Source organism: Enterobacter sp. BIDMC93, assembly GCF_001037805.1.
Classification (GTDB): domain Bacteria; phylum Pseudomonadota; class Gammaproteobacteria; order Enterobacterales; family Enterobacteriaceae; genus Enterobacter; species Enterobacter hormaechei_C.
On the sequence record NZ_KQ089962.1, the window covers coordinates 2,103,763 to 2,219,105 of the forward strand.

The 115,343-nt window shown below is 55.0% G+C and carries 95 protein-coding genes, 3 tRNA genes and 1 other annotated feature (2 of these 99 only partly in view); of the genes, 64 read left to right on the forward strand and 34 right to left on the reverse strand.

Going from position 1 to position 115,343, the window contains the following annotated elements; genetic code table 11:
* The 3 genes from SK58_RS09950 to SK58_RS09960 all read right to left on the reverse strand — a co-directional run.
* Positions 1 to 1,082, reverse strand: partial view of an RbtT/DalT/CsbX family MFS transporter gene (locus SK58_RS09950; RefSeq protein WP_023304097.1) — the 5' portion only. Its footprint begins 226 nt before the window's first position; only the first 1,082 of its 1,308 coding nucleotides appear in the window; the start codon lies at positions 1,080 to 1,082; its stop codon lies beyond the left edge, outside the window.
* 96 nt (positions 1,083 to 1,178) lie between these two features.
* Positions 1,179 to 2,786: an FGGY-family carbohydrate kinase gene (locus SK58_RS09955; RefSeq protein WP_017693069.1), complete on the reverse strand. Its 1,608-nt coding sequence runs from the start codon at positions 2,784 to 2,786 to the stop codon at positions 1,179 to 1,181.
* Between the two features lie 11 nt (positions 2,787 to 2,797).
* Positions 2,798 to 3,547 carry an SDR family oxidoreductase gene (locus tag SK58_RS09960; protein ID WP_017693070.1) on the reverse strand — a complete coding sequence of 250 codons (750 nt, stop codon included), beginning with the start codon at positions 3,545 to 3,547 and terminating at the stop codon, positions 2,798 to 2,800.
* 162 nt (positions 3,548 to 3,709) lie between these two features.
* Here SK58_RS09960 and SK58_RS09965 point away from each other — a divergent pair, with 162 nt between their 5' ends.
* Positions 3,710 to 4,741: a LacI family DNA-binding transcriptional regulator gene (locus tag SK58_RS09965; protein WP_047062497.1), complete on the forward strand. Its 1,032-nt coding sequence runs from the start codon at positions 3,710 to 3,712 to the stop codon at positions 4,739 to 4,741.
* On the opposite strand, the gene SK58_RS09970 is transcribed toward SK58_RS09965, so the two are convergent.
* Positions 4,738 to 5,685: a sugar-binding transcriptional regulator gene (locus SK58_RS09970; protein WP_017693072.1), complete on the reverse strand. Its 948-nt coding sequence runs from the start codon at positions 5,683 to 5,685 to the stop codon at positions 4,738 to 4,740. The two genes, SK58_RS09965 and SK58_RS09970, sit on opposite strands and share 4 nt — an antisense overlap.
* A gap of 211 nt (positions 5,686 to 5,896) precedes the next feature.
* Between SK58_RS09970 and dalD the strand changes: the two genes are divergently transcribed.
* From dalD to SK58_RS10020, 10 genes are all read left to right on the forward strand, one after another.
* Entirely contained in the window at positions 5,897 to 7,264 is a 1,368-nt protein-coding gene (gene dalD, locus SK58_RS09975; protein WP_033487331.1) for a D-arabinitol 4-dehydrogenase, read from the forward strand.
* Between the two features lie 9 nt (positions 7,265 to 7,273).
* Positions 7,274 to 8,737 (forward strand): xylulokinase, encoded by a 1,464-nt coding sequence (gene xylB, locus SK58_RS09980; RefSeq protein WP_015572354.1) that lies wholly within the window; start codon positions 7,274 to 7,276, stop codon positions 8,735 to 8,737.
* Between the two features lie 67 nt (positions 8,738 to 8,804).
* On the forward strand, positions 8,805 to 10,082 hold the full coding sequence (locus tag SK58_RS09985) for an RbtT/DalT/CsbX family MFS transporter (RefSeq protein WP_017693074.1): 1,278 nt from the start codon (positions 8,805 to 8,807) through the stop codon (positions 10,080 to 10,082).
* Between the two features lie 44 nt (positions 10,083 to 10,126).
* A complete protein-coding gene (locus tag SK58_RS09990) occupies positions 10,127 to 10,792 on the forward strand; it encodes an HAD family hydrolase (protein ID WP_080339249.1) in 666 nt (221 codons plus the stop codon).
* Positions 10,793 to 11,089: 297 nt separating this feature from the next.
* Positions 11,090 to 12,244 carry a mandelate racemase family protein gene (locus SK58_RS09995; RefSeq protein ID WP_015572356.1) on the forward strand — a complete coding sequence of 385 codons (1,155 nt, stop codon included), beginning with the start codon at positions 11,090 to 11,092 and terminating at the stop codon, positions 12,242 to 12,244.
* A gap of 33 nt (positions 12,245 to 12,277) precedes the next feature.
* The gene (locus SK58_RS10000; protein ID WP_047062943.1) at positions 12,278 to 13,894 is read left to right on the forward strand and encodes an ABC transporter substrate-binding protein; all 1,617 of its coding nucleotides are present in this window, start codon (positions 12,278 to 12,280) and stop codon (positions 13,892 to 13,894) included.
* On the forward strand, positions 13,891 to 14,928 hold the full coding sequence (locus SK58_RS10005) for an ABC transporter permease (RefSeq protein WP_017693076.1): 1,038 nt from the start codon (positions 13,891 to 13,893) through the stop codon (positions 14,926 to 14,928). The genes SK58_RS10000 and SK58_RS10005 overlap by 4 nt, the downstream gene beginning before the upstream one ends.
* The gene (locus SK58_RS10010; RefSeq protein WP_048219779.1) at positions 14,925 to 15,830 is read left to right on the forward strand and encodes an ABC transporter permease; all 906 of its coding nucleotides are present in this window, start codon (positions 14,925 to 14,927) and stop codon (positions 15,828 to 15,830) included. Before SK58_RS10005 ends, SK58_RS10010 begins: the two co-directional genes overlap by 4 nt.
* On the forward strand, positions 15,802 to 16,662 hold the full coding sequence (locus SK58_RS10015) for an ABC transporter ATP-binding protein (RefSeq protein WP_032669503.1): 861 nt from the start codon (positions 15,802 to 15,804) through the stop codon (positions 16,660 to 16,662). The genes SK58_RS10010 and SK58_RS10015 overlap by 29 nt, the downstream gene beginning before the upstream one ends.
* A gap of 9 nt (positions 16,663 to 16,671) precedes the next feature.
* Entirely contained in the window at positions 16,672 to 17,445 is a 774-nt protein-coding gene (locus SK58_RS10020) for an ABC transporter ATP-binding protein (protein WP_032104609.1), read from the forward strand.
* Positions 17,446 to 17,514: 69 nt separating this feature from the next.
* Here SK58_RS10020 and yegS read toward each other — a convergent pair whose 3' ends face one another.
* The 10 genes from yegS to yegD all read right to left on the reverse strand — a co-directional run bounded on the left by yegS (position 17,515) and on the right by yegD (position 33,770).
* Positions 17,515 to 18,414, reverse strand: a complete 900-nt coding sequence (gene yegS / locus SK58_RS10025) for a lipid kinase YegS (protein ID WP_015572360.1) — start codon at positions 18,412 to 18,414, stop codon at positions 17,515 to 17,517.
* A gap of 248 nt (positions 18,415 to 18,662) precedes the next feature.
* A complete protein-coding gene (gene yegQ / locus SK58_RS10030) occupies positions 18,663 to 20,024 on the reverse strand; it encodes a prephenate-dependent tRNA uridine(34) hydroxylase TrhP (protein ID WP_015572361.1) in 1,362 nt (453 codons plus the stop codon).
* A gap of 151 nt (positions 20,025 to 20,175) precedes the next feature.
* On the reverse strand, positions 20,176 to 21,114 hold the full coding sequence (locus tag SK58_RS10035) for a hypothetical protein (RefSeq protein WP_015572363.1): 939 nt from the start codon (positions 21,112 to 21,114) through the stop codon (positions 20,176 to 20,178).
* A gap of 149 nt (positions 21,115 to 21,263) precedes the next feature.
* On the reverse strand, positions 21,264 to 21,986 hold the full coding sequence (gene baeR, locus SK58_RS10040; RefSeq protein ID WP_047718284.1) for an envelope stress response regulator BaeR: 723 nt from the start codon (positions 21,984 to 21,986) through the stop codon (positions 21,264 to 21,266).
* Complete coding sequence (baeS, locus tag SK58_RS10045) at positions 21,983 to 23,386, reverse strand: envelope stress sensor histidine kinase BaeS (protein ID WP_047718283.1); 1,404 nt, start codon at positions 23,384 to 23,386, stop codon at positions 21,983 to 21,985. Before baeS ends, baeR begins: the two co-directional genes overlap by 4 nt.
* Complete coding sequence (locus SK58_RS10050) at positions 23,383 to 24,798, reverse strand: MFS transporter (RefSeq protein ID WP_032669506.1); 1,416 nt, start codon at positions 24,796 to 24,798, stop codon at positions 23,383 to 23,385. Before SK58_RS10050 ends, baeS begins: the two co-directional genes overlap by 4 nt.
* Positions 24,799 to 27,876, reverse strand: coding sequence for a multidrug efflux RND transporter permease subunit MdtC (gene mdtC, locus SK58_RS10055; protein WP_048219781.1), 3,078 nt, complete (start codon positions 27,874 to 27,876; stop codon positions 24,799 to 24,801). It abuts the gene before it with no gap.
* On the reverse strand, positions 27,877 to 30,999 hold the full coding sequence (locus SK58_RS10060; RefSeq protein ID WP_017383264.1) for an MdtB/MuxB family multidrug efflux RND transporter permease subunit: 3,123 nt from the start codon (positions 30,997 to 30,999) through the stop codon (positions 27,877 to 27,879).
* A complete protein-coding gene (locus tag SK58_RS10065) occupies positions 30,999 to 32,201 on the reverse strand; it encodes an MdtA/MuxA family multidrug efflux RND transporter periplasmic adaptor subunit (RefSeq protein WP_047738854.1) in 1,203 nt (400 codons plus the stop codon). The genes SK58_RS10060 and SK58_RS10065 overlap by 1 nt, the downstream gene beginning before the upstream one ends.
* Before the next feature lie 216 nt (positions 32,202 to 32,417).
* On the reverse strand, positions 32,418 to 33,770 hold the full coding sequence (yegD, locus tag SK58_RS10070) for a molecular chaperone (protein WP_045349357.1): 1,353 nt from the start codon (positions 33,768 to 33,770) through the stop codon (positions 32,418 to 32,420).
* 130 nt (positions 33,771 to 33,900) lie between these two features.
* Between yegD and alkA the strand changes: the two genes are divergently transcribed.
* On the forward strand, positions 33,901 to 34,773 hold the full coding sequence (alkA, locus tag SK58_RS10075; RefSeq protein WP_017693082.1) for a DNA-3-methyladenine glycosylase 2: 873 nt from the start codon (positions 33,901 to 33,903) through the stop codon (positions 34,771 to 34,773).
* Here the strand turns inward: alkA and SK58_RS10080 are convergent.
* The gene (locus tag SK58_RS10080; protein ID WP_048219784.1) at positions 34,738 to 38,067 is read right to left on the reverse strand and encodes a diguanylate cyclase; all 3,330 of its coding nucleotides are present in this window, start codon (positions 38,065 to 38,067) and stop codon (positions 34,738 to 34,740) included. The two genes, alkA and SK58_RS10080, sit on opposite strands and share 36 nt — an antisense overlap.
* Positions 38,068 to 38,409: 342 nt before the next feature.
* On the opposite strand from SK58_RS10080, the gene udk reads away from it, so the two are divergent.
* From udk to asmA, 3 genes are all read left to right on the forward strand, one after another.
* Positions 38,410 to 39,051 carry a uridine kinase gene (gene udk / locus SK58_RS10085; protein ID WP_000130320.1) on the forward strand — a complete coding sequence of 214 codons (642 nt, stop codon included), beginning with the start codon at positions 38,410 to 38,412 and terminating at the stop codon, positions 39,049 to 39,051.
* A 91-nt stretch (positions 39,052 to 39,142) separates the two neighbouring features.
* Positions 39,143 to 39,724: a dCTP deaminase gene (dcd, locus tag SK58_RS10090; RefSeq protein WP_006811250.1), complete on the forward strand. Its 582-nt coding sequence runs from the start codon at positions 39,143 to 39,145 to the stop codon at positions 39,722 to 39,724.
* A gap of 23 nt (positions 39,725 to 39,747) precedes the next feature.
* Positions 39,748 to 41,598 carry an outer membrane assembly protein AsmA gene (gene asmA / locus SK58_RS10095; RefSeq protein ID WP_045349359.1) on the forward strand — a complete coding sequence of 617 codons (1,851 nt, stop codon included), beginning with the start codon at positions 39,748 to 39,750 and terminating at the stop codon, positions 41,596 to 41,598.
* A gap of 90 nt (positions 41,599 to 41,688) precedes the next feature.
* On the opposite strand, the gene SK58_RS10100 is transcribed toward asmA, so the two are convergent.
* Positions 41,689 to 43,272 (reverse strand): TerC family protein, encoded by a 1,584-nt coding sequence (locus tag SK58_RS10100; RefSeq protein ID WP_015572372.1) that lies wholly within the window; start codon positions 43,270 to 43,272, stop codon positions 41,689 to 41,691.
* A gap of 693 nt (positions 43,273 to 43,965) precedes the next feature.
* On the opposite strand from SK58_RS10100, the gene SK58_RS10105 reads away from it, so the two are divergent.
* The 33 genes from SK58_RS10105 to ugd all read left to right on the forward strand — a co-directional run bounded on the left by SK58_RS10105 (position 43,966) and on the right by ugd (position 80,773).
* Complete coding sequence (locus tag SK58_RS10105; protein WP_003862079.1) at positions 43,966 to 45,102, forward strand: polysaccharide export protein; 1,137 nt, start codon at positions 43,966 to 43,968, stop codon at positions 45,100 to 45,102.
* 6 nt (positions 45,103 to 45,108) lie between these two features.
* Positions 45,109 to 45,552, forward strand: coding sequence for a low molecular weight protein-tyrosine-phosphatase Wzb (wzb, locus tag SK58_RS10110; RefSeq protein ID WP_003862078.1), 444 nt, complete (start codon positions 45,109 to 45,111; stop codon positions 45,550 to 45,552).
* 2 nt (positions 45,553 to 45,554) lie between these two features.
* Complete coding sequence (gene wzc, locus SK58_RS10115) at positions 45,555 to 47,717, forward strand: tyrosine-protein kinase Wzc (RefSeq protein ID WP_015572374.1); 2,163 nt, start codon at positions 45,555 to 45,557, stop codon at positions 47,715 to 47,717.
* Between the two features lie 110 nt (positions 47,718 to 47,827).
* The gene (gene wcaA / locus SK58_RS10120) at positions 47,828 to 48,670 is read left to right on the forward strand and encodes a colanic acid biosynthesis glycosyltransferase WcaA (protein ID WP_017383272.1); all 843 of its coding nucleotides are present in this window, start codon (positions 47,828 to 47,830) and stop codon (positions 48,668 to 48,670) included.
* Positions 48,670 to 49,161, forward strand: a complete 492-nt coding sequence (gene wcaB, locus SK58_RS10125; protein ID WP_003863505.1) for a colanic acid biosynthesis acetyltransferase WcaB — start codon at positions 48,670 to 48,672, stop codon at positions 49,159 to 49,161. Before wcaA ends, wcaB begins: the two co-directional genes overlap by 1 nt.
* On the forward strand, positions 49,158 to 50,375 hold the full coding sequence (gene wcaC / locus SK58_RS10130; RefSeq protein WP_032669515.1) for a colanic acid biosynthesis glycosyltransferase WcaC: 1,218 nt from the start codon (positions 49,158 to 49,160) through the stop codon (positions 50,373 to 50,375). Before wcaB ends, wcaC begins: the two co-directional genes overlap by 4 nt.
* Entirely contained in the window at positions 50,350 to 51,570 is a 1,221-nt protein-coding gene (wcaD, locus tag SK58_RS10135; protein ID WP_015572375.1) for a colanic acid polymerase WcaD, read from the forward strand. The genes wcaC and wcaD overlap by 26 nt, the downstream gene beginning before the upstream one ends.
* Positions 51,571 to 51,586: 16 nt before the next feature.
* On the forward strand, positions 51,587 to 52,333 hold the full coding sequence (gene wcaE / locus SK58_RS10140; RefSeq protein ID WP_003863510.1) for a colanic acid biosynthesis glycosyltransferase WcaE: 747 nt from the start codon (positions 51,587 to 51,589) through the stop codon (positions 52,331 to 52,333).
* A gap of 16 nt (positions 52,334 to 52,349) precedes the next feature.
* Positions 52,350 to 52,904, forward strand: a complete 555-nt coding sequence (wcaF, locus tag SK58_RS10145) for a colanic acid biosynthesis acetyltransferase WcaF (protein ID WP_032671738.1) — start codon at positions 52,350 to 52,352, stop codon at positions 52,902 to 52,904.
* A gap of 21 nt (positions 52,905 to 52,925) precedes the next feature.
* Positions 52,926 to 54,047: a GDP-mannose 4,6-dehydratase gene (gmd, locus tag SK58_RS10150; protein ID WP_003863514.1), complete on the forward strand. Its 1,122-nt coding sequence runs from the start codon at positions 52,926 to 52,928 to the stop codon at positions 54,045 to 54,047.
* A gap of 2 nt (positions 54,048 to 54,049) precedes the next feature.
* On the forward strand, positions 54,050 to 55,015 hold the full coding sequence (locus SK58_RS10155; protein WP_015572377.1) for a GDP-L-fucose synthase: 966 nt from the start codon (positions 54,050 to 54,052) through the stop codon (positions 55,013 to 55,015).
* Positions 55,016 to 55,017: 2 nt separating this feature from the next.
* Positions 55,018 to 55,497: a GDP-mannose mannosyl hydrolase gene (locus tag SK58_RS10160; protein ID WP_065186924.1), complete on the forward strand. Its 480-nt coding sequence runs from the start codon at positions 55,018 to 55,020 to the stop codon at positions 55,495 to 55,497.
* Positions 55,494 to 56,717 (forward strand): colanic acid biosynthesis fucosyltransferase WcaI, encoded by a 1,224-nt coding sequence (gene wcaI, locus SK58_RS10165; RefSeq protein ID WP_048219787.1) that lies wholly within the window; start codon positions 55,494 to 55,496, stop codon positions 56,715 to 56,717. Before SK58_RS10160 ends, wcaI begins: the two co-directional genes overlap by 4 nt.
* A gap of 3 nt (positions 56,718 to 56,720) precedes the next feature.
* On the forward strand, positions 56,721 to 58,157 hold the full coding sequence (cpsB, locus tag SK58_RS10170) for a mannose-1-phosphate guanyltransferase (RefSeq protein WP_017693088.1): 1,437 nt from the start codon (positions 56,721 to 56,723) through the stop codon (positions 58,155 to 58,157).
* A 109-nt stretch (positions 58,158 to 58,266) separates the two neighbouring features.
* Positions 58,267 to 59,637 (forward strand): colanic acid biosynthesis phosphomannomutase CpsG, encoded by a 1,371-nt coding sequence (cpsG, locus tag SK58_RS10175; protein ID WP_048219789.1) that lies wholly within the window; start codon positions 58,267 to 58,269, stop codon positions 59,635 to 59,637.
* A gap of 128 nt (positions 59,638 to 59,765) precedes the next feature.
* Positions 59,766 to 61,160, forward strand: a complete 1,395-nt coding sequence (gene wcaJ, locus SK58_RS10180) for an undecaprenyl-phosphate glucose phosphotransferase (protein ID WP_006811236.1) — start codon at positions 59,766 to 59,768, stop codon at positions 61,158 to 61,160.
* A 1-nt stretch (position 61,161) separates the two neighbouring features.
* The gene (wzxC, locus tag SK58_RS10185; protein WP_047731857.1) at positions 61,162 to 62,640 is read left to right on the forward strand and encodes a colanic acid undecaprenyl disphosphate flippase WzxC; all 1,479 of its coding nucleotides are present in this window, start codon (positions 61,162 to 61,164) and stop codon (positions 62,638 to 62,640) included.
* A 15-nt stretch (positions 62,641 to 62,655) separates the two neighbouring features.
* Complete coding sequence (wcaK, locus tag SK58_RS10190) at positions 62,656 to 63,936, forward strand: colanic acid biosynthesis pyruvyl transferase WcaK (protein WP_006811234.1); 1,281 nt, start codon at positions 62,656 to 62,658, stop codon at positions 63,934 to 63,936.
* Positions 63,933 to 65,153, forward strand: a complete 1,221-nt coding sequence (gene wcaL, locus SK58_RS10195; protein WP_017383280.1) for a colanic acid biosynthesis glycosyltransferase WcaL — start codon at positions 63,933 to 63,935, stop codon at positions 65,151 to 65,153. The genes wcaK and wcaL overlap by 4 nt, the downstream gene beginning before the upstream one ends.
* A 12-nt stretch (positions 65,154 to 65,165) precedes the next feature.
* Complete coding sequence (gene wcaM, locus SK58_RS10200) at positions 65,166 to 66,557, forward strand: colanic acid biosynthesis protein WcaM (RefSeq protein ID WP_032654200.1); 1,392 nt, start codon at positions 65,166 to 65,168, stop codon at positions 66,555 to 66,557.
* A gap of 189 nt (positions 66,558 to 66,746) precedes the next feature.
* Positions 66,747 to 67,742 carry an NAD-dependent epimerase/dehydratase family protein gene (locus SK58_RS10205; protein WP_045339090.1) on the forward strand — a complete coding sequence of 332 codons (996 nt, stop codon included), beginning with the start codon at positions 66,747 to 66,749 and terminating at the stop codon, positions 67,740 to 67,742.
* Between the two features lie 215 nt (positions 67,743 to 67,957).
* Complete coding sequence (gene galF / locus SK58_RS10210) at positions 67,958 to 68,854, forward strand: GalU regulator GalF (RefSeq protein WP_032669522.1); 897 nt, start codon at positions 67,958 to 67,960, stop codon at positions 68,852 to 68,854.
* Between the two features lie 358 nt (positions 68,855 to 69,212).
* Entirely contained in the window at positions 69,213 to 70,298 is a 1,086-nt protein-coding gene (gene rfbB, locus SK58_RS10215) for a dTDP-glucose 4,6-dehydratase (protein ID WP_048219791.1), read from the forward strand.
* Entirely contained in the window at positions 70,298 to 71,197 is a 900-nt protein-coding gene (gene rfbD / locus SK58_RS10220; RefSeq protein WP_048219793.1) for a dTDP-4-dehydrorhamnose reductase, read from the forward strand. Before rfbB ends, rfbD begins: the two co-directional genes overlap by 1 nt.
* Before the next feature lie 52 nt (positions 71,198 to 71,249).
* A complete protein-coding gene (rfbA, locus tag SK58_RS10225; protein WP_048219795.1) occupies positions 71,250 to 72,131 on the forward strand; it encodes a glucose-1-phosphate thymidylyltransferase RfbA in 882 nt (293 codons plus the stop codon).
* Between the two features lie 2 nt (positions 72,132 to 72,133).
* Positions 72,134 to 72,688 carry a dTDP-4-dehydrorhamnose 3,5-epimerase gene (gene rfbC / locus SK58_RS10230; protein WP_048219797.1) on the forward strand — a complete coding sequence of 185 codons (555 nt, stop codon included), beginning with the start codon at positions 72,134 to 72,136 and terminating at the stop codon, positions 72,686 to 72,688.
* Between the two features lie 16 nt (positions 72,689 to 72,704).
* Positions 72,705 to 73,934 carry an O-antigen polymerase gene (locus SK58_RS10235; protein WP_048219799.1) on the forward strand — a complete coding sequence of 410 codons (1,230 nt, stop codon included), beginning with the start codon at positions 72,705 to 72,707 and terminating at the stop codon, positions 73,932 to 73,934.
* Positions 73,927 to 75,102: a lipopolysaccharide biosynthesis protein gene (locus tag SK58_RS10240; RefSeq protein WP_048219802.1), complete on the forward strand. Its 1,176-nt coding sequence runs from the start codon at positions 73,927 to 73,929 to the stop codon at positions 75,100 to 75,102. Before SK58_RS10235 ends, SK58_RS10240 begins: the two co-directional genes overlap by 8 nt.
* Positions 75,099 to 75,917 (forward strand): glycosyltransferase family 2 protein, encoded by an 819-nt coding sequence (locus SK58_RS10245; protein WP_048219804.1) that lies wholly within the window; start codon positions 75,099 to 75,101, stop codon positions 75,915 to 75,917. Before SK58_RS10240 ends, SK58_RS10245 begins: the two co-directional genes overlap by 4 nt.
* Position 75,918: 1 nt before the next feature.
* On the forward strand, positions 75,919 to 77,073 hold the full coding sequence (locus SK58_RS10250) for a glycosyltransferase family protein (RefSeq protein ID WP_048219806.1): 1,155 nt from the start codon (positions 75,919 to 75,921) through the stop codon (positions 77,071 to 77,073).
* Positions 77,074 to 77,091: 18 nt separating this feature from the next.
* A complete protein-coding gene (locus SK58_RS10255) occupies positions 77,092 to 77,844 on the forward strand; it encodes a glycosyltransferase family 2 protein (RefSeq protein WP_048219808.1) in 753 nt (250 codons plus the stop codon).
* A gap of 102 nt (positions 77,845 to 77,946) precedes the next feature.
* Complete coding sequence (gene gndA / locus SK58_RS10260; RefSeq protein ID WP_045350282.1) at positions 77,947 to 79,353, forward strand: NADP-dependent phosphogluconate dehydrogenase; 1,407 nt, start codon at positions 77,947 to 77,949, stop codon at positions 79,351 to 79,353.
* A 253-nt stretch (positions 79,354 to 79,606) separates the two neighbouring features.
* Positions 79,607 to 80,773 carry a UDP-glucose 6-dehydrogenase gene (gene ugd / locus SK58_RS10265; protein ID WP_003859477.1) on the forward strand — a complete coding sequence of 389 codons (1,167 nt, stop codon included), beginning with the start codon at positions 79,607 to 79,609 and terminating at the stop codon, positions 80,771 to 80,773.
* A gap of 49 nt (positions 80,774 to 80,822) precedes the next feature.
* Here ugd and SK58_RS10270 read toward each other — a convergent pair whose 3' ends face one another.
* Positions 80,823 to 81,827 (reverse strand): NAD-dependent epimerase, encoded by a 1,005-nt coding sequence (locus SK58_RS10270; protein WP_048219810.1) that lies wholly within the window; start codon positions 81,825 to 81,827, stop codon positions 80,823 to 80,825.
* A gap of 191 nt (positions 81,828 to 82,018) precedes the next feature.
* Between SK58_RS10270 and wzzB the strand changes: the two genes are divergently transcribed.
* Entirely contained in the window at positions 82,019 to 82,999 is a 981-nt protein-coding gene (gene wzzB / locus SK58_RS10275; RefSeq protein ID WP_017693102.1) for an LPS O-antigen chain length determinant protein WzzB, read from the forward strand.
* 38 nt (positions 83,000 to 83,037) lie between these two features.
* Here wzzB and hisIE read toward each other — a convergent pair whose 3' ends face one another.
* The 9 genes from hisIE to hisL all read right to left on the reverse strand — a co-directional run bounded on the left by hisIE (position 83,038) and on the right by hisL (position 90,254).
* Positions 83,038 to 83,649 (reverse strand): bifunctional phosphoribosyl-AMP cyclohydrolase/phosphoribosyl-ATP diphosphatase HisIE, encoded by a 612-nt coding sequence (gene hisIE / locus SK58_RS10280; protein ID WP_047053494.1) that lies wholly within the window; start codon positions 83,647 to 83,649, stop codon positions 83,038 to 83,040.
* A complete protein-coding gene (hisF, locus tag SK58_RS10285; RefSeq protein WP_047053496.1) occupies positions 83,643 to 84,419 on the reverse strand; it encodes an imidazole glycerol phosphate synthase subunit HisF in 777 nt (258 codons plus the stop codon). Before hisF ends, hisIE begins: the two co-directional genes overlap by 7 nt.
* On the reverse strand, positions 84,401 to 85,138 hold the full coding sequence (gene hisA, locus SK58_RS10290) for a 1-(5-phosphoribosyl)-5-[(5-phosphoribosylamino)methylideneamino]imidazole-4-carboxamide isomerase (RefSeq protein WP_048219812.1): 738 nt from the start codon (positions 85,136 to 85,138) through the stop codon (positions 84,401 to 84,403). Before hisA ends, hisF begins: the two co-directional genes overlap by 19 nt.
* Positions 85,138 to 85,728 (reverse strand): imidazole glycerol phosphate synthase subunit HisH, encoded by a 591-nt coding sequence (hisH, locus tag SK58_RS10295; RefSeq protein ID WP_003859485.1) that lies wholly within the window; start codon positions 85,726 to 85,728, stop codon positions 85,138 to 85,140. Before hisH ends, hisA begins: the two co-directional genes overlap by 1 nt.
* A complete protein-coding gene (gene hisB, locus SK58_RS10300) occupies positions 85,728 to 86,795 on the reverse strand; it encodes a bifunctional histidinol-phosphatase/imidazoleglycerol-phosphate dehydratase HisB (protein WP_032103470.1) in 1,068 nt (355 codons plus the stop codon). Before hisB ends, hisH begins: the two co-directional genes overlap by 1 nt.
* Positions 86,792 to 87,853 (reverse strand): histidinol-phosphate transaminase, encoded by a 1,062-nt coding sequence (hisC, locus tag SK58_RS10305; protein ID WP_017693107.1) that lies wholly within the window; start codon positions 87,851 to 87,853, stop codon positions 86,792 to 86,794. The genes hisB and hisC overlap by 4 nt, the downstream gene beginning before the upstream one ends.
* Entirely contained in the window at positions 87,850 to 89,154 is a 1,305-nt protein-coding gene (hisD, locus tag SK58_RS10310; protein WP_017693108.1) for a histidinol dehydrogenase, read from the reverse strand. The genes hisC and hisD overlap by 4 nt, the downstream gene beginning before the upstream one ends.
* 5 nt (positions 89,155 to 89,159) lie before the next feature.
* Positions 89,160 to 90,059 carry an ATP phosphoribosyltransferase gene (hisG, locus tag SK58_RS10315; protein WP_000886595.1) on the reverse strand — a complete coding sequence of 300 codons (900 nt, stop codon included), beginning with the start codon at positions 90,057 to 90,059 and terminating at the stop codon, positions 89,160 to 89,162.
* A 45-nt stretch (positions 90,060 to 90,104) separates the two neighbouring features.
* Positions 90,105 to 90,228, reverse strand: a sequence feature (His leader region).
* Positions 90,204 to 90,254, reverse strand: a complete 51-nt coding sequence (hisL, locus tag SK58_RS22865) for a his operon leader peptide (protein WP_099516347.1) — start codon at positions 90,252 to 90,254, stop codon at positions 90,204 to 90,206. It overlaps the preceding feature by 25 nt.
* Before the next feature lie 172 nt (positions 90,255 to 90,426).
* Between hisL and SK58_RS10320 the strand changes: the two genes are divergently transcribed.
* The 4 genes from SK58_RS10320 (at position 90,427) to SK58_RS10330 (ending at position 93,852) form a co-directional block, all read left to right on the forward strand.
* Positions 90,427 to 91,251 (forward strand): SDR family oxidoreductase, encoded by an 825-nt coding sequence (locus SK58_RS10320; protein ID WP_017383300.1) that lies wholly within the window; start codon positions 90,427 to 90,429, stop codon positions 91,249 to 91,251.
* Positions 91,252 to 91,292: 41 nt separating this feature from the next.
* Positions 91,293 to 92,222 (forward strand): LysR substrate-binding domain-containing protein, encoded by a 930-nt coding sequence (locus SK58_RS10325; RefSeq protein ID WP_015572401.1) that lies wholly within the window; start codon positions 91,293 to 91,295, stop codon positions 92,220 to 92,222.
* A 219-nt stretch (positions 92,223 to 92,441) separates the two neighbouring features.
* Entirely contained in the window at positions 92,442 to 92,504 is a 63-nt protein-coding gene (gene yoeI, locus SK58_RS22870) for a membrane protein YoeI (RefSeq protein ID WP_099458931.1), read from the forward strand.
* Positions 92,494 to 93,852 carry an APC family permease gene (locus tag SK58_RS10330; RefSeq protein WP_006811203.1) on the forward strand — a complete coding sequence of 453 codons (1,359 nt, stop codon included), beginning with the start codon at positions 92,494 to 92,496 and terminating at the stop codon, positions 93,850 to 93,852. Before yoeI ends, SK58_RS10330 begins: the two co-directional genes overlap by 11 nt.
* 121 nt (positions 93,853 to 93,973) lie before the next feature.
* On the opposite strand, the gene sbcB is transcribed toward SK58_RS10330, so the two are convergent.
* Positions 93,974 to 95,410 (reverse strand): exodeoxyribonuclease I, encoded by a 1,437-nt coding sequence (gene sbcB / locus SK58_RS10335; protein ID WP_369700083.1) that lies wholly within the window; start codon positions 95,408 to 95,410, stop codon positions 93,974 to 93,976.
* A gap of 191 nt (positions 95,411 to 95,601) precedes the next feature.
* On the opposite strand from sbcB, the gene dacD reads away from it, so the two are divergent.
* From dacD to SK58_RS10355, 4 genes are all read left to right on the forward strand, one after another.
* Positions 95,602 to 96,774: a serine-type D-Ala-D-Ala carboxypeptidase DacD gene (gene dacD / locus SK58_RS10340; RefSeq protein ID WP_047740833.1), complete on the forward strand. Its 1,173-nt coding sequence runs from the start codon at positions 95,602 to 95,604 to the stop codon at positions 96,772 to 96,774.
* 118 nt (positions 96,775 to 96,892) lie between these two features.
* Entirely contained in the window at positions 96,893 to 97,366 is a 474-nt protein-coding gene (gene sbmC, locus SK58_RS10345; protein ID WP_048219815.1) for a DNA gyrase inhibitor SbmC, read from the forward strand.
* 91 nt (positions 97,367 to 97,457) lie between these two features.
* Positions 97,458 to 98,516 (forward strand): FUSC family protein, encoded by a 1,059-nt coding sequence (locus SK58_RS10350; RefSeq protein WP_017693112.1) that lies wholly within the window; start codon positions 97,458 to 97,460, stop codon positions 98,514 to 98,516.
* A gap of 147 nt (positions 98,517 to 98,663) precedes the next feature.
* A complete protein-coding gene (locus SK58_RS10355) occupies positions 98,664 to 98,999 on the forward strand; it encodes a DUF496 family protein (protein ID WP_000450410.1) in 336 nt (111 codons plus the stop codon).
* A gap of 146 nt (positions 99,000 to 99,145) precedes the next feature.
* Here SK58_RS10355 and SK58_RS10360 read toward each other — a convergent pair.
* Positions 99,146 to 99,221, reverse strand: a tRNA-Asn gene (locus tag SK58_RS10360).
* A gap of 226 nt (positions 99,222 to 99,447) precedes the next feature.
* On the opposite strand from SK58_RS10360, the gene emmdR reads away from it, so the two are divergent.
* Both emmdR and SK58_RS10370 read left to right on the forward strand, forming a co-directional pair.
* Positions 99,448 to 100,866: a multidrug efflux MATE transporter EmmdR gene (gene emmdR / locus SK58_RS10365; RefSeq protein ID WP_023294986.1), complete on the forward strand. Its 1,419-nt coding sequence runs from the start codon at positions 99,448 to 99,450 to the stop codon at positions 100,864 to 100,866.
* A 103-nt stretch (positions 100,867 to 100,969) separates the two neighbouring features.
* Positions 100,970 to 101,045, forward strand: a tRNA-Asn gene (locus tag SK58_RS10370).
* Positions 101,046 to 101,164: 119 nt separating this feature from the next.
* On the opposite strand, the gene SK58_RS10375 is transcribed toward SK58_RS10370, so the two are convergent.
* The gene (locus tag SK58_RS10375; RefSeq protein ID WP_015572404.1) at positions 101,165 to 102,619 is read right to left on the reverse strand and encodes an AMP nucleosidase; all 1,455 of its coding nucleotides are present in this window, start codon (positions 102,617 to 102,619) and stop codon (positions 101,165 to 101,167) included.
* A gap of 76 nt (positions 102,620 to 102,695) precedes the next feature.
* A complete protein-coding gene (gene shiA / locus SK58_RS10380; RefSeq protein WP_032648852.1) occupies positions 102,696 to 104,012 on the reverse strand; it encodes a shikimate transporter in 1,317 nt (438 codons plus the stop codon).
* A gap of 256 nt (positions 104,013 to 104,268) precedes the next feature.
* Here shiA and pagP point away from each other — a divergent pair, with 256 nt between their 5' ends.
* The gene (pagP, locus tag SK58_RS10385; protein ID WP_003859516.1) at positions 104,269 to 104,844 is read left to right on the forward strand and encodes a lipid IV(A) palmitoyltransferase PagP; all 576 of its coding nucleotides are present in this window, start codon (positions 104,269 to 104,271) and stop codon (positions 104,842 to 104,844) included.
* Here the strand turns inward: pagP and SK58_RS10390 are convergent.
* From SK58_RS10390 to SK58_RS10400, 3 genes are read right to left on the reverse strand one after another with little or no spacing between them, the layout of a single operon-like run.
* Entirely contained in the window at positions 104,841 to 105,806 is a 966-nt protein-coding gene (locus SK58_RS10390) for an acyltransferase (RefSeq protein WP_045910849.1), read from the reverse strand. The two genes, pagP and SK58_RS10390, sit on opposite strands and share 4 nt — an antisense overlap.
* Positions 105,803 to 108,865 (reverse strand): efflux RND transporter permease subunit, encoded by a 3,063-nt coding sequence (locus SK58_RS10395; RefSeq protein WP_048219818.1) that lies wholly within the window; start codon positions 108,863 to 108,865, stop codon positions 105,803 to 105,805. The genes SK58_RS10390 and SK58_RS10395 overlap by 4 nt, the downstream gene beginning before the upstream one ends.
* Positions 108,865 to 109,950 carry an efflux RND transporter periplasmic adaptor subunit gene (locus SK58_RS10400; RefSeq protein WP_048219820.1) on the reverse strand — a complete coding sequence of 362 codons (1,086 nt, stop codon included), beginning with the start codon at positions 109,948 to 109,950 and terminating at the stop codon, positions 108,865 to 108,867. The genes SK58_RS10395 and SK58_RS10400 overlap by 1 nt, the downstream gene beginning before the upstream one ends.
* Before the next feature lie 473 nt (positions 109,951 to 110,423).
* Here SK58_RS10400 and SK58_RS10405 point away from each other — a divergent pair, with 473 nt between their 5' ends.
* The 3 genes from SK58_RS10405 (at position 110,424) to ldtA (ending at position 114,591) form a co-directional block, all read left to right on the forward strand.
* Positions 110,424 to 110,855 carry a universal stress protein gene (locus SK58_RS10405; RefSeq protein ID WP_003859525.1) on the forward strand — a complete coding sequence of 144 codons (432 nt, stop codon included), beginning with the start codon at positions 110,424 to 110,426 and terminating at the stop codon, positions 110,853 to 110,855.
* Between the two features lie 47 nt (positions 110,856 to 110,902).
* Positions 110,903 to 113,596, forward strand: a complete 2,694-nt coding sequence (locus SK58_RS10410) for a cation-transporting P-type ATPase (RefSeq protein WP_048219822.1) — start codon at positions 110,903 to 110,905, stop codon at positions 113,594 to 113,596.
* A 62-nt stretch (positions 113,597 to 113,658) separates the two neighbouring features.
* The gene (ldtA, locus tag SK58_RS10415; protein WP_048219824.1) at positions 113,659 to 114,591 is read left to right on the forward strand and encodes a L,D-transpeptidase; all 933 of its coding nucleotides are present in this window, start codon (positions 113,659 to 113,661) and stop codon (positions 114,589 to 114,591) included.
* A gap of 135 nt (positions 114,592 to 114,726) precedes the next feature.
* On the opposite strand, the gene SK58_RS10420 is transcribed toward ldtA, so the two are convergent.
* Positions 114,727 to 114,802 (reverse strand) — tRNA-Asn (locus tag SK58_RS10420).
* A 320-nt stretch (positions 114,803 to 115,122) separates the two neighbouring features.
* Between SK58_RS10420 and nac the strand changes: the two genes are divergently transcribed.
* Positions 115,123 to 115,343: the 5' end (the start) of a nitrogen assimilation transcriptional regulator NAC gene (gene nac / locus SK58_RS10425; protein ID WP_003859531.1), read on the forward strand. Its footprint extends 697 nt past the window's final position; the window shows 221 of its 918 coding nt (coding positions 1–221); the start codon lies at positions 115,123 to 115,125; its stop codon lies off the right edge, out of view.

The following is a 115,343-nucleotide window of genomic DNA, read 5'->3' on the forward strand; positions in this document are numbered from 1 at the left end:
AGGTTATACACCGAAATCGCCGCCCCCTTGTGCCGCGGCTCCAGCGCCGGGAACACCGCCGCCATCGGTACGAAGGCCGCCACAAAAATCCCCAGCGCGATGGCCGGGACCAGCGCCATGGCAAAGTTATGCCCGAAGTGCTGCGGAATGTAGTAAAACGCCAGGCTCGAGAGCGCCATCCCGATACAGCCAAACCAGCGCACCACCCGCATCCAGCCCATTTTTTCCGCCACCACGCCCCAGAAGACGTTCGAGAAGATGGTGGTGAAGAAGAATACCGCCCAGACCTGAAGCCACTCGGAGGTGGTGAAGCCCAGTTCGTCAACAAACATCATCGGCATGATGACGGCAAACCCGAACAGGGAGAGGGTATTGATGATACGCACCATGCTGGAGAGCAGAATACTGCGGTTGGTGTAGAGCAGCGTCGCTGCACGGCCCAGCTCGGCGAATTTTTCCCGGGTGGAGAGATTATGCATGTGCGTTGGGGTTTTGACGCTGCGCAGGGATACCATGGCGATGACTCCCCCCGCCAGACAAAACGCCAGTGCCAGCCACAGGGTGCCCATTTCCCCGATGTGCGGAATGGTAAAGCTCGGAATATAACTGCCCGCCACGCCAATACCTACGGAATAAACCGCCCAGTACCAGCCCAGCGCCGAGCTGGATTTATCGCTACGCACATTATGAATAATGACCACGATGAAGGCGTACAAAAATAACGGGTAGGCCAGACCGCGGATCCCATAGAACAGCAGAATTAATGCGTAATTTGCCTGACCCAGACCAAAAACGAGAAACAGGACGTGGAAAACGCACCACAGGACGAAGCCAATCAGCATGGTTTTTTGCGGGGTGATGATTTCAGCCACCACGCCGGAGATCCACGCGGAGAGCGCCGCCGCGAGACCGTAAAGCGTGAAGGCGAAAGAGGCTTCAGCAGGCGTGAAGCCCAGTGATTTAATATAGTGCGACAGGAATGCCAGCTCGAAACCGTCACCCGTCATAAAGACCGCGATCGCCAGATATCCCCATAGCAGGTTCAGCGGCAATCCCAGCCACTGTTTATTTATTTCGGACATATTGACCTCGTTTGTAGCGTACAGGTAAGCCCACACCGGAAATATTCCGGCGTGAGTTTTCTTATTGTCTTTTTCTCTAAATATACTGACGTGTATTTATTCTCTGATTACTGTCGCAGTCTGTTGTAACTGCTTATAAGCCTCGTATCGACGCAGATGAAGGGACTGAAAGTTCGCTTGCGGATAGAAATATTTATCCACGTGGGTAAATTGTTTCATGGCATCGGTCACTGAAGGCGCTATATTTCCCGCCACCGCCCCGAGAATGGCCGAACCCAGTAATACCGGTTCGCTGCATTGGGTCGCTAACACCGGCAGCCCGCAGGTATCTGCCAGCAGCTGGCGGACGAAAGGGTGCTGGCCCGCGCCGCCGCTGATAACGATATTTTCGGTCTGTACGCCGCATTCACGCTGGGCGTCAATGATTTGTCGCAAACCGTAACCGATACCACACAGACCGGCCACATACAGTGCCATCAGGTTATTGATATCGTTCTCCATGCCCAGCCCGCAGATCGTGGCCCGCGCATGGGGATCGGCAAAGGGCGCGCGGTTACCCAGAAATTCGGGTACCACGTGCAGTCCTGCTGCCAGGTTCACCGCCTCTGAGGCGGTGGCGAAGGTCTGTAAAAGCCGGTCCGCCAGGTAAACCGGCAGCGGCAGGTCTGACTCCTGTGCCAGCTGGCGCGCTTGCGGTGCGGCAGGATGGAAACTTAATAACCGATCGATAGCGGCACCCGCGGCGCTTTGTCCGCCCTCAATCAGCCACAGTCCAGGTACCATCGCGCTAAAATAAGGCCCCCAGACGCCGGGCACAAAAACGGCGCTCTCGGCGCTGGTCATGGTGCACGATGAGGTGCCAAAAACATACGCGAGATTGTTCAGCGCGCCGCCGCCAACGCCCAACGTCCCGATGCCACCAGCGTGGGCATCAATTAACCCTACCGCCACCGGCGTGCCTGGCAGCAAGCCCATCTCACGCGCGGCCTGCTCCGTTAAGCCCTCGCCGCAAGGGGTGCCGGGGGCGGCAATATGCTGCCCTATGCGGACAAAATCTTCTCCGGCCAGCTCGTCCAGGCCAACGGTGCGGAAATAGTCCGGGTCCCAGCGATTCTCATGGGCCAGCCACGTCCATTTACAGGTTACGGTACAGATGGAACGGGTGACATCGCCCGTCGCGCGCCAGGTCAGGAAATCGGCCAAATCGAAAAATTGCCAGGCGCGATCGTAGACCTCACGATGGTTTTCTTTCAGCCACAGCAGCTTGGGCGTCTCCATTTCGGGCGATATTTTTCCGCCAACATAGTCCAGCACCGGATGATGGGTGGCGTTGATGCGCTCCGCCTGGTCTGTCGCACGGTGATCCATCCAGACGATGATATTGTTTTCCGCTTCACCGTCAGGGCTGACCGCCAGCGGTTCGCCATTGTTGTCCAACACCACCAGCGAGCAGGTGGCGTCAAACCCGATGCCGGCAACGCTCTGCGGAGTCGTCCCGGAGCGCGCCAGCGCCTCGCGGATGCAGCGGCAAACGGCCTGCCAGATCTCGGCGCTGGACTGCTCCACGCGGCTTCCGCTGCGGTGCACGGTGGCAATTTTCTGCGTCGCGTGGGAAAGCAGCCTGCCGCTGAGATCGAAAATGCCCGCGCGGACGCTGCCGGAGCCGACGTCTACGCCGATAACGGTTTCAGGTGTACTCTTCATCCTTGCGGCCCTTAAAGATCGACGCTGTTAGGCAGAATCACCAGATCCCGGACGGTAACGTTCTTCGAACGGGTCACCATGAACAACACCGATTCTGCGACTTCAATCGGCTGCATCAGGCTGCCGTTTGCCAGCGCTTCATCCATTTTGGCCTGCGGCCAGTCGTCGAGCAGAGCCGTCACTACCGGCCCAGGCAGAACGGCTCCGACGCGTACGCCATGTTCCGCAACCTGACGACGGGTGGTATGCACGAACGCCTGAACGGCAAATTTGGACGCGGTGTAGATCGGCTCCCAGATAACCGGCACCACGCCCGCAATGGAGCTGGTGAAGATAATATCGCCTGACTTCTGCGCAATCATATGCGGCAGTACGGCGCGAACGCAGCGGAAGGCGGCGTTGATATTCAGGTTCAGTACGCGATCCCAGACGTCCGGGTCGCCTTCAGCAACCGGCCCGCCGATGTAGGCGCCTGCATTGGCGTGAAAAATATCCAGGCCGCCGGCGAGGCCGACAATGTCGCTCAGCATCGCGTCGACTTGCTCGGGTTTGAACAGATCGATTTGCAGGGCAAACGCGTTCTCGCCCAGCTCGGCGACAAGGCGCTGAAGCTTTTCGCCTTCCCGGTCGATTAACACCACCTTAGCGCCAGCGCCGAGCAGCGTTTTTGCACACTCCAGGCCAATACCTGAGGCGGCGCCAGTGATAGCAGCGACTTTGCCCTGAAGGGAACTATTCATGGAGGGGACAGAGTGATTCATTTTATAATCCTTTATGCAGAGATGATTTTTAGGGTGTGTCTGCTTTCGCGTGAAGAACGGGGGTTCTGACTGACGCGTGAAGCAAACTGCTCAATCGATGAAGCAGATCTAGCACTTGCTTATTTCTCCAGCAAGAGACATTCAAAATGAAGAGGCGATTTTGTGACGCGCGTTGAGAAAACGAAGAAAACGACCATTTACGATCTGGCGGAACTCACCGGCGTTTCTGCCAGCGCGGTGAGTGCTATTTTGAATGGCAACTGGAAGAAACGCCGCATCAGCGCCAGCCTGGCAGAGAAGGTAACCCGCATTGCACAAGAGCAGGGCTACGCGGTTAACCGTCAGGCAAGCCTGCTGCGCAGCAAGAAATCGAACGTTATCGGCATGATTGTGCCGAAATATGACAACCGCTATTTCGGCTCTATAGCGGAAAAATTCGAAGAGATGGCGCGTGCCAGAGGGCTGTTGCCGATTATTACCTGCACACGCCGACAGCCGGAACTCGAGCTGGATGCCGCCCGTGCCATGCTCTCCTGGCAGGTTGACTGGGTCATTGCCACGGGGGCGACACACCCGGACAAAATTGCTGAACTCTGTCATCAGGCGGGCGTACCTACGCTAAATCTTGATCTGCCGGGTACCCTGGCGCCCTCTATCATTTCGGATAACTACGGCGGCGCGAAGATGCTGACAGAGCGGATCCTCGCCAGCAGCTTTAAACGGTTTGGTTTGCTGGCTCCGCTGACCTTCGTGGGCGGACGCCGGAGTGATAACAACACCGCAGAGCGCCTGCGCGGGTTCCTTGATGCCCATCAGGCCCATGGGCTGACCGTTCCGGAACAGCAGCTGCTGGTCACCGGGTACTCGTCATCGCGCGTGGAGGAGCAGCTCAGAGCCACCTTCCCGTCGCCATCGACGGCGCTAAAGGGGCTGTTTGTCAATTCGACCATTTCGCTGGAGGGGGTGGTACGTTGGCTGGCCCAATACGGGCAGACCGGCCAAAATCAGCCGCCGATGGGTTGTTTTGACTGGGACCCATTTGTCTCTCTGCTGGGACATGATATCGACATGGTGCGCCAGGACGTCCCGGCGATGCTGGAGAAGGTATTTGAAATTCTCGATTCCGGTGATACCTCGGTCAGGCGTATTGAGATCCCACCGGAACTGATTGGCAGCCAGAGTGTCACGGCCTAGCCCTGACGCGTCAGCAGCCAGCGCGCGGTCTGTTCATCCGTCACCAGACCGTTTACCCAGCCGCCTTTGAGGGCGGCAAGGATCGCCGGGCGTTTATCCTCGCCGCAGGCGGCCGCAATACGTGGACACTGGCTCTGGCGAATATCGTAGCTGGTAATAAAGCGATTAATCTGGCTGTCGATGACGTTGCCGTCGGCATCGATAAAGCGTCCGAGTATTTCGCCAACGCCACCGCGCTGGGTCAACTCTTCCAGCTGTGCCTCATCGATAAACCCGTCTTTGAAGATAGGGCTCTGCTTGCCCAGCGCCCCGATGCCGACAAAAATCACATCGGCCGCATCCGCCACGGCGCAGACGTTACGGAACAGGCGGTTTGAGCACCACATCTCATGCTCCTCGCTGGACTGAGCATAGCGCGGCGCCGGCCACTGGTAATATTTTCCCTGAATTTTACGCGCCAGCAGCAACGGCACATCATCGTAATAGTTACATTGCCCGTGCTCGTTCATGGCGCTGATCAGGGCGACACAGCGGGTGTTGTGGCTGTCAAAATCGATACGCTTGATGGTTTTTTTTAGCGTCAGTCCGGAGCCAATTCCGACAACCGTGGGTTTATCACCTTGCAGGTAGCGGGCCATCAGCTGATAACAGCCAAACGTCACGCTATCCAGCGCGCTTTCATTGCGGTAGACGGGCACAATGTTGCAGTGGGTCAGGTGATATTTTTCCGCGAGAAGTTGCGCATAATCGAGGCAGTTAGCGACAGGGTGATGAAGCCCAATCGAGACAATGCCTTCCTCTTTCGCGGCGGCAATCAGCCGCTGCACCACCGGTCTTGATGTGCCGAGCTGGCTGGCAATTTCGCTTTGATTAAGCCCGGCGATGTAATACATCCATGCCGCCCGCACTTTTTGATCGAGCCTGATGTCATCTTCTTTGCTCACGTTTCCCTGCCTCAAGAGTGGGGTTGAGGGCGGTCAACACCCACAACAATTGTCTGTCATTCTGGCGGGTGCTCCGCGCTGAGGCAAGCGGTTTGCTCTTTATTGGTCATTTGTTATTTGAATGGTCATTTGTTCTTTTGTGATCTGTAGCTCTTATTTTAATCAAATGATCATCTACAGTTCAGCCATAACCTCACTGGAGAACAGAACAATGACCGAGAAATACACATGGCTACATATTGGGCTGGGGTCTTTTCATCGTGCGCATCAGGCGTGGTATCTGCACCGCCTGATTGCCGGCGGCGATACGCGCTGGCACATCGCTGCGGGCAACATACGCAACGATGCTGAACATGTGGTGCAGGCGCTGGCCGCGCAGAAGGGGCGATATGTACTGGAGACCGTCAGCCCGGAAGGCGAGAGAGACTATGAAGAGATCGCCTCGATTCAGACGCTGATCCCGTGGCAGGCGGATTTGCAGCCGCTGATTGCCGAAGGGGCGAACCCGCAGACTCGGGTCATCGCGTTTACCGTGACGGAGGGGGGCTACTATCTGGATACCAGCCACAGGCTGGATGTGGCCAATGCCGATCTGGCGAGCGATATTAAGGGCGGCTGTAAAACCATCTACGGGACAATTGCCCGCATCCTCGAAGCGCGTATGGCGAACGGAGCGGGTCCGGTAACCTTGCTTAACTGTGACAACGTGCGGCATAACGGCGAGCGCTTCCACGACGGGTTGATTGAATTCTTAACCCTCAGCGGCAAACAGAGGGTCATCGAATGGCTGAGCGCTAATGCGACCTGTCCGAATACCATGGTGGATCGCATCACACCGCGTCCGGCGGCCGATCTCCCGGCGCGCATTAAGGCCCGGACGGGCATAGACGATAACGCCCCGGTTATGGGGGAACGCTTTATTCAGTGGGTGGTTGAAGACAATTTCCGCGACGTTCGTCCCGCGCTGGAAACGGTGGGCGTGGAGCTGGTGGGATCCGTCATCCCTTATGAAGAGGCGAAGATCCGCATCCTCAATGCCTCCCATAGCTGTATCGCCTGGGCGGGTACTCTGGTCGGGCAGCAGTATATCCATGAAAGCACGCTGACAGAATTTATCTACAAGATTGCCGACCGCTACGTGACGGAAGATGTCATTCCCTGCCTGGGAGATAATGGCATCGATCTGCCAGCCTACCGCGACGTGGTGCTTAAGCGTTTTACCAACCCCTGGATTCAGGACACCAACCAGCGCGTCGCGGCCGACGGGTTCTCGAAGATCCCGGCGATGATCGCCCCAACGCTGCGTGAATGTTACCAGCGCGGCGTACGTCCTGACGCTACCGCTATGCTGCCTGCGCTGTTCTACGTCTATATGGAGCAGTGGCATCACGGCAAGCTGCCATATGAATACCAGGACGGTATCCTCAACGCCTCTGCGGTACATGCGATGTTCGAATCGGACGATCCGATAGCCCGATATGCCAGCGATACCGCCCTGTTTGGCGATCTGACCGGCCGGGAAGATTTTGCCGCGCTTCTGCGTGAAAAAATCGCTGACGTCTACGCGCTGATTAAGTGAGAGGTGGGTATGTATCTGGGCATCGATCTTGGCACATCAGAAGTAAAGGCGCTGGTCATTGACGAAAACAACGGCGTTGTCGCCACCCATAGCGCGCCGCTGACGATACAGCGTCCGAAGCCGCACTGGTCTGAACAATCGCCGGAAGCCTGGTGGGAGGCAACCGAATACCTGATTGCCACCCTCCGGGAGAAGTGCGGCCACCACTGGCAGGCGATAAAAGCCATTGGCCTTTCCGGACAGATGCACGGTGCGGTACTGCTGGATGCCGCGGGTGAACCCCTGCGTCCGGCCATCCTGTGGAATGACACCCGCTGCGCGCAGGAGTGCGCAGAGCTGGAAGAGATGGCGCCCGAGCTGCACCAGGTGGCGGGGAACCTGGCAATGCCGGGGTTTACGGCACCAAAGCTGCTCTGGGTGCGCCGTCATGAGCCGCAGAACTTCAGCCGTCTCGCCACCGTGCTGCTGCCGAAGGATTATCTGCGCTTCAAAATGACCGGAAAAAAAATCTCTGATATGTCGGACTCGGCAGGGACGCTGTGGCTGGATGTGGGAAAACGAGACTGGTCGGATGCACTGCTGGAAAAATGTGGGCTGTCGCGTGCCGCCATGCCTGCGCTGGTGGAAGGGTGTGAGGTCTCGGCGCTACTCGAACCTGCGGTAGCGCAGCGGTGGGGTCTGAACCCCTCGGTTATCGTTGCCGGCGGCGGGGGAGATAACGCCGTCAGCGCGATAGGGGTTGGGGCCGTTTCGCCGGGCGATGCGTTTATTTCGCTGGGAACCTCCGGCGTGCTGTTTGTGGTCACGGATGCCTACCGTCCGGCGCCCCAGTCTGCCGTGCACGCGTTCTGTCACGTGCTGCCAAACCTGTGGCATCAGATGAGCGTGATGTTAAGCGCCGCCAGTTGTCTACAGTGGTTTTGCCGTCTGGTGGGCGTCACGGAGCTGGCATTGCTTGAGGAGATCGCCCAGCTAAGCGATGCGGAGAAAGCGAGCGCGCCGATGTTCCTGCCCTACCTTTCCGGGGAACGTACGCCGCATAACGATCCCTGTGCACGGGGCATGTTCTGGGGGCTAACGCACTCCAGCCAGCGTGCGCTGATGGGGTATGCGGTGCTGGAAGGCGTCAGCTTCGGTATTGCCGATGGCCTTCGCGTGTTGCAGGAGAGCGGCACGCAGATTGAACAGTGCTCCCTCGTCGGCGGCGGGGCGCGGAGCCCCTTCTGGGCCCAGCTGCTGGCCGATATTCTGGCGATGCCGGTGGTGACGCATAAGGGCGGCGAAACCGGCGGTGCGCTGGGGGCTGCACGGCTGGCCTGTCTCGCAGCCGGTAAGCCGCTGGCTTCCGTGTGCGAAAAACCTGAAGTCTATAAAACCTGGCGCAGCGATCCGGCGCGCCACCGTGCGCTGATGACGCGTTACCAGCAGTTTAACGCGCTTTACCAAAACGACCTGAACTACCGAAACCCATAATTCTGTGGCAAAGACCCTCCGGTGATGCTGCCGGAGCGGTTCCCTGTACCCTAAAAACGAGGTCAATATGTCGTTAAATAACAAACAATGGCTGGGATTACCCCTGAGTCTGGTCTGGGGGTATATCGCTATCGCGGTCTTTATGACGGGCGATGGTTTCGAGCTGGCATTCCTGTCGCACTATATTAAGGCGCTGGGCTTCACGCCTGCTGAAGCCTCTTTCGCCTTCACGCTCTACGGTCTCGCGGCGGCGCTCTCCGCATGGATTTCCGGCGTGGTGGCTGAAATCATCACCCCGCAAAAAACCATGCTGATTGGCTTCGTCCTGTGGTGCGTTTTCCACGTCCTGTTTCTCGTTTTTGGTCTGGGTCAGGCAAATTACGCATTAATTCTGCTGTTCTACGGGATCCGCGGCCTGGCCTATCCGCTGTTCCTCTATGCCTTTATCGTCGCCATTGTGCATAACGTTCGCAGTGACAGTACCAGCGCGGCGCTGGGCTGGTTCTGGGCGGTTTACTCTATCGGCATCGGCGTGTTCGGCAGCTACATTCCGAGCTTTACCATTCCGCACATCGGGGAGATGGGCACGCTGTGGCTGGCGCTGGCATTCTGCGTAACCGGCGGGATCATTGCGCTGGTCTCTATGCGTAAGGTGGAAACGCCACGGCATATGCAGACTCTCTCCACCCGAGAAAAATTCGCCGAGCTGGGCCGTGCAGCGACGCTGCTCTACACCAACCGCAGTATTCTGCTCTCCAGCATGGTGCGTATCATCAACACCCTCTCCCTGTTCGGGTTTGCCGTCATCATGCCGATGATGTTTGTTGACGAGCTGGGCTTCACCACCTCCGAGTGGCTTCAGGTCTGGGCGGTATTCTTCTTCACCACCATCTTCTCGAACGTCTTCTGGGGCGTGGTGGCGGAAAAAATGGGCTGGATGCGGGTGGTGCGCTGGTTTGGCTGTATCGGGATGGCGCTCTCGAGCCTGGCGTTTTACTACATTCCGCAGCACTTCGGGCATAACTTTGCCATGGCGCTGGTCCCGGCCATCGCGCTGGGGATTTTTGTGGCGGCCTTCGTACCGATGGCGGCGGTGTTCCCGGCGCTGGAGCCGCGGCACAAGGGGGCGGCGATTTCGGTGTATAACCTGTCAGCCGGTCTGTCTAACTTCCTTGCGCCGGCGATTGCCGTGGTGCTGCTGCCCTGGTTCAGCACGCTCGGCGTGGTCATTGCCTACACGGCGCTGTATGTCGTGGCCTTCATCCTGTGTCCGTTTATTCGGGTTGAACAGCCTGGGTTTGTTCGTCAGGAAACCTGTAAGGGTGAAACGGTCGGAATTTCGTAATTTATTCAGGCCTGACGGCAGCGTCGGGCCATTCACGGAGACGTATGATGGATGTTAAGGCGGTAATTTTTGACATGGATGGCGTCATCATTGACTCCGAAGGCCTGTGGCGTCAGGCGCAGAAAGCAGCTCTGGCAGGCTGGCGTGCTGAGGTCAGCGACGAAGAGTGTGAGTCACTGACGAAAGGCAAGCGGCTGGATGAGATTGCCCGGACCTGGTGCGAATACTGCAAACTTGAGGCCGATCCTGAAATGATTGAAGCGGACATTCGTCTGCGCATCATCGAACTGATTGGCCGGGAAGGCAAAGCGATAGAGGGCATCTACGACGTGATGTCGTATTTTCGTGAGGCAGGTTACCGGATTGCACTTGCCACCTCTTCGTCGCATGAAATCGTGCATGCGGTGCTTAAGAAACTCAGGATGGGTCACTATTTTGAGGTCATTTGCAGCGCCGACGATGAACGCTACGGAAAACCGCACCCTGCCGTCTATCTCTCGGCGCTGCGAAAATTAGGCCTGACGGCCTCGCAGTGCATAGTGATTGAGGACAGCCAGAGCGGCTACCGTGCCGCCCTTAGTGCGGGGCTCAAAACCCTCATCGTCTCGCCAGCGTGCCATCATGCCAGCTTTAACAATGCCAGTGGCCGGTATGCGTCTATGCATGCGCTGCTGGAAACGCTTGCCGTTCCAGCCCCGGAAGCGGGTTAGTTGACTGATTTGTAAGCGCAGAAGTTTCCGCGGGTTGTTGCCGGTCAGCATATTCCTGCTTCTGCGCTTACCTTCAAATAACGTCTCCCGATCAACCTCACATTTCCCCGCGCTTTTGTGAAAATTGTCACGTCCGACCGTGCATATGCCCAAAAAATAGCCTCTCCTTAACGCGTTTTGTCCGAGGACGTGCTGATTTTTTATGCTTAAATTACATACTGAAACGCATTTTTAAAAACATAAAACCCCTTTGTCATTTTCTGCTTCTGGGCTTATCGCCGGACTTAAGGACCGATAATGAAAATTGAATCTGTAAACGTCACCGTCTTTCAGTACCCGACGCGTCGGGTCTCTGACGCCGCGGGGCATTCGCATCCTGGGCCGGAAAGCATGGCCAAAATGGCGATGTTGACCATCACGGCAGAAGAGGGCACCCGCGGATATTCGTTCGCGCCGCCGGAAGTGGTGCGCCCCTTTGTGGTCAATACCTTCTTTCGCAAAGTGCTGGTGGGGCAGGACGCATTCAACCGGGAACGCATCTGGCAGGATCTGGCGCACTGGCAGCGGGGAAGCGCGCATCAGCTGACCGAGCGTGCGCTGGGCTTCGTTGAACAGGCGCTGTGGGATCTGATTGGCCGTAAGCTCAACCTGCCGGTCTGGAAACTGCTTGGCGGCTATCGCGATAAGGTGCCGGCCTACGGCAGCACCATGTGCGGCGACGATCTGCCGGGCGGATTATCCACGCCGGAGGAGTACGCCAGCTTTGCCGAAAAGCTGGTAGCGCGCGGTTACAAGGCCATCAAGCTGCACACCTGGATGCCGCCAGTCTCTTTCGCCCCCAATCCAAAGATGGACGTCAAAGCCTGTGCCGCCGTGCGTGAAGCGGTTGGCCCGGACATTGACCTCATGATTGACGGCTACCACTGGTACAGCCGTACCGAGGCGCTGTACATCGGCAAAGCGCTGGAAAAGCTTGACTTCGCCTGGTTTGAAGAGCCGATGGAGGAGGAGAGCATGGCCTCCTACGCGTGGCTGGCGGAGAACCTCTCGATTCCGGTTATCGGCCCGGAAAGCCTGGGCGGAAAGCACCACAGCCGCGCGGACTGGATCAAAGCCGGGGCCTGCGACATCCTGCGCGCAGGGTCGAACGGCGTGGGCGGCATTTCCCCAACGCTGAAGGTGGCGAACCTGGCGGAATCTTTTGGCATGGACTGCGAAATACACGGCAACGGCGCGGCCAGCCTGGCGGTGATTGGCGCCATCAAAAACTGCCGCTGGTACGAGCGCGGCCTGCTGCACCCGTTCCTCGACTACGACCAACCGGCGGCGTACCTCAACAGCCTGGTGGACCCGATGGACGAAAACGGCATGGTCAGTCTGCCGACCCGCCCGGGACTGGGCGAAGACATTAATTTTGCATATATCGAAGCCAATACCGTCAGCCACGACTGACAGATAAAAACGTACCCTACAGGCGATATATACATGAAACGATCTCCCTTAGCCGGGGCGTGCTTGCTCGCGCTCTCGCTGATGATGGGGAGCGGTGCGGCGTACGCGAAAACGCCGCCCGACCAGCTCATCATCGGCATGAACATGAATAACCTGCTGACCCTCGATCCGGCGGCAATGACCGGTAACGAAGTGGTCGGCATTGTGGTCAATCTCTACGACTCGCTGGTGGAGCTGGACCCGAACGCGCTCACCAACGTCAGGCCCGCGCTGGCGACGTCCTGGGATATTTCGCCGGACCGTAAAACCCTGACCTTTCACCTGCGTGACGACGTTAAATTCCACTCTGGCAACCCGCTCACGGCGGAGGACGTGGTCTGGTCAATGCGCCGCCTGCTGCACCTCAACCTGGCCCAGGCTTCGGTGTGGAAATCCTACGGATTTTCTAAAAAGAACATTGATAACCAAATCAGCGCCCCGAATGCATACACCGTGCAGATTGTCCTGCCAAAAGCCAACGACCCGCAGCTGGTGATCTACTCCCTCGGCGCGCTCGGCAACCTCGGCGTGCTCGACAGCAAAACGGTGCAGCAGCACGCGGTCAACAACGACTGGGGCAACCGCTGGCTGACCACCAACGAAGCGGGTTCCGGCCCGTTTATGCTGGAAACCTGGCAGGCGAAGGACATGCTGCGCATGCAGCGCAACCCGCAATACTGGCGGGAAGAACCCAAAATGAGCAGGGTGGTGCTGCGTCATTTCCAGGAGTCACAAACCCTGCGCCTGATGATTGAGAAAGGCGACCTCGACGTTGCCAACAACATGGCGGTGGCGGACATTAACGCCCTGCGCAAAGACCCGCAGCTCACCGTCGAAGCCGTGCAGAAAGGCACGGTCTACTACGTGGCGATGAGCATGAAAGAGGTCCATTTCGCTAACCCGAAGGTGCGCGAAGCGGTGCGCTATCTGATTGACTATCAGGGCATCAACAGCGCGCTGATGCCGGGCTACGGCGTGCTGCACCAGCGCCCGATCAAGGCGGGTATGCCGTCCACGCTGCCGGACCCGGGCTATAGGCTCGATATCCCGCGCGCCAGAAAGCTGCTGGCGGAGGCGGGCTACCCGGACGGGTTTGACACCACCCTGCGGGTGCTGGCGGATCAGCCGTTCCTCAATATCGCCATCGCCGTGCAGTCGACGCTGATGCAGGCGGGCATCAACGCCAAAATCATCACCGGCACCGGGAACCAGATTTACGGCGCAATGCGCGAGCGCAAGTTCGACATGCTGGTGGGGCGCGGCGGTAGCGGCGTCGAACCCCATCCGCACTCCAGCCTGCGGGCGTTGGTCTATAACCCGGACAACAGCGATGAAGCCCGTCTGACCAACTTCCAGGGCTGGCGTACCAGCTTCTACGACAAGCCGCTCAACGAAATGATCGACAAGGCCCTGCTGGAGCGCGATCCGGAAAAACAGATCGCCGACTACCAGCAGATCCAGGTCCGCTACGACGCGCTGATCCCGGCGATGATCCCCCTGTCACAGATGGTCGATTCGGTGGTGGTGCGTAACGAGGTGAAGAACTTCCAGTCGCACCCGTCGGCCACCACCTTCCTGCGTGAGGTCTACAAAACCGGAGGTGACAAATGAGTGTGGCAATTCTCGCGCCCGGCTCACGGACCCGGCGCTTCTCAAAGCGGTTAACGCAGGTGGTGGTGACGCTGTTCGGCCTTCTGCTGCTGACCTTTTTCATCGGCCGCGTAATGCCCGTTGATCCGGTGCTGGCGATTGTCGGACCGGATGCCGACCACAGCACCTATCAGCAGGTCTATCACCAGCTGGGATTCGACCGGTCGCTGCTGGCTCAGTTCGGTATTTACCTCAATAACCTGCTGCACGGCGATCTGGGCAATGCCCTGCTGACGGGTAAACCGGTGACTGCCGATATTCTGCGCGTCTTCCCGGCGACGCTCGAGCTGGCGACGATGGCGATTATCGTCGGTGCGGGTCTGGGCATTCCGCTGGGCGTACTGGCGGCGGCGCGGCGCAACAGCGTTTCCGACTACGTGGTGCGCATCATCAGTCTGGCGGGTTATTCCACGCCGATTTTCTGGGTCGGGATGATGGGGCTGCTGCTGTTCTACGCCTGGCTTGGCTGGGTGGGAGGCGCGGGACGTCTGGATCTCGGACTGGAGGGGGTAGTCCCACGCCGCACCGGACTGATGACGGTGGATGCATTGCTGGCCGGAAACGGCGCGGTGTTCTGGAACGCCATTAACCATCTGGTTTTGCCCGCGTCGCTGCTTGGCTTCCACTCCCTGGCCTATATCAGCCGCATGACCCGCAGCTTTATGCTGGCGCAGCTGTCGCAGGAGTTCATTATCACTGCCCGGGTGAAGGGCTTAACTGAACGTCAGGTGATCTGGAATCACGCGTTTCGCAACATTCTCGTGCAGCTCCTGACGGTAGTGGCGCTGGCCTACGGCTCGCTGCTGGAGGGGGCGGTGCTGATTGAAACCGTCTTCTCCTGGCCGGGCTTCGGTTCGTATCTCACCGGCAGCCTGCTGCTCGGGGATATGAACGCGGTCATGGGCTGCGTGCTGCTGGTGGGGGTCATCTTCGTGATGCTGAACCTGCTCTCCGACATGCTGTATCAACTCTTTGACCCGAGGACGAAATCATGACCGTTTCTCTGGATTCGCCGCTGGGGACCGGGCCATCCGAACGCCGCCAGCGTATCAGACGCACGCTGGGCCGCGCCGCGGGCTTCGTCGGCAAGATGGCGCGCAATCCGCTCACCGCCATCGGCGGCGGGATTATCCTGCTGCTGCTGATTGTGGCGGCGTTTGCCCCGCTGATCGCGCCGTACAACCCGCTGGTGCAGGACCTCAATAACGCGCTGGTCGCCCCGAACGCACTGCACTGGTTCGGCACCGACGAGTTTGGCCGGGACATCTTCAGCCGGCTGGTGTACGGCGCGCGCATCACGCTCTACATCGTGCTGCTGGTCTCCGTGACCGTTGGCCCGCTGGGGCTGCTGCTGGGCGTGACCGCAGGCTATTTCGGCGGCAGGGTGGACGCGGTGCTGATGCGCGTCACCGATATCTTTATCTCCTTCCCGAGCCTGGTGCTGGCGCTGGCGTTTGTCGCGGCGCTCGGGCCGGGGCTGGAGCACGTGGTGATTGCGATTACGCTCACCGCCTGGCCGCCGATTGCCCGTCTGGCGCGCGCCGAAACCCTCTCTCTGCGCCAGTCCGATTTTATCTCCGCCGTGCGGCTTCAGGGTGCTTCCCCGGTGCGCGTACTGTGGCGTCACATTGTCCCGCTGTGCCTGCCGTCAGTGATTATCCGCATCACCATGAACATGGCGGGGATCATTCTCACCGCCGCCGGGCTGGGCTTTCTTGGCCTTGGCGCACAGCCGCCGGAGCCGGAGTGGGGAGCGATGATCTCCAGCGGTCGTACCTACATGATGGAGTGCTGGTGGGTGGTGACTATTCCGGGGCTGGCGATCCTGATCAACAGTCTGGCGTTCAACTTCTTAGGAGATGGCCTGCGTGACATCCTCGATCCTCGTAGCGAATAACCCGATGCTCGACGTGCGCGATCTCCACGTCGATTTTATCAACGGCGGCGCGGTCACCCACGCGGTGCGCGGCGTCTCTTTCCAGCTCGGACGCGAAAAGCTGGCGATTGTCGGTGAATCCGGTTCCGGTAAATCCACCGTCGGGCGGGCGCTGCTACGCCTGCATCCGGCCAAAGCGCAGATCCGCGCCGCGCGGATGCAGTTTGGCGATGTCGATTTACAGGCCGTCAGCGAGGCGCAGATGCGCGGCATTCGCGGCAAGCGCATCTCGATGATCATGCAGGACCCGAAATACTCCCTTAACCCGGTGGTGTGCGTGGGCGACCAAATTGCCGAAGCCTGGCTGACCCATCATCCGGGGCGCAAGGCGGAAGCCAAAGCCAGAGTGCTGGAGATGCTCGACGTGGTGCGCATTCGCCAGCCGGAGCGGGTGTATCACCTCTGTCCGCACGAGATTTCCGGCGGGCAGGGGCAACGCATCATGATCGCCATGATGCTGATCGCCGATCCGGAGCTGGTCATTGCCGACGAGCCGACTTCGGCGCTGGACGTGTCGGTGCGTTTGCAGGTGCTGGGCCTGCTCGACGACCTGGTGCAGTCCCGCGGTCTGGGGCTGATCTTTATCAGCCACGACATCAACCTGGTGCGCAGCTTCTGCGACCGGGTGCTGGTGATGTACGCCGGACGGGTGGTGGAGTCGATTGCCGCGAAGGATCTGCACAACGCCAGGCATCCCTACACCCAGGGGCTCATCAGCGCGCTACCGGAAATCAACCATCGCCGACCGACGCTGCCGGTATTACAGCGTCAGGCCAGCTGGCTCAACGAGTAAGGAGCAGAGATGATCGAGATACAACACCTTAACCTGACGTTTGGCGAGGGCGAGAAGCGTAATCAGGTGCTGGACGATGTGAATATCAGCGTGAGGGACGGCGAGATTTACGGCCTGGTGGGGGAGTCCGGTTCGGGCAAAACCACGGTGCTGAAATGCCTTGCCGGGCTGTTTACCCACTGGGAGGGCGAGCTGGCGATTAACGGCAAGCGGCTGGAAAAACGTATCAGCCAGGAACGCTGCCGCCGGGTGCAGATGGTATTTCAGGATCCGTACGGCTCTTTGCATCCGCGTCACACCATCGGCGATATTCTGGAAGAGCCGCTGCACATTCACCGCATAAAAGATCGGGAGCGGCGCGTTCACGCCCTGCTGGATAAAGTTGGGCTTAGCCGGGCGTTTCGCGATCGCTATCCGCACCAGCTTTCCGGCGGGCAGCGCCAGCGCGTGGCGATTGCCAGGGCGCTGATTCTGGAGCCGCAGGTGCTGCTGCTGGATGAACCTACCTCGGCGCTGGACGTCTCGGTTCAGGCGGAAATCCTCAACCTGCTGGCGGAACTTCAGCGTGAGTCGAACCTGACCTACCTGATGGTCACCCACGATCTGGGCGTGATTGCCCATCTGTGTCAGAAGGTGGCGGTAATGCAGTATGGCAAAATCCTTGAAAGCCTGACGGTGGACGAACTGGTCGCCGGGCAGGCCAAAACCGACTATACGCGGATGCTGGTCAATGCCTCACAGCAGTATTCCCGCGAGATGGCGCGGGAGGTGGCGGTGTATTAGGTAGCCGGGTGGCGGCTACGCGATCGGTCCTGTAGGCCGGGTAAGGCGTAGCCGCCACCCGGCAAACCATCAGCGCAAGAGCTGACAATCCGGCGGTAATCGGCACTGCAACGCGCCCGGAACCACTTCGATGCGGAATTTCTCTCCGCTCAGCGGTTCGCCATCAAGGTTAAAGGTCATGCCGTGTGGGGCGATCACTTCAAACCACGCGGATTTCCCGGCGATAATATTGGGGCTCTCCTCTGGCTGCGTCAGCGTCGTAAACAGCGCGGGCAGCAGCCCGTCGCCAGTAAAAATGCGCAGCTGTAGCTGACCATCATTAATCAGGGCTTCCGGGCAAAGCTGCTGTCCGCCGCCTGCCTGACGTCCGTTGCCGATACCAATCACCAGCGCGTCGCCCTGCCAGTGGAAGTTCTCACCGTGGATTTCACAGCTGTCGGGTTTGAGGGTGTCCATGCGCATCAGACCGTGAATGAGGTACGAGACGCCGCCCAGCGCGGCTTTCAGCTTCTCCGGCGTTTCGCTGGTGATCCGCGTGCCGAAACCGCCCGTAGCCATGTTGATAAAGCAGGTTCTTTCATTCACCTGTGCAATGTCGACGGCGGTCGCTTTCCCGAGGATAGCCAGTTGCAGTGCTTTGCCTAAATCCTCAGGTATGCCGGCGCTGGTGGCAAAATCATTGGCGGTACCGAGCGGTAAAATGCCCATCACCGGGCGATGTGCTGTGTTGAGGTCAATAAGCGCACCAGCGATCTCGTTGATTGTTCCGTCGCCGCCGCCTGAAATGATGGTCTCAGCACCTAACCTGATGCCTTCGTCGATATAGCGTGCCGCATCGCCTTTTTCAAAGGTCACCCGCACGTGAATGCGCGCGCCATCTTCACGCAATTCGGTGATCGCCTGGCGCAACAGATCGTTGCCTGCACTTTTGCCATTGAGAATTAATAAACTGTCTGGATAGGATGCCATCCGGGTTGCTCCCTTTTTTAACTATAGAAAGAGTGTATCCCAGAGAAGGAAAAAGCGGGTAAGAACAGGATGAAAGGCAAAAAATAAGCCCGCGTAAGGGAGATTACGCAGGCTAAGGAGGTGGTTCCTGGTACAGCTAGCATTTATGGGTTATGTTTTTCAGCGGGGGGATAATACCCGTATTGAACGAAGCGGTATGTGATCCGATTCTAAGAATTATCCCAGCGTGAAAAAATCCCGTTGATTGACTATTTGCCGTGTGGATTTCGGGTATTTTCACCTTCAAAATTACGCATCAGCAGTGCAAACTCCAGCTCTACCTCTTCAGGAACCGGCAGCCAGACCACATGGCCGTCGCCAGGAGCGACCTCTATCGCCTCACCTTTTTTGTTTTCCAGGTGCTCGAGGCGGAAGTTCATGTTGCCCTGAGGCGTCATCAGCTCCAGGCTGTCGCCTTTAGTGAATTTGTTTTTTACGGCGACGGCGGCCAGCGGACCTTTACGTTCGCCGGTGAAGTCGCCTACAAACTGCTGGCGTTCGGAAATCGAGTAGCCATGCTCGTAGTTCTGGTAGTCGTCGTGGGTGTGACGGCGCAGGAAACCTTCGGTATAGCCGCGATGCGCCAGACCTTCCAGCGTTTCCAGCAGGCTGGTGTCGAACGGTTTACCGGCGGCGGCATCGTCGATGGCTTTGCGATACACCTGTGCGGTACGGGCGCAGTAGTAGTAAGACTTGGTGCGGCCTTCGATTTTCAGGGAGTGTACGCCCATCTGGGTTAAACGCTCGACGTGTGCGATGGCGCGCAGATCTTTGGAGTTCATGATGTAGGTGCCATGCTCGTCTTCGAAGGCGGTCATGTATTCGCCCGGACGTTTGGCTTCTTCGATCATAAACACGCTGTCGGTAGGCGCGCCGATACCCAGCGTTGGCTCAACGTTGGTGACCGGGATCGGCTCGTGTTTGTGCACGATATTGCCGATGTCATCTTCTTTGCCTTCCTGAACGTTATATTCCCAGCGGCAGGCGTTGGTGCAGGTGCCCTGGTTCGGGTCACGCTTGTTGATGTAGCCAGAGAGCAGGCAGCGGCCGGAGTAGGCCATGCACAGCGCGCCGTGAACGAAGATTTCGATCTCCATATCCGGCACCTGGGTGCGGATCTCTTCGATCTCTTCGAGGGACAGCTCGCGGGACAGAATGACGCGGGTCAGCCCCATCTGTTTCCAGAATTTCACCGTTGCCCAGTTGACGGCGTTAGCCTGCACCGAGAGGTGAATGTCCATCTCCGGGAAGTTCTCCCGAACCAGCATGATTAAACCCGGGTCCGACATGATCAGCGCGTTCGGCCCCATCTCCACGACCGGCTTCAGGTCGCGAATGAACGTTTTCAGCTTAGCGTTGTGCGGCGCGATGTTCACCACCACGTAGAATTTTTTGCCCAGGGCATGCGCTTCATTGATGCCGAGCTGAAGATTCTCGTGGTTGAATTCGTTGTTACGCACGCGCAGCGAGTAGCGCGGCTGGCCCGCGTAAACGGCGTCGGCACCATAGGCGAAAGCGTAACGCATATTTTGCAGCGTTCCCGCCGGGGAAAGGAGTTCCGGTTTAAACATGTTTGTTCTCGTTCTGATGACAGGTCAGATCCGCGTGCACCTGGTGCAGCGGTAAGGGGAGATCCCCCACTTTAAGGGCGGGCATTGTAGCGCTGCGGGGCGGGGAGGTAAAGCGCCTCACCCCTTTCAGATGACATAATACTTCGTATCTTTAAACCATTAGCGATATGACATACAAACACAAATATATTAAAGCAAGTAGAATAATACCGGCGATAAGAATGAAACCAATGGCATTCATCGTAGCCGTTCCAGAATACTTGACTGTCCAGATGGCAACTGTTCGAATGTTATGCAGTATTTTTGTGATCATATAGCTGATGAAAACAATAAGCAGCGTCAATTGCGTAAACATGGAAAGGTAAAACATGATAGCCTGCGGAATGAAGTAGTTAGATATTGCCCCTTTTGAGGTAAAGATAATCATGGTTTCGTTATCGATGAAATCCAGTGAAGACCGTATCACTTCCAGCGGGTTCCATGTCATTACAGGTCTGTCTTCAAAATACAGGCCTTGCTGGATATAGAGGTCCTCAATCGAAGCATTTTTAAGATGGGTGACGATAAGTGTAAATGAGAGCATAACGCCCAGAACAATTGAAGAAAAATAAACGATCGATTTTACAGACGAAAACCCTTTCGATAGACCTGCGTTAATGTAAGCTCTGATAAGATAAATTGACATCACATCAAGCAGTAAAGAGTACCAAAAGCCAAAATGAATAAAGTCATGTAATGCAACTTTAATGGTCAATGGCAGATGTTGAGGAATGATGTGCTCAGGATTTCTAAAAGTCAGCACCCAGAGATACCAAACTACAAATAAGATACTGGAATATAAAATCAATAAAAATGGTATGGTAATTAATTGCCTTTTTGAGAATGCATGATTACCGAATGCCAGGAAAAAAGCGCTTACCCATTGCTCGGAAAACTTGGTTATTCTGTTTTTTTTAGGTATGAGGAGTTCTATTTTTTGTATTGCTTTTGTTTTCATTTTTTTATTATAAGCAAATAACCCCAAGAAAAGGCTGGCAACGCTTATAGCTGTGGTGATGATAATGAATAAATTACCAATAACATTTTGCATTTCTTGAAGCCGTAATATTGTGATTTATTTCGTTTTTAACATCAAACATTACAATTTGCAATTGTCAAATCAGGTAGGGGTGTTGTTAGAAAGTGAATGTTATGAAGAACGATGATTACCTGGGCAGGTAATCATCGTTAAAGCAAATATTAAGCAATCCTGCACGCATCCGCTTCCCAGCGATAACCCACGCCGTACACCGCGCGAATAAACGACTGGTCGGCGTCCAGTGCCTCCAGCTTGCGGCGCAGGTTTTTGATGTGACTGTCGATGGTGCGGTCGGTCACTACGCGGTAATCGTCATACAGATGGTTGAGCAGCTGTTCGCGGGAAAACACTTTTCCCGGCTCGTGGGAGAGCGTTTTCAGCAGGCGGAACTCCGCTGGGGTGAGATCCAATAGTTTGCTGCGCCAGCTCGCCTGGAAGCGGCTTTCGTCGACGATCAGCGGGCTTTGCGCATCCAGCACCTGCAATTCACGCTGTGGCTTACAGCGGCGGAGGATGGTTTTCACCCGAGCGACCACCTCCCGCGGGCTGTAAGGCTTGCAGATGTAATCGTCGGCGCCGATTTCGAGCCCCAGCAGACGGTCGATCTCTTCGATTTTGGCCGTCACCATCACGATGGGCACATCGGAGAAACGACGAATTTCCCGGCACAGGGTCAGGCCGTCGGTACCCGGCAGCATCAGATCCAGCAGGATCAGATCCGGCGGCGTCTGGCGCACGTAGGGGAGCACCTGGTCGCCGTGGTTGATAAGCGTTGGCGCGTAGCTCGCAGCGCGCAAATAGTCGATCAGCAGCTGCCCAAGTTTAGGCTCGTCTTCCACGATCAAAATACGCGGTGTGTTGTCGTCAATCGGTAACTCGGTCATGCTTCCCTCGATAAATCCCGTTCCAGAGGTAACTCTACTGTAATGCTAACCCCGCCAAAAGGCGAATGGGCGGCGCGGATGGTGCCGCCGTGGGCCTCTACAATGTTAACGCAAATCGCCAGCCCAAGGCCGGAACCGCCGCTGGCGCGGTTGCGTGAACCTTCGGTACGATAGAAGCGCTCGAACAGTTTTTCCAGCTGCGCATCCTTCACGCCAGGGGCAGAGTCCGCAAAGGTCAGGGCAAAGCGCCCGTTTTCCTGCCTGCCGGAGATATGCAGCGCGCCGCCGCCGTCGGTGTAGCGGAGGCTGTTCTCCAGCAAATTATTGAACAGCTGCATCAGGCGATCTCTGTCGCCAAATACCACCGCGCTGTCCGGCAGCGAAAGGTTGATTTTCAGGTCACGGCTGGCGAAGCGTTCGCGGAATGCGCCGGTCACAACTTCAAGGATATTGATCACGTCTATTGGTGCTTTCTGGTAGGCCAGGGCGCCTTCGTCGGACATGGAAAGCTGATGCAGATCGTCCACCAGCTTGGTCAGCGTGCCGACTTCCGCCTGTAGCGAGGCCACGGACTCGGGGGTGAACTGCCTTACGCCGTCCTGTATCGCCTCCAGCTCGCCGCGCAGCACCGCCAGCGGGGTGCGCAGCTCGTGCGAAATATCGGCCATAAAATCGCGGCGCATCTGCTGGTTTTTTTCCAGCGTGCTGGCGAGCTGGTTGAAGTCCTGCGCCAGCTTGCCCAGTTCATCCTGGCTGCGGGTGTCCACGCGGGTCGAGAAATCACCCGCCGCCAGCTTGTGCGTGCCTTCCACCAGGCGCTTAACCGGCGCCAGCAGGCCGCGCGCCAGCGGGAAGGTGGCGAGCGCCGCAAGCAGGGTAGAAAGCGCGACAATCAGCCAGCTGGTCTGACGCTGCTGGCGGTCAAAGTTGATGTCGGTGTTGCGCGTCAGCCGCTCGACCGGCGAGGCGATAACCCAGCCCACCGTGGCGCCGTTCGAGGTGATGGCGCGCTTTGTACCGTCCGGCGGTACCGGAGAGCGTGGGCCAACGAGCACGCGCATCTCCTGATCAATCACCCAGAACTGGGTGCGCCAGCCGTGCGGCGGCATGCCCGGCCCCGGGCGGTCGTCGTCATTATCGTGCTCCAGCGAGCGCAGGATTTGAAACACAAAGCGATCGTTATTGCGCAGAAAACGCCAGTTACCGTGCAGGCTATACTGTTCGCCCAGCGCGTCGCTTAAGCCCTGTAGTCGCTGTTCGTTACCGTGCTTAATGTAGTCAATAAAGCCGCGCTCAAAGCTGACCCGCACCGCCCAGTGCATGGTAATCAGCAGAACGATACAGGTGGCGAAAATCGCCACAAAAAGCTTACCGGTGATCCCCGGACGCCAGAATTTCATGGTGCACTCCTTTTGCCGCGTCGGATCACGACGTTTTTGGTCGTGTCATTCGGTACTCTGGCAAAGATAAAAGCGGGCAGGGCGATAATTACCGCCATGCTGAGGTAAGTATATAAAAAGACCTGATGCGCGACGGGGGTGTCGGCGCTGAGATGGTGCTGACCGTACATGCCGAGCAGCAATCCGGCGACCGTGACCCCCACGCTCATGGAGAGCTGCATGATCATCGACAGCAGGCTGTTACCGCTGCTCGCCAGCTCGTCCGGCAGATCTTTCAGCGTCAGGGTGTTCATCGACGAGAAGCGCATGGAGTTGATGATCCCCTGGCAGAACAGCACCAGCGGCAGGATGTAGTACCAGCCCAGCAGCGCCACGGCCATAAACAGCAGGCAAACCAACGCCAGCCCGATCGTGGCGGTCACCAGCACCCGGCGATAGCCAAAGCGGTTCACCACCTGCACCACAATACGCTTCATCCCCATGCTGCCGAGCACCATCGGGATCATCATCAGCCCGGCGTGGAACGGCGAGAAGCCCATCCCAATCTGTAAAAACACCGGCGTCATAAACGGCAACATGCCGCTGCCGATGCGTCCGGCAAAGCTGCCGAAGAGACCAAGACGGTAGGTGGGATTCCTGAAAAGATTCAGGCTGAACAGCGCGTTAGCGTTGCCTCTGGCATGCCACAGATACCAGAGAATCGCGGTGATCCCCAGCGCCACCAGCAGGGCGAGCGACAGGGAGGAGATCCCCAACCCTTTTTGCCCGTCGAGGGCCAGGGTGAGCGTCGCCATGCCAGCCGCCAGCAGGATAAAGCCAACGAAATCAAAGCGCCGGGTCTGCATTTTATAGTTCGGCATCAGCGTCAGGGTGGCAATCGCGCCGATAATACCGACCGGCAGGTTGATCAGGAAGATCCAGTGCCAGGAGGCATACTCCACCAGAATCCCGCCCAGCGCCGGGCCAAGCAGCGGGCCGACCTGACCGGGCAAGGTGACGAAGGTCATCGCCGCCATATACTGCGCGCGCGGAACAATTTTCATCACCGTTAACCGCCCGACGGGCACCATCATCGCGCCGCCGACGCCCTGTAGCACGCGCGCCATCACCAGCTGGTCGAGGGTATTGGCCTGGGCGCAAAACAGCGACCCGGTGGTAAACAGCACAATGGCGGTGAAGAAGATGTTTCTCACACCGACTTTATCCGCCAGCCAGCCGCTGGCAGGCAGCATCACGGCGACCGTCAGCACGTAGGCGACAATCACCATATGCATGTGCAGCGGGCTCTCCCCCAGGCTTTTCGCCATCGAGGGGAGGGCGGTGTTCACGATGGTCGTGTCCAGCGACTGCATAAAGAAGCCGAACGCGACGATCCACAATTGCCAGCGAACGTTACTGGGTAGGTCGGTCATTTACTCGGTCACCGTGGTTCTCTTTTTACGCGAAAAACGCAGCCGCAGTCGGTCAAAGAACAGATAGACTACCGGCGTGGTATAGAGCGTCAGCAGCTGGCTCATCACCAGGCCGCCGACAATCGTGATCCCCAGCGGCTGGCGCAGTTCAGAGCCGTCACCGCCGGATATAACCAGCGGTAGCGCACCGAACAGCGCGGCCAGCGTGGTCATCATGATCGGGCGAAAACGCAGCAGACAGGCCTGGAATATCGCCTCGTCCGGCGTCAGGTTGCCGTTACGCTGGGCGTCCAGGGCAAAGTCGACCATCATAATCGCGTTTTTCTTCACAATACCTATTAATAGCATGATCCCGATGAGCGCGATTAGGCTGAACGGGGCACCGAACAGCTCCAGCGCCAGCAGCGCCCCCACGCCCGCAGAGGGAAGCGTGGAGAGAATGGTCAACGGGTGCACATAGCTTTCGTACAGCACGCCCAGCACGATATAAACCGTGGCAATAGCCGCCAGGATCAAAATGACCTGCGAGTTCATGGTGTCCTGGAACACCTGCGCCGTACCGGCAAAGCTGCCGCGCACGGAGGAGGGCACCCCGAGCTGGGTCATGGCGCGGTTGATGGCGTCGCTGGCCTCAGACAGCGACGAGCCGGTTGGCAGGTTAAACGACACGGTCGAGGCGGCGGAAAGCCCCTGGTGGTTCACCGACAGCGGCGCGTTCGACGGCTGCCAGCTGGCGAAGTACGACAGCGGGATCGCCTTGCCGTCATTATTGATCACAAACATCTTGTCCAGCGCGCTGATGTCCTGGGTGTAGCGCGGATCAACTTCCATCACCACCTTGTACTGGTTCATCGGCTGATAGATGGTGGAGACTTCACGCTGCCCGAAGGCGTTGTTAAGCAGGCTGTTGGCCGCTTCAACGTTAATGCCCAGGCGGGACATGGTTTCGCGATCGTAGGTGAGCGCCATCTCGGCGCCGTTATTCTGGCTGTCGGAGTTCACGTCCGCCAGCTGCGGCAGCGCGGCCAGCGCTTTACGGATCTTCGGCTCCCACTCGCGCAGGGCGGCTAAGTCATCTGAGAGCAGGGTATACTGATAGCTGGCGTTAGCCTGTCGTCCGCCGACGCGGATATCCTGAACGGCCATCAAAAACAGATTTGCCCCCGGCTCTTTGGCGAGCTTCAGCCGCAGGCGGTCAATGATCTGCTGCGCCGTTTCGTGACGTTCACCGCGCGGCTTAAGGGTAATAAACATCATCCCGCTGTTAACGCGCGAGCCGCCGGTAAAGCCGGTGACGTTATCCACGGCCGGATCTTCCCGGATGATTTTCATAAAGTCTTGCAGTTTGCCCCGCATCGCCTGGAACGAAATACTCTGGTCCGCCTGAATACCGCCCATCAGCACGCCGGTATCCTGCTCCGGGAAGAAGGTTTTCGGGATGGTGATATACATCCAGACGTTGAGGACGATGGTGCCGATCAGCACCAGCCCGACAAGACGCGTGTGGTTCAGCACCCATTTCAGCGATTTGCCATAGCCTGACTGCATCGCTATCAGGACGCGGCCAAAGCCTTTCCTGCGCGGCTGCGAGTGCGGTTGGCTGCGCTTTAGCATCCAGCCGCACATCATCGGCGTCAGCGTCAGCGAAATCACCAGGGAGATACCGATGGCGACGGAAAGCGTGACGGCAAATTCGCGCAGCAGTCGCCCCGGCAGGCCGCCCATCAGCAGCAGCGGCAGGAACACCGCCACCAGCGACAGGCTCATGGACAGGACCGTGAAGCCCACTTCGCGCGTCCCCTGAAGCGCCGCCTGGAGCGGCTTCATGCCCGCTTCCAGATGGCGCGAGATATTCTCCAGCACCACGATGGCGTCATCCACTACAAACCCGGTGGCAATCGTCAGCGCCATCAGCGACAGGTTGTTAAGACTAAACCCACACAGGTACATGGCGGCAAAGGTGCCTATCAGCGATACCGGAACCGCCACCGCCGGGATCAGCGTGGCGCGCCCCGAGCGCAGGAACAGGAACACCACCAGGATCACCAGCGCGACGGAGATGATCAGCGTTTGCTCTACCTCCTCAAGCGAGGCGCGGATGGTAGGGGAGCGGTCCTGCGCAATCTGGAGGTCGATGGCCGCCGGAATCGTTTCCTGGAGCTCCGGCAGGCGCGCGCGGATGCTGTTCACCGTCTGGATAATGTTGGCTTCCGGCAGTTTGCGGATCATCAGCAAAATCGCCGGTTTGGCGTTAGTCATCCCGGCGTTACGCACGTCCTGCACCGAATCGTTGACGCTGGCGACGTCGCTCAGGCGCACCGCCGCACCGTTGTTGTAGTGAATAATCAACGGCTGATACTCGGCGGCGGTTTTCAGCTCGTCGTTGGTCTGGATCTGCCAGCGGTGGCTGTTGTCCTCAATCGCGCCCTGCGGCTTACGCACGTTGGCGTTGCTGATGGCGGAACGCACGTCGTCCAGCGATACGCCCTGGTTAAACAGCGCCTGCGGATTCAGCCCCACGCGCACGGCGGGCAGAGAGCTGCCGCCGACGTCCACGTCGCCCACGCCGTCAATCTGGGCGATGGTTTGCGCCAGCTGGGTGGAGGCAAAATCGTACAGCTCGCCCTGGGAGTAGGTCTCTGACGTGAGCGTCAGGATCATGATCGGCGCGTCGGACGGGTTAGCCTTGCGGTAGGTTGGACGGCTCGGCATGCCGCTTGGCAGCAGGCTTTGGGCGGCGTTTATCGCGGCCTGCACGTCACGCGCCGCGCCGTTGATGTCCCGGTCGAAGTTAAATTCCAGAATGATGCGCGTGCTGCCCAGCGAACTGCTGGAGGTCATCTCGTTAACCCCGGCAATTCGCCCAAGCGAGCGCTCAAGCGGCGTCGCCACCGATGACGCCATGGTTTCCGGTGAGGCACCCGGCAGCGAGGCGCTGACCATGATCACCGGGAAATCGACCTGCGGCAGCGGGGCCACCGGCAGCAGCCGGAAGCCCAGCACGCCGCACAGGGTAATAGCGACGGAGAGTAAAATCGTCGCCACCGGACGGTAAATGAAGAGGGCGAAAAACTTCACTTACGCCTCCTCTTCACGTTTCGGGAAGCGGCTTTTCGTCCACAGGGCCAGACGGTCAAACAGCAGGTAGATAACCGGCGTGGTAAACAGCGTCAGCACCTGGCTCACCAGCAGGCCGCCCACCATCCCGATGCCCAGTGGACGGCGCAGTTCGGCCCCCACGCCGGTGCTCAGCATCAGCGGCAGCGCGCCCAGCAGGGCGGCGAGGGTGGTCATCAGGATCGGACGAAAACGCAGCAGACAGGCCTGGTAAATGGCCTCGCGCGGCGCCATACCCTGCTCGCGCTCGGCGGCCAGCGCAAAGTCGATCATCATGATGGCGTTTTTCTTCACAATGCCGATAAGCAGGATGATGCCGATGATCGCAATGACGTCCAGCTCGCTCCCCGCCAGCATCAGCGCCAGCAGCGCCCCCACGCCCGCCGTCGGCAGGGTGGAGAGGATGGTGATTGGGTGGATAAAGCTTTCATACAGCACGCCAAGCACGATATACATCGCCACCACCGCCGCGACAATCAGCCAGACGGTGCTGCCCAGCGCGGCCTGGAACGCCAGCGTACTGCCCTGGAACTGGGTCTGAATATCGGACGGGAAGCTGAGTTCTTTCTCCGCGCCCAGAATGGCCTCCACCGCTTCGCCCAGGGAATACCCGTCCGGCACGTTGAACGAAATGGTGGTGGACGGGAACTGATCGAGATGGTTAATCGACAGTGGGGTGTGGCGCTCTTCCACGCTGGCAATGGCGCTGAGCGGCACAATCCCGCCGTCTTTGCTGGTCAGGCGCACCGTGTCCAGCGCGGCCAGCCCGGGCGTGTTCTCGGTGTTATGTTCCAGCACCACGCGATACTGGTTGGCCTGGGTATAGATGGTGGAGATCAGGCGCTGGCCAAAGGCGTTATACAGGGCGTTATCCACGTCGGACATGGTAATGCCCAGACGGCTGGCGGTGTCGCGGTTGACGTTCACGTACGCCGCCAGCCCTTTATCCTGCCAGTCGCTGCTGACGTCAGAAACCTGCGGCAGTGCTTTCAGCTTGTCCACCAGCTGCGGCACCCAGGTGCTCAGCGCCTCAAGCGAGGTGGCCTGGAGCGTAAACTGGTACTGCGTGCGGCTCACCTGCGTATCAATGGTTAAATCCTGGATCGGTTGCAGATACAGCTCAATGCCCGGCACGCGCGCCACCGCGCTTTGCAGGCGTTCAATCACCGCGTTAACGCGATCGTCGCGGTCATCGAGCGGTTTAAGGTTAATTTGCAGGCGCGCGCTGTTGAGCGACGGGTTGGTGCCGTCCACGCCCACGTAGGCAGTCAGGCTTTCCACCGCCGGATCTTTCATGATGATCTCAGACACCTGCTGCTGGCGCTGCGCCATGTTGGCGAAGGAGACCGTCTGCGGCGCCTGAAGCGTGCCCTGAATAATGCCGTTGTCCTGAATCGGGAAGAAGCCTTTCGGAATGAAAATCCACAGCATGACGCTGAGCGCCAGGGTGCCGAGCGCCACGCCGAGCGTCGCCCACGGATGGTTCAGGACTTTCGCCAGCACGCGGCCGTAGGCGGCGATAATGCGCTCGAACATCCGCTCGGAGGCGCGCGAGAAGCGGTTTTGCTTGCGCAGGGACTCGTGGCTCAGCATGCGGGCGCACATCATCGGCGTCAGCGTCAGCGACACCACGGCAGAGATCAGAATGGCGACCGCCAGCGTCACGGCAAACTCGCGGAACAGCCGCCCGACGATATCGCCCATAAACAGCAGCGGGATCAGCACCGCAATCAGCGAGAAGGTGAGCGAGATAATGGTAAAGCCGATCTCCCCCGCGCCCTTCAGCGCGGCGGCTAACGGCTTTTCACCTTTTTCGATATAGCGCGAGATGTTTTCGATTACCACGATGGCGTCGTCCACCACAAACCCGGTGGCGATGGTGAGCGCCATCAGCGTCAGGTTGTTAATCGAAAAGTCGAGAAACACCATCACCGCGAACGTTCCGACCAGCGAGAGCGGCACGGCGACGGCGGGAATGATGGTTGCCGGGACGTTGCGCAGGAACAGGTAGATGATCATCACCACCAGCGCAATCGCCAGCATCAGCTCGAACTGGGTGTCGGTCACTGACGCGCGAATATTCGTGGTGCGGTCAGAGAGCACTTTCACGCTGACCGATTTTGGCAGGCTTTCCACCAGCTGCGGCAGCATGGTGCGAATGCTGTCGGCGGTATCAATAATATTCGCGCCCGGCTGGCGCTGAACGTTCATGACAATCGCCTGCTGCTTATTGGCCCACGCCCCGAGCCAGCTGTTTTCTGCACCTTGTTCGACGGTGGCTACGTCGCCCAGGCGGATCGGCGCGCCGTTCTGGTAGGCAATGATCAGCTGACGGTACTCATCGGCGGACTGCATCTGGTCGTTGGCGGAGAGCGTGACCGCGCGGGTCGGGCCGTCCAGCGACCCCTTCGCTGAGTTGACGTTGGCGCTGCTGATGGCGGTGCGGATGGTTTCGCTGGTTAACCCCAGCGCGGCAATGGCCTGGGCATTCAGTTTGACGCGCACGGCGGGGCGTTGACCGCCCGCCAGCGTCACCAGCCCTACGCCGGTCACCTGCGAAATCTTCTGCGCCACGCGGGTTTCAACCATGTCTTCCACCTGGGTCATCGGCATGGCGGAGGAGGTGACGGCAAGGGTCATGATCGGCGGATCCGCCGGGTTGACCTTGCTGTAAACCGGTGGATTCGGCAGGTCAGACGGCAGCAGGTTAGTGGCGGCGTTAATCGCGGCCTGCACCTCCTGCTCGGCGACATCCAGCGACAGCGTGAGCTGGAACTGAAGCGTGACGACCGAAGCGCCGCCGGAGCTCTGGGAGGACATCTGCTTCAGGCCAGACATCTGGCCAAACTGACGCTCCAGCGGGGCGGTGATGGCGGACGTCACCACATCCGGACTGGCGCCCGGATAGAGGGTGACAACCTGAATGGTCGGGTAGTCCACTTCCGGCAGCGCCGACACGGGCAGAAAACGGTAGCCAATGATCCCGGCCAGCAGGATCGCCACCATCAACAGGGTCGTCGCAACCGGACGTAAGATAAACAGGCGTGATGGCCCACCTGTAGAGCTCGGCGGCATCACCTGCATCAGGCTTTTGCTCCTGTATTCTGCGCTTCCACCACCTCGACCTGCGCCCCTTCGGTCAGACGGTCAATACCGTCGGTCACGACGCGGTCGCCAGCGGACAGCCCGGCGCTGATCACCACCGTCTGGCTGTCCTGGATGCCGGTTTTCACCAGGTGTTTGCTGACCTTGTTTTCGCTGTTCAGCACCCAGACAAAGTTGCCTTCACTGCCCATTTGCAGGGCCGCCGTCGGGATCACCACCGCGTTTTCTTCGGTCGCGACCAGCATTCGCGCGTTGACGAACTGATTCGGGAACAGGGCATCGTCCTGATTGTTGAAGCGTGCTTTTAGCTTAATGGTGCCGGTGGTGGTGTCGATCTGGTTATCCAGGCTCAACAGCGAACCTTCGCTCAGCTTCTGCTTGTTGGTGCGATCCCAGGCTTCAACCACCAGCGCTTTTCCGGCCTTCTGCGCCTGTATCACCGTCGCAATGTCGCTTTCCGGCAGGGTAAAGACGAGATCGATAGGGTGCGTCTGGGTGATCACCACGATGCCCGTGGTATCGCCGCTGGAGATTTGGTTCCCGATATCGACCTGTTTCAGGCCCACGCGGCCGTCAATCGGCGCGGTGATCCGGCTCCAGTCGAGCTGGAGCTGGGCGCTGGCGACCGCGGCTTCGTCGGCCTTGATGGTGCCCTGAGATTCACTGACCAGAGACTGCTGGGTGTCCAGCTCCTGGCGCGACACGAGGTTGGTTTTTACCAGCTGCTGATAGCGGGCTAAATCGCGGCGGGCATTGGCGAGGGTGGCTTTGTCTTTCGCGAGCTGCCCCTGCGCCTGCGCCAGGGCCACCTTAAACTGGCTTGGATCGATTTCCGCCAGCAGATCGCCGGCTTTTACCTGCTGACCTTCCTGGAAATGGATGGCCATCAACTGACCGTCCACGCGGCTACGTACCGTCACGGTGTTGGCGGCGGTGATGGTTCCCAGCCCGGAGAGATAACGAGGCACCGCTTTATTCACCGCCGTTGCCGCCTGCACCGGTGCCAGCGCACCGCCGCGCATACCGTGGCGCCCGCCGCCCGTTGAGCGTTGTGAGGGGCTATTAGCGCCAGCAGGTGCCGTGGAGTTCGCGGACTGGCTGTGCCAGTACCAGGCGGCGGCCAGGACCACCACAATCAGACCAACGGCGATTGCCCAGCGGGATTTGTTACTGCCTTTCATCGTTATACGTTCTCATCCTGAAACTCTTTCGGGGAATGATACTAGTTTAGTCAGCTAACACAGCGGAAAAATGGAGGAAATATGGAAGACTGTCGGGAATTGTCTGAGTGTGGCGCTGCGGTTTCGCCTTCGCCGGGTGGCGCTGCGCTTACCCGGCCTACGGTTGGAGGATCTTGTAGGCCGGGTAAGGCGAAGCCGCCACCCGGCACAACCCCATTAGCTAAACACCACCTGCGCCCAGCGCGCCAGCCCTGCCGTAACGGAGCCAAAGTCATCGCCACCGGCAATCGGGATCCCCGGCAGCTGTTCCGCCAGCGCTTTCTTGATCAGCGGCGAACGGGCGCTACCGCCAGTCAGGTAAATTACGTCCGGCTTCACGTTGCCGTTCTCAAGCGCCAGCTGCACCTGCTCCAGAATACGCTGAAGCGGCTGAGTCAGCGCCATTTCCAGCCCTTCCTGAGTGATAGCCGTAGCCAGATCGTCACTGATAAACGGCAGCGAAACCGCATGCTCTGGACGATCGGAAAGGGCAATTTTGCTCTCTTCGGCGGTGCGCACCACGCGGTAGCTCAGACGCTGACGCCACACCTTATACAGAAGTGCGACCTTCTCTGCATCCTGCGCATCACGCACCAGATCGTTGAGGAAACGGCCATTCGCGGTGCTGTAAAAATCACTCTGGGCAGGGACGTCGTTGATGGCAATCGCGTTCCACCACGGCAGGATCGGCAGGGCGATGCCTTTCTCGGTTTGACCGCCCATGCCGAGCAGCGGCATCAGGCTCTTGAAGGCCAGGGCAATATCCAGATCGTTACCGCCCACGCGGCAGCCGCTGTGCCCCAGCAGACTATTTTCACGATCGCGACGGTGATGCCACTGCGGACCCATCAGCAGTAATGAACAGTCCGTCGTACCGCCGCCGATGTCCACCACCAGCACCCGTTTCTCTTCCGTCAGCGTGGCTTCAAAATCCAGCCCCGCCGCAACCGGCTCATACTGGAACACCACGTCACGGAAGCCTGCCCGGTGCGCTGCACGCTCAAGGATCCCCTGCGCCTGCTGGTTGGCTTCGTCGCCGCCCAGCCCCTGAAAGTTAATCGGACGGCCAATCACCGCCTGGGTGATGGCATCCGGCACCTGAGACTGCGCCTGATTGCGGATGTGCAGCATCATCGCGCAGACCAGATCTTCAAACATCGCCACCTGCTGCGGCTTCATGCCGCTGGCGCCGAGGAAGGATTTCGGCGATTTAACGAAGTAGACCTCTTCCGGATCTTCAATGTACTGCCCGAGGGAAGAGAGGCCGAACTGCACGCTGGACGAGGTAACGTCGATATCTTCCTCGCGGTTAAAGCTGACCGCACGGCGCAGCAGCGCCTGGGTCTCCGCCGCCGTGGCCGGAACCTGATGGTGGCGGAACAGCCACTCGCTCACCGCTTCACGCGTGGGCGCACAAAGCATTGACGGCAACAGCGTACTGCCGTTTTCCATTTTCAGGAGCTGCGGTTGTCCGTTTTGCATTATCGCAACCGAGCAGTTTGCGGTGCCGTAGTCGAATCCAATAAACACAATAAATCCCCATGCCGGTGAGAAGGGGCGAGACTTTAGCGAAATGTCTGCCAGGCGACAACAGGAATATGAAAGCAAGGCGCAAGGCGATCTTTCGGTTTATGCTGAGGTAAATACAAAAGGAGAGACGATGTACACCCTGAACTGGCAACCGCCCTACGACTGGTCGTGGATGTTTGGCTTTCTTGCCGCGCGTGCGGTCACGGGGGTTGAGACCGTTACGGAGGATTACTACGAGCGCAGTTTTGGCTATGCCGGGCACCAGGGCGTTTTCCGGGTTACGCCAGACAGCGCAACCCCTACGCTGGCGGTGTCGCTCAGCCCTGGCCTGATCCCGGTGGCGGATATCTGCCTCGACCGCATCTCCCGCCTGTTTGACCTCGATTGCGACCCGCTGCACATTGCGCAGACTCTCGGCGAGCTCGGCGCGGCGCGGCCGGGCTTACGTTTGCCCGGCGCGATGGATGCATACGAGCAGGGCGTGCGCGCCATTCTCGGGCAACTGGTGAGCGTGGCGATGGCGGCAAAACTGGCGTCACGGGTGGTGGCGCTGTGCGGTGAACCCATTGAGGATGCGCCGGGCTATCTCTGCTTTCCTCCGCCAGAGGTGCTGGCCGCGGCAGATCCGCTGGCGTTGAAAGCCCTCGGGATGCCGCTCAGGCGTGCGGAGTCGTTGATTCATCTGGCGCAGTCGGTGGTGGACGGTGAATTCCCGCTGTTCCCGCCTGCGAACGTTGAGGCCGGGATGAAGGCGCTACAACAGCGCCCCGGCATCGGGCGCTGGACCGCGAATTATCTGGCCCTGCGCGGCTGGCAGGCGAAGGATGTTTTCCTGCCGGATGACTATCTGATTAAACAGCGCTTTGCCGGTATGACGCCCGCGCAGATCCGTCGCTATGCCGAGCGCTGGCAGCCGTGGCGCTCGTATGCGCTGTTACATATCTGGTACACCGACGGCTGGTCGCCGTCAGTTGATGGCGAAATAGCTGGTATTCAGCAGTAGATCGAGCGGCTGCGCTTCCCCGATGGTGTCGCCGTAAATGAAGTCAACGCCGATGCCCGATAGCGTATCCATCATGATCGACTGATGGCATGGCCCGGCAATGGTTTTTATGCCCAGACGCTGGGCGTGGCCCTGAATGATTGTCACCATCATCTCATCCATCAGATTGCCGTGGACGTTAGTCACCACGTCTGCATCCAGCAGCAGATAATCAGCGGTATTGGCGCTGAGCTGGCTGAAGACGTTCATATCGCGTCCGACCCGGGTCAGCACCACGCGACAGCCAGCCTGACGAAGCTTTTGCAGACCCTGCTGCACGTTTTCATCTTTATTGCTCAGCACATCAGCGGCGATCGCCAGATGCAGCAGCCGCGCCGGCAGCGGACCTTTGGTAATGAGGTCGAGCAGCTCATCCACCAGCGTGACGCTGGCTAAACCCGCTTCTGAGAGCGGCAGCGCGACGCCCATTCCTTTGGCCGCCACCTGTGCGGCATAGGTACGGAAAAATTCGCTGAATATCCGTCGGTCCAGGGCGTGCAGCAGCTCCGGCTCCGCCAGCCCGGCGCGGAAGGCATGCTCTTCCAGCACTTCTCCCTGGCTGGTCCACAGCCGCAAGGAAATCAGCCAGAAGCTACTGCTCTCGGGAATGCGCGGCGAGGCGACGCTGCGGGCGATCATCAGCAGATGGTTATCTTTAATCATGTGCCACTGCTCATCCAGCGACATCATGCTGCGCGTGCTGTGGATCCGCTCCTGCTGGGGTTCGTAGACGGTGACCACGCCGCGCCCGCTGTTTTTCGAGGCGTAGCAGGCAATATCGGCCTGAGACATCACTTCCGCAGCCTGATAATTGGTGTCGTCAATCAGCGTAATCCCCGCGCTGGCGCCAATGCGGTGCAGGCGTCCTTCCCAGGAGAAATGATAGTTGTTGATGGCGTCGATCAACCGGCCCGCAATATAGCGTGCGCTTTCGACGTTGCAGTCCGGCAGCAGCAGGCCAAACTCGTCGCCGCCCAGACGCGCCAGCACGTCGCTGGAGCGCAGCATGGTCAGCATCAGCGAAGAGAGTTCGCGCAGGAGAGCGTCGCCCGCCGCGTGGCCTGCCGTATCGTTCACCGCCTTAAAACGGTCAAGATCGATAAAGACCAGCGCGTGACGCTGATGGGTCTCCTGTACCGTCTGCAACAGGCGCTTAAGATGGTTTTCAAAGCTGACGCGGTTCGCCAGGTGGGTAAGGGCGTCATGGGAAGCGCTGTAGCTCAGCTGGCGCAGCATTTTGCGCGACTCGGTGACGTCCTGAATCACCAGCACCGAGCCGATGGTGTGTCCTTCCAGAGTGCTGAGGGGGGTTATGCTGTAATGAATGTCGAAACTGCCGCCATTGCGGCAGTTAAGCACCACATCCTGTTCGATATCGGTACGGGACATATCGCCGCTGTGGATGTTTTCCATTAACGGACCGTTCTCGCCGAAGGTAATGTGCAGCACCTTCAGAACGGGCTGACCCAGCGCTTCGCTTTGCGACCAGCCGCTCATCTTCTCGGCGACCGGGTTCATAAAGGTGATGTTCATGTCGATGTCGGTACACAGCACCGCTTCGCCGATAGAGTCGAGGGTGATATGCAGGCGCTCTTTTTCCTGGAATAGCGCCTCGTTCAGCTGCTTCACCTCGGTCATATCCATGTTGATCCCTAACAGCCGCTCCACTTCGCCCTGTTTGTTCAGCACCCGGTTCGCCAGCGAACGAATGTGGCGAATGCCATCCTTGACGCGAATGCGAAATTCCAGCTTGAAAGGTACCCTGGCCTGGAGTGACTCACGCAGGACCTGTTCGGCGTGCGTACGATCTTCAGGCACCATGGCCGCATGCCAGAGCTGCCAGGTGGGTTTAATGTGCGAGGGGATCTCGTACAGCTCAAACATCCGTTTATCCCAGCTGATTACGTCCGGCTCGAGATCCCACTCCCAAATCCCGATTCCGCCGGCTTCGTTAGCGAGAGTGATACGCTCCATCAGACGCTTATTCACCCACTCGGTCTGTTTCAGATCGTTGATGTCTTCAATCTGGGCAATAAAGTAGAGCGGGGTGCCGTCGGCATGGCGCACAACGGAGACGGCCAGCAGCGCCCACACCACCTCGCCGCTGCGGGTGTAGTAGCGTTTTTCGAGGGTGTAGGTGTTGATCTCGCCGTGAATCAGCTGTTGCAACTGTTCCAGGTCGGTATTTAAATCTTCCGGCCAGGTTAACTGCTGGAACGTGAGCGACTGAAGCTCAGACTGGCTGTAACCGAGGAAATTGCACAGCGCCTTGTTGGCCTGAAGCCACTGGCCCTCAATGCCCACCAGCGCCATACCAATCGCGGAATACTCCATCGCATTGCGAAAACGTTCTTCGCTTTCCGTAATATGTTTACGCTCGGCCCGGAAGGCATACATCACCATCGTCATAATGTTGGCGGGGAGCAGCATCATCAGGAAGGGGAGCCACGGCGCGTTGAAGGTGACGATCATGGTGGAGGGCGTCATGGAGAGCGGATTTCGCGCCATCATCAGGGACACCATCATGATGGTGAATAAAAATATCAGGAACGCTTCCATACGCGGCAGACGGACCGCGCTCCACATCAGTAGAACGATAATGCAGGTGAATGGCCACGGCAGCCAGGTGATTGCCGTCCAGCTAAGAACCAGCGTGACGACCAGGGTCACCAGCGTTTCCAGCAGCAGTTTCGGGTTGCGGTGGCGCAGCAGGTAATGCGGCTTAAACAGCAGACCTAACGGCACCAGCGCCAGTGCGCCAATGGCTTCTGAAAGTACCCAGACAAGGAAATTACGCAGCGGCTCCGCGCTCGGCACCAGAAAATGAACCAGAACGCCCCCCACCAGCGGCGGCACCAGGGCACTGCCGAGGGCAAGCCGGACCCAGTCGTTGAGGTTTTGCAGCGGGTTATACCAGGGGAGCAGCTTACGCAGTAACAGCGCGCCAACCGTGGCCTCAATGATATTGATCGCCGTATAGGTGATGTTGATCGATGCCCATGAGAAGAGCATCCACGAGGCAAAAATATTGCCAAAGGAGCAGGCGAGCGCAATGCCGGGCCACATTTTTCCCGCATGGCGGTAAAACGCCACCATCATAATTGAAGTCGGGAACCATAGTGGCGCCAGCAGCGTACCGAAGCGAGTCAGCTCGAGGGAAAATAAGGTGAAGATGAACGTGACCAGACCCAGACAGACAAGCCGCAGTAAAGGATGTGGGGTAGTAACCAAAACCCGCTGGTATTGTTTATTCATTACCGCTCTATCCAGGGACGCCATGTTGTCAGGAGCCAGGTCCGGACGCGTGAAATTAATAATTTGGTTTATGCTAGTACAAACATTTTACAATTCATATGCTGAGTGGTCAGATTTTGACTTCATAGACTTATAAAATAGTTACTCTGCGAAGAAGGGTGATGAAATGGCGAAAAACCGCGCGTAAAAATTTTGCTAAAGGCGTGAAACAGCGCTTTTCAGCCCGCCTCGCATAACCTGCGCATTCGACTGGTATCACGCCCCCGAAATCCCTATAATTGCCGCGTTTGACGCTCCGGCGTCGTCCTTCCTTACATCCAGGTTAATCAGGTCGCTAAATTTATGACTGATAAGTCTCATCAGTGCGTCATCATAGGCATCGCCGGCGCATCGGCTTCAGGTAAAAGTCTTATTGCCAGTACGCTTTATCGCGAACTGCGTGAACAAGTGGGTGATGAGCATATCGGTGTGATTCCCGAAGATAGCTATTACAAAGATCAATCCCATCTTTCGATGGAAGAGCGCGTAAAAACCAACTACGACCACCCCAGTGCGATGGATCACAGCCTGCTGTTCCAGCATCTGGAAGCGCTCAAGCGCGGCGAGGCGATTGAGCTGCCCGTCTACAGCTACGTGGAACATACCCGCACCCAGGAAACGATCCGTATCGAGCCCAAGAAGGTGATTATCCTTGAAGGGATTTTGCTGCTCACCGACGCCCGTCTGCGCGAATCTATGAACTTCTCGATTTTCGTCGACACTCCGCTGGATATCTGCCTGATGCGGCGTATTAAACGCGACGTTAACGAACGCGGCCGCTCCATGGACTCCGTGATGGCGCAATATCAGAAAACCGTTCGCCCGATGTTCCTGCAATTTATTGAGCCTTCGAAACAATACGCCGATATTATCGTGCCTCGCGGCGGTAAAAACCGTATTGCCATTGATATCTTAAAAGCGAAAATCAGTCAGTTTTTTGAATAAGCCGTGTGAATTGTGTACCGTTCAGAGATAACCTGGTTTTGCCCTGACGCCGTAAGGCTTCAGGGCGCGATGCACGAAAGGAGAAAGTGCCATGCGTCTTTGTGACCGCGATATAGAAGCCTGGCTGGATGAAGGCCGCCTGTCTATCACCCCGCGTCCGCCGGTTGAGCGTATTAACGGCGTGACCGTCGATGTGCGTCTGGGGAATAAATTCCGCACCTTCAGCGGCCACACGGCACCGTTTATAGACCTCAGCGGGCCGAAAGACGAAGTCAGTGCGGCGCTGGATCGCGTCATGAGCGACGAAATCGTCATCGAAGAAGGAGAGGCGTTTTATCTCCATCCTGGCGAACTGGCGCTGGCGGTGACCTTTGAATCGGTCACGCTGCCTGCGGACCTGGTCGGCTGGCTTGACGGACGCTCTTCCCTGGCGCGTCTGGGCCTGATGGTGCACGTCACCGCGCACCGTATCGATCCGGGCTGGTCTGGCCGTATCGTGCTGGAGTTCTTTAACGCCGGTAAATTGCCGCTGGCGCTTCGTCCGGGAATGATGATTGGTGCGTTGAGCTTTGAACCGCTGACCGGCCCGGCAGACCGTCCTTATAACCGCCGTCAGGACGCAAAATATCGCGACCAGCAGGGTGCGGTTGCCAGTCGTATCGATAAAGACTGATCTGTGAGTTCACTGAGGAAGCCATGAGAAGAGTTCTGACAACGCTGATGATTTTGCTGGTGGTGCTGGTGGCTGGCCTTTCAGCGTTGGTGCTGCTGGTTAACCCGAATGACTTCCGGGCCTACATGGTGCGGCAGGTGGAAGCGCGCAGCGGGTATGAACTCAAGCTGGACGGGCCGCTGCGCTGGCACGTCTGGCCTCAGCTCAGCATTCTCTCCGGACGTATGTCCCTCACCGCGCCGGGTGCCGCGCAGCCGCTGGTCACGGCGGATAACATGCGTCTTGATGTCGCGCTCATCCCGCTCTTATCCCATCAGCTCCAGGTTGAACAGGTGATGCTGAAAGGGGCGGTGATTCAGCTTACGCCGCAAACCGAAGCCGTTCGTCAGGCGGATGCTCCGGTCGCACCGCGTGAAAACACCTTGCCTGACGTCCCGTCTGACACCGGCTGGTCGTTCGATATTGGTAATCTGAAAGTTGCTGACAGCGTGCTGGTTTTCCAGCATGAAGATGACGAACAGATCACCGTACGCAATATCAACCTCAGGATGGAGCAGGATGCCAACCATCACGCCACCATGGAGTTCTCCGGGCGGATCAACCGCAATCAGCGCGATCTCAACCTGTCGATGAACGCGAACGTGAACGCCTCTGACTATCCGCACCAGCTGACGGCGGACGTTCAGCAGCTCAACTGGCAGCTGACCGGCGCGGATTTACCCGCGAAGGGGATTGTCGGCCAGGGCACGATGCAGGCGGTGTGGCATGAAGAGCGCAAACAGCTCGAACTGAACGCGCTCAATCTCCAGGCCAACGACAGTGCCCTGAAGGGGCAGGCGAGCGTCACGCTTGATGAGAAACCTAAGTGGGTGCTGGATCTGCAATTCGACAAGCTGAACCTCGAGAACCTGCTTCCGCCCCAATCGGTGAACGCGACCGATGAGGGAGCCACGCAGGTGGGGCAAAGCCAGGTCACGCAGTCGCGTCCGGTGATCTCCTCAAATCTCGATCAGCCTGACTACAACGGCCTGCGCGGATTTACCGCCGACATTCTGCTGAAAGCGAACAGCGTGCGCTGGCGTGGGATTGATTTTACTGACGTCAGCAGCCAGATGTTCAACCACAACGGCCTGCTGGTCATCTCCGAGCTCAGCGGAAAAATGGGAGCAGGGAACCTCTCCCTGCCGGGCACGCTGGATGTACGCAAAGACGTTGCCAGCGCCGCGTTCCAGCCGCGTCTGGAAAACGTTGAGATTGGCACCATCCTGAAAGCCTTTAATTACCCGATTGCCCTCACGGGGCAGCTGTCGCTGGCAGGGGATTTCTCTGGTACGAAGATTGATGCGGACGCTTTCCGTCGTAGCTGGCAGGGGCAGGCGCACGTTGAGCTGAAAGATTCGCGCATGGAAGGGCTGAACTTCCAGCAGCTGGTGCAGCAGGCGGTAGAGCGCAGCAGCAGCGTGAAAGCGAATGAAAACTACGACAGCGCAACCCGTCTGGACAGCTTTACCAGCGAGCTTGCCCTCGACAACGGTCAGCTCTCGCTGGACGACATGCAGGGGACTTCGTCACTGCTGGCGCTGACCGGAACCGGCGCGCTGGATCTGGTGAAAGAGACGGCAGACACCCGCTTCAACGTCCGCGTGAAGGCTGGCTGGGAAGGCGAAGGCCAGCTTGTGGAGTTCCTGAAAGAGACGCCGATACCGCTGCGCGTGTACGGAAAATGGCAGGAGTTGAATTACAGTTTGCAGGTCGATCAGATCCTGCGGAAGCACCTTCAGGATGAAGCGAAACGTCGGCTGAATGACTGGGCGGACCGCAATAAAGAGTCTCAGTCAGGTAAGGACGTGAAAAAGCTGCTCGATAAGCTGTGATGCCTGTTGTGCCGGGTGGCGGCTTTGCCTTACCCGGCCTACAAAAGCCAGACACCGTAGGCCGGGTAAGCGAAGCGCCACCCGGCTTTTTTACACCTCAAAATCCATCTCATCTTCACCGCGCAGCGGTATCAGCTGCACCTTCTGCACGCGATGGCTCTCTACCTGCAAGGTTTTGATCATATAATCCCCCACCTGGACCTCTTCGCCCGGCTGCGGAATACGTTGCAGATATTCCATCAGCAAACCGGCGATGGTGTGGTATTCGCGCTTCTCATCCAGCGGAAGCGGAACGAACTGCACCAGATCTTCGAGCGGCATATGGCCGTTGGCGGTCCAGCTGCCGTCGGCGTTTTTCTGAATATCGTGACGCGCATCGATCTCATCCACCTCATTAGGCAGATTACCGGCGATGGTTTCCATCACGTCGCTGAGCGTTACCAGCCCTTCCACAGAACCAAACTCATCAACGACAAACGCGAAGTGGGTACGCGCGTTGCGGAACTGCTCCAGCGCGGAGAGCAGCGGCAGCGCTTCCGGGAAGACCAGCGGCTGGCGCACCAGCGCCCGCAGGTTGAGCGGCTCGCCGTGGAGCTGCTGTTGCAGGAGGTCAATCACGTGTACCACGCCCAGCAGCTCTTCTTCCTCTTCACCGCCGGTCACGACCACGCGGGTGTGCTGGTTTTTATCCAGCAGGGCGCGGATCTGCTCTTCCGGCGCCGTCAGGTCAATATGCTCAATGTCATGGCGGGAGGTCATGATACTGCTCACCGAGCGCTGGTTGAGGTTAAGCACGCGCTCTATCATCCGGCGTTCCTGCGGGTTGAAGATCTGCCCGTCGCTGTGGTCGGCAAGCATCGCCGCGGATTCAGCATCCAGCTCGGCATCCTCTTTTTTGCCGCTCAGCAGGCGCATCACCGTATCTGCGGTGCGCTGTCGTAATGTCTGGTTCGCGGAGAGAAAACGGCGACGGTTGAAAATGGCCAGCTGGTTGAGAAACTCAATCAGCACCGAGAAACCAATGGCGGCGTACAGATACCCTTTCGGGATATGGAAGCCAAAACCATCCGCGACCAGGCTAAAGCCAATCATCAGCAGGAAGCTCAGACAGAGGATGACGATAGTCGGGTGACTGTTCACGAAGCGCGTCAGGGCTTTACTGGCGAGCACCATCAGGGTGATGGCGATGATCACCGCGGCCATCATCACCGCCAGATGGTCAACCATCCCGACGGCCGTGATCACGGAGTCGAGAGAAAAGACGGCATCCAGCACCACTATCTGCGCGACCACTGGCCAGAATTTTGCACCGCGTCGCTGGGTGGGGTTTTCACTGTCTTTTCCTTCCAGCCGCTCATTAAGCTCAACCGTGGCTTTGAACAGCAGGAACAATCCGCCGAAAAGCATGATCAGGTCGCGGGCGCTAAAGCTCAGACCCTGCACGCTGAATAAGGGTTTGGTCAGCGTCACCAGCCAGGAGATTGAGGCCAGTAACAGCAGACGCATCACCATGGCGAGCAGAAGACCCGTCACGCGGGCGCGGTCGCGTTGTGAAGGGGGTAATTTATCGGCAAGGATGGCGATAAACACCAGGTTATCAATGCCGAGCACTAATTCGATGACGACCAGCGTCACCAGCCCGGCCCAGATTGATGGATCGGCAATCCATTCCATAGTAAATGCAATACCTTCTGTTATATGACTAATGTCACACTTCGATCATGGATAAAGCCGACGGAAATTGCAATGCCGGGGTGAGATTTCTCTTAATGCTACACTCAGGTAAACCCCATTTGCCGGGCGGTGTAAATAAGTTAATTGCGAAGATTTAATTACATAAGACGATATTTAGGATATATCGCAATAAATGGTCTGGCGATCTATTTTGTCAATATAAAGAAAATCCGAAAACCTTAAAACTTTGCTCTTAATATTAATCTTAAAAACGAATATTAGGACGGTTGTCTCCTTGCCTGCTATTAGGTTAGCTGCAACAATTCTTCCAGCATCAAATGTTAAATCTCCTTGTTGCTATTTTTGTTTCGGTCTTTGGTGAAGGTTATACATTATCAATCGCCCCTGTGAGGCGTTTGATATATTTCGCAAAAGGCCTTATCCAAGAGGGTGTCTAACCATAACGCATTGTTTAGTCAGTGGATTGGTAACTGAAAGCCAAGGGCGGTAGCGTGCCTGAAAGCGTGTGAATCAGCCTCAATTATTCTGTCAATAGCCAATGGATGAATAAGCTTTTTTTAGGACTGATGCCAGTTATATTGCTAAATGATTAACTGCATTCTGATTGTCACCACGACCCGCGCTTATTTTAATTGCACAGGATAATTACTCTGCCAAAGTGATAAATAATCAATGATGAAATCCAAAATGAAATTGATGCCATTATTGGTGTCTGTGACCTTGATGAGTGGTTGCACGGTCTTTCCCGGCAGCAATATGTCGACAATGGGCAAGGATGTGATTAAACAGCAGGATGCTGATTTTGATCTCGACAAAATGGTGAATGTGTATCCATTAACCCCACGTCTGGTGGAACAATTACGCCCACGTCCAAATGTTGCTCAGCCAAATATGTCTCTGGACCAGGAAATTGCCTCTTACCAGTATCGCGTGGGTCCGGGTGACGTCATTAATGTGACCGTCTGGGATCACCCTGAACTGACCACGCCTGCGGGCCAGTACCGCAGCTCAAGTGACACCGGTAACTGGGTACAGTCCGATGGCACCATGTTCTATCCCTACATTGGCAAAGTGCACGTCGCGGGCAAAACGCTTGCTGAGATCCGTAGTGATATTACCGGCCGCCTGGCGCAGTACATTGCTGACCCGCAGGTGGACGTTAATATCGCCGCGTTCCGATCCCAGAAAGCCTATATCTCTGGCCAGGTCAATAAATCCGGCCAGCAGGCGATCACTAACGTCCCGCTCACCGTTCTCGATGCGATCAATGCCGCAGGCGGCTTAACCGACGGCGCTGACTGGCGCAACGTGGTGCTGACCCACAACGGCAAAGAGCAGCGCATTTCGCTTCAGGCGCTGATGCAAAACGGTGACCTGACCCAGAACCGCCTCCTTTATCCGGGCGATATTCTGTACGTGCCGCGCAACGACGATCTGAAAGTGTTCGTGATGGGTGAAGTGAAGAAACAGAGCACCCTCAAGATGGACTTCAGCGGTATGACCCTGACCGAAGCGCTGGGCAATGCGGAAGGCATCGATCTGACCGCCTCCAACGCCAGCGGTATCTTCGTGATCCGTCCTATCAAAGGCGAGAACGCGAAGGGCAAGATTGCCAACATCTACCAGCTGGATATGTCCGACGCGACGTCGCTGGTCATGGCAACGTCGTTCCGTCTCCAGCCGTACGATGTGGTCTATGTCACCACCGCGCCGGTTGCCCGCTGGAACCGTCTGATCAACCAGTTGCTGCCTACCATCAGTGGCGTTCGCTACATGACGGATACGGCGAGCGACGTTCATAACTGGTAAGCCGCGATGTTTAACAAAATTCTGGTGGTGTGCGTGGGGAACATTTGCCGTTCCCCCACGGCTGAAAGGCTGTTGAAAAATTATCAGCCTGCGTTAACGGTCGACTCCGCAGGGCTGGGCGCGCTGGTCGGAAAAGGTGCCGACGAACGTGCCGCAAGCGTTGCCCTTGAGCATAACCTCTCACTCGACGGGCACGTTGCCCGTCAGGTCTCTGGCCGGATGTGCCGGGAATATGACCTGATCCTCGCGATGGAAAAACGCCACATTCACGCGCTGTGCGATATCGCACCGGAGATGCGCGGCAAGGTGATGCTGTTTGGTCACTGGGATGGTGAGCGCGAAATTCCCGATCCGTATCGCAAGAGCCGCGAGGCCTTTGAGGCGGTATACACCTTACTAGACCAGTCTGCCCGTCAGTGGGCGCAGGCACTGAAAGCTCAGCAGGGATAACAATGACAGAAAAAACAAGACCTTCTGCCGCCCCGACGTCGGGCAGTGATGAAATCGATATCGGTCGCCTGGTCGGGACCGTTATTGAAGCGAAATGGTGGGTGCTGGGTATTACCGCCATCTTTGCCGTGGCGGCGATCGTTTATACGCTGTTCGCGACGCCTATTTACAGCGCCGACGCGCTGGTGCAGATCGAACAAAATACCGGAAACTCGCTGGTTCAGGATATCGGCTCGGCGCTGGCCAACAAGCCGCCGGCATCGGAAGCCGAAATTCAGCTGATCCAGTCGCGCCTGGTACTGGGCAAAACGGTTCACGATCTGGGGCTGGATATCGCGGTCACCAAAAACACCTTCCCGGTATTTGGCGCAGGCTGGGATCGCCTGATGGGGCGCAGTAACGATACGGTAAAAGTGACCGACTTCGTGATCCCAAAAGGGGCAGGGGACCAAACCTTTACCCTGACAGTGCTGGGACCAAAACAGTATCAACTGACCAGCGACGCGGGCTTCAGCGCACGCGGCGAGGTGGGGCAGATGCTGACCAAAGAGGGCGTCAGCATCAAGGTCAGCGCAATTCAGGCGCATGAGGGCGGGGAGTTTACGGTCACCAAATTCTCGACGCTCGGGATGATCAACAACCTGCAAAACAACCTGACCGTCACCGAAAACGGCAAGGACACCGGCGTCCTGAGCATGACCTTCACCGGTGAAGACAAGGATCAAATTCGCGACATCCTCAATAGCATCACCCGCAACTATCTGGAGCAGAACGTTGAGCGTAAGTCAGCGGAAGCTGCAAAAAGCCTGGCGTTTCTCAGTAAACAGCTGCCGGAGGTGCGTGCCCGTCTGGATGACGCTGAGAACAAGCTGAACGCGTACCGTCAGGACAAGGATTCCGTCGATCTGCCGCTGGAGGCGAAATCGGTTCTCGACTCCATGGTGAATATTGATGCGCAGCTGAACGAGCTGACCTTCAAAGAGGCGGAGATTTCCAAGCTCTATACCAAACGTCACCCGGCGTACCGCACGCTGCTGGAGAAACGTCGTACCCTGGAAGAAGAGAAGGCGAAGCTGAATGACCGCGTGACCGCGATGCCGAAGACGCAGCAGGAAATTGTACGCCTGACGCGTGATGTGGAATCCGGCCAGCAGGTTTACATGCAGCTGCTGAACAAACAGCAGGAGCTGAAAATCACCGAAGCCAGCACCGTCGGCGACGTGCGTATCGTTGACCCGGCGATTACTCAGCCTGGCGTGCTGAAGCCGAAGAAAGCGCTGATTATCCTCGGCAGCATTATTCTCGGCCTGATGCTTTCCATTGTCGGCGTGCTGCTGCGCTCGCTGTTCAACCGCGGTATCGAAAGCCCGCAGGTGCTGGAAGAGAACGGGATCAGCGTGTACGCCAGCATCCCGCTTTCAGAGTGGCAGAAGTCCCGTGACAGCGTCAAAACCGTTAAGGGCGTCAAGCGTTACAAACAGAGCCAGCTGCTGGCCGTGGGTAACCCGACTGACCTGGCGATTGAAGCGGTGCGCAGCCTGCGTACCAGCCTCCACTTCGCCATGATGCAGGCCAAAAACAACGTCCTGATGATGACCGGTGTCAGCCCGTCAATCGGTAAAACCTTCGTCTGCGCCAACCTGGCGGCGGTGGTGAGCCAGACCAACAAGCGCGTGCTGTTGATCGACTGCGATATGCGTAAGGGCTACACCCATGAGCTGCTGGGGACCAACAACGTTAACGGTCTGTCGGAAATCCTGCTCGGTAAAGGGGAAATCAGCGAGAGCGCCAAGCCGACGTCGATTCCGAAATTTGACCTGATCCCGCGTGGCCAGGTGCCGCCGAACCCGTCTGAACTGCTGATGAGCGAGCGCTTCACGCAGCTGATTGAGTGGGCGAGCAAAAACTATGACCTGGTGCTGATCGATACCCCACCAATTCTGGCGGTCACCGACGCTGCCGTGGTAGGGCGTCATGCGGGCACTACGCTGATGGTCGCACGCTATGCGGTGAACACCCTGAAGGAAGTGGAAACCAGCCTGAGCCGCTTTGAGCAGAACGGTATTGAGGTGAAGGGGGTCATTCTGAACTCCATCTTCCGCCGCGCGACCGGGTATCAGGATTACGGCTACTACGAGTACGAATATAAGTCTGACAGTAAATAATAATCCCCCTCATCCTAACCCTCTCCCCAGGGGGGAGAGAGGACTGCATGGTGCAGCTTTTCTCCCTCTCCCTCCGGGAGAGGGTCGGGGTGAGGGATAAGGGGAAGACCATGACCACACAACGCCCTTTGATTTCTATCTATATGCCGACATGGAATCGTCAGCAGCTGGCGATCCGCGCGATTAAATCGGTCCTGCGTCAGGATTACGATAACTGGGAACTGATTATCGTGGATGACTGTTCCTCCTCTTACGAACAGCTGCAAAAATTTGTCGAAGACCTGAACGACCCGCGCGTGGTGTACACCCACAACGCTATCAACTCCGGGGCGTGCGCGGTGCGCAACCAGGCGATTATGCAGGCGAAAGGGCAGTATCTGACCGGTATCGACGACGATGACGAATGGACGCCAAACCGTCTGTCGATCTTCCTGTCGCACAAAGCGCAGCTGGTGACCCACGCGTTCCTGTATGCCAACGACTATGTCTGCCAGGGCGAGGTCTATTCGCAGCCGGCCAGCCTGCCGCTGTATCCGAAATCACCGTATTCCCGCCGCCTGTTCTACAAGCGCAACATTATCGGCAATCAGGTGTTTACCTGGGCATGGCGCTTTAAGGAGTGCCTGTTCGATACCGAGCTGAAGGCCGCGCAGGATTACGACATCTTCCTGCGGATGGTGGTGGAGTACGGCGAGCCGTGGAAGGTGGAAGAGGCCACGCAGATCCTGCACATCAATCACGGGGAGATGCAAATCACCTCGTCGCCGAAGAAATTCTCGGGCTACTTCCATTTTTACCGCAAGCACAAGGACAAGTTTGACCGTGCCAGCCGGAAGTATCAGCTCTTCACCCTGTATCAGATCCGTAATAAGCGCATGAACTGGCGCACGCTGCTGACGCTGCTGTCGGTACGTAACGGCAAGCGTCTGGCTGACGGGCTTCGGGGGAAATAATGTTTCTGGAAGATTGCCGCGCTAACAGCTGGAGCCTGCGCCCGTGCTGCATGGTTCTGGCCTACCGTATTGCGCACTTTTGCTCGGTGTGGCGCAAAAAAAATGTGCTGAACAATATCTGGGCCGCGCCGGTGCTGGTGCTGTACCGCATCATCACCGAATGCTTTTTTGGCTATGAAATTCAGGCCGCTGCCACCATTGGCCGCCGCTTTACCATTCATCACGGCTATGCGGTGGTCATCAACAAGTTCGTCGTCGCGGGTGATGATTTCACCATTCGCCACGGGGTGACAATCGGCAACCGCGGGCCAGACAGCCTGGCCTGCCCGGTGATTGGCAATAACGTCGAGCTGGGCGCCAACGTGGTGATGATCGGGGACATTACCGTGGGCAATAACGTGACAATTGGCGCAGGCAGCGTGGTGCTGGACAGCATTCCGGACAACGCGCTGGTGGTGGGCGAGAAAGCCCGCGTGAAGGTGATTAAATGAACATTCTGCAATTTAACGTACGCCTCGCAGAGGGCGGGGCGGCAGGCGTAGCGCTGGATCTGCACCAGCGCGCGCTGCAAAAAGGACTCCAGTCGCGCTTTGTTTACGGTTACGGTAAAGGCGGCAAGAAAAGCGTCAGCCATGATAACTATCCGCAGGTGCTGAAGCAGACGCCACGTCTGACCTCCATCGCCAATATTGCGCTGTTCCGCCTGTTTAACCGCGACCTGTTCGGCAACCTGAATAATCTCTACCGCACCGTCACCCGCACTCGCGGCCCGGTTGTGCTGCACTTCCACGTGCTGCACAGCTACTGGCTGAATCTGGAGGAGGTGGTGGCGTTTTGTGGCAAGGTGAAGGCGCACAAGCCGGATACCCGATTTGTCTGGACGCTGCACGACCACTGGAGCGTGACCGGACGTTGCGCCTTTACCGACGGCTGCGAAGGCTGGAAAGATAACTGCCAGAAATGCCCTACGCTCAGCAACTACCCGCCGGTGAAGGTCGATCGCGCGCATCAGCTGGTTGAGGGTAAGCGTCAGCTGTTCCGCGATATGCTCTCGCTCGGCTGCACCTTTATCTCCCCAAGCCAGCACGTGGCGGACGCTTTTAATAGCCTGTACGGAGCAGGGCGCTGCCAGATCATCAACAACGGTATTGATGTGGCAACGGAAGCGATCCTGGCCGAACTGATGCCCGTAGCCGTTACCCCCGGTAAGCCGAAAATTGCGGTCGTCGCCCATGACCTGCGCTACGACGGCAAAACCAACCAGCAGCTGGTGCGCGACATGATGGCGCTCGGCGACAAAATTGAGCTGCATACCTTTGGCAAATTCTCGCCGTTTGATGGCGCTAACGTGGTGAACCACGGGTTTGAAACCGACAAGCGCAAACTGATGAGCGCGCTGAACGGTATGGACGCGCTGGTGTTCAGCTCCCGCGTGGACAACTACCCGCTGATCCTGTGCGAAGCGCTCTCCATCGGCGTACCGGTGATTGCCACCCACAGCGACGCCGCGCGGGAAGTGCTGGAGAAATCCGGCGGTAAAACCTTCAGTGAAAATGAGGTGCTGCCGCTGGTGCAGTTGTCGAAGGCCGATATCGCGCAGGCTGTTTTTGGCACGGACCTGGAATCGTTCCGCAACCGTAGCCGCAAAGCGTACAGTGGACAACAGATGCTGGAGGAGTATGTCTCGTTCTATCAGAATCTGTAGTTATCTGCTGCTGCCGCTGATCTACCTGCTGGTCAACGTTAAGATTGCCCAGCTCGGTGAAAGCTTCCCGATCACTATCGTCACCTTCCTGCCGGTTCTGCTGTTGCTTTACGTTGACAAGCTTAACCTCAAAAAGCTGATGATTTCACTGGGCATCGGGTTTGGTCTGACGGCGTTTAACTACATCTTTGGTCAGTCGCTGGACGCCAGCAAATATGTCACCTCCACCATGCTGTTTGTTTATATCGTTATCATTATTGGCATGGTGTGGAGTATTCGCTTTAAAACTATTTCTCCGCACAATTATAGGAAAATCCTCAGGTTCTTTTATATTGTCGTCGGGCTGATTGTTGTGCTTGCGGCAATGGAGATGGCGCAAATTATTCTCACAGGCGGCAGTAGCCTGATGGAAATAATTTCGAAATATCTTATATACAGTAACAGCTATGTACTGAACTTCATTAAGTTTGGTGGCAAGCGTACAACCGCGCTCTATTTTGAACCGGCGTTTTTTGCTCTGGCATTAATCTCAATTTGGCTCAGCATCAAACAGTTCGGTATCAAAACCCCCAAGACCGATGCTATGATTCTTGCAGGAATCGTTCTGTCAGGGTCGTTCTCCGGGGTAATGACGTTTATTCTGTTTTACCTGCTGGAGTGGGCGTTCCAGTACCTGAACAAAGAGGCGATTAAGAAAAAACTGCCGCTGGCGATAATCTCTCTGACGGTATTTCTAGTGGGCGTAATATTTGCGTTTCCGTACATTTCTGAACGTCTGGGTGATTTGGGAACGGAAGGTTCGTCGTCCTATTATCGCATCATTGGTCCACTGGTGATGGTGGGTTATTCCTTAACCCATATTGATGGCGTAGTAAGATTCGGCTCACTTTACGAATATGTTGCATCATTCGGAATCTTTAACGGTGCGGATGTCGGTAAAACCATAGACAATGGTCTGTATCTGTTAATTATCTATTTTTCCTGGTTCGCCGTACTGTTGACACTGTGGTATCTGTTTAAAGTTTTCAAAATGATGATTAACGCGTTTGGTGATAACCAGAACTTTCGCGTGCAACTTTATCTGTTCACACCGGTGTCGTTGTTTTTTACCGGGTCAATATTTAGCCCGGAATATGCATTCTTAATTGTATGTCCGTTTATTTTGCGCAAAGCACTGAATATTACGAGCGTATGACGAAATGAGGTGATTTATGTTTCTTAGCGTCATTACTGTCGCCTTTCGTAACTACGAAGGGGTGGTAAAAACCTGGCGCTCGCTGCGCAACCTGGCGCGCGATCCGAGCCTCACCTTTGAGTGGATCGTGGTCGATGGCGGCTCGAACGACGGCACGGCGGAGTTCCTGGAAAAACTCAACGGTGAGTTCAACTTACGTTACATCAGCGAGAAAGATAAAGGTATTTACGATGCCATGAATAAAGGCATCAACATGGCGCAGGGGCGTTACGCGATCTTCCTCAATTCCGGCGATGTGTTCCATGAAGATGTGGCGCTGTTTGCCCGTCAACTGGCACGCCAGAAAGAAGATGCCATGTTTATTGGTGATGCGCTGCTTGATTTCGGCGAGGGGAAAAAAGTGCTGCGCGGCGCGAAACCAGGCTGGTATATCTACCACAGCCTGCCGGCCAGCCATCAGGCTATTTTCTTCCCAATGAGCGGCCTGAAAAAACAGCCTTACGATTTGCGCTATAAAGTGTCATCAGATTATGCCCTGGCCGCCAGCCTGTACAAATCTGGCTACCCGTTCCGTCGAATTAAAGGACTGGTATCTGAATTTTCAATGGGTGGCGTGTCAACCTCGAATAATCTGGAACTGTGCCAGGATGCCAAAAACGTGCAGCGTAAAATATTACGCGTGCCGGGGTTCTGGGCGGAATTATCTTATTTCTTACGTCTGAAAACGACGGGTAAAGCGAAAGCCTTATATAACAAAGCCTGAGATATAAGGAAACGTAATGCAGGAATTAAATGGATTCTCCGTGCCGAAAGGTTTTCGGGGCGGGAGCGGTATTAAAGTTCAACTGTGGTGGGCTGTACAGGCAACGTTATTTGCCTGGTCGCCGCAAATACTGTACCGCTGGCGCGCATTTTTACTGCGTCTGTTTGGCGCAAAAATAGGAAAAAACGTAGTCATTCGACCTTCGGTGAAAATTACTTATCCCTGGAAATTAACGCTTGGGGATTACGCCTGGGTTGGGGATGACGCGGTGTTATATACCCTTGGCGAGATTACGATTGGCGCAAATTCGGTGGTTTCACAGAAGTGTTATTTGTGCACCGGCAGCCACGATTTTATGAGCCCGCATTTTGATATTACCGCTTCGCCAATTGTGATTGGTGAAAAATGCTGGCTGGCAACAGATGTCTTTGTTGCACCCGGTGTTTCTGTTGGCGATGGCACGGTAGTCGGTGCCCGCAGCAGCGTTTTTAAATCGCTACCGGCAAATAAAATTTGCCGTGGCAACCCCGCAGTGGTGATACGCGAACGCGTTGAAACTGAAAAACTTTGATAAGTACAGAGGAATATAAACATGTCTAAAGTCGCTCTCATCACCGGCGTTACCGGACAAGATGGTTCTTACCTGGCAGAATTGCTGCTGGAAAAAGGGTATGAAGTTCACGGTATTAAGCGTCGTGCCTCTTCATTCAACACCGAGCGTGTCGATCACATTTACCAGGATCCGCATGCGGCAAACCCGAAATTCCATCTGCACTACGGCGACCTGACCGATACCTCCAACCTGACCCGCATCCTGCAAGAAGTACAGCCGGACGAAGTGTACAACCTGGGGGCAATGAGCCACGTTGCGGTTTCCTTCGAGTCCCCGGAGTACACCGCTGACGTGGATGCGATGGGTACGCTGCGTCTGCTGGAAGCGATTCGCTTCCTTGGTCTTGAGAAGAAAACCCGCTTCTACCAGGCATCTACCTCTGAGCTGTACGGTCTGGTGCAGGAAATTCCGCAGAAAGAGACCACGCCGTTCTACCCGCGTTCTCCGTACGCTGTGGCGAAACTGTACGCTTACTGGATCACCGTGAACTACCGTGAATCCTACGGCATGTACGCCTGTAACGGCATTCTGTTCAACCACGAATCTCCGCGTCGCGGCGAAACCTTCGTGACCCGAAAAATCACCCGCGCGATCGCCAACATCGCTCAGGGCCTGGAGTCTTGCCTGCACCTCGGCAACATGGATTCCCTGCGTGACTGGGGCCATGCGAAAGACTACGTGAAAATGCAGTGGATGATGTTGCAGCAGGAACAGCCAGAAGACTTCGTGATCGCGACCGGCGTGCAGTACTCCGTACGTCAGTTCGTTGAGATGGCTGCGGCACAGCTGGGCATCAAGCTGCGCTTCGAAGGCACCGGCGTGGAAGAGAAGGGTATCGTTGTTTCCGTGACCGGCCACGACGCACCGGGCGTGAAGCCTGGCGACGTGATTGTCCAGGTTGATCCGCGTTACTTCCGTCCTGCTGAAGTGGAAACCCTGCTGGGCGACCCAACCAAAGCGCACGAGAAACTGGGCTGGAAACCCGAAACCACCCTGCAAGAAATGGTATCCGAGATGGTGGCCAAAGATCTTGAAGCAGCGAAAAAACACTCCCTGCTCAAGTCTCATGGCTACGAGGTTGCCATCGCGCTGGAGTCCTGAGAATGACAAAACAACGTATTTTTGTCGCCGGTCATCGCGGAATGGTGGGTTCCGCGATTGTTCGCCAGCTGGAACAGCGCGGCGACGTTGAAGTGATTGTTCGCACCCGCGACGAGCTGAACCTGCTTGACAGCAAAGCGGTGCAGGACTTCTTCGCCAGCGAACGTATCGACCAGGTGTACCTGGCGGCGGCGAAGGTGGGCGGCATTGTCGCTAACAACACCTATCCGGCGGATTTCATCTACGAGAACATGATGATTGAGAGCAACATCATTCACGCGGCGCATCTGCACAACGTGAATAAGCTGCTGTTCCTCGGCTCATCCTGTATCTACCCGAAAATGGCGAAGCAGCCGATCGCCGAGAGCGAACTGTTGCAGGGCACGCTTGAAGCCACCAACGAGCCGTATGCGATTGCCAAAATTGCCGGGATCAAGCTGTGTGAATCCTACAACCGTCAGTATAACCGCGACTATCGCTCGGTGATGCCGACCAACCTGTACGGACCGCACGACAACTTCCACCCGAGCAATTCGCACGTGATCCCGGCGCTGCTGCGTCGTTTCCACGAGGCGACTGCCGAAAACGCCCCGGACGTGGTGGTGTGGGGCAGCGGTACGCCAATGCGTGAGTTCCTGCACGTGGACGACATGGCGGCGGCCAGCATTCACGTCATGGAGCTGGATCGCGAGGTGTGGCAGGAAAACACCGAGCCGATGCTGTCGCACATTAACGTCGGGACCGGCGTGGACTGCACCATTCGCGAGCTGGCGCAGACCATCGCGCAGGTGGTGGGCTACAAAGGACGCGTGGTGTTTGACGCCACCAAACCGGACGGCACGCCGCGCAAGCTGCTGGACGTGACCCGTCTGCATCAGCTGGGCTGGTATCACGAGGTCTCACTGGAGCAGGGGCTGGCCAGCACCTACCAGTGGTTCCTGGAAAACCAGCACCGCTTCCGGGGGTAATGATGTTTTTAAGTCAGGAAGATTTTGCCACGGTAGTGCGTTCCACTCCGCTGATCTCAATCGATTTGATCGTGGAGAACGAACGCGGCGAGTTCTTGCTGGGGAAACGAACCAATCGTCCTGCACAGGGCTTCTGGTTCGTGCCCGGCGGGCGCGTGCAGAAGGATGAGACGCTTACCGATGCGTTTGAGCGTCTCACTCTGGCGGAACTGGGCCTGCAACTGCCGATGGCAGCAGGCCAGTTTTACGGGGTCTGGCAGCACTTCTATGACGATAACTTTTCAGGCACCGGGTTCACCACGCACTACATCGTGCTGGGGTTCCGCCTGAAGGTGAGTGAGGCAGACCTGCGTCTGCCTGATTCTCAGCATGACGATTACCGCTGGTTAACGCCAGAGGCGCTGCTGGCAAGCGACAACGTCCATGACAACAGTCGGGCGTACTTCCTTGCGGAACGTCAGGCCGAGGTGCCAGGTCTATGAAAATCCTCGTCTACGGAATTAACTACTCGCCGGAGCTTACCGGTATCGGGAAATACACCGGCGAGATGGTCGAGTGGATGGCGAGCCAGGGACATGACGTGCGGGTGATTACTGCCCCGCCGTATTACCCGGAGTGGAAGGTAGGCGAACGCTATTCCAGCTGGCGCTACCGCCGCGAAGAGGGCGCCGCGACCGTCTGGCGCTGCCCGCTCTACGTGCCGAAACAGCCCTCGACGCTGAAACGTTTAATTCATCTGGGCAGCTTTGCCCTGAGCAGTTTCTTCCCGCTGATGGCGCAGCGTCGCTGGAAGCCGGATCGCATCATCGGCGTGGTGCCGACGCTGTTCTGTACGCCAGGCATGCGCCTGCTGGGCAAACTCTCCGGCGCGCGCACCCTGCTGCACATTCAGGATTATGAAGTGGACGCCATGCTCGGGCTGGGGATGGCCGGGAAAGGCAAGGGCGGCAAGGTGGCGAAGCTCGCCAGCGCCTTTGAGCGCAGCGGCCTGCACAACGTGGATTACGTCTCGACCATTTCGCGCTCAATGATGAACAAGGCGCAGGAGAAGGGCGTCCCGGCGGAAAAAATGATCTTCTTTCCGAACTGGTCCGAAGTGGCGCGCTTCCGCGATGTGACAGACCAGGATGCGCAGGCGTTACGCGCGCAGCTCGGGTTGCCTGCTGAGCAAAAAATCATTCTTTACTCAGGCAACATCGGCGAAAAACAGGGGCTGGAGAGCGTGATTGACGCCGCGCTTCAGCTGAGCGAACACCCGTGGATGTTCGTGATAGTCGGGCAGGGCGGCGGTAAAGCGCGGCTGGAAAAAATGGCCAGCGAGCGCGGACTGACCAACATCCGCTTCTTCCCGCTTCAGTCTTATGACGCGCTGCCCGCGCTGCTGAAAATGGCGGATTGCCATCTGGTGGTGCAAAAACGCGGCGCGGCGGATGCGGTGCTGCCGTCCAAGCTGACCAACATTCTGGCAGTGGGCGGAAACGCGGTGATTACGGCAGAAGCCGCAACAGAATTAGGCCAGCTGTGCAACACCTACCCGGGCATTGCCGTTTGTGTGGAGCCGGAATCGGTTCCTGCGCTGGTGACCGGAATTGAGCAGGCACTCGCCATGCCAAAAGAGAACACGGTGGCACGTGAATATGCCGAACGCACGCTCGAGAAAGAGAACGTGCTGAGCCAATTTATTGCAGATATACGGGGATAAATCATGAGTCAAACCACTTTGTATCCGGTCGTAATGGCGGGTGGATCCGGGAGCCGGTTGTGGCCACTGTCCCGCGTGCTTTATCCAAAACAATTTCTGTGCCTGAAAGGCGACCTCACCATGCTGCAAACGACGGTTAACCGTCTGCACGGCGTGGAGTGTGAAAGCCCGGTGGTGATCTGTAACGAACAGCACCGCTTTATCGTTGCCGAGCAGCTGCGCCAGCTGAACAAACTGACCGAAAATATCATTCTGGAACCTGCCGGACGCAACACGGCGCCTGCCATTGCCCTCGCGGCGCTGGCGGCAAAACGCAGCAGCCCGGACTGCGACCCGCTGATGCTGGTGCTGGCGGCTGACCACGTCATCCAGCAGGAAGAGGCCTTCCGCGACGCGGTACGCGCCGCGATTCCTTACGCTGAGAACGGCAAGCTGGTGACCTTCGGCATCGTGCCGGATCTCCCGGAAACCGGCTATGGCTACATTCGCCGCGGCAGCGTTACGCCTGGTGAAGGCGACAGCGTGGCCTTTGACGTGGCGCAGTTTGTCGAAAAACCGAATCTGGAAACCGCGCAGGCGTACGTGGCCAGCGGGGAATACTACTGGAACAGCGGTATGTTCCTGTTCCGCGCCGGTCGCTACCTGGAAGAGCTGGAAAAATATCGCCCGGATATCTTGCGCGCCTGCGAAAAAGCGATGGCGGTGGTGGATCCGGATCTCGATTTTATCCGCGTGGACGAAGAAGCCTTCCTCGCCTGTCCGGAAGAGTCCATTGACTATGCGGTAATGGAACGTACGGCAGATGCGGTAGTGGTACCGATGGATGCGGGCTGGAGCGACGTCGGCTCCTGGTCGTCACTGTGGGAGATCAGCGCGCATACCCCGGAGGGTAACGTCCATCACGGGGATGTGATCAGCCACAAAACGGAAAACAGCTACGTCTACGCCGAATCTGGCCTCGTCACCACGGTAGGGGTGAAGGATCTGGTGGTCGTGCAGACCAAAGACGCGGTGCTGATTGCCGACCGTAATGCCGTGCAGGACGTTAAAAAAGTGGTGGAGCAGATCAAGGCCGATGGCCGCCACGAACACCATATTCACCGCGAAGTCTACCGCCCGTGGGGCAAATATGACTCCATCGACGCCGGCGAGCGTTACCAGGTGAAACGCATCACCGTGAAGCCGGGAGAAGGGCTGTCGGTGCAGATGCACCATCACCGCGCCGAACACTGGGTGGTGGTGGCGGGGACCGCCAAAGTGACCATCGACGGTGAAGTGAAGCTGCTCGGTGAAAACGAGTCCATTTATATTCCGCTGGGGGCGACGCACTGTCTGGAGAACCCGGGGAAAATTCCGCTCGACTTAATTGAGGTGCGTTCCGGCTCCTATCTGGAAGAGGACGACATCATCCGCTTCCAGGATCGCTACGGGCGCGTGTAGCACTCCGCATCATGCCCGGTGGCGCTGCGCTTTCCGGGCCTACGAATGACAAAAATAAATTTGGCCATTACATGGTCAGGGCCAACTGTTGCCTGAAAAAGGGGTCATCATGGAAAAATTAACCTGTTTTAAAGCCTACGATATTCGCGGCAAGCTGGGCGAAGAGCTGAACGAAGACATTGCGTGGCGCATCGGCCGCGCGTACGGCGAATACCTGAAACCAAAAACTATCGTGCTGGGCGGCGACGTGCGTCTGACCAGCAAATCCCTGAAGCTGGCGCTGGCGAAAGGGCTACAGGACGCGGGCGTCGATGTGCTGGACATTGGCCTTTCCGGTACCGAAGAGATCTATTTTGCCACCTTCCACCTGGGCGTGGACGGCGGTATCGAAGTGACGGCCAGCCATAACCCGATGGACTACAACGGCATGAAGCTGGTGCGCAAGGGCGCGCGTCCTATCAGCGGTGACACCGGCCTGCGTGACGTGCAGCGTCTGGCCGAGGCCAGCGACTTCCCGCCGGTGAATGAAGCCACACGCGGCAGCTATAAGCAGATTAACCTGCAAAAAGAGTACATCGACCACCTGCTGGGCTACATCAACGTGGCGAACCTCAAACCGCTGAAGCTGGTGATTAACTCCGGCAACGGCGCGGCAGGCCCGGTTGTCGATGCACTTGAAGCACGCTTTAAGGCGCTGAACGTGCCGGTGACCTTCGTCAAAGTGCACAACACGCCTGACGGCAACTTCCCGAACGGTATTCCTAACCCGCTGCTGCCGGAGTGCCGCGACGACACCCGCAACGCGGTGATTGAGCACGGCGCCGATATGGGTATCGCCTTTGACGGCGATTTCGACCGCTGCTTCCTGTTCGACGAGAAAGGGCAGTTTATCGAAGGCTACTACATCGTTGGCCTGCTGGCGGAAGCGTTCCTCGAGAAAAACCCGGGGGCGAAAATCATTCACGATCCGCGTCTTTCCTGGAACACCGTCGACGTGGTGAAGGCCGCGGGCGGCGAGCCGGTGATGTCCAAAACCGGCCACGCGTTTATCAAAGAGCGTATGCGTGAGGAAGACGCCATCTACGGCGGCGAGATGAGCGCCCACCACTATTTCCGTGATTTTGCCTACTGCGACAGCGGGATGATCCCGTGGCTGCTGGTGACTGAGCTGCTGTGCCTGAAAGGGAAGAGCCTGGGCGAACTGGTGCGCGACCGCATGGCGGCGTTCCCGGCGAGCGGGGAGATCAACAGCAAACTGGCGCAGCCCGCTGAGGCCATTGCCCGCGTAGAGCACCACTTTGCCATTCATGCGCTGGAGATTGACCGTACCGACGGTATCAGCATGGCGTTCCCGCAGTGGCGCTTCAACCTGCGCTCCTCCAATACCGAGCCGGTGGTGCGCCTGAACGTGGAGTCCCGCGCCGATACCGCGCTGATGGAAGCCCGAACGAAGGACATTCTGGCGCTGTTGAATCAGTAAAAAGAAAACCTTACCCCTCACCCTAACCCTCTCCCCAAAGGGGAGAGGGAACTTGAACACCCTCTCCCCTTTGGGGAGAGGGCCGGGGTGAGGGGCGAGGGGTAAGGTTTAGAACTAAAGGAACAACGATGACAAATCTAAAAAAGCGCGAACGAGCGAGAACGAATGCATCGTTAATCTCTATGGTGCAGCGTTTTTCTGATATCACCATCATGGTCGGCGGACTGTGGGCGGTGTGTTGGGTCAGCGGGCAGTCGTTCTTATACATGCACTTGCTGATGGCGTTGATTGCGCTGGTGGTGTTTCAGATGATCGGCGGCATGACCGATTTCTATCGTTCATGGCGCGGCGTCAAAATGACCACCGAACTGATGCTGCTGCTCCAGAACTGGACCTTAAGCCTGGTTTTCAGCGCAGGGCTGGTGGCGTTCAGCCATGATTTTGATAACCGTCTTGTGACCTATCTCTGCTGGTATCTGTTAACCAGCATTGGCATGGTGGTCTGCCGCTCGCTGATCCGCTTTGGCGCGGGCTGGCTGCGCAACCGCGGGTATAACCGTCGCTTCGTTGCCGTGGCGGGCGACCTGCCGGTGGGGCAGGTGCTGCTCGACAGCTTCCGCAAAGAGCCGTGGTTAGGTTTTGAAGTGGTCGGGATTTATCACGACGCGAAGCCCGGCGGCGTGCCGTCCGACTGGGCAGGTAACTACGAACAGCTTATTGACGATGCGAAAGCCGGCAAAATTCATAACGTCTACATCGCCATGCAGATGAAAGATGAATCCCGCATCAAGAAACTGATGCGCGAGCTGGCGGATACCACCTGCTCGGTGATCCTCATCCCGGATGTCTTCACCTTCAATATTCTCCACTCCCGTATTGAAGAGGTGAACGGGGTACCGGTTGTTCCACTGTACGACACGCCGCTGTCGGGGATTAACCGCGTGCTGAAGCGCGTGGAAGATATCGTCCTTTCGTCCCTGATCCTGCTGCTCATCTCCCCGGTGCTGTGCTGCATTGCGCTGGCGGTGAAGCTCAGCTCGCCGGGGCCGATCATCTTCCGTCAGACCCGCTACGGCATGGACGGTAAGCCGATCATGGTGTGGAAATTCCGCTCTATGAAGGTGATGGAGAACGACAAGGTGGTGACCCAGGCGACGCAGAACGATCCGCGCGTCACCCGCGTGGGCAACTTCCTGCGCCGTACCTCGCTCGATGAGCTGCCGCAGTTCATCAACGTGTTCACCGGCGGGATGTCCATCGTCGGGCCTCGTCCTCACGCCGTGGCCCATAACGAGCAGTACCGCACCCTGATTGAAGGCTACATGCTGCGCCATAAGGTGAAGCCAGGCATCACCGGCTGGGCGCAGATCAACGGCTGGCGCGGCGAGACCGACACGCTGGAAAAAATGGAAAAACGTATCGAGTTCGATCTGGAGTACATCCGCGAGTGGAGCCTCTGGTTCGATATCAAGATTGTTTTTCTGACCATTTTCAAAGGCTTCGTGAACAAAGCGGCGTACTAAGATGAGCTTACGAGAAAAAACCATCAGCGGCGCGAAATGGTCAGCCATGGCCACCATAGTCATCATTGGCCTCGGCCTGGTGCAGATGACGGTGCTGGCGCGCATTATCGATAACCACCAGTTTGGTCTGCTGACCGTCTCGCTGGTGATTATCGCCCTGGCCGATACGCTGTCGGACTTTGGTATCGCCAACTCCATTATCCAGCGCAAAGAGATCAGCCATCTGGAGCTGACCACCCTCTACTGGCTGAACGTCGGGCTGGGTATCTTCGTCTTTGTGCTGGTGTTCCTGCTGAGCGATGTGATTGCCGGCGTGCTGCATAACCCGGACCTGGCGCCGCTGATGCGCACCCTGTCGTTCGCTTTCGTGGTGATCCCGCACGGGCAGCAGTTCCGCGCGCTGATGCAGAAAGAGCTGGAGTTCAACAAAATCGGCATGATTGAAACCAGCGCCGTACTGGCGGGCTTTACCTTCACTGTGGTCAGCGCCCATTTCTGGCCGCTGGCGATGACCGCCATCCTCGGCTACCTGGTTAACTCTGCCGTGCGCACGCTGCTGTTTGGCTTATTTGGCCGTAAGATTTATCGCCCGGGGCTGCATTTTTCGCTGGCGTCTGTTTCATCCAACCTGCGCTTCGGCGCGTGGCTGACGGCAGACAGCATTATCAACTACGTGAATACTAACCTCTCCACGCTGGTGCTGGCGCGCATTCTGGGCGCGAGCGTCGCGGGTGGCTACAACCTGGCGTATAACGTCGCGGTTGTCCCGCCGATGAAGCTCAACCCTATCATTACCCGCGTGCTGTTCCCGGCGTTCGCCAAAATTCAGGACGATACCGAAAAGCTGCGCGTGAACTTTTACAAGCTGCTCTCCGTCGTGGGGATCATCAACTTCCCGGTGCTGCTGGGGCTGATGGTGGTCGCCAGCAATTTCGTACCGCTGGTGTTTGGCGAGAAGTGGAACAGCATCATCCCGATCCTGCAACTGCTGTGCGTCGTGGGGCTGCTGCGCTCGGTGGGGAACCCGATTGGTTCTCTGCTAATGGCGAAGGCGCGCGTGGATATCAGCTTCAAGTTCAACGTGTTTAAAACCTTCCTGTTTATTCCGGCAATTATTGTGGGCGGCCACATGGCGGGCGCCATTGGCGTGACGCTCGGCTTCCTGCTGGTGCAAATCGTCAATACCGTGCTGAGCTACTTCGTGATGATCAAACCGGTGCTGGGCTCCAGCTACCGTCAGTACATCCTCAGCCTGTGGCTGCCGTTCTATCTTTCCTTACCGACGCTTGCGGTGAGCTACGGCCTGGGCGTGGTGCTCAACGGGCATCTGCCGCTGGCGGCGCTGCTTGCGGTGCAGGTCGCGGCAGGCGCACTGGCGTTCGCCGTGATGATTGTGCTGTCACGCAATGCGCTGGTGGTCGAGATGAAGCGCCAGTTTTGCCGTAACGAAAAAATGAAAACGCTGCTTCGCGCAGGCTAATTTTACGAGGCCATTATGAAATTACTTATTCTTGGCAACCATACCTGCGGCAACCGTGGCGACAGCGCCATCCTGCGCGGTTTACTGGATGCAATTAACACCCTTAAGCCTGAGACAGAAGTGGATGTGATGAGCCGTTATCCGGTCAGCTCATCCTGGTTACTGAACCGCCCGGTGATGGGCGACCCGCTCTACAGCCAGATGAAACAGCACAACAACGCCGCGGGCGTGATGGGGCGCGTGAAGAAAGTGCTGCGTCGCCGCTACCAGCATCAGGTGCTGCTTTCTCGCGTGACCGACACCGGCAAGCTGCGCAACATTGCCATCGCGCAGGGCTTTACCGATTTTGTTCGTCTGCTGTCCGGCTATGACGCCATTATTCAGGTGGGCGGTTCGTTCTTCGTCGATCTCTACGGCGTGCCACAGTTTGAGCATGCACTTTGTACGTTCATGGCGAAAAAGCCGCTGTTTATGATCGGCCACAGCGTCGGGCCATTCCAGGATCCGCAGTTTAACCAGCTGGCGAACTATGTCTTCGGCCACTGCGATGCGCTGATCCTGCGTGAATCGGTCAGCCTCGACATGATGAAGCGCAGCGAAATCGACACCACCAAAGTGGAGCACGGTGTGGACACCGCCTGGCTGGTGGATCATCAGGATGACAGTTTCCAGGCCAGCTACGCGGTACAGCACTGGCTCGACGTGGCGGCAAAGCAGAAAACCGTCGCCATTACCCTGCGTGAACTTGCGCCGTTCGATAAACGCCTCGGCACGACCCAGGCGGCGTACGAGAAAGCCTTTGCCGATGTGGTGAACCGCGTGCTGGACAGCGGTTACCAGGTGCTGGCGCTTTCCACCTGTACCGGTATCGACAGCTACAACAAAGATGACCGTATGGTGGCGCTCAACTTGCGCAACCTGGTGAACGATCCGTCCCGCTATCACGTGGTGATGGACGAGCTGAACGATCTGGAGATGGGCAAGCTGCTCTCCGCCTGCGACCTGACCGTGGGCACGCGTCTGCACTCGGCCATTATCTCGATGAACTTCGGCACGCCAGCCATCGCCATTAACTACGAGCACAAGTCTGCGGGCATTATGCAGCAGCTCGGTATGCCGGAAATGGCCGTCGATATTCGTCATCTGCTGGACGGATCTCTGGGGGCGATGGTGGGCGACACGCTCGGCCAGCTGCCTGCGATCAACGAACGTCTGGCGGTGGCGGTAAAAGCCGAACGCGAAAAAGGTATTGGCATGGTGAAATCCGTACTCGACCGCGTCCGGGAGGGGAAATGAAGGTTGGTTTCTTCTTACTGAAATTTCCGCTGTCGTCTGAAACCTTTGTGCTGAACCAAATCACCGCGTTTATCGATATGGGGTATGACGTGGAGATTATCGCACTGCAAAAGGGCGATACGCAAAACACCCATGCGGCGTATACCCGGTATGGGCTGGAGGCGAAAACCCGCTGGTTGCAGGATGAACCCACCGGACGAATGAACAAACTGCGCCATCGCGCCAGCCAGACGCTGCGCGGCCTTCATCGCGCCTCGACGTGGCGGGCGCTGAATATGTCGCGCTATGGGGCGGAGGCCCGCAACCTGATCCTTTCCGCCATTTGCGGGCAAACGGCCCAGCCGTACCGGGCCGATGTCTTTATCGCCCACTTTGGCCCGGCGGGCGTAACTGCGGCAAAACTGCGTGAGCTGGGGGTGATTGACGGCAAAATCGCAACCATTTTCCACGGTATCGACATCTCCAGCCGGGAAGTACTGAACCACTACACGCCGGAATATCAGCAGCTGTTTCGCCGTGGCGACATGATGCTGCCAATAAGCAACCTGTGGGCCGGACGCCTGAAAACCATGGGGTGCCCGAGCGAGAAAATCACCGTTTCACGCATGGGCGTGGATATGGAACGTTTCACTCAGCGACCGGTCAAGGTGCCGGGCAAGCCGCTGCAAATTATCTCTGTTGCCCGCCTGACCGAAAAGAAAGGGCTGCACGTAGCCATCGAAGCCTGTCGTCAGCTGAAGGCGCGCGGCGTGGACTTCCACTACCGCATCCTGGGCATCGGGCCGTGGGAGCGTCGCCTGCGCACGCTGATTGAACAGTATCAGCTGGAAGACGTGGTCGAGATGCCGGGCTTCAAGCCGAGCCACGAAGTGAAAGCCATGCTTGATGACGCGGATGTGTTCCTGCTGCCTTCCGTAACCGGCGCCGACGGCGATATGGAAGGTATTCCCGTGGCGCTGATGGAGGCGATGGCGGTCGGCATTCCGGTGGTCTCGACCCTGCACAGCGGGATCCCTGAGCTGATCACCTCTGAGCATTCCGGCTGGCTGGTCCCTGAAAACAATGCGCTGGCGCTGGCGGATCGTCTGGCTGCGTTCAGTGATATCGATCAGCAGACGCTGATCCCTGTGCTGCAAAATGCGCGGCAAAAAGTTGAAGCAGAATTTAATCAGCAGGTGATTAATCGCCAGTTAGCGAGCCTGCTGCAAACGCTGTAACGCTGAGGTTGTATGCTGAAAAAGATTACCCGACGCCGATTTGTCTCTTCTTTATCCGTCCTGGCTGCCATGCCACTGCTGTCGCCCCGCGCTGTGCGGGCGGCAACCGGGAAGACGGTTTCTGTCGATCGCTACAACAATAACGACTGGATCGCCGCCTTTAAGCAGGCATTTACCGAGGGCGATACCGTTGTTGTTCCCGCCGGGTTAACCTGTGAAAACATCAATACCGGCATTTTCATTCCTGATGGCAAAACCCTGCTGATCCGCGGTGCGCTGAAGGGCAACGGCCGCGGGCGGTTTGTGCTCCAGGAAGGCTGTAAGGTCATTGGGGAAGGAGAGGGGCGCACGCATAACATTACGCTGGACGTGCGTGGCTCCGACTGTGTCATTAAAGGGCTGGCGATGAGCGGCTTCGGCCCCGTCACCCAGATCTACATCGGCGGTAAAAAGCCGAGAGTGATGCGTAACCTGCTTATCGATCGCATTGCCGTGAGCCAGGCCAACTACGCCATTCTGCGCCAGGGTTTTCATAATCAGGTGGACGGTGCGCGCATAACCAACAGTAAATTCAGCCATTTGCAGGGTGACGCGATTGAGTGGAACGTGGCGATTAACGACCGTAACATCCTGATCTCTGACCACGTGATCGATAACATCAACTGCACAAACGGCAAGATCAACTGGGGGATAGGCATTGGGCTGGCTGGCAGCACGTACGACAATGACTATCCGGAACAGCAGACCGTTAAAAACTTCGTGGTGGCAAATATCACCGGCAGCAACTGTCGGCAGTTGGTCCATGTTGAAAACGGTAAACACTTTGTGATCCGTAATATCAAGGCCAGCAATATTACTCCCGACTTCAGTAAAAAGGCTGGAATTGATAACGCGACGGTAGCTATTTATGGCTGTGATAATTTCGTTATTGATAATATCGATATGGTGAACAGCGCCGGAATGTTAATCGGGTATGGCGTGATCAAGGGCGATTATCTGTCGATACCGCAAAACTTCAAACTTAACGATATTCGCCTGGATAACCGACAGCTTGCCTATAAGCTGCGCGGGATACAGATTTCCTCCGGCAATGCCACCTCGTTTGTTGCCATCACCAACGTCAACATGCAGCGGGCAACGCTTGAGCTGCACAACAAGCCACAGCACCTTTTCTTGCGTAATATCAACGTGATGCAGGAGTCAGCGACGGGACCAGCGCTTAAGATGAACTTCGACTTGCGCAAAGACGTGCGTGGGAAGTTTATGGCCAAAAACGAGACGCTGTTGTCGCTCGCGAACATAAAAGCGGTTAATGAAAAGGGGCAGAGTTCGGTGGATATTGATCGGGTCGATCAACACGTGGTGAATACGGAACGGTTGAATTTTGCGCTGCCGCACAGGTGATGGTGGAAGCCTTAGGCGTATGCGATTCAATCTGATGTAACCCCTAAAAATTTGTTACTGAATTCAGCGGTTTTAAGGTTTATAATCCATGGCATTACTTTGCAATATTCAGTTTATCAATAACGGTGCCTCAGGGAAGAACGCGATTACCGGGGGGTTGCCAAACACACATAACGCATTGAGTGGTGTATGAACGATAAGGTTTTGTTTATTGGCGCATCTGGTTTTGTCGGGACTCGATTGATCGAAATTACTCGGAATGAGTTTGACGTTACTAACTTTGACAAACAGCAGAGTCATTTCTACCCGGACATCACCGTTTCTGGTGATGTTCGTAATCAGGAGCAACTCGATAAGGCGCTTGCTGGATTTGAGACTGTCGTGCTGCTCGCTGCTGAACACCGTGATGACGTAAGCCCAACATCGCTCTACTATGATGTAAACGTGCAGGGTACGCGTAACGTTCTGTCTGCTATGGAAAAAAATAACGTTAAGAACATTATTTTTACCAGTTCTGTGGCCGTGTATGGCCTTAACAAAGTGAACCCTGACGAATCCCATCCGCACGATCCTTTCAACCATTACGGCAAAAGCAAATGGCAAGCGGAAGAAGTTCTGCGCGAGTGGTTTAATAAAGCTCCAGAGGAAAGATCCCTGACAATTGTCCGGCCTACGGTCATCTTTGGTGAGCGTAACCGTGGCAATGTGTACAACCTGCTTAAACAAATTGCAGGGGGTAAATTCGCCATGGTAGGCGCTGGAACCAACTATAAGTCAATGGCTTATGTCGGTAACATTGTTGAATTTATCAAATTTAAGCTGGCAAATGTTAGACCGGGTTACGATGTCTATAACTATGTAGACAAACCAGACCTGAATATGAATCAGCTAGTTTCAGAAGTTGAGAAGAGTCTCAGTAAAAAAATCCCTTCAGTTCATCTCCCTTATCCGCTTGGAATGTTAGGTGGGTATTGCTTTGATATTCTTAGCAAAGTTACCGGAAAGAAATATGCAATTAGTTCTGTGCGCGTGAAGAAATTCTGTGCAACTACACAGTTTGACGCGACCAAGGTACACAGCTCTGGATTTAAAGCGCCTTATACCTTATCTCAAGGTCTGGACCGTACGCTAAAGTATGAGTTCGTTCATGAGAAGAAAGATGACATCACGTTTGTATCTGAATAATGCCTCAAAGGTTGCGATTTGTCGGAAATAGAGGGCTGTGCGATTTTCGCGACAGGGTTTCCGATAATTCTGGGTCACACTTAATGCATACTCATGTTTAGTAATGTGAGTTTTAGCGCGAAACGTGATTTGCATAAGGCGTAGTAGACTTCTTGATCGGGCAATTTTCCTGATTAGGTCTATACTTCGTCAACCATTTTAAGGTGGAAGATAAAATGACCAATTTGAAAGCAGTTATACCGGTAGCGGGTCTGGGCATGCACATGTTGCCCGCCACAAAGGCCATTCCTAAAGAGATGCTGCCGATCGTTGACAAGCCGATGATTCAATACATCGTCGACGAGATTGTTGCTGCTGGGATCAAAGAAATCGTTCTGGTGACGCACTCTTCTAAGAACGCCGTCGAGAACCACTTCGACACCTCTTATGAACTCGAGGCGCTTCTTGAGCAGCGCGTTAAGCGTCAGCTTCTGGCAGAAGTTCAGTCTATCTGTCCTCCTGGCGTGACCATCATGAACGTGCGTCAGGCGCAGCCGCTGGGTCTGGGCCACTCCATCCTGTGCGCGCGCCCGGTGGTGGGTGATAACCCGTTCATCGTGGTTCTGCCGGACATCATTATTGATACCGCTTCCGCCGATCCGCTGCGTTACAACCTAGCGGCAATGGTCGCTCGCTTCAACGAGACGGGCCGCAGCCAGGTGCTGGCGAAACGTATGAAGGGCGATCTCTCTGAGTATTCCGTTATTCAGACCAAAGAGCCACTGGAGACGGAAGGGCAGGTGAGCCGGATCGTTGAGTTTATCGAAAAACCCGATCAGCCGCAGACCCTGGACTCTGACCTGATGGCAGTCGGCCGTTATGTGCTGAATGCGGATATCTGGGCTGAGCTGGAAAAAACTGAGCCGGGCGCCTGGGATCGTATCCAGCTGACCGATGCGATTGCTGAGCTGGCGAAGAAGCAGTCGGTTGATGCCATGCTGATGACCGGCGACAGCTATGACTGCGGTAAGAAAATGGGGTATATGCAGGCCTTTGTGAACTATGGCCTGCGTAACCTGAAGGAAGGGGCGAAGTTCAGAAGCCGGATTGAGAAGTTGCTGGCTAACGACTAATACTTCTTCCGCAGCCTGAAAGACTTCATGCGCGGCAGCCATCATCTTGTTATGTTGTTACATAACTAAAATGATGGCTGCCGCTTTTTGCTATTAATTCCTATAATAACAGGGAGTTATCTGCTTCAAATCTGGGCTGATTTGTAACGATTTATGCTTGTTTCCGAATCCATTTAGGACGACAATTAACGCCAGTTTTTGTCTGAAATCAGACAGTCAATCTTATATTCAACACGCGCTCAGTGCACTGGTAGCTGTCAAGCCAGGGGCGGTAGCGTGCAAAATTTCTGAAACCTGAATTAATACCAGGGTTCAGAACGCCAATATCTCGACATATCTACAAAACGGAATAGATAACGTGAAAATTCTTGTGACGGGTGGAGCCGGCTTTATCGGCTCAGCGGTTGTACGACATATTATTACTAATACTCAAGATGAAGTCGTTAACGTGGATAAACTGACGTATGCCGGCAACCTCGAGTCCCTTAACGATGTCAGCGCCAGTGAACGTTATGTGTTTGAGCATGCAGATATTTGTGATAAAGCGGCTATGGATCGTATTTTTGCTGAGCATAATCCGGATGCGGTAATGCATCTGGCGGCAGAAAGCCACGTAGACCGTTCCATTACCGGCCCGGCGGCATTCATTGAAACCAACATTGTTGGGACATATGTGCTTCTGGAAGCTGCACGTGCTTACTGGTCAACGCTCGATGACGCGGCGAAAAAAGCGTTTCGTTTCCATCATATCTCCACCGATGAAGTGTACGGCGATCTGCCGCACCCAGATGAACTCCCGGCATCCTCAGAGCTTCCGCTGTTCACTGAAACCACTGCCTACGCGCCAAGCAGTCCATACTCTGCCTCCAAAGCGTCCAGCGACCATCTGGTTCGCGCCTGGCTGCGCACCTACGGTTTCCCGACGATTGTCACCAATTGTTCAAACAACTACGGTCCGTATCATTTCCCGGAAAAGCTGATCCCGCTGGTGATCCTGAACGCGCTGGACGGAAAAGCGCTGCCGATTTATGGCAAAGGCGACCAGATCCGCGACTGGCTCTATGTTGAAGACCATGCCCGTGCGCTTTACACCGTTGTGACTCAGGGTAAACCGGGGGAAACTTACAACATCGGTGGTCACAACGAAAAGCAGAACCTGGACGTTGTGCACACTATTTGCGATTTGCTGGATGAGATCGTGCCGAAAGAAGGCTCTTACCGTGATCAAATTACTTATGTTGCCGATCGTCCAGGACATGACCGCCGCTATGCGATTGATGCGCATAAAATTGGGGTGGAGCTGGGCTGGAAGCCTGAGGAGACGTTTGAAAGCGGAATTCGTAAGACTGTGGAATGGTATCTGAGCAATCAGGAGTGGGTTAACAACGTTAAAAGTGGTGCTTATAAAACCTGGATCGAACAGAACTACGGGGAACGTCAATAATGAACATTCTTCTGTTCGGCAAAACAGGGCAGGTAGGCTGGGAGCTTCAGCGCGCGCTGGCTCCACTTGGCAATCTGATTGTGCTTGATGTGCATTCTAAAGATTACTGCGGTGATTTCAGCAACCCGGAAGGGATTGCTGAGACGGTTCGTAATATAAAACCTGACGTGATCGTCAACGCAGCCGCACATACCGCAGTGGATAAAGCAGAGTCGGAACCAGAGTTTGCGCAGTTACTGAATGCGACAAGCGTTGAGGCTATCGCGAAAGAAGCTGCAAAGATCGGCGCCTGGGTTGTTCACTACTCCACGGATTACGTCTTCCCGGGTGATGGTGAAACCCCCTGGAGTGAAACGGATGCGACGGCACCGCTGAATGTTTATGGTCAGACGAAACTGGATGGCGAAAAAGCATTGCAGGATAACTGCCCTAATCACCTGATTTTCCGCACAAGCTGGGTATATGCAGGTAAAGGCAACAATTTTGCCAAGACCATGCTGCGTCTGGCTAAAGAACGCAAAGAACTTTCTGTCATTAACGATCAGGTGGGTGCCCCAACAGGCGCTGAGCTATTAGCCGATTGTACCGCCCACGCCATTCGTCTCGCGATGGTGAAACCCGAAGTTGCCGGGCTTTACCATCTGGTCGCTTCTGAGACGACAACCTGGTATGACTATGCGGCGCTGGTGTTTGAGGAAGCCCAAAAGGCAGGCATTGAGTTGGCTATAGAAAAGCTGAATGCTGTACCAACTACGGCATATCCGACACCTGCGCGTCGCCCGCATAATTCACGTTTAAATACCATGAAGTTCCAGCAGAACTTCAACCTGGTCCTGCCAGCATGGCATGTTGGTGTGAAACGTATGCTGGCTGAGCTTTTCACGGCGCAATCCATTTAATCAATTGAAAAATGCCCGTTTACGGGCATTTCGTGTTTATAGAGAAATCATAATGGCTACACGTAAAGGTATTATCCTTGCCGGCGGATCCGGCACTCGTCTCTACCCTGTGACCATGGCTGTAAGCAAGCAGCTGCTGCCAATTTACGACAAACCCATGATTTACTACCCGCTGTCTACGCTTATGCTAGCAGGGATTAAAGATATTCTGATCATCAGTACGCCGCAGGATACTCCGCGCTTTGAACAGCTGCTGGGGGACGGTAGCCAGTGGGGGTTAAACCTTCAGTATAAAGTTCAGCCAAGCCCGGACGGACTGGCACAGGCCTTTATCATTGGCGAAGAGTTCATTGGTGACGATAGCTGTGCGCTGGTGCTGGGCGATAACATTTTCTATGGTCATGACTTGCCAAAACAGCTGGAAGCAGCAGTAAACAAAGGTGACGGTGCTACCGTATTCGCCTACCACGTCAACGATCCTGAACGTTATGGCGTGGTAGAGTTTGATAAAGATGGCACTGCAATCAGCCTGGAAGAGAAACCGCTCGAGCCGAAGAGCAACTATGCCGTAACGGGACTCTATTTCTATGATAACGATGTAGTGGAGATGGCTAAAAACCTGAAGCCTTCTGCACGCGGTGAGCTGGAAATTACCGACATCAACCGTATTTACCTGGAGCAGGGTCGTCTGTCTGTTGCAATGATGGGGCGCGGCTATGCGTGGCTGGATACAGGAACCCACCAGAGCCTGATCGAGGCGAGCAACTTTATCGCGACAATTGAAGAGCGTCAGGGACTAAAAGTGTCCTGCCCTGAAGAGATTGCATTCCGAAAAGGTTTTATTGACGCAGAACAAGTTGAAAAGCAAATATCACATCTTCGTAAAAATGCTTACGGTAAATACTTAATGAAAATGATTAAAGGCGAAATATAATAATGAATATCATAAAAACTTCAATCTCCGATGTGCTTTTATTTGAACCGAAAATATATAATGATGATAGAGGTTTCTTTTTCGAAAGCTTTAATCAAAAAATATTTGAGGAGGCTATAGGGCATGAAGTAAATTTCGTCCAGGATAATCACTCAAAATCTTGCAAAGGGGTTTTGAGAGGATTGCATTTTCAAAAGCCCCCCTTCGCTCAAGGTAAACTAGTACGTTGTATTGTTGGCGAAGTTTACGACGTTGCAGTAGATTTAAGAATAGACTCTTCAACATATGGTAAATGGGTTGGGTATAAACTTTCAGCTGATAATAAGAGACAGTTATGGATTCCAGAAGGGTTTGCTCATGGATTTGTTGTGCTGAGTGATAATGCAGAATTTGTCTATAAAACAACAAATTATTATAATCCATGTAGCGACGCAGGATTAATCTGGAACGACGAAAAGTTAAATATATCTTGGCCAAATATGGAGGCGTTTGTCTTATCAGATAAGGATATGAACCTTCCAACTTTTGACGATTATTCTAAAGATAATTGCTTCTAATGTAACAGGTCGATTAATGTTAATCCTACTATGCTTCGTCGTTTTCATTATAAGGTTGTTCTGGCTTTTTTATTTTAAGAGAAGCTATCATATTGGTTTTCTCGTTCCTTTTTTTCTTGAAATAATTTTTGTATATCCATATTTATTTATGGATACTTTAGGCCTTTATTGGAGCTATTTAGGGTTCATCCTAAATTATACAATTGTTACAGTTGTACAAATTGGGGCAGCATGTAATATTATGCTGCCAAAAAAAGATGTGCTTTTTATAACAGCGAAGCATAGTTATAAGTTGTTAACTACTCTTATAATATTATCATTTGTTGGTGTAATTTCTAATTTACCAAATCAGGTTTTATTTCCGAGCAATATAGACTCACTATTTGCGTTGTCGCATTCAAACGCTGTTGCTCGTTATGATGGAACATTAAAAGTTAGTGCAATATATAAAGTTAGTTCGATTTTTGCATACTTTACCACTTTTTTAATGGGAATGATGTATGCAACATCTCGCACCAAAAAAATATTGTTATTTATTTTGCTACATTTTGGTGTAATCCTTATCGATAGCGTGGTTATGGCGGCTAGAGCTGGAATGATGTTGCAGCTTTTCTGTTTTCTGGCAAGTTTTTATGCTTTTTCATATTACAATTCATCGCGAGAAAATTACCGTGTGACCTTTAAAAAAATATTGCTGTCCCTGATTTTTGTATTAGTGATTTTTTTATTTTTTGTGACTATTCAGGTTGTGAGAGGCGGTAAAACTGAATATGATATCACTGGTATAGTATCCCATGTTGTTACTTGGTTTGTTGGTTATATCCCAGGGTTTGATTACTGGATAAATAATTTATATGACTATGATATAACCTATGGTCAGCGCACATTTGTTGGTCTTTTCGACATATTAGGGATTTCTGAGCGTGTATCTGGCGTTTATCCAGCTATTGATATAGGCAATGGAAGGATCTCTAATATATTCACAGCATATCGTGGGTTAATTGAAGATTTTTCAATGCTAGGACTCTATGTCGCATTAATTATCGTAGGTATCCTTCTTTCATGTATTCCTAATATTGTAGTAGCCCGCCAGGCAAAATTTCTTGCTCCTATAACAAGTTTTATTGTCTTCTTCTTTTTTTGGTCCTATGTGATTAATCCTTTTTCGTATAATGTGATACTTTTTGCCGCTCTGATGTTTTGGGTATATTTTATAATGTTTGTGAGAATGAAATCTTGTGATTAAAGATATCTTAAAGGATAGTTTATATTACCTTATTTCGAAATCAATTGTTGGTGTTTTGAGCCTCCTCGTCATATGGTTGACCTTAAAAATATATGGGGTAAGTCAATACGGTGAATTTTCTGTTTTATATGTCTTGGCCTTGACTATATCTAATCTATGTTTCACGTGGTTGGCTCAATCCTATATTAGGATGAACAGGCACAATGATTATGATAAACGCTTGTTGCAGGCAGGGTTAATAGGTTCAACAATTTTATGTGCAATTATAGTATATGTTGGTTCGTTTCTATTAGAATATCAGTATATAGCATGCGTATTGCTTGCCCTGACGAGTGGATTTTATAGTGTTGGTCGCTCTTTACTGCAATCAGAAAGAAAAATAAAAGTATTCTTTTATTATGATTTATTTAGGATAGTTATCCAAATTATATGTGCTTATGTTTTTTCATTTTTCTTTAAGGGGATTAATGGACTCATCATTGCTTGTTCGTTATCATGTTTTATTTTTATAATGACATTCAAGCCAGCTTTTTCTATTGGCCTACGCATTGAATCTTTTTCGGGTTTGAAAGAGGGGTTGCTGAACTGGTTAAAATTTGGTCTGCCTGTAGCAGTTTGGATAACAATAGCTTCTGGCCAGTTATTAGTTGATCGAAAGATTATAATTACTTTTCTTAACACTTATGAATTGGGTATTTATTCTGCTATATATGACTCTGTTGTTAAGATATGTGCGTTAATAGTCATTCCACTTTCAAATGCATGTTATCCTATTTTGGTTTTTAATGAAACTGCTAATATTAATTATAAAAAAATAGGCTGCTATCTTAGTCTTGTTTCAGTTGCGATAGCTTCTGTTTCCGCATTGCTTGTATATAATTCATATGATTTTATTGTTAATTTCATTAATATAGGTTTATCTAAAAAAGATTTAGGTATTTTGATTTTTGGGATTATTTTATGGCAGTTGGGTTTGCTATATCAAAAGCCTTTAGAAATGCAGAAAAAAACATACGCTATGCTAATTAACATAGTCTTGTGCCTTATTATCTCAGTTGTGGTAAATTTAAATTTCGTAAGTGCACTGGGAATAAGCATTTTCCCCATATCAGTAGCAATAAGTTCATTATGTTATTTAATGCTAACATATATTTGGATTGAAAAATGAATGTTGATGCTTTGTTTGTAACCGTTTCCTACAATAATACAGATATGACCCTTCAATTTATAGAGTCATGGATAGGAATAGATAAGTCCGATGAAAATATTCTGATTGTTGTTGATAATTCAAGAGAAGAGGACTTCTATTTAAAAAACAAAATTGAAAAATACGATAATATTTATTATATTCGTCAATCCGAAAATCGTGGCTACATGGCTGGTTGTAATTACGGTCTCGAATATGCTAAAGAAGAGTTGAAATTGAAATGTAAAGCTATTATATATTCAAACAATGATATTACTTTTGAAAGCACCGATATTATAACCAAAATTTGTCATCATTTTCTTAATGATAATGATCTGGCTGTTATTGCGCCTTCCGTGTGGGATGCTTTTGAAAATAAAGAGTTTAACCCTTTTATGGTTAATCGCCCACCTCTTAAACACTTCGTCAGAATGAGAAAAGTTTTTCAAAATTATTGTGCTGCTAAAATCATTGAGTGGGTAGCAAAGAAAAGACCAAGGAAGAATAAAGGCCATTTTAAATCTGGAACGGTTATATACGCACCTCATGGAGCGATTTTTATTTTAAATGCTAGATTTTTTTATAATAATTTACCAGATGACATGTATTTTTTATACGGTGAAGAAATTACCGTTGGAGAGTTTTGTTGCGAAAATAACAAAACTGTGGTGGTCGATTTTAATATCAAAATAAAGCATCATTCACATTCCACTACTGGAAGAGGCCTATCGAAATTTACTTTCATGGCAAAAAAAAATGCTATCAATTATTTAATGAAAAAATATAAATGGATTTAATATGAAAGTCTTACTGGTAGGGTCATTAAATACTATATTTATATTCTCATACGCTGACTATTTTATAGCGAAAGGATATAGTGTTTTTATTCTAAATACTTCGTCAACTGTTGATATAAATTCAACTAAATATACAGGAATAAATTTGTATGAGATTAAAAATTATAACACTTCTGACTTCGGCAAGATAAAGAAAATTGTTAGTTATTTCAAGCTTGATACCATGAATATTTTTTGGTGGCTTTATTCGAATTTTTTTGAAAAAAAAACATTAGCAATATCCCAGCAGAAAATAATTAGAGGTGTATTTGAGAAGTATGGTTTTGATTTTGCTTTTTGTTTTTGGGGGACAACACTTCGAAAGGAAGTAGATACTATAAAAAAGATCCTCAGGCAAAGTGGATCACAAACTAAATTGATTCTTAGCGTAAGCACATATCCCGTAAGATATAATGTAAGTAAGCAAAGAGGTTTTTCATGGCTACTCTTAAAGAAAGACAAGAACTATTTCGATTTGTTTGATGGGCTAATTATTTCTGGTGAGTTGATGAAAGGCGCCATTATTGATTATCTTTCTTATAAGAAAAAATATTTAATCATGAAAGATTTTTTACCCTCGCATTTTTTTGGCAATGATGAAAATAAATCAAAGAAAGATTTAATCTTCCTTGGAAATGTTAGATTTAGCGAGAGGACTTTAGATAATGTCTCATCACAGTTATTAGCAATTGCTGATGCAGGAATTAATGTTTGGGTTCAGTATCCATGTGACTTAGCTCATGTAAATATTAAAACGTTTAAACCATTCTCTTTGCAAGCAATTTCTAACGGAGATTTAGGCCGTTTTATGGCGAATTTTAAAGCTAGTGTAGTGCTTTACAATAATGCCGATAATTTGAGGATGGGTACAACATTTCCAACTCGATTTGCCTTGGGTATGCTCGGTTGTCACCCTGTTTTTATCCCAGCAGGGATATTTAATACTTTAGAGGATTTAGGGGATTTTGTCTTGACATATCATGACATTGATGAACTTATAAATAAATTTTCAAGCATTCAAGACAAAAATATCAATATGAGAAATTATATGCTGGATGGTGAGGTTAATAAAAAGCGTTTAGATGATTTTATTAAGGGCGTCCTCAATGATAACTGACAAGACAAGTGTGAAACTATGATCGAACCATTAGTATCGGTAATAATGCCTTCGTATAATTCCGAAGCAACAATTGAAGAGTCTATATTATCCGTATTGAAACAAAAATACGAAAATTGGGAGTTGATAATTTCCGATGATAACTCGACTGATAATACCATTAATATTATTCAAGATTATGCCAAGAAGGATCATAGAATACAAGTTGTAAGACATACCATAAACAAAGGTGCAGGATTTGCTAGGAATGCAGCAATTGAAAGAGCAGCAGGGCGATATATAGCATTTTTAGATAGTGATGATTTATGGGATGAAAATAAGCTAGGCACGCAAATAGCATTTATGGAAGAAAATAATATTGCTTTTACCTATTCCCAATATAGAAAAATAGATATGCAAGGTAATTTAGGAAGGATAATATCACCACCTTCAACTATAACATATGCCGAACTCCTAAAATCGAATGTTATCGGTTGCTTAACAGCAATATATAATCAAGAGGTTCTAGGGAAGACTTTTATGCCACTAATTAGAAAGCGCCAAGACATGGCATTGTGGTTAGATTTGTTAAAAATAACTGAGAAAGCCTATTGTATACCGTCTGTATTGGCTTATTACAGAGAAGGTCAAAAAAGTTTATCTTCTAATAAATATAAGATCCTGATTTCACAATGGTATTTTTATCGTAATTATATAGGTTTGAATGTGTTGAAATCAGCTTATTATTTTTCTTTTTACATATATAAAGCTGTTAAAAAACATGGTTTATAAATCAATGTTGCCTCTTCTGGCATATATAAGTTATATTAATTTTTCATAAAATGTAATTAGTCGCGAAAAATACGCGGCGACCACACCTGACAGGAGTATGTAATGTCCAAGCAACAGATCGGCGTTGTCGGTATGGCAGTGATGGGGCGCAACCTGGCGCTCAACATCGAAAGCCGTGGTTATACCGTCTCCGTTTTCAACCGCTCCCGTGATAAGACCGAAGAAGTCATCGCTGAAAATCCAGGCAAAAAACTGGTTCCTTTCTATACGGTTAAAGAGTTCGTTGAGTCTCTGGAAACACCTCGTCGTATCCTGTTAATGGTGAAAGCGGGCGCAGGTACCGATGCAGCTATCGATTCACTGAAACCGTATCTGGATAAAGGCGACATTATTATCGATGGCGGCAACACCTTCTTCCACGACACCATTCGTCGTAACCGTGAACTGTCTGCTGAAGGCTTCAACTTCATTGGTACCGGCGTATCCGGCGGTGAAGAGGGCGCTCTGAAAGGTCCATCCATCATGCCTGGCGGTCAGAAAGAAGCGTACGAACTGGTTGCGCCAATCCTGACTAAAATCGCAGCCGTAGCTGAAGACGGCGAGCCGTGCGTGACCTATATCGGTCCTGATGGCGCTGGTCATTACGTGAAAATGGTTCACAACGGCATTGAATATGGCGACATGCAGCTGATTGCTGAAGCCTACTCTCTGCTGAAAGGCGGCCTGAACCTCTCCAACGAGGAGCTCGCAGAGACCTTCACCGAGTGGAATAAAGGCGAGCTGAACAGCTACCTGATCGACATCACCAAAGATATCTTCACCAAGAAAGATGAAGAGGGTAAATACCTGGTTGATGTGATTCTGGATGAAGCTGCGAACAAAGGTACCGGTAAATGGACCAGCCAGAGCTCTCTGGATCTGGGTGAGCCGTTGTCCCTGATCACCGAATCCGTCTTCGCACGTTATATCTCTTCTCTGAAAGAGCAACGCGTCGCGGCATCTAAAGTGCTGTCTGGTCCCCAGGCTAAACCAGCCGGCGACAAAGCTGAGTTCGTTGAGAAAGTCCGTCGTGCACTGTACCTGGGTAAAATCGTCTCTTACGCGCAGGGCTTCTCTCAGCTGCGCGCGGCATCTGACGAGAACAACTGGGATCTGAACTACGGCGAGATTGCGAAGATCTTTCGTGCCGGCTGTATCATTCGCGCTCAGTTCCTGCAAAAAATCACCGATGCCTATGCTGAAAATGCGGGTATCGCCAACCTTCTGCTGGCGCCTTACTTCAAGCAGATTGCAGACGACTATCAGCAGGCGCTGCGTGATGTTGTTGCGTACGCCGTGCAGAATGGTATCCCGGTTCCAACCTTCTCCGCTGCGGTGGCGTACTATGACAGCTATCGTGCTGCCGTTCTGCCAGCGAACCTGATTCAGGCACAGCGTGATTACTTCGGTGCGCATACCTATAAGCGTACGGATAAAGAAGGTGTGTTCCACACCGAATGGCTGGATTAATCTGATTTAACTCAGTCTGATAGCATGGCCCGGTGAGACTCACCGGGCTTTTTTTATCGCTTTCAGTCCCATGTTGACTTACTTTCTCCAGCCAACCACTTTCATTGCCGCATAAATCACTACGTTTATCCCTTTCTGAAGCAAGGCATTCGCCTTGACAGTCCCTCAACTTAAGAGGTAAAAACCTCAACAGTTGTTTATTGCGGTGGTGTGCTTACGCCTCCAGAAACTCAAACTTGAAGAAGTTAAACGAATGAAAATAACCATCTCCGGAACAGGCTATGTTGGTCTCTCAAACGGTATTCTGATTGCACAAAACCATGAAGTGGTTGCGCTGGATATCGTGCAGGCAAAAGTGGACATGCTTAACCAGAAGAAGTCCCCGATCGTCGATAAAGAGATTGAAGAATACCTCGCGACCAAACCGCTGAACTTCCGCGCTACCACGGACAAAGAAGATGCTTACCGCGATGCGGATTTCGTCATCATCGCCACCCCAACCGACTACGATCCTAAAACTAACTACTTCAATACATCAACCGTTGAAGCGGTGATTAAAGACGTTACGGCAATCAACCCGAACGCAGTGATGATCATCAAGTCGACAATTCCAGTGGGTTTCACCAAATCGATTAAAGAAGAGTTGGGTATTGATAATGTCTTCTTCTCGCCGGAATTTCTCCGCGAGGGCAGGGCGTTATACGATAACCTGCACCCATCCCGTATCGTGATTGGCGAGCGTTCCGAGCGCGCAGAGCGTTTTGCTGCGTTGCTTCAGGAAGGCGCAATCAAAAAAGATATTCCGGTCCTGTTCACCGATTCCACCGAGGCAGAGGCCATTAAGCTTTTCGCCAATACCTATCTGGCGATGCGTGTGGCTTACTTCAACGAACTTGACAGCTATGCCGAGAGCTTAGGTCTGAACACCCGTCAGATCATCGAGGGCGTGTGTCTTGACCCGCGTATCGGTAACCATTACAACAACCCGTCCTTCGGTTACGGTGGTTACTGCCTGCCAAAAGATACCAAGCAGCTGCTGGCTAACTATCAGGCGGTGCCGAACAACCTGATTTCCGCCATTGTGGATGCCAACCGCACGCGTAAAGACTTCATCTCGGATTCCATTCTGGCGCGTCAGCCGAAAGTGGTGGGCGTGTATCGCCTGATCATGAAGAGCGGTTCCGATAACTTCCGCGCTTCTTCCATTCAGGGGATCATGAAGCGTATTAAGGCGAAGGGCGTGCAGGTCATTATTTATGAACCGGCCATGCAGGAAGATGAGTTCTTCCACTCTCGCGTCATTCGCGATCTGGATGCATTCAAGAAAGAAGCGGATGTAATTATCTCCAACCGTATGGCGGAAGAGCTGGCGGACGTGAAAGATAAAGTCTATACCCGCGATTTGTTCGGCAGCGACTGATTAAAATCGTGATATAAAAAAACCCGGCACTCTGCCGGGTTTTTTGTTTTTAAACGTTATAGAAGTTGCGGTACCAGTCGACGAAGTTTTTCACGCCTTCTTTGACTGAGGTTTGTGGTTTAAACCCAATAACGTCATACAGCGCTTTGGTGTCCGCACTGGTCTCCAGCACGTCCCCCGGCTGGATCGGCATCATATTTTTCACCGCTTCTTTGCCCAGCGCCTCTTCAAGCGCGGTGATGTAATCCATCAGTTCGACAGGTGAACTGTTACCGATGTTATACACGCGATACGGGGCAGAACTGGTTGCTGGCGAACCGGTTTCGACCGTCCAGTCGGCATCTGCCTGAGGAATGACGTCCTGTAGGCGAATAATCGCCTCCGCAATATCATCGATATAGGTGAAGTCGCGCTTCATCTTGCCGTAGTTGTATACGTCGATGCTGTTGCCTTCAATCATGGCTTTGGTGAATTTGAACAGCGCCATGTCCGGTCGGCCCCATGGGCCATACACGGTAAAGAAGCGCAGGCCAGTGGTCGGCAGATTGTACAGATGCGAATAGGTATGCGACATCAACTCATTGGCTTTTTTGGTTGCCGCATACAGGGAAACCGGATGGTCTACGGAGTCGTCAGTAGAAAACGGCATCTTACGGTTGAGGCCGTAAACCGAACTGGATGACGCATAAAGGAGATGCTGAACCTTGTTGTGGCGACAGCCTTCCAGCACGTTCAGGTGACCTACCAGGTTAGCATCTGCGTAGGCATGCGGATTTTCCAGCGAGTAACGCACGCCCGCCTGTGCGGCAAGATGGATTACGCGGTCAAACTTCTCATCAGCGAAGAGCGCAGCCATGCCCTCGCGGTCCGCTAAGTCCAGCTTGTGGAAGGTGAAACTCTCGGATTTAAGCAGTTCAAGGCGAGCGAGTTTGAGGTTAGGGTCATAGTAATCATTCAGATTATCAAGCCCAACAACTTCATGCCCTGCATCAAGCAGGCGCTTGCTGACATGAGAACCGATAAAGCCCGCCGCGCCCGTTACCAGAAATTTCATAGCTTCCCTCATTTACAGTGTTCTTATTGATGCCCCAGACATCAGAATCCAACTATGATAGCGCGTCGCCTTTAACTTACATAACCCATCTTTCCGATATAACTCATCGGATTCTTATAGAAAATTCTTCAGCAACAGATACACTAAGGGAACAAGATTATTTTTGCCCTTTTTCATCTGTTAGGGATTGTATGACGCAAAACAACAATAACCTGGTCGCACGTAACAATGACCCGGAGCAAATTGATTTACTTGATGTAATGCTACAGCTGTGGCGTGGTAAGTGGGTAATAGGGGCTTTTATTGCTGCTTTTATCGTTCTTGCTGGCGTTTACATCACTGTAGCCAAAGAGAAATGGACGTCATCAGCCATCATAGCCCAGCCTGATGCGGCACAAATCGCCACCTATTCCAATGCATTGAATATCCTCTATGGCGGGGCTGCTCCCTCCATGTTAGACATTCAGAATCGTGCTATTGGACGTTTCAATTCCTCCTTCTCGGCATTAGCTCAGGCGCTGGAGAATCAGGAAGATCCGGAAAAACTGACTATTGAGCCTACGGTTAAAGGACAAAGTTTGCCTTTAACCGTAAGCTATCAGGGCGAATCCGCTGAAGCAGCTCAAAAGCAATTAGCTCAGTACATTCAGCAGGTTGACGAGCAGACGGCAAAAGAACTGACGCTTGATCTCAGAGATAACCTCAAGCAGCAGATCACAACCCTGAACGACTCCCTCCAGAATCAGGAGAAAGTTGCTCAGGAGCAGAAAGATCTACGCATCAAGCAGATTACTGAGGCGCTGAAGAACGCAGAAGCCGCTAAGATCACCACTCCGCAGCTTCAACAGACTCAGGATGTTACTCAGGAAACCATGTTCCTGTTGGGTACCGTAGCGCTCAAGTCAATGGTTGATAACGAAGCGTCTCGCCCGCTGGTCTTCTCAGGCGCTTACTACCAAACCAAACAAAATTTACTGGATATTCAGAACCTCAACGTTAACCCAGACACTATTCACGTCTATCGTTACGTCATGAAGCCGAACCTGCCTATCCGACGCGACAGCCCGAAAATTGCTATTACCCTCATCCTTGCCGTACTGCTCGGCGGAATTATCGGTTCTGCTGTCGTCCTCGGCCGTAACGCGCTGAGAAACTACAAACCAAGAGCCTGATTTACACACAAAAAAAGACCGGGTTTCCCCGGTCTTTTTTATTTATGCCGTTTCCGCAAATTCTCAATCACCGTCGTTAAATCCAGCTCCTGATCCTGGAGCAGCACCAGCAGGTGATACATCAAATCCGACGCTTCATTCGTCAGCTCCTCACGGTCATGCACGGTGGCCGCCAGCGCTGTTTCAACGCCTTCCTCACCCACCTTCTGCGCAATACGCTTGGTGCCGCTGGCGTACAGCTTCGCCGTGTACGAGCTCTCAGGATCCGCTGATTTACGCTCTGCCAGCAGCTGTTCCAACTGATAGAGGAACAGCCACTGATGGCTCGCCTCGCCGAAGCAGCTGCTGGTGCCTTTGTGACAGGTCGGCCCAATCGGGTTGACCAGCACCAGCAGGGTGTCGTTGTCGCAGTCTGGCGTAATGCTGACCACGTTCAGGAAGTGACCCGAGGTTTCCCCTTTCGTCCATAGGCGCTGTTTGGTGCGCGAGAAAAACGTCACCTTGCCGGTGTCGATCGTTTTTGCCAGTGCCTCCTGGTTCATGTATCCCAGCATCAGCACTTCGCCTGAAACGGCATGCTGTACAACCACCGGCAGTAATCCGTCAGTTTTTTCCCAGTCCAGCTGCGCCTGTTGTTGCTCTGTTAACATACCCTGATCTCCACGCCCTGGTCAGCCAGGTACGTTTTTAACTCACCAATATTGATAATCTGTTTGTGGAACACGGAAGCGGCCAGCGCGCCGTCTACGTTCGCATCGCGGAAGGCTTCAAGGAAGTGTTCCATGGTGCCTGCGCCGCCGGAGGCAATCAGCGGAACGTGGCAGACCGCACGCACTTTTTTCAGCTGCTCGAGGTCGTAACCGTTGCGTACGCCGTCCTGGTTCATCATGTTCAGCACGATTTCACCTGCACCGCGTTTTTGTACTTCCTGCACCCACTCCAGCGTCTCCCATTGGGTGACGCGCGTGCGGCTTTCATCGCCGGTGTACTGGTTAACGTGATATTTGCCCGATGCGGCATCAAACCAGGTGTCGATCCCCACGACAATACACTGCACGCCAAAGCGATCCGCCAGACGCGTAATCAGCTCTGGATCGGCGAGCGCAGGGGAGTTAATCGAAATTTTGTCCGCACCGAAAGAGAGAATTTTCGCCGCATCGTCAGCAGATTTAATCCCCCCCGCCACGCAGAAAGGGATATCAATCACCTCTGCCACGCGCGCCACCCAGCTTTTATCCACCACGCGGCCATCGCTGGAGGCGGTGATATCGTAAAATACCAGTTCGTCTGCGCCTTCTTCGGCATAACGTTTTGCCAGGGGAACGATGTCGCCAATGATCTCGTGGTTGCGGAACTGCACGCCTTTTACAACCTGACCATCACGCACGTCCAGGCAGGGAATTATCCGTTTTGCCAGCATTGAATCGCCTCCTTCACCGTAAATTTGCCTTCCAGCAGCGCGCGACCCACGATCACGCCACGTACACCGGTTCCGCGCAGAGCGGCGATATCCGCCAGGTCGCCGATACCGCCAGAGGACTGAAACGCCACCTGCGGATAACGCGCGCAAACCTCTTCATACAGCGAGACGTTAGATCCTGCGAGCGTACCATCGCGTGAAATATCCGTGCACAGGACGTGCTTCAGCCCTACGGGGAGATAAATCCCGACCAGCTCTTCCAGCGTTACGCCGGAGTTTTCCTGCCAGCCGCTGACCGCGACCTGCTTGTTACCCTGCGCGTCAATGCGCACATCCAGCGCCAGCACCAGCGCATCCGCACCGAAGCGGCGGAACCAGCCCTTGACACTCTCAGGATCTTTCACAGCGGTCGAACCGACTACCACGCGCGCCACGCCCGCGTCCAGTAAGGCGGCAACATCGGCTTCCGTACGCACGCCGCCGCCCACCTGCACCGGGACGTCCACGCCAGCCACCAGTGTTTTAAGCAGCGGGATCTGGCGCTTCGCCGGATCTTTCGCGCCGGTCAGATCGACCAGGTGCAATACCTCAGCGCCCTCCGCGGCGTAAGCCTGTAACCGCGGCAGCGGGTCGTTGCCGTAGTCGCGCTGCTGCCCGTAATCGCCCTGGTGGAGACGAACAACCGTGCCGTCAATTAAATCTAAAGCGGGAATTATCATCACATCTCCAGGAAGTTTTTCAGCAGTTGCGCACCGGCGGCGCCGGAGCGTTCCGGGTGAAACTGCACGCCGTAAAAGTTATCTTTCTGCACGGCGGCGGTGAACGCCTCGCCGTAATTGCACTGGGCGATGGTGTAAGTATTCACGGGCATGGCGTAGCTGTGAACGAAATAGAAGTACGCGCCGTCTTCGATACCCTGGAACAGCCTGTTGCCCGCTTTCGGATAAACGCGGTTCCAGCCCATGTGCGGCAGCGGCAGGCCGTGGTCGGTCATTTTCGGCACGTCTTCTTCAATAATGCCCAGCAGATCAACGCCGTTGCTCTCCTCGCTGCGGCGGCCAAGCAACTGCATGCCGAGGCAAATGCCCAGCACCGGTTGAGTACAGGCTTTGATGAGATCCACCAGCTCGCGCTCATGGATCTGATCCATCGCCGCCTGGGCGGTGCCAACGCCCGGCAGAAAGAGTTTATCCGCACGCAGCACCACGTCCGGGTCGCGGCTCACCACCGGCTCGTAGCCGTGGCGCATAATCGCCGACTGTACGGAGTTCAGGTTGGCGCATCCGGTGTCCAGAATCACCACGTTCATTACAGCACTCCTTTCGACGAGGGCAGGGCGTCACCTTCCACGCGGATCGCCTGGCGCAGGGTACGGCCAAAGGCTTTGAACAGGCTCTCGACGCGATGGTGATCGTTTTTGCCTTTGGTTTTCAGGTGCAGCGTCAGGCCCATGGTGTAAGAAAGCGAGCGGAAGAAGTGTTCCACCATCTCGGTGCTGAGATCGCCCACGCGCTGGTAGGTAAAGTCGGCTTTGTATTCCAGGTGCGGACGCCCGGAGATATCCATCGCGCAGCGCGCCAGGCACTCGTCCATCGGCAGAACAAAGCCGAAGCGGTTGATGCCGCGCTTGTCGCCGAGCGCCAGCTTCAGGGCTTCGCCCAGCGCCAGGCCGGTATCTTCCACGGTGTGGTGATCGTCGATATACAGGTCGCCCTTAACGGTGATCTCCATACGGAAGCCGCCGTGAGTGGCGATTTGATCCAGCATGTGGTCAAAGAAACCGACGCCGGTGTGGATCTTGCTGCCGCCTTCGCGGTCAAGCCAGACCTTCACGTCGATCTGCGTCTCTTTGGTGTTGCGTTCAACGTGGGAATAGCGGTCGCGTCGGGTGAGTTGCTCGCCAATCATCGCCCAGTTTAGCGTGTCGCGGTTATAGCGCAGGCCCGCAATGCCCATGTTGTCCGCCAGCGTGATATCCGTGACGCGATCGCCGATCACATAGCTGTTGCTTTTATCCAGCGCCTCTTCCGCCAGATAACGCTCAACCAGCTTCACTTTTGGCTTGCGGCAGTCGCACTCGTCGGCAGGCATATGCGGGCAGATCAGCACTTCGTCGAAGGCGATGCCCTGCGAGGTCAGCACCTGCATCATCAGGTTGTGCGGGCCGTCAAAGTCTCCCTGCGGGAAGCTGTCGGTGCCCAGACCGTCCTGGTTGGTGATCATCACCAGCTTATAGCCTGCTTTCTGAAGCTTCAGCAGCACCGGGATCACATCGGGTTCAAAGGCCAGCTTGTCGAAACGATCGACCTGAAAATCGCTGGGTGGCTCCGAGATGATGGTGCCGTCACGATCGATAAAGAGATACTTCTGACTCATACTTTCTCCGCTTTCAGGGCGTCAATCACGCGCTGGCTCTCTGCACGGGTGCCGACGGTAATACGCAGGCAGCCGCTCAGGGTAGGTTGTTTATTCTGGTCTCGTAAGATAATGCCCTGATCCCACAACGATTTAAATATCGCGCTTGAGGCGGTGAAGCGCACCAGGATGTAATTGGTTTCCGAGTCGAACACCTGCTCCACGCACGGAATCGTTTTAAGGGCATCGACAAGATACTGACGCTCTTCCAGGATCTGCGCCACACGCTCGCGCATCGCGCTGATGCCCTGCGGGGCCAGCGCCTGTGCCGCAATATCGGCAACCGGCGTTGAGAGCGGATACGGGGCGATCACTTTCAGCAGCAGGTCGATAACCGCTTTATTCGCCAGCGTAAATCCACAGCGAAGGCCGGCGAGGGCGAAGGCTTTGGAAAGAGTACGCAGCACAACGAGATGCGGATACTCTTCAAGCCAGCCTGCCAGCGTCGCCTGCGGGCAGAACTCAATGTAGGCTTCATCAGCGACGACCAGCGCCTTGCCGCGCGTCATCTCCAGCAGGGTGCGGATATCCTGCGGATGAATAATCTGCCCGGTGGGGTTGTTCGGGCTACAGACAAACACCACCTTCACGCCGTCGAGGTTATCGGCGATGCCCTGCAAATCCAGCTGCCAGTTGTCGAGCGCCTGCACGTTGCGGCAGGCCACGCCAAAGGTTTCGGCGCTGACGCTATACATCCCGTAGGTGGGCTGGCAGTACATCACCGCGTCTTTACCCGGCTCACAGAAGGCGCGGATCAGCAGCTCAATCCCTTCATCAGCCCCACGGCTGACCAGCACCTGCTCAGGCTTCACGCCTGCATACTGCGCATAGTTCTCGATCACCGCTTTCGGCTGACACTCCGGGTAGCGGTTCAGCGTCTGCTGCGAGAGCTCAAAGGCCACCGCCGTGGGATATTCGTTGGCATTCAGCCAGACGTCGCCGTTCCCGCCCAGACGACGCGCAGACTGATAGGGCGTCAGGCGACGGACATTTTCGCGGGCTAATTCTTCGATGTTCATGCTTGCTCCTTCAGGGCGGCAACGCGCAGCGTCACGGCATTTTTGTGGGCAGTCAGGCGCTCGGCGGCGGCCAGGGTTTCAATGGTCGACGCCAGCGAGGCAAATCCCTCGCGGGAGAGTTCCTGCACGGTCATGCGCTTCTGGAAATCCGCCAGCCCCAGGCTGGAGCAGGTTGAGGTATAGCCATACGTCGGCAGCACGTGGTTGGTGCCGGAGGCGTAATCCCCGGCGGATTCCGGTGACCAGTCCCCGAGGAACACCGAGCCTGCGCTGGTTATGCTGTCGACCAGTTCGCGCGCGTTGCGGGTCTGAATAATCAGGTGCTCAGGACCGTACTGGTTGGAGATGGCGATGCACTGGTCAAGATCGCGGGCCACAATCAGGCGGCTGGCGGATAGCGCCTGACGCGCCGTTTCCGCCCGCGGCAGGTCAGCCAGCTGACGCTCAACGGCGTCGCCCACGCGTTTTGCCATGTCGGCATCTGGCGTCAGTAAAATCACCTGCGAGTCAGGGCCGTGTTCGGCCTGCGAGAGCAGGTCAGAGGCCACGAAATCCGGTGTAGCGCCGCTGTCGGCAATCACCAGCACTTCAGACGGACCGGCAGGCATATCAATCGCCGCGCCGTCCAGACGCTGGCTGACCTGACGCTTCGCTTCGGTCACGTAGGCATTGCCCGGGCCAAAGATTTTGTCGACCTTAGGAATGGAACCCGTCCCGAACGCCAGGGCAGAAATCGCCTGCGCACCGCCCACTTTATAGATCGCCTGCACGCCGCACAGCTTCGCCGCGTACAGGATCTCGTCGGCGATCGGTGGCGGAGAGCAGAGCACCACCTTCTGACAACCGGCAATACGTGCCGGGGTGGCCAGCATCAGGACGGTCGAAAACAGCGGGGCAGAGCCGCCAGGAATATAGAGGCCGACGGACGCCACCGGGCGTGTCACCTGCTGGCAGCGTACGCCGGGCAGGGTTTCCACATCCACCGCCTGCAATTTCTGCGCGGTGTGGAAGGTATCAATATTTTTCACCGCGACGGCCATCGCCTGTTTGATGTCATCACCCAGACGATTGCTGGCATCAATGATTTCCTGCTCGGTAACCTGTAACGCGTCGACCTCAGTTTTATCAAACTTCGCGCTATACTCGCGCAGCGCGTCGTCCCCGCGGGCTTTGACGTTATCAAGGATCTCCGCCACGGTGCGGGTGATGCTCTCCGAGGCGGAAATTGCCGGGCGCATCAGCAGCTCGCGCTGTTGCGCGTCGCTACAGGTATTCCAGTCGATGATTGTGTTAAAGCTCATGGTCGTTACTCCATCATCTTCTCAATTGGCAGCACCAGAATGGAACTTGCGCCCAGCGCCTTCAGTTTTTCCATGGTTTCCCAGAACAGGGTTTCGCTGCTGACCATGTGCATCGCCACGCGCTGCTGGTCGCCCGCCAGCGGCAGAATGGTTGGACGCTCAGCGCCCGGCAACAGGGCAATCACTTCGTCCAGGCGCTCGGTCGGCGCATGCATCATGATGTATTTGGATTCACGCGCCTGAATCACGCCCTGAATGCGGGTCAGCAGCTTGTCGATGAGCTGCTGTTTGGCGTCGGCCATCTCGCCGTCGCGCTGAATCAGGCAGGCTTTGGAGCGGTAGATCACCTCCACTTCGCGCAGGCCGTTCGCTTCGAGCGTGGCGCCGGTGGAGACGAGGTCACAGATGGCATCGGCAAGGCCCGCACGCGGCGCCACTTCAACGGAGCCGTTCAGCAGACAGGATTTAAACTGCACGCCTTTTTGATCGAGGTAACGCTTCAGCAGGTGAGGGTAAGAGGTGGCGATACGTTTGCCGTTCAGCGCGGCCGGGCCGTCCCAGGCTTCATCGACCGGCGTGGCCAGCGACAGGCGGCAGCCGCCAAAGTCCAGACGACGCAGGGTAAAGTAGCGCGGATCTTCGCCCTGCGCGCGGCGGGTTAACAACTCTTCTTCCAGTACGTTTTCGCCGATGATGCCGAGATCAACGACGCCATCCATCACCAGGCCCGGGATATCGTCATCACGTACGCGCAGAATGTCGATCGGCATATTTTCAGCCAGGGCGATCAGGCGCTGGGTGTGCAGGTTGATTTTAATCCCGCAGCGGGCCAGCAGTTCGCGTGAATCGTCGCTTAAACGGCCTGATTTTTGAATAGCTATGCGTAAACGTGAGTTATCTAACATTCTGTGTTCCTCGTTAACCTGTTTTAACCTGTCTGAATGCGGTCCAAAAAAAAGCCCCCGGAAGAAGATCTTCCGGGGGCTTTTTCATGCGTTCATGCACCACTGGAAGATCCAAACGTCTTCCAGCACACATCGCCTGAAAGACTAGTCAGGATGATGGTGATGATGGTGGTTTTTAAAAGGAACGCGTGTCATATAAATTCTCGTTGAATGCTTATGCATTTGATGTCTTTTAACCTAAACCAGTTGTACGCCATAAAGCAAGGGCTTTTTTTGATCATTAATTCATTTCATATTGATGGTATGAATTGTGCGTTCCACCAGGCTGGCGTAGCCTTATAACAGGCATCGTTAAGCGGAGAATGTAATGAAAAAGGTCGCGATTGTCGGGTTAGGGTGGTTAGGAATGCCACTGGCGATGTCATTAGCCGCGAAAGGCTGGCAGGTGACAGGGAGTAAGACCACCCGAGATGGGGTTGAAGCGGCACGCATGTGCGGCATTGATGGTGTCGAGCTGCGTCTCGAACCCGAGCTTATCTGCGATACCGACGAACTGGATGAACTGATGAATGTGGACGCGCTGGTCATTACCTTACCGGCGCGGCGCAGCGGCCCGGGTGAGTCTTTTTACTTGCAGGCGGTGCAGGAGATTGTCGACAGCGCCCTGGCGCACCATATCCCGCGTATCATTTTCACCAGCTCCACCTCCGTCTATGGCGATATCGACGGTACGGCGAAAGAAAACACCGAGCGCCGTCCGGTGACCGCCAGCGGCCGGGTACTGAAAGAGCTGGAAGACTGGCTGCACAATCTGCCTGGCACGCAGGTGGATATCTTACGCCTGGCCGGACTGGTGGGGCCGGGGCGTCATCCGGGGCGCTTCTTTGCCGGTAAATCCGCGCCGGATGGCCAGCACGGGGTTAATCTTGTGCATCTTGAGGATGTTATCGGCGCAATAGAACTGCTTTTGCAGGCTCCGAAAGGGGGGCACATCTATAATATATGTGCGCCCTCGCATCCGCCGCGCAGTACCTTTTATCCGCTGATGGCGCGCCAGCTGGGTCTGGCGCCGCCGGTATTCAGCGAGGCGCAGGGGGAACGCAAAGGCAAAATTATTGATGGCAATCGTATTTGCCATGAACTGGGATTTGAATATCAGTATCCCGATCCGCTGGTTATGCCCATGGAATAATTGCGCCGGCGGAGACAATCGCACACCGCAAGGGGGCGAAGATGAAACCGCTGCTGGATGTTCTTGTTATTCTGGATGCGCTGGAAAAAGAGGGGAGCTTTGCCGCCGCCTCGGCGAAGCTCTATAAAACCCCTTCGGCTCTGAGCTACACCGTGCAAAAGCTCGAGAGCGATCTGAATATCCAAATCCTTGACCGCACCGGGCATCGCGCGCGTTTCACCCGTACAGGGCAGATGCTGCTGGAAAAAGGGCGTGACGTGCTGCATACGGTTCGCGAGCTGGAAAAACAGGCCGTCAAACTTCACCAGGGCTGGGAAAATGAGCTGGTGATTGGGGTTGATGATACATTCCCTTTCTCCCTGCTTACCCCGCTTATTGAGGCGTTCTATCAGCGCCACAGCGTCACCCGGCTGGTTTTTATCAATGGCGTGCTGGGCGGTTCCTGGGAGGCCCTGACGCAGGGCAGGGCGGATATCATCGTTGGCGCGCTGCATGAGCCTCCCCAGTTGAGCGAATTTGGTTTTGCGCGGCTCGGCGTTCTGGAGCAGGTTTTTGCCGTTGCGCCTCATCACCCGCTGGCGAATGAACCGGAGCCAGTTACCCGACGCGTCATTAAAAACTATCGCGCCATTGTGGTTGGAGACAGCTCTCGCCCCGAATGCGGCATTTCATCGCAGCTGCTGGATGAGCAGGAGGCCATCACCGTTTTTGATTTTAAAACCAAACTGGAGCTGCAAATAAGCGGCCTGGGGTGCGGTTACCTTCCCCGTTATTTAGCGCAGCGGTTTATTGACAGCGGAGCGCTGGTGGAAAAACAAGTTTTAGCGCAAAGCAGTAACGAATCGGTATGGGTAGGCTGGAATGAACAGACCGCCGGGCTTGCCAGCGCCTGGTGGCGAGACGAAATTTTAGCAAATAGTGCTATCGCCACAGTTTACGCTCAGGCAGATGATGGGAAATCAATCAGTTAGTAAAATTAATTTATGGGCAGGTTTCTCAATGTATTGCCTTTTGTATCTGGAATAGGGCAAAATGCCGCCGCTGCAAACAAATGAATAATCGACGATATAAAAGGCGTCGGTTATTTTTTTTTGCATGTACGAAACGAAACTAAAAACCAAGAGGCCGGGCTTCGTACCGGATAGATATTTACTAAAATCCGACAGTTGTTGTCGCTGAGGAAGAAAGAAATGGGGCAATTTTTCGCTTACGTGGCGGTTATCACCGTAAAGGAGAATAACTATGTCGCATAACGCAACTCCAAACACCTCTCGCGTGGAATTACGTAAAACGCTTACGTTGATTCCGGTTGTTATGATGGGCCTTGCCTATATGCAACCGATGACGCTGTTCGATACATTCGGTATCGTATCAGGCCTTACTGACGGTCACGTTGCAACGGCGTACGCCTTTGCGCTGGTCGCCATCCTCTTTACAGCGCTGAGCTACGGTAAACTGGTTCGCCGTTTCCCGTCCGCAGGCTCTGCGTACACCTATGCTCAGAAATCCATTAGCCCGGCGGTTGGCTTTATGGTGGGCTGGTCATCACTGCTGGACTACCTGTTCATGCCGATGATCAACATTCTGCTGGCAAAAATTTACTTCGAAGCGCTGGTGCCTTCCGTGCCGTCGTGGATCTTCGTTGTGGCGCTGGTGGCCTTTATGACCATCTCTAACCTGCGCAGTATCAAGACCGTGGCTAACTTCAACACCCTGATTGTGATCCTTCAGATGGGGATTGTTGCGGTTATCGTTGGGCTGATCATCTACGGCGTTTCCCACGGTGAAGGCGCAGGTACGCTGACCAGCACCCGTCCGTTCTGGTCTGAAGGCGCTCACGTAGTGCCGATGATCACCGGTGCGACTATCCTGTGCTTCTCGTTCCTGGGCTTCGACGGTATCTCTTCTCTGTCTGAAGAGACCAAAGACGCTGAGCGCGTGATCCCGAAAGCGATTTTCCTGACCGCGCTGATTGGCGGCCTGATCTTCATCGGTGCGTCTTACTTCTTACAGCTGTACTTCCCGGATATCTCTCGCTTTAAAGATCCGGATGCATCACAGCCTGAAATTATGCTGTACGTGGCGGGTAAAACCTTCCAGTGGGGTGTGCTGATCTTCTCCAGCGTCACTGTACTGGCTTCCGGTATGGCTGCGCACGCGGGCGTTTCTCGTCTGATGTACGTGATGGGCCGTGACGGTGTGTTCCCAACCCGCTTCTTCGGTTACGTGCATCCTAAATGGCGTACCCCGGCGTGGAACGTGCTGCTGGTGGGCGCTATTGCCCTGCTGGCGATTAAATTCGACCTGGTAACGGCCACGGCGCTGATTAACTTTGGTGCGCTGGTGGCGTTCACCTTCGTTAACCTCTCCGTGATTTCGCAGTTCTGGATCCGTGAGAAGCGCAACAAGACGCTGAAGGACCACATCAACTATCTGGTGCTGCCAGTGTGTGGTGCCCTGACGGTGGGCGCCCTGTGGATCAACCTGGAAGAGAGCTCAATGGTTCTGGGTCTGATCTGGGGTGCAATCGGTCTGATTTACCTGGCTTGCGTGACCAGAAGCTTCCGCAACCCGGTTCCTCAGTACGAAGACGTCGCGTAAGACTGTGTCGGGTGACGGCTATGCTCAACCCGACCTACAGTTTCGTAGGCCGGGTAAGCGTTAGCGCCACCCGGCAAAAAAAAGCCGGAGACATCGCCTCCGGCTTTTTTGTACCCGCTATTCAGACAATCTCTTGCGCATACTGGAACAGCGCTTTCAGCAGCGCCTGCTTCTCAGCATTCCCTTCATACTGACCGTAAAGCATCTCCAGCTCCTGGGCGTAGCTATTAAGAAACTCCGGCGTAAACACGTTGCGCCGATGCTGTAACCAGCGTTCCTGCTCTGCTTCATCCAGCGTGCCGGGATAGTTGCGCGCGCGATAATTAAACATCAGCTTCTCAATGCGCTTATCTGCGAAGGTGATATCCAGCGCGGGCAGGTTACGCGGGTCGGTTTGCAGCACGATATTCATCGCCGCGCGATCGGCGTCGCTGAAGAAGCCGTTATAAAGCTGCGCATCCACATTCTCAGACGGCACGAACGGCTCTGCTTCGGCAAAAATGGCGACGACTTTCTCGCGCACATGCGGGTTGTCGCGCAGCACTTTCAGGTTATCGAGGCAGTGCTGACGGTTAATCCCCAGCCGGTCGGCGTCTTCCGGGCGCAGCGTGTTGGCCTGCGCCAGCACCGGGCACTTATTGATGTGCACCAGTTTTACCGGTACGGCTGGCAGGTCACCCAGCGCCTCTTTCGGCGTATAGAGCCGTTCACGTAAGGTGTCGCTGTCGAGCTCAAGCAGCGGGGAGATATCTCCGGCGAGATCCACCATGATGACGGCGTTACGGTTGTCCGGATGCCAGGCAAGCGGCGCCACCCAGCTTGTATTCCCGCGCCACGCACCGAACATCCCTGAAATATGCACCAGCGGTTTCATCTGCGGCACGTCAATTAGCGTCATCAGCTTTTGCTTGCTGCGATGGCTCAACAGATACTCAAACAGGCGCGGCTGCGCGGTTTTTACAAGTTTCGCCATAGCGATGGTCGCGTAAACGTCTGCCATCGCGTCGTGGGCGTTGCTGTGCTCAATGCCGTTGGCCCGCGTCAGGTGCTCGAGCCTGAAGCTCGGCAAGCCGTCGTCGTTCTCCGGCCAGTTAATCCCCTCCGGGCGCAGCGCATAGCAGGCGCGCATGATATCCAGCAAATCCCAGCGTGAATTACGGTTCTGCCAGCTCCAGGCATACGGATCGTAGAAGTTGCGGTAGAAGATATTGCGCGTCACTTCATCGTCAAAACGGATGTTGTTGTAACCCACCACGCAGGTATTGGGCACCGTGAACAGGTCGTGGATGCGACGGGCAAATTCTGCTTCGCTAACGCCTTTATCCCGCGCTTCCTGAGGCGTGATGCCCGTCACCATTACCGCGCCCGGCTGCGGCAGATAGTCATCGGCGGGCTTACAGTAAAACACCTCGGGTTCGCCGATGACGTTAAATTCGTCATCGGTACGGATAGCCGCAAACTGCGCCGGTCGGTCCAGCGCCGGATGGGTGCCAAAGGTTTCGTAATCGTGGAACAAAAAAGTCGGGCGCGCGGCAGAGTCAGACACCAGTAATCTCATCCTGTTAAAAATTGACGTCTCTATGGTAAACGATTGGGGTGAGCAGTCCGAATAAAAAGCACCGTCAGGCAAGAAATTTGCGAGATTTGTTCCGAAAAAATCTGCGTGCTGTCACATTTTTTTGCAATTAAGGCAGGTAACGACATCAGAACTCCCGTAAAAAGGTCATCGATTTTTACTGACCTGAGGATATACCGTTGAAACGCCGTCTGTTTATTGCTGTTTCTTTACTCGCTTCGAGTATTTCATCCGCGCTGGCTGCCGAGCCGCTGGATTTTTCACCTCAGCCACCTGCCATCCAGGCTGGCTCCTGGGTATTGATGGATTACACCACGGGTCAAATCTTAACGGCGGGCAACGAACATCAGCAGCGTAATCCGGCGAGCCTGACCAAACTGATGACGGGGTACGTTGTCGATCGTGCTATTGATAGCCACCGCATCAGCCCCGATGACATTGTGACGGTCGGACGTGACGCCTGGGCAAAAGGCAATCCGGTCTTTGACGGTTCGTCGCTGATGTTTCTGAAGGAGGGCGATCGGGTTTCCGTGCGCGATCTCAGCCGCGGCCTGATTGTTGATTCCGGCAATGACGCCTGCGTGGCGCTGGCGGATCACGTGGCGGGCGGTCAGCCGCAGTTCGTCAGGATGATGAATGACTACGTTGAAAAGCTGAACCTGCGCGATACCCACTTCGAAACCGTACACGGGCTGGATGCACCGGGTCAGCACAGCTCCGCTTACGATCTCGCCGTGCTTTCCCGGGCCATCATTCACGGCGAGCCTGAGTTCTATCACATGTACAGCGAAAAGAGCCTGACCTGGAACGGCATCACCCAGCAGAACCGCAACGGCCTGCTGTGGGATAAGACCATGAACGTGGATGGCCTGAAAACGGGTCACACCTCGGGCGCGGGCTTTAACCTGATTGCCTCCGCGGTGGACGGTCAGCGTCGACTGATTGCGGTGGTGATGGGGGCAGACAGCCCGAAAGGACGTGAAGATCAGGCGCGCAAGCTGCTGCACTGGGGACAGCAAAATTTTGATACGGTGCAGATCCTGCATAACGGTAAAAAGGTGGGAACCGAGCGCATCTGGTACGGCGATAAAGAGCAGATCGCGCTGGGCACGGATCAGGACTTCTGGCTGGCATTACCCAAATCGGAAGTGCCGAACATCAAGGCGAAATACGTGATGGATAAAAAAGAGCTGGAAGCGCCGATCGCCGCGCATCAGCGGGTAGGGGAGATCCAGCTGTACGATCGTGACAAGGTGGTAGCGCACTGGCCATTGGTTACGCTGGAAAGCGTTGAAAAGGGCGGCCTTTTCTCCCGCCTCGGCGATTATCTGCATCATAAACTCTGACCTTTTTGGGCAGACTGGCAGTGTTGCGAGTCTGCTCACATAATAAACACTCCTGGTTTGCCGATAATCTCGATTCTGCTTTACAGTGTATATATATACAGTAATAAACGGAGGCAGCATGGACTACAGCATCAGGCAGCAACAGAAACGTACGATCGCTGGCTTTCATCTCGTGGGGCCGTGGGAAAAGACGGTCAAGCAGGGATTTGAACAGCTGGTCATGTGGGTAGACGGGCGTCATATTCAGCCGCAGGAGTGGGTGGCCGTTTATTATGACAATCCGGATGACGTGCCGGCAGAAAAGCTCCGCTGCGTTACCGCCGTAACGGTAGCGGACGATTTCACTATTCCTGAAAACAGCGAAGGGGTGATGATGACCGAAATTGCTGCCGGAGAGTATGCTATTGCCGCCGCGCGCGTCGAAAATCATGATTTCGCCACTCCGTGGTATCAATTCTTCAACTCCCTGCTGGAAGACAAAAAATTCCAGATCGCGGCAAAACCCTGCTTCGAACGCTATCTGAACGATGGCAATGCTGACGGCTACTGGGATATTGAGATGTTTGTACCGGTAGAGCACAAAGTGGGATAATCCTGCGGAATGCAGGGTTTTTCAGCCGGGCGCGATCCACCCGGCTGAAAACACAGTACAATTGTGGTTTGCCGTAGAGCTGGAGACGGGTGTGCGCCCCGACAAGTCATTAACCCCTTTTGAAATTCGGTTATACAAACATTATCGCGTGGTGCACGGTTGCCGCATTGCGCTGGCGTTTGTGTTGACCTTCGTACTGGTTCGTTTGCTGGATATCCCGGAAGGGACGTGGCCGCTGATCACGCTGGTGGTGGTGATGGGGCCGATCTCATTCTGGGGGAACGTGGTCCCGCGCGCTTTCGAACGCATAGGCGGCACCGTTTTAGGCTCAGCGCTTGGGCTTATCGCCCTGAAGCTGGAGCTGATTTCGTTTCCGGTCATGTTGCTGTGGTGCGCGGTGGCGATGTTTCTTTGTGGATGGCTGGCCCTCGGCAAGAAACCGTATCAGGCGCTGCTGATTGGCATTACGCTCGCGGTTGTGGTCGGCGCACCGGCGGGCGATATGACCACCGCATTGTGGCGAAGCGGGGATGTGATCCTCGGCTCGTTGCTCGCCATGCTGTTTACCGGCATCTGGCCGCAGCGCGCCTTCCTGCACTGGCGCATTCAGATGGCAAACTACGTCACGGCATTTAACCGGGTCTACCAGGCCGGGTTTTCGCCGAATCTGATTGAGCGCCCGCGGCTGGAAAAGCACCTGCAAAAAATCCTTAATGATGTGGTCAAAATGCGCGGGTTGATTACCCCGGCAAGCAAAGAAACCCATATCCAGAAAGCCATTTTTGAAGCTATTCAGACGGTCAGCCGTAATCTGGTCTGTATGCTTGAACTGCAAATCAATGCCCACTGGGCCTCACGCCCCAGCCATCTTCTGATGCTCAACGCGCATACGCTGAAAGAGACGCAGCAGATGACGCAACAAACCCTGCTGACCATCGCCCATGCGCTATATGAAGGTAACCCACAGCCGATACGGGCGAACAGCGAGCGGCTGAACGAAATCGTCGCCGAGCTTAAACAGCTGATGAATGAGCGCCAGGGAGACAATGTGGCGGAAACGCCCATCCATGGTTATGTCTGGCTGAGTATGGAGCTGGCGCGACAGCTGGAGTTGTTATCGCAGCTGATTTGCCGGGCACTGCGCAAATAAAAAGCGTATGTGATGCCTGCTGCTTCGATTCAGCAACAATTAGGGTTATGATGGTTTTAAACGATATACTCATTGTCATTCGCAGCCGCTGTCTGTTAAAACGGTTGCTTTAACGAATCCGAATCTCACATTATCAGGGGTGTAAAAATGGAAACTACCAAGCCTTCGTTCCAGGATGTTCTGGAGTTCGTCCGCCTGTTCCGCCGCAAAAACAAGCTACAGCGCGAAATCCAGGACGTAGAGAAGAAGATCCGTGACAACCAGAAACGTGTCCTGCTGCTGGACAACCTGAGCGACTACATCAAGCCTGGCATGAGCGTTGAAGCTATTCAGGGCATCATCGCCAGCATGAAGAGCGATTATGAAGATCGCGTTGATGACTACATCATCAAAAACGCTGAGCTGTCCAAAGAGCGTCGCGACATCTCCAAGAAGCTGAAAGTGATGGGCGAAATCAAAAACGTCGACGCTAAAGGCGAGTAATCGCACACTCTGTTGCCCGGTGGCGCTGCGCTTACCGGGCCTACAGGACTGTTATCACGTAGGTCGGGTTAGGCGAAGCCGCCACCCGACAATTTCACGAACGCAGAAAAGCAAAAAGCCTGCTCTAAAAGCAGGCTTTTTAAATTTGGCTCCTCTGACTGGACTCGAACCAGTGACATACGGATTAACAGTCCGCCGTTCTACCGACTGAACTACAGAGGAATCGTTGTGGAGGCTTATCTTAGCGGCGAAAAAACTTTTGTCAAACCTGATCTCAGGCAAAAGCGTTTGATTGATGATTCTGTCGTCATTTTGTTGTAAATCCAAACATAATTTTATGGAAAATACTTTGCAGGATACGCATTTCTGCCCCATCATTTGAAATGGAGTTTCAACTTTCTCTCTAAGGTCCATTTTGAACGTCACCGCACCCCTACGCCAGGCGATTATGCGCACGCCCTGGTATGCAAAACGTAAGAGCTATCGAGTTCTGTTCTGGCGTGAAATCACCCCCCTTGCCGTGCCTATTTTCCTGGAGAATACCTGCGTCCTGCTAATGGGGGTGCTGAGCACTTTTCTGGTGAGCTGGCTCGGTAAAGAAGCCATGGCCGGGGTAGGGCTGGCGGACAGTTTCAACATGGTGGTGATGTCCTTCTTTGCCGCTATCGATCTCGGTACGACGGTGGTGGTGGCGTTTAGCCTGGGCAAGCTTGATCCGAAGCGTGCCCGCGAAGCGGCCAGACAGTCGCTGATGATCATGACCCTCTTTTCGATCATCCTTGCGGCGGTTATCCATTATTACGGCAAAGAAATTATCGACATTGTCGCGGGAGAAGCGACCAGCGAGGTGAAGGATCTGGCTCTCACCTACCTGGAAATGACGGTGCTGAGTTATCCGGCAGCTGCCATCGCGCTGATTGGTAGCGGTGCGCTTCGTGGAGCAGGAAATACCAAAATTCCGCTGCTGATTAACGGCGGCATGAACATCCTGAATATCATTATCAGCAGCGTTTTGATTTACGGCGTCTTTTCCTGGGAGGGGCTGGGCTTTGTCGGCGCGGGTTTAGGGCTGACCATTTCCCGCTATATTGGTGCGGCGGCGATAATTGGCGTACTGATGGCGGGAATTACGCCATCGCTGCGCCTGACGCTGAAAAGCTATTTCCGTCCGCTTAACTTCGCCATTATCTGGGAAGTGATGGGGATCGGGATTCCGGCCAGCATCGAATCCGTGTTGTTTAACGGTGGGAAACTGCTGACGCAGATGTTTGTTGCCGGGATGGGAACAGACGTCATCGCCGGCAACTTTATTGCCTTCTCCATCGCCTCACTCATTAACCTGCCGGGAAACGCGCTGGGGTCGGCGTCGACGATCATCACCGGCAGACGCCTCGGAAAGGGGCAGATAGGGCAGGCGGAACGACAACTTCGGCACGTCTTCTGGCTTTCAACTATTGGACTGACGGCGATTGCGTGGGGAACTGCGCCTTTTGCCGGGCTGATGGCCTCGTTCTATACGCATGAAAATGACGTGAAAGAGGTCGTGAAGGTGCTCATTTGGCTCAACGCGGCGTTTATGCCAATTTGGGCCGCGTCCTGGGTACTTCCTGCCGGGCTGAAAGGGGCGCGCGATGCCCGGTTTGCGATGTGGGTCTCCATGCTCGGCATGTGGGGCTGTCGCGTTGTGGCGGGCTACACGCTGGGGGTAATGTTGGGTATGGGCGTTGTCGGCGTCTGGCTGGGGATGTTCCTTGACTGGGCCGTGCGCGGGGCGCTGTTCTACTGGCGCATGGTGAGCGGGCGCTGGCTGTGGAAATATCCGCGAAAAAAACCGGAGCAGGAGGTTTCGGAAACGGCAAGTGCCTGACAAATGTGCGAAGTGGAGAATAAATCGGCAAACGATTGAAAATCTGCATTCACCCTTTGACATCCTCAGGGCGCATCGATAATATGCGCCCCGTTCACACGATTCCTCTGTAGTTCAGTCGGTAGAACGGCGGACTGTTAATCCGTATGTCACTGGTTCGAGTCCAGTCAGAGGAGCCAAATTTGAAAAGCCTGCTTTTAAAGCAGGCTTTTTGCTTTTCTGCGTTCGTGAAATTGTCGGGTGGCGCTCCGCTTACCCGACCTACGGAATCCCAGGCCGGGTGAGTGGGTCCTTGTTATCAGCGGAACGGTGGCTCATTGAAGGTGCGCAGCTTGCGGGAATGCAGTTTGTCGCCCTCTGCACGCAGTAAATCGATGGCGCGAATGCCAATCTGAAGATGCTCTGAGATCGCCCCTTCGTAAAAACGGTTCGCCTGGCCCGGCAGTTTGATCTCGCCGTGCAGCGGTTTATCGGACACGCACAGCAGCGTGCCGTAAGGGACGCGGAAGCGATAGCCCTGCGCGGCAATGGTGGCGCTTTCCATATCGATTGCGACCGCACGGCTGAGATTGAAACGCAGGGCGGAGGCGGAATAGCGCAGCTCCCAGTTACGATCGTCGGTGGTAACGACCGTACCGGTACGCAGGCGCTGCTTCACCTCTTCACCCGGCATGCCGCTCACCTCTTTAGTGGCGTCGTACAGGGCGCGCTGCACTTCCGCGATACTCGGAATAGGAATATCCGGCGGCAGAACCGCGTCAAGGACATGGTCGTCACGCAGATAAGCGTGGGCGAGGACGTAATCGCCAATCAGCTGGCTTTCACGCAGGCCGCCGCAGTGGCCGATCATCAGCCAGACGTCCGGGCGCAGTACCGCCAGATGGTCGCAGATGGTTTTCGCATTCGACGGGCCAACGCCGATGTTAATCAGCGTAATGCCCTGACCGTCGGCGGTGATCAGGTGCCAGGCTGGCATCTGGTGCTTTTTCCACGCCAGATCGGAGATGGCCTCTTCCGGTGCTTCGGTTTCGGCGGTGATCCAGATCCCGCCCGCGCAGGAGAGGGCGATGTAAGGGCTGTCCGGGTCGAGGATCTGGCTACAGCCCCAGCGGACAAATTCGTCTACGTAGCGGGTGTAGTTGGTAAACAGCACGAACGGCTGGAAATGTTCGGCAGGGGTGCCGGTGTAGTGACGCAGGCGTGCCAGCGAGAAATCGACACGGCGGGCATCAAAGTGCGACAGCGGTGAAAACTCTGCCGGGTGATAGATCCCGTCCGCCGTCTCATCGCCAATCTGCGACAGCTCAGTGGTCGGGAAGTGGCGGGTCAGCCCCGCGCTCATGGAGCGATCCAGCGTCAGCGCCGAGCCGTCTATCACGTACGGGTAAGGGATCTCGTGCAGGGACGGCTCAACGCTGATATGCGCGCCGTAATCCTGATACAGCAGGGTAAGCTGCTCTTCCAGATAGGGGCGGAACAGCGCTGGTCGCGTGATGGTCGTGCTGTAACAGCCGGAGTGGGTGAAACGCGCATAGGCGCGGGTTTTTGGATTGCTGCTGGCGCTGCCGTCCCAGGTGACAGAGAGCGATGGATAAACAAAAAGGCCCTGGGTTCTGGCCTTTTCATCGGGAAGTTTCCCTGTTTCGATATAATCACTGATGGCGCTGCGCAGTGCATTGACGGACTGTTCATACAGCGCGTCGAGTTTTTCCAGCGCCTGAGCCGGGGTCAGGCTGGAGCCCTTATTATTCATGTCTGTCTCCTTGTTCCACAGGTGTGCGGCTATACCCGATAGTATGTCACACGCCTGTGAAACAAAAGTGAGGAGATCAGCTGTGCGCGGTTTCCTTCATCAACAGGGCGGTGGCGGCAGAAAGCAGGCAACCCGCCAGCAGATAAATCGCCACGCTGTGCCAGTTACCGCCGGAGAACGTCACCAGCGCGGCGGCGATAAACGGCGTAAACCCGCCGCCGACCACGCTCGCCACCTGATATCCCACGCCCGCGCCGCTGTAGCGGTAGCTTGCGCCAAACAGCTCGGTAAACATTGGCTGCTGCACGCAGACCACCATATCGTGAGCGATGTTCGCAAGCATGATCGCGAAGAAGACAATCCAGAAGACCGACTGTGCCTCCAGCGCCATAAAGAACGGCCAGGCGCTGAGTGTGCCAATGAGCGCCCCGGTGATATATACCCGTCGACGGCCAAAGCGATCCGCCAGCCAGGCGAAGCAGGGGATGGTCAGGCAGCTGATCCCGCCCACCACCAGGCCGATATTCAGGAACAGCTCGCGCGGCAGCCCGAGATTCTGCGTGGAATAGTTCAGGGCAAAGGCGGTGACGATATACATCGTCAACAGTTCGCACAGGCGCAGGGCGATAATTTTCAGAAAAGCGCCAGGGTGCTGCACCAGCGCTTCCATCACCGGCAGCCGTTTTTTCGCGACCGGTTTTTCGCGCTGCTGCCGTTCAAACTCAGCCGACTCTTCCATGCCGTTACGGATCCACAGGGCCACCACGACCAGCACAATGCTGAAGATAAACGGAATACGCCAGCCCCAGCTCAGGAACTGCTCGTCTGTCGTGAGCTGGCTTATTAGCGACACCAGGCCCGTGGAGAGCAGCAGACCCACGCCATAACCCACCTGCACGCCGCTGCTGTAAAACGCTTTCTTATTCTTCGGCGCGCTTTCCACGGACAGCAATGCCGCGCCGCCCCATTCACCGCCGACGGCAAAGCCCTGAATGGCGCGCAGCGTCACCAGCAACACCGGAGCCCACCAGCCAATCGAGGCAAAGGAGGGCAAAATACCGATCAGCGCGGTGGCAATGCCCATCATCCAGACGGTGAGCATCAGCATACGTTTCCGGCCAAGGCGGTCACCGAAGTGGCCGAAAATTACCCCACCCAGCGGACGAAACAGAAAACCGACGCCGAAGGTGGCAAACGCAGCAAGCGTGCCCATGGCGGGGCTGATCTGGGGAAAGAATTCACGGTTAAAGACCAGCGCAGCGGTAATACCGTAGAGCAGAAAGTCATACCAGTCGACGACGGCGCCTGCGAAGCTACCTAAAGCGGCGCGGCGGGCGCGGTTAAGCGAAGGTGTCTCCTCGTTGCGGCGAGCGGAGATAAGGGTGGAGTCCATAGTTGTCCTGTCTGTACTGATTTTTAATTATTGGTATAAGAAAAGGTCACTCACATCACGGCCGTCATATTGACGGAATGTATGAGACTACCGCGACAGGCGGCCTGAGAAAACGTTTTTATCTTTCCTGAAAGCGCAGAATAAATAAATTTCATCTTATCGGGCGACAACATAAATCAGCCTGTTTGGCTCCGGTTAGGGCTGAATGGTTTACAGTAATAACGATCGCTGCGTGACGTAAGCTGAGGGTATAACGATGCAACGCCTCTTTCCTGCACTGTGGGTAGTCCTGTTTTTAGTCGTATCTCCGCTGCATGCGGAGCCGAAAGTCTATGGCGAACAGCGTATTCACCGCTGGTGGGATGCAGTAACGGACGATATTGCGCAAACCTGGGAACAGCCGGATCGTTACGATCTCTACCTTCCGTTTCTGAGCTGGCATGCTCGATTCATGTATGACAAAGAGAAAACCGACAATTACAACGAAATGCCGTGGGGCGGGGGGCTGGGCGTGTCCCGCTACAACGACGAGGGCAACTGGAGCGCGCTCTTTGCCATGATGTTCAAAGATTCACATAACGAATGGCAGCCTGCGATGGGCTACGGCTGGGAGAAAGGCTGGTATCTGGATAACGCAAAAGATTTCCGTCTGGGGCTGGGGGCCGCTGCGGGGATCACGGCACGCGACGACTTTGCCAACTATGTCCCGCTGCCGTTTATCTTCCCGCTTTTCTCTGCCGGATATAAGCGCGTCACCGTCCAGTTCACCTATATTCCCGGGACCTACAACAACGGCAACGTGCTGTTTGCCTGGCTGCGCCTGGGCTTTTAGAGGGTGATCACTTTTTTGGCCACTGCGTTGGACAGGATCAGCAGCGAAAACAGGACCGACGTAACAAACGTAAGCACAATCAGAGCAAGTTTGGTGCTCAGGGACGTCACCGGAATGAGCGCGGTCAGCAGGTGAAACACCGAGTAGTGCATAATATAGACCCCGGTCATGGTTTTGCTAATGGCGGCCAGCACGGACTCTTTAAACTCCGCATTGCGGCGAAACCGCACGCCGTTGGCCGCAATCACCAGGGCAATAATCAGAATGTAGATTTGCGATCCGGTAAGAATAAAGGCGTTTCTGTCTGCTTTAAATAGCGCAAAAAAGAAGTGCCGCTCGTAAAACCACGTGAAGAGATAAATAAATGGTATGGCAATCACCGCGGCCCTGACCACATTTTTGCGGCCGATCCACGCCGCGATCTGCGGATCGCAAAAGAGCTGCCCCGTCAGATAAAACAGCAGCCACGTCCACAGGCGATACTGCGGCGACAATGAAAGGACGTGGGCATCAGGATAGAGGGCTGACAGCAAATCGTACCCGTATGAGAAAAGCAGCAGGGCGGCAATGACCCCGCAAAAGAGCATTCGTCGCTGACTGAGCCGCTCCACCACCGGGTGAAACGTGTAAATCACGATAAACGCGAACACGAACCAGGGCTGGATCAGATATCCGCGCTGATAGGGCTCCCACAGGTAGTAAATCGTTACCCAGAACAGAAAGACGATCACCAGGCTTTTGATCTTATCCAGCTGCCAGCGCGTGCCGTGTCGGGATTGCCCGTCCAGATACCCTGCAACCACAAAAAATAACGGCGTGGCGATGGTCGAAATGAAGGTTAAAAAACCGAGGATCCAGTGATAGTCATAATCGTAATGATCCCAGGTGTTGTAGATGGTGAAAAAGGTCACCGCCGTCATACAGCCCAGCGTCTTGATGATATTCAGCCCTGTCGCATTCATTGTTGTTCAGCTTTGTCCTTACGATGGAAACACGCGTAAATTACGGGGAGTACCAGCAGCGTCAGGATTGTAGCAAACCCAAGCCCAAACATAATCACAACGGCCATGCTCTGGAAGAACACATCCAGCAGCAGAGGGGCGAGGCCGAGTACGGTCGTAAAGGCGGTGAGCAGGATGGGACGCAGGCGCGACGTGGCGGCGTACACGATAGCACTGTGCTGATCCTGCTGCGCTTTCTGCTGTTCTATCTCTTCCACCAACACAATGCCGTTGCGGATCAGCATCCCGCTCAGGCTCAACAGGCCAATCAACGCCATAAAGCCAAAGGGGATGCCGGTAATTAAAAACCCCGGCGTCACGCCGATCAGCGCCAGCGGCACGGTCAGCCAGATAGCGACGGCGTTTTTCACCGAACTGAACATTAGCACCGTGATCACAAACATCACCAGATACCCGAGCGGCAGCGTGGTAAATAGCCCCTGCTGCGCTTCGCTGGAGTTCTCCGCGTCCCCGCCCCACTCAATGCTGTAGCCGTGAGGCAGGGGCAGGGCATCTATTTGCGGCTTCACGCGGGCGAGAATATCGCCGGAGGTTTGCTGGCTTAGCGGGTCAGGGTCGGTCTGCACGGTCAACACGCGGGAGCGGTCACGGCGCAGGATCAGCGGATCTTCCCACTCCAGCGCGAAGCCGCTGATGACGTTGCTCAGCGGAATATACTGCTGCCGGGTCTGGCTCCAGACCAGGACGTTATTCAGGTGATTGGCGTCCAGCCGCTCGCTTTCCGGCGGGCGCACCACCACGGGCAACAGGTCGCTGCCTTCTCTGTACAGTCCTGCCCGACTGCCGGAGAAATTCATCTCCAGTGCGTTATCGACGTCCTGCTTATCCACGCCAAGCTCACGTCCCAGCGCAGTGACGTACTGCGGGCGGAGCACTTTGCTGCGATTTTGCCAGTCGTTCCTGACGCTGTCCGTCGCCGGATCGCGCGTAAGGATGTTGTCTACCTGGCTGGCGATCAGACGCAGCCTGTCCGGATCGGGGCCTTTAATACGTATTTCAATGGCGCTGTCGCCGGAGGGGCCAAACATCACCCGCTTCGTGCTGGCGTTAACCTGCGGATAGTTCCGTGCGATGTATTCATCCATGTGGCGGGTCAGGGCGGGGATGTTACGCTGGTCGTCCATTCTCACCATAATTTGCGCATAGTTGCTGTACTGCCGCTGTCCGCTGTAGGTCAAAATAAATCGCATACTTCCCTGACCAATCGTCGAGACCGTAGTTTCCACGCCTGGCTGGCCGTTAATGGTTTTCTCGATATCACCGGTCATCTTCTCGGTCCAGTTAATGTCGGTACCGTAAGGGAGCCAGAGGTCGACAAAGAAAATTGGCGTACTGGAGGAGGGGAAGAAGTTCTGCCGCACCGAGCCAAAGCCCCAGATGGCGGCGGCCAGCAGTGCGGCCATCACTACCAGCGTTGGCGCTTTACGCCGTAACAGCGCGTTGAGCACACCCTGATAGATCCGATAGATGCGTTTGTCATAGGGATCCGTTTCGTCGGCCTTTGGCGGTGCAGCATCTCGTTTAAACAGCCACCACTTAATCAGCACTGGCGTAATGGTGAGGGCTGAGAACCAGCTCAGCATGAGCGAAATCAGCAGGACCTGAAACAGCGACTTACAGTATTCGCCGGTGGAATCCTGCGACAGCCCGACGGGCGCAAAGGCCAGGATGGCGATGACCGTTGCACCCAGCAGCGGCAGCGCAGAACGGCGAATAATGTCGCTAATGGCGTTCATCAGGGACGAGCCCTGCTGCCGGGCTACCAGTACCCCTTCGACAATAACAATGGCATTGTCGACCAGCATGCTGAGGGCGATGATCAGCGCGCCCAGTGAAATGCGCTGTAGTTCAATACCCCAGAGATACATGATCAGCAGCGTGCCCAGCACGTTGAGGGCGAGGGAAAAGGCGATAATAATCCCGCTGCGTAAGCCCATAAAGATCAACAACACGCCGATGACAATTGCCAGCGCCATCAGGAAGTTAATGATAAATCCGTTAACGGAATGCCCGACCTCCGCCGCCTGATCGTAAAACAGGTCGATATGGATACCTGCCGGTTTCTCGGCTGACATCTGCTCTAGCTTCGCCTCCAGGGCATGTCCCACGTCGATCACGTTAACGCCGGGGATAAAGGAGACGCCCATGGTGACGGCTTTTCTGCCGTTGGCATGGTAGATGCTGGCAGGGGACGCATCCAGCCCGCGTGACAGGGTGGCAATATCCCGTAAGCGGGTAGCCGCCCCAACGCCGGGCGGGGTCACGATGAGATCGGCCAGCTCGTCAATACTTTCGAATTCACCGGTAGGATGCAGACGAATTGACTCGGTACCGGAGGGGATCTCTCCCGCGCTGGAGACCACGTTCAGCCTGCTGAGCTGGGCAGAAAGCTGGTTCAGCGTTATCCCGCGCGCGGCCATTTTGCTCAGAGAAATGTCCACGTTAATCTGCTGAGTGAGGGCTCCGCCGATGGCCACTTTGCCCACGCCTGGCACGAGGACCAACTCCCGGCGCAGCAGCTCGGCATACCGGACCAGTTCCGGATTGCTGAATTCATCTCCGGAAATGGCAAAGAAAAAGCCGAACACATCGCCAAAATCGTCATTCACAAACGGGGTCACTACGCCGGGTGGAAACTGTCTGGCGGCATCTCCCACCCGGCGACGCAGTTCATCCCAGATTTGCGGCAGTGCATTTGAGTGGTAGCGCGAGGCTATATTGACCGTGATCTGCGACAGGCCGCTGGAGGAGATGGAGCTGACGTTATCCAGATAAGGTAACTGCTGAAGCGCATTTTCCAGCGGCAGGGTGACCTCTTCCTCAACCTGCTGCGCCGACGCGCCCGGATAATGGGTGATCACCACCGCCGTTTTGATGGTAAACGCCGGATCTTCCAGTCTGCCAATGTTCAACAGGGCAATAATGCCGCCTACGCCCAGCAGCAAAATCGTCAGCCAGACGCGAACCGGGTTGCTGATAAACTGACGAGAGATATCCATTACAGTCCCCGTTCACGCGTCCAGATACGTACCGGCTGGTTGGGATGTAGCTCCCCAACGCCTGCGGCCACCACGCGTTCACCGGCCTTAAGCCCACCGACGATGACGACCCCCTCAGCGCTGACTTGCCCCACGCTGACCTTACGATCTTCAAGGTGCAACGTATCGCCTTCGCCCGTCACCACCCAGACATGTGGCTCATTGCGCGGGCGGTTATCCGGGTTAAAGACCGCTTCAACCGGCACTACCAGCGCCTCACTGCCCACACCAGCCGGAAGGTTGGTTAAATTGATGGTGACCGTTCCGCTGACGCCGCCCACGACGGGAAAATCATCCGGGCGGGGCATGGTTAAAATCACCTGCCAGGTCAAAGTGTTGCTGTCGCTACTGCCTGAGTGCTCTTTGTACACAGCGGTAAACTCGCGACCGGGCAGGGCATTGATCCTCACTACCGGTTTGTAATGCGCATTGCGAATATCGAAGGTGTTAAACAGGTTCTCTGGAAGGCTGAACACCACGTCCAGCAGATCGGTACGGGTCAAAGTGACGACGGGCTGGCCGGCGGAGACGACCTGATGATTTCGCACATGGACGCTGGCCGCTGTCCCGCCAAAGGGGGCGACGAGCGTCATCTGGCTTAATTCTTCGCGCGCAATCTGTAGCGCGGCGTTTGCTGAATCGCGGTTGGCGCGCTGGACATCCATCTCGGCTTTCGACACGGCCTGGCGTCCCGCCAGGGTCTGGAAGCGGTCGAATTGCCGCTGAGCCAGGGTCGCCGCCGTTTGCCTGTCGTTCAGGCGCTGCCGGGCTTCACGGGCGTTGAGGCTGGCGAGTCGTTGCCCCTGTTTGACAACGGCACCCTGGCGAATGTCCAGGGTCTCAATCTGCCCGGCTCGTTTGAACGCGAGATCCGTGGCGTCGCCGGATTCAATACGGGCGGGAAACACGCGCTGCTGCGCGTTGCCGGCCTTGACCACCTCTGCGACTTTTACCATTTTCGGCAGGGGCGCGGCGCGGTCGGGTTTCGGATCGCACCCCGTCAGCAGCAATAAAACAGCAGGCAGAAGAGAGAGGTAGCGCTTCACAGTATTCCCCTGATAATAATTGTTTTATTTATTTCGTCATCAATGCTGGGGTGGCGCTATTCTGCCAGGGCCGAGACGACCACATAGGTAAATAGACCGATTGCTGTGCTGGCGATAATGGCGAGCGCAATAAACAAACCAAGGCGAATCAGGCTTAAACCGTACATGCATTCCTCCATGAGGTTGAAGGTGGCGCGGGATAAAGAGAATAAACGTGTTGCATGCCTGACTATGAGCATAGTCGGTGAATAAATAAATGTTAAATAACCATTATTAGTGGCGTGACATACTCAGGCGAAACAAGCGTTACGATGGTGTATCCCCTTTGAATAACATCCTGATATTCCTGTGCTACGTTTAATAGCATCCATTCCTTTTTTTCCGTAAAAGGCATTCACGCCTGTACCCATGGGTTTGATGCGATCTCTCCTGATTCACTCACTGTTGTGTTGGTTATAAAAAGGATGCTTGATATGTATAAAACGATTCTGGTGCCGGTGGATGTATACGAAACAGCATTGTCTGATAAAGCGCTACAGCATGCCCAATTCCTGGCGCAAAGCGCATCGGGTAATGTCCATCTGCTGTACGTTATGCCAAAGTTCTCGGCGGAACTGACCCGCGGTTTTATTGCAGACGCGAGAAAGATGGATGAATATATGATTAATAATGCTAAAGAAAAACTGGCTGCGCTGGTAAAAAAAATCAACCTGCCCGAAGCAAATGTCCATCTACATGTTCGCAGCGGGAATATACGTGATGAGGTAATCAAACTGGCGGATGAGCTTAACGTCGGTGCGATTATTGTGGGATCACGTAATCCAAATATTCAAACTCATTTATTAGGATCAGAGGCGGCGAGTATCGTTCGTTACGCGCATGTTCCTGTTTTCGTTATTCGTTAATGTCATGAAAGCAAGGTGATTTCTGAAAAGAACCTGAGGAAGGAACGATGATAACAGAAAAGCCTCACCGTCCGTATTATCAACAGACCGTTGATGAAACCCTGACAAATATCCAATCCAGCCTCGACGGACTTAGCAGTACAGAAGCCACCGCCAGGCTGGAAAAATACGGTGAAAATGCCTTACCGCAAAAACCGGGTAAACCTGGCTGGCTGCGCTTTCTGGCCCATTTCAACGATGTCCTTATTTACGTCCTTCTGGCGGCGGCGCTGCTGAAGCTGATAATGGGACACTGGGTGGATATGTTTGTCATTCTTGGGGTAGCCATTATTAACGCCCTGATTGGCCATATTCAGGAGAGCAATGCGGAGAAATCGCTGCAAAGTATTCGCAATATGCTCTCCAGCGAGGCTGTGGTCATCCGGCAGGGCAACCATGAAACTATCCCGACGACAGCGCTGGTGCCCGGAGATATCGTCGTGATACGCGCCGGGGATCGCATTCCTGCCGATCTTCGCGTGACAGAGGCGCACAATCTGCGGGTGGAAGAAGCTATTCTCACCGGCGAATCCACGGTAGTGGAGAAAAGCAGCGATGCGCTCCACGGGGAGTTGCCGTTAGGCGACCGTTACAACCTGCTTTATTCTGGCACCACCGTCAGCTCCGGCGCGGGAAAAGGGCTGGTGGTGGCGACCGGTGGGGAGACCGAACTCGGCCATATCAACCAGATGATGTCAGACATTGAAAAACACCGTACCCCGTTGATGGTGCAAATGGACAAGCTCGGCAAGACCATTTTTATCACCATTCTGGTAATGATGCTGGCGCTGTTCGTTTTCAGTCTTATCTTCCGTGATATGCCCGTATCAGAGCTGGTGCTGTCGTTGATTAGCCTTGCGGTAGCGGCGGTGCCGGAAGGATTACCGGCCATTATCTCGATCATCCTCTCGCTGGGCGTGCAGGCGATGGCGCGTCGCAAGGCGATTATTCGCAAGCTGCCTACCGTGGAAACGCTGGGGGCGATGACGGTTATCTGCTCGGATAAAACCGGCACCCTGACCATGAATGAGATGACGGTAAAAGCGGTGATTACCGCGGACACCACCTACCGCGTGGAGGGAGACAGCTACGAGCCGGTGGGTACTATTCACCCCGTTGACGATCCGACACCGGTCACCGTGACCCCGGGATCTGTGCTTGAGCGCTATCTGCGCACAGTCGATCTCTGTAATGACAGCCAGCTGATCAAAGATGAGCAGGGGCTGTGGAAAATCACCGGCGGTCCAACCGAAGGCGCGCTGAAGGTGCTGGCGGCCAAAATCCCGCTTCCGGCAATTGACGCCGAGTTGCGCAGTAAAATCCCATTTGATTCGCAATATAAATACATGTCCACCCTCTATCGCCTGGGCGACGAAGAGGTGATGTTAATCACCGGTGCGCCGGACGTCCTTTTCCGTCTTTGCCAGCACCAGCAGACCCAAAACGGGCTGGAGCCGTTCAACCTGCACTATTGGGAAGAGAAGATTGAAGAGTATGCGCGCGAGGGATTGCGCATGGTGGCTGCGGCCTGGAAACCGGCTGCCAGCGGGCAGCGCGAGCTGACGCATGCGGATCTGCAAGAAGGGGTCATACTGCTCGGCATTGCGGGCATGATGGATCCCCCGCGCCCGGAAGCCATTTCGGCCATTGCCGACTGCTTGCAGGCGGGCATTCGCGTGAAAATGATTACCGGGGATCATCCACAAACGGCGATGAGCATTGGACAGATGCTGGGTATTGGCAACGCGGTGAGCGCCATTACCGGGCGCGAACTGGAGGCGATGGACGACCACCAGCTGAGCGAGGCGGCGCAAAAATACGATATCTTTGCCCGCACCAGCCCGGAAGATAAATTCCGCCTGGTGCAGGCGCTGCAAAGTAAGCAGGAAGTGGTCGGAATGACCGGGGACGGGGTGAACGATGCGCCGGCGCTGAAGCGGGCGGATGTCGGCATCGCGATGGGGATCAAAGGTACTGAAGTCACCAAAGAAGCCGCCGATATGGTGTTAACGGATGATAACTTTGCCACCATTGCCCGGGCGGTCCATGAAGGGCGTCGGGTCTACGACAACCTGAAAAAGACCATTTTGTTCGTTATCCCGAGCAACATCGCCCAGGCCTTACTGATCATTATTGCCCTGCTGGCGGGGAACCTGATCCCACTAACGCCGGTACTGATCCTGTGGATGAACATGGCAACCTCGGCAACGCTGTCGTTTGGCCTGGCGTTTGAAGCGGGTGAGAAGGACATCATGAACCGGCCGCCGCGTAAGTCTAACCTGCATGTGATGGACGGTTATGCCATCTGGCGAGTGGTGTTTGTCGGCCTGATGATTGCCATCAGCGCCTTTGTGCTGGAGGCCTGGCTGCAACCACGCGGCTACTCACCGGAGTTCATCCGCACCGTGTTGCTGCAAACGCTGGTCACCGCCCAGTGGTTTTACATGCTCAACTGCCGCGTCACCGACGGCTTCTCCCTGAGTAAAGGTCTGCTGGCTAACAAGGGGATATGGATCGTGAGCGGCGTACTTCTGGCCCTTCAGCTTCTGATCATCTATGCGCCGTTCATGCAAATGCTGTTCGGTACCGAAGCGCTACCGTTCCGCTACTGGATCATTACCTTCCTGATTGGGTTTGCGATGTTCATGATTGTTGAAGCAGAAAAAGTCCTTACCCGGAGATGGCGCACGACGAAAAGATGACTGAATGGGTAGGCTAAGCCTGCCCACCGGCAGGCTTTCTCTTTGACTGAGTACAGAACACTATGATTCGATTTGCCTCGTTCGTTTTTACGCTTGGTATTCTGGTTCCCGCTGCATCTGCTGTAACCTACCCCCTCCCTCCCGAGGGCAGCCGTCTGGTGGGGGCGCCGATCACCATCACCGTGCCTGAGGGCAATACCCTGCCGCTCGAAGCGTTTGCAGCGCAGCACGGACAGGGGTTGAGCAATATGCTGGAAGCCAATCCTGGCGTGGATCCGTTTTTACCGCTAGCCGGAACACAGCTGGTGGTGCCGCAGCAGCTTATTCTGCCGCCAACCGTGCGCGAGGGGATTGTGGTGAACGTCGCGGAAATGCGACTTTACTATTATCCACCCGGCAGCAACACGGTTGAGGTGCTGCCTATTGGCATCGGTCAGGCCGGGCGCGAAACGCCGCGTAACTGGGTAACCGCCGTTGAGCGCAAACAGGAAGGCCCAACCTGGTCACCCACGCCAAATACGCGACGCGCTTACGCGAAAGAGGGGAAAACGTTGCCCGCGTTCGTTCCCGCCGGGCCGGATAACCCGATGGGGCTGTATGCCCTCTATATCGGCAGGCTGTACGCGATCCACGGTACCAACTCAAATTTCGGCATTGGTCTGCGCGTCAGCCAGGGCTGCATTCGCCTGCGTAATAACGATATCAAATACCTGTTCGATAACGTTTCGGTGGGGACGAGGGTACAGCTTATCGATCAGCCCTTAAAGGTGACCACCGAGCCGGACGGTAGCCGTTGGGTAGAGGTTCACGAGCCGCTGTCACGCAATCGCGCGGAATTTGAATCGACAAATAAGGTGCCGCTGCCCATTTCAGCCGCACAAAGGACGCAGCTAATAAGTGAAGGGGCGGGGGCTGAGCTGGAACGGCGGTCGGGGATGCCGGTGAAGCTTGCTATGCCCGGTGGCGCTGCGCTTACCGGGCCTACAGGACCGTAGGTCGGGTAAGGCGAAGCCGCCACCCGACAATTTTACCGAACGCAGAATGTAGGTCGGGTAAGCGCAGCGCCACCCGACAAACTGACCGAACGCAGAAAAGCAAAAAGCCTGCTTTAAAAGCAGGCTTTTCAAATTTGGCTCCTCTGACTGGACTCGAACCAGTGACATACGGATTAACAGTCCGCCGTTCTACCGACTGAACTACAGAGGAATCGTGTGAACGGGGCGCATATTATCGACCTGCGTACGCCTTGTCAAAGGATGGATCGCCGACTTTGAACTGTTTGCTGACAAAACCAGCAAAGTGACGTTTTTGCCAACGGAATGCACCATTATTGTGCAGATATACCCCGAATGGGGCAGATCGGAAACCGTTGTCCCCGTCTCAAAACAGGCACCAGTGATTGGCTTTCCTTATTTTCAGCCGCTTAGCAGCGACATACACCCGCTGCAAAAAACTGGCATCCATATTGCAAAACCTGTTTAACAACACAGCCGTTACCGGCACGCTATTTTCGAACAGGGGGCAACATGAACTTAAGACGACTGAAATACTTCGTAAAAATCGTCGATATCGGCAGCCTGACCCAGGCGGCTGAAGTGCTGCATATCGCGCAGCCTGCGCTGAGCCAGCAGGTCGCGACTCTGGAAGGCGAAATGGACCAGCAACTGTTGATCCGCACCAAGCGCGGCGTAACGCCTACCGAAGCGGGAAAAATTTTATATACCCATGCCCGCACGATCCTGCGTCA

Excerpts from the sequence above, each read along its gene's own strand:
- ldtA (WP_048219824.1), top strand. The coding sequence starts at position 113,659 with ATGATTCGATTTGCCTCGTTCGTTTTTACGCTTGGTATTCTGGTTCCC.
- wcaM (WP_032654200.1), top strand. The coding sequence starts at position 65,166 with ATGCTGAAAAAGATTACCCGACGCCGATTTGTCTCTTCTTTATCCGTC.
- wcaK (WP_006811234.1), top strand. The coding sequence starts at position 62,656 with ATGAAATTACTTATTCTTGGCAACCATACCTGCGGCAACCGTGGCGAC.
- SK58_RS10020 (WP_032104609.1), top strand. The coding sequence starts at position 16,672 with ATGATCGAGATACAACACCTTAACCTGACGTTTGGCGAGGGCGAGAAG.
- SK58_RS10375 (WP_015572404.1), bottom strand. The coding sequence starts at position 102,619 with ATGAATAATAAGGGCTCCAGCCTGACCCCGGCTCAGGCGCTGGAAAAA.
- pagP (WP_003859516.1), top strand. The coding sequence starts at position 104,269 with ATGCAACGCCTCTTTCCTGCACTGTGGGTAGTCCTGTTTTTAGTCGTA.
- SK58_RS10255 (WP_048219808.1), top strand. The coding sequence starts at position 77,092 with ATGATCGAACCATTAGTATCGGTAATAATGCCTTCGTATAATTCCGAA.
- wzc (WP_015572374.1), top strand. The coding sequence starts at position 45,555 with ATGACAGAAAAAACAAGACCTTCTGCCGCCCCGACGTCGGGCAGTGAT.
- SK58_RS10355 (WP_000450410.1), top strand. The coding sequence starts at position 98,664 with ATGGAAACTACCAAGCCTTCGTTCCAGGATGTTCTGGAGTTCGTCCGC.
- xylB (WP_015572354.1), top strand. The coding sequence starts at position 7,274 with ATGTATCTGGGCATCGATCTTGGCACATCAGAAGTAAAGGCGCTGGTC.
- SK58_RS09995 (WP_015572356.1), top strand. The coding sequence starts at position 11,090 with ATGAAAATTGAATCTGTAAACGTCACCGTCTTTCAGTACCCGACGCGT.
- SK58_RS10235 (WP_048219799.1), top strand. The coding sequence starts at position 72,705 with ATGTTAATCCTACTATGCTTCGTCGTTTTCATTATAAGGTTGTTCTGG.
- SK58_RS09955 (WP_017693069.1), bottom strand. The coding sequence starts at position 2,786 with ATGAAGAGTACACCTGAAACCGTTATCGGCGTAGACGTCGGCTCCGGC.
- ugd (WP_003859477.1), top strand. The coding sequence starts at position 79,607 with ATGAAAATAACCATCTCCGGAACAGGCTATGTTGGTCTCTCAAACGGT.
- gndA (WP_045350282.1), top strand. The coding sequence starts at position 77,947 with ATGTCCAAGCAACAGATCGGCGTTGTCGGTATGGCAGTGATGGGGCGC.
- wzzB (WP_017693102.1), top strand. The coding sequence starts at position 82,019 with ATGACGCAAAACAACAATAACCTGGTCGCACGTAACAATGACCCGGAG.
- SK58_RS10160 (WP_065186924.1), top strand. The coding sequence starts at position 55,018 with ATGTTTTTAAGTCAGGAAGATTTTGCCACGGTAGTGCGTTCCACTCCG.
- SK58_RS10245 (WP_048219804.1), top strand. The coding sequence starts at position 75,099 with ATGAATGTTGATGCTTTGTTTGTAACCGTTTCCTACAATAATACAGAT.
- SK58_RS10390 (WP_045910849.1), bottom strand. The coding sequence starts at position 105,806 with ATGAATGCGACAGGGCTGAATATCATCAAGACGCTGGGCTGTATGACG.
- sbcB (WP_369700083.1), bottom strand. The coding sequence starts at position 95,410 with ATGAGATTACTGGTGTCTGACTCTGCCGCGCGCCCGACTTTTTTGTTC.
- dcd (WP_006811250.1), top strand. The coding sequence starts at position 39,143 with ATGCGTCTTTGTGACCGCGATATAGAAGCCTGGCTGGATGAAGGCCGC.
- SK58_RS10320 (WP_017383300.1), top strand. The coding sequence starts at position 90,427 with ATGAAAAAGGTCGCGATTGTCGGGTTAGGGTGGTTAGGAATGCCACTG.
- SK58_RS10000 (WP_047062943.1), top strand. The coding sequence starts at position 12,278 with ATGAAACGATCTCCCTTAGCCGGGGCGTGCTTGCTCGCGCTCTCGCTG.
- SK58_RS10205 (WP_045339090.1), top strand. The coding sequence starts at position 66,747 with ATGAACGATAAGGTTTTGTTTATTGGCGCATCTGGTTTTGTCGGGACT.
- wcaJ (WP_006811236.1), top strand. The coding sequence starts at position 59,766 with ATGACAAATCTAAAAAAGCGCGAACGAGCGAGAACGAATGCATCGTTA.
- yegS (WP_015572360.1), bottom strand. The coding sequence starts at position 18,414 with ATGGCATCCTATCCAGACAGTTTATTAATTCTCAATGGCAAAAGTGCA.
- hisF (WP_047053496.1), bottom strand. The coding sequence starts at position 84,419 with ATGCTGGCAAAACGGATAATTCCCTGCCTGGACGTGCGTGATGGTCAG.
- alkA (WP_017693082.1), top strand. The coding sequence starts at position 33,901 with ATGTACACCCTGAACTGGCAACCGCCCTACGACTGGTCGTGGATGTTT.
- udk (WP_000130320.1), top strand. The coding sequence starts at position 38,410 with ATGACTGATAAGTCTCATCAGTGCGTCATCATAGGCATCGCCGGCGCA.
- rfbC (WP_048219797.1), top strand. The coding sequence starts at position 72,134 with ATGAATATCATAAAAACTTCAATCTCCGATGTGCTTTTATTTGAACCG.
- galF (WP_032669522.1), top strand. The coding sequence starts at position 67,958 with ATGACCAATTTGAAAGCAGTTATACCGGTAGCGGGTCTGGGCATGCAC.
- wcaB (WP_003863505.1), top strand. The coding sequence starts at position 48,670 with ATGTTTCTGGAAGATTGCCGCGCTAACAGCTGGAGCCTGCGCCCGTGC.
- SK58_RS10010 (WP_048219779.1), top strand. The coding sequence starts at position 14,925 with ATGACCGTTTCTCTGGATTCGCCGCTGGGGACCGGGCCATCCGAACGC.
- cpsG (WP_048219789.1), top strand. The coding sequence starts at position 58,267 with ATGGAAAAATTAACCTGTTTTAAAGCCTACGATATTCGCGGCAAGCTG.
- asmA (WP_045349359.1), top strand. The coding sequence starts at position 39,748 with ATGAGAAGAGTTCTGACAACGCTGATGATTTTGCTGGTGGTGCTGGTG.
- SK58_RS10405 (WP_003859525.1), top strand. The coding sequence starts at position 110,424 with ATGTATAAAACGATTCTGGTGCCGGTGGATGTATACGAAACAGCATTG.
- SK58_RS10060 (WP_017383264.1), bottom strand. The coding sequence starts at position 30,999 with ATGCAGGTGATGCCGCCGAGCTCTACAGGTGGGCCATCACGCCTGTTT.
- SK58_RS09985 (WP_017693074.1), top strand. The coding sequence starts at position 8,805 with ATGTCGTTAAATAACAAACAATGGCTGGGATTACCCCTGAGTCTGGTC.
- gmd (WP_003863514.1), top strand. The coding sequence starts at position 52,926 with ATGTCTAAAGTCGCTCTCATCACCGGCGTTACCGGACAAGATGGTTCT.
- SK58_RS10065 (WP_047738854.1), bottom strand. The coding sequence starts at position 32,201 with ATGAAAGGCAGTAACAAATCCCGCTGGGCAATCGCCGTTGGTCTGATT.
- SK58_RS10250 (WP_048219806.1), top strand. The coding sequence starts at position 75,919 with ATGAAAGTCTTACTGGTAGGGTCATTAAATACTATATTTATATTCTCA.
- wzb (WP_003862078.1), top strand. The coding sequence starts at position 45,109 with ATGTTTAACAAAATTCTGGTGGTGTGCGTGGGGAACATTTGCCGTTCC.
- SK58_RS10050 (WP_032669506.1), bottom strand. The coding sequence starts at position 24,798 with ATGACCGACCTACCCAGTAACGTTCGCTGGCAATTGTGGATCGTCGCG.
- hisC (WP_017693107.1), bottom strand. The coding sequence starts at position 87,853 with ATGAACATCGAAGAATTAGCCCGCGAAAATGTCCGTCGCCTGACGCCC.
- wcaF (WP_032671738.1), top strand. The coding sequence starts at position 52,350 with ATGCAGGAATTAAATGGATTCTCCGTGCCGAAAGGTTTTCGGGGCGGG.
- baeR (WP_047718284.1), bottom strand. The coding sequence starts at position 21,986 with ATGACCGAGTTACCGATTGACGACAACACACCGCGTATTTTGATCGTG.
- SK58_RS10105 (WP_003862079.1), top strand. The coding sequence starts at position 43,966 with ATGATGAAATCCAAAATGAAATTGATGCCATTATTGGTGTCTGTGACC.
- rfbA (WP_048219795.1), top strand. The coding sequence starts at position 71,250 with ATGGCTACACGTAAAGGTATTATCCTTGCCGGCGGATCCGGCACTCGT.
- yegQ (WP_015572361.1), bottom strand. The coding sequence starts at position 20,024 with ATGTTTAAACCGGAACTCCTTTCCCCGGCGGGAACGCTGCAAAATATG.
- SK58_RS10035 (WP_015572363.1), bottom strand. The coding sequence starts at position 21,114 with ATGCAAAATGTTATTGGTAATTTATTCATTATCATCACCACAGCTATA.
- wcaD (WP_015572375.1), top strand. The coding sequence starts at position 50,350 with ATGTCTCGTTCTATCAGAATCTGTAGTTATCTGCTGCTGCCGCTGATC.
- baeS (WP_047718283.1), bottom strand. The coding sequence starts at position 23,386 with ATGAAATTCTGGCGTCCGGGGATCACCGGTAAGCTTTTTGTGGCGATT.
- wcaA (WP_017383272.1), top strand. The coding sequence starts at position 47,828 with ATGACCACACAACGCCCTTTGATTTCTATCTATATGCCGACATGGAAT.
- hisG (WP_000886595.1), bottom strand. The coding sequence starts at position 90,059 with ATGTTAGATAACTCACGTTTACGCATAGCTATTCAAAAATCAGGCCGT.
- shiA (WP_032648852.1), bottom strand. The coding sequence starts at position 104,012 with ATGGACTCCACCCTTATCTCCGCTCGCCGCAACGAGGAGACACCTTCG.
- emmdR (WP_023294986.1), top strand. The coding sequence starts at position 99,448 with ATGCGCACGCCCTGGTATGCAAAACGTAAGAGCTATCGAGTTCTGTTC.
- cpsB (WP_017693088.1), top strand. The coding sequence starts at position 56,721 with ATGAGTCAAACCACTTTGTATCCGGTCGTAATGGCGGGTGGATCCGGG.
- SK58_RS09990 (WP_080339249.1), top strand. The coding sequence starts at position 10,127 with ATGATGGATGTTAAGGCGGTAATTTTTGACATGGATGGCGTCATCATT.
- dalD (WP_033487331.1), top strand. The coding sequence starts at position 5,897 with ATGACCGAGAAATACACATGGCTACATATTGGGCTGGGGTCTTTTCAT.
- wcaC (WP_032669515.1), top strand. The coding sequence starts at position 49,158 with ATGAACATTCTGCAATTTAACGTACGCCTCGCAGAGGGCGGGGCGGCA.
- wcaL (WP_017383280.1), top strand. The coding sequence starts at position 63,933 with ATGAAGGTTGGTTTCTTCTTACTGAAATTTCCGCTGTCGTCTGAAACC.
- SK58_RS09960 (WP_017693070.1), bottom strand. The coding sequence starts at position 3,547 with ATGAATCACTCTGTCCCCTCCATGAATAGTTCCCTTCAGGGCAAAGTC.
- SK58_RS10100 (WP_015572372.1), bottom strand. The coding sequence starts at position 43,272 with ATGGAATGGATTGCCGATCCATCAATCTGGGCCGGGCTGGTGACGCTG.
- wcaE (WP_003863510.1), top strand. The coding sequence starts at position 51,587 with ATGTTTCTTAGCGTCATTACTGTCGCCTTTCGTAACTACGAAGGGGTG.
- hisD (WP_017693108.1), bottom strand. The coding sequence starts at position 89,154 with ATGAGCTTTAACACAATCATCGACTGGAATACCTGTAGCGACGCGCAA.
- SK58_RS10410 (WP_048219822.1), top strand. The coding sequence starts at position 110,903 with ATGATAACAGAAAAGCCTCACCGTCCGTATTATCAACAGACCGTTGAT.
- SK58_RS10330 (WP_006811203.1), top strand. The coding sequence starts at position 92,494 with ATGTCGCATAACGCAACTCCAAACACCTCTCGCGTGGAATTACGTAAA.
- hisB (WP_032103470.1), bottom strand. The coding sequence starts at position 86,795 with ATGAGTCAGAAGTATCTCTTTATCGATCGTGACGGCACCATCATCTCG.
- wcaI (WP_048219787.1), top strand. The coding sequence starts at position 55,494 with ATGAAAATCCTCGTCTACGGAATTAACTACTCGCCGGAGCTTACCGGT.
- SK58_RS10005 (WP_017693076.1), top strand. The coding sequence starts at position 13,891 with ATGAGTGTGGCAATTCTCGCGCCCGGCTCACGGACCCGGCGCTTCTCA.
- SK58_RS10325 (WP_015572401.1), top strand. The coding sequence starts at position 91,293 with ATGAAACCGCTGCTGGATGTTCTTGTTATTCTGGATGCGCTGGAAAAA.
- hisH (WP_003859485.1), bottom strand. The coding sequence starts at position 85,728 with ATGAACGTGGTGATTCTGGACACCGGATGCGCCAACCTGAACTCCGTA.
- sbmC (WP_048219815.1), top strand. The coding sequence starts at position 96,893 with ATGGACTACAGCATCAGGCAGCAACAGAAACGTACGATCGCTGGCTTT.
- SK58_RS10155 (WP_015572377.1), top strand. The coding sequence starts at position 54,050 with ATGACAAAACAACGTATTTTTGTCGCCGGTCATCGCGGAATGGTGGGT.
- rfbD (WP_048219793.1), top strand. The coding sequence starts at position 70,298 with ATGAACATTCTTCTGTTCGGCAAAACAGGGCAGGTAGGCTGGGAGCTT.
- wzxC (WP_047731857.1), top strand. The coding sequence starts at position 61,162 with ATGAGCTTACGAGAAAAAACCATCAGCGGCGCGAAATGGTCAGCCATG.
- hisA (WP_048219812.1), bottom strand. The coding sequence starts at position 85,138 with ATGATAATTCCCGCTTTAGATTTAATTGACGGCACGGTTGTTCGTCTC.
- SK58_RS10395 (WP_048219818.1), bottom strand. The coding sequence starts at position 108,865 with ATGGATATCTCTCGTCAGTTTATCAGCAACCCGGTTCGCGTCTGGCTG.
- hisIE (WP_047053494.1), bottom strand. The coding sequence starts at position 83,649 with ATGTTAACAGAGCAACAACAGGCGCAGCTGGACTGGGAAAAAACTGAC.
- SK58_RS10080 (WP_048219784.1), bottom strand. The coding sequence starts at position 38,067 with ATGAATAAACAATACCAGCGGGTTTTGGTTACTACCCCACATCCTTTA.
- SK58_RS10270 (WP_048219810.1), bottom strand. The coding sequence starts at position 81,827 with ATGAAATTTCTGGTAACGGGCGCGGCGGGCTTTATCGGTTCTCATGTC.